Genomic DNA, 113431 nt, shown 5'->3' with positions numbered 1-113431 from the left:
CCGTGGAATTGTTTCAGTGCGATCGTTAGCCAGTCTGGTGGCTCACTGATAAATAATGAAGGTCTTATTAAGAAGATTTATTTGCCGAAATTAATTTTTCCGCTCAGTGTAGCTTTAGGCGTCTTGATAGATAGCATCTTGTCTTTCTTTGCGCTGTTTCTGATTATCATGGCAGTCGGGGCAGAGCTGTCCTGGGCTATTTTGTTCATACCCGTTGCCTATATATTGCTCTTCATGTTTGCGGCCGGACTGGGATTCATCATATCGATAGTTACCGTGTTTTTTCGGGACTTGCAGCACGTTATCGTGATTGTCATGCAGGCCTGGTTCTATCTGACCCCGGTGATGTACAAGTACGATGCGTTGGCTGGAAAACTGACTGAATTCATCAAATGGAATCCGCTAGTGCCATTTATTGAATTGTTCCGTGCTCCTCTATATTCGGCCAGCCTGCCATCGACGAGCACAATTTTAGTCTGCCTGGCATATACCATGACTTCGCTGGTCGCGGGATCTCTATTCTTTTTCTTCCAAGAGAAGAAAATCGTTTTTAGACTGTGAACAAAATGTCGAATATTATTGTTGATAATCTGTCGATCAAGTTTCGTGTCTATCACGACCGTTCGCCTTCACTGAAGGACTTTTTTGCCAGTCTATTTCGGAGAAATAAGAAGTCTGCCTATTCGGACTTTTGGGCTGTGAAGAACGTTTCTCTGAAAATGCATGCTGGCGAACGTATCGGTATCGTCGGGCATAACGGTGCTGGGAAGAGTACTTTGCTCAAGGCGCTGTGCCGGATTTATGAGCCATCCTCCGGATCTATCCGTGTGAATGGTCGGATTGCCCCCCTCTTGGAAATCGGTGCCGGTTTTCATCCAGAATTTACTGGCCGGGAGAATATTTACCTGAATGGTTCTATCTTGGGTTATAGCAATGCTCAGTTAAAAGAAATTGAGGATGGCGTTATTGCCTTTGCCGAACTTGAGGAGTTCATTGATACTCCTGTGAAATATTACTCCAGTGGAATGTATATGCGTCTGGCATTTTCTCTCGCTACTGCCATGCATCCGGACATCCTTGTACTCGATGAAGTCTTCGCCGGCGGTGATGCTGCCTTTGTAAACAAGGCAAAAGAGCGGATGCATAATTTGATAGATAAGGCTAATATCATGATCATGGTGTCACATGATCATGATCTGATTTTGTCATTATGCAATCGTGTGATTTGGATGGATCATGGCATACCGGTTGCCGATGGTGCACCTGGTGAAGTGGTCGAACGATATTTGACGGGGCGCATACATGGATAAACCAGGTCTAGCTTCTTCGTTTCAGCAAACAATCGAGATGGTAACCGCGTTGTATAGCGATGCAGAGCGGCATAATAAAATGCTGGAGATGATGCAGAAAACGGTGTGTCACCTTTCGCTGCAGCTAGAGGAGAGTGAACTTGCCCACCAATCATTGGTGGCACAGGCGGAGAGCCTGGCGCAGGCGATGGAAATGGAAAAGAGTATTCCAATGGCGGAATACGTGCGGCATACGTTGCAATTCTTGTCTCGACAGCGCTATATCGCGTCGCTTACCCTAACCAATGCGCACGCAGGCCTGGAAGCAGGTTCCGCATCGTCTGCGGAAGGTGCGGCCGCGCCAGATCCACTGCAGTCCTGGTTGCCTGAGGCGCCAGTGAATACCACTGCTGAGGGCGCGGTTGAGCATAGAGTGCTGGCTGAAGAGAATCGTCCCCAAGATAGCCTAGGGCGCCTGCGAGCCTCTTGGGCCGGGCAGATTTATATCCGCCACCTGAAACGTATTACTTTGGCGCGTCAACTCGCGTTGTGGATGTGGCGTAATGGTTATCCATTCTACATAAACCATATTGCTACCCATCTTGGGAAGGGGAAGTTGCGCAAGTGGCGGCCATTGGTACCGCTAAGCAGTTTCGGCAAGATAAACCACCTTACCCGCTACGAACTATTTGCACCGGCCGTGGTTGATACTCCGGTTCCGCGCGTCGTGCCTTCATGCGATCAGTCATATCTGCAGTCCCCCCACGAGCGGTACGAATTTCCCTCGCTATCTGTGACCGTGCTGAAAAATGCTACAGCATATGCTAATACCAATCTTGTATTGGTAGATGGAAAGGTGATTTGTCATGATTTATTTGACGTCGAACGCGATTACACCAGCGAAGAATTGCATGGGAGAATATTAATTGATCCTAAGTCGAAACGTTGCCGGTGGCTGGTATCTGATGCTGCGCCGGTATCTTTTGATGTCGTCGCCAGTTTCTTTGATGCTTGCGCGCCCAATTATGCACATTGGTTGACAGAAGTGTTGCCACGTGTCGCAGTTTATTGTGCCGATTCCCGTTTTAAGGATGTGCCTATTGCAGTCAATGATGGGTTGCATAAAAATATTATGGAGTCGTTACGCTTGGTTGTTGGTAATGACCGGCAGATTATCACTGTGGCAGCAGGGAAAGCCTTGTTGGTAAAAGAATTGCACCTTATGTCGGTAGCCGGTTACGTGCCATTCGACCGGCGAGATCCAAAGTTGCGAGGGCACTCGCATGGAAAATTTAGCCCGAGTGCGATCGAGTTGATTCGTAATCACTTATATGGTGTGACGAGCGATGATACGAAAGAGCAATGGCCAGAAAAAGTCTTCTTGCGACGCAACTCCGGAGTACGGAAAGTTGCCAATGCCACTGCGCTGGAAGAATTGATGGTGACGCGAGGCTATGTCATAGTAGAGCCAGAAAAATTAAGTTTCAAGCAGCAAGTTCACCTGTTCAGAAATGCAAAATCCATCGTTGGATCATCAGGGGCAGCGTTGGCGAATATTATTTTCGCAAAAAAAGATGCTAATATATCTATATTTATCAGCAAATACCCAGACACCAGTTATTGGTATTGGCAGAATATGGCTAGCGCTGCCGGCGCGCGTATAAATTATGTATTAGGTAATATAGCGAGTGATGGGAAAGAGGAAAGTATTCATTCTGATTTTCATATCGACTTAGATAAGTTAGCTTTGGAAAAGGATGAGAGCCTATGAAGCCATGCGTGCGGGGAAAGACGGTATATTTGCGTGAGGTAGCATCATCGGATTCCGAATTTATTCTTGCTCTGCGTACCGATGCGCAAAAGAGCAAATACCTTCATTCAACAGATTCTGACATTAAAAAGCAAGAAGAATTTATTGAAAAATATCAATCGTCTATGACTGATTTTTATTTTATCATATGCGATTGGGAGCATCGGCAGCTAGGGACGGTGAGAATTTATGATGTTCGTGGCGATAGTTTTTGCTGGGGCAGCTGGATTCTTTCTGCCGATGCGCCTGCGAATGCTGCGATTGAATCTGCACTGCTTCTTTACGATTTTGCTTTCTATTCCTTGCATTATGCGAAATCGCATTTTGACGTGAGAAAAGAGAACAAGCGCGTTGTCGACTTTCATCTCCGGTTTGGGGCGGTAGTTGTGAGTGAGGATGCGGAGAATTTTTATTTTGAGTATCCGATGGAAAAGTATTTAAGTATTAGAAATAAATATCGGCGCTATATCCCATAGGAGTAAAATGAATATTGATATATGTCAGCTTGTTGATTTGCCAAAAATCAATGATCGTCGAGGTAATTTGACTTTTGTCGAGTCTGGTCGTCACATTCCCTTCGATATTCGAAGGGTGTATTATTTGTACGATGTGCCGGGTGGGGCGGAGAGAGGTGGGCATGCACATAAAAAACTACATCAGTTAATTATTGCGATGTCTGGTTCATTTGACATTCATCTGGATGATGGTCATTCAAAAAAAGTGGTGCATATGAACCGCAGTTATTATGGTTTGTATGTATGTCCAATGATCTGGCGTGAAATTGATAATTTTTCTTCTGGCGCTGTCTGCATGGTTTTGGCATCAGACTATTATGAAGAAGAGGATTATTATCGAGAATATGCAGAATTTAAAAAAGATGTAAATAAGGAAGCCCCATGAGAAAAGTCCCGTTTCTTGATATCGGACGCATGCATCAGTCGATCCGTGATGACCTAGACGCCGCTTATCGCCGTGTTACCGATTCCGGCTGGTTTATCATGGGACCAGAACTGGAGGCATTTGAGGCGGAATTCGCCGCCTATTCGGGGGCCAAGCACTGTATCGGGGTAGGCAATGGCCTGGAAGCCTTGCATCTGTTGCTGCGGGCCTATGATATTGGCCCTGGCGATGAAGTCATTGTGCCTTCCAATACATTTATCGCAACATGGCTGGCGGTTAGCCAGTGCGGAGCGATACCGGTGCCTGTCGAGCCTTGCAGTGATACCTACAATCTTGATCCGGCATTGCTCGCTGCAGCGATTACCACGCGTACCCGCGCCATTATGCCGGTTCACTTGTACGGGCAACCTGCCGACATGGACCCTATTAATGAGTTGGCAAAAAAACATGGCTTGAAGGTTATTGAAGATGCTGCCCAGTCGCAAGGTGCCCGTTATAAGGGGCGTTGCGCCGGGGCATTGGCGGACGCTGCAGCGACCAGTTTCTATCCCGGGAAGAACTTGGGAGCGCTGGGCGATGGTGGCGCAGTTTTAACCAGTGACGATTCCGTTGCGGCGCGCGTGCGCCAGTTGCGGAATTATGGTTCCACAGTCAAGTACCAGCACGACGTGGCTGGCTTCAATACCCGGTTGGATGAATTGCAGGCTGCTTTCCTGCGCGTGAAGTTACCCCTGCTTGATGCGGGAAATGCCCGTCGTCGCGAAATCGCTGCGCTGTACACGGCCGGCCTGGCGCAGGCCGACGTGGTACTGCCGGTCGTTGGCGCGGATATCGAGTCTGTCTGGCATCTTTATGTGATCCGTAGCAAACAGCGCGACGCGCTCAAAGCGCATCTGGAGCGTGCCGGTGTCTCCACGGTGATTCACTATCCTACGCCACCGCACCTGCAGGCTTGTTATCCGGAATATAAGGATTTCTCTCTGCCTATCGCCGCCAGCCAAGCCGGTGAACTGTTGAGTTTGCCAATGTCTCCGCTTCTCGATCAAGGCGATATCGATCACGTGATTCAGTCCGTACTGAGTTTTCGCTGATGTTTGTTGACCCTCGCGCCTGTCGCGCGTGCTCCGTTTCATCGTTTGCGTGCTCAACTAACGTAGGCAAGCAATGAGGGTTCGGTACGATTCCGTGTATGCGTTGCGTACTGCTACCATACAATTGATCGAGCTCGGTAAATTGGATCAGGCATTGCGCCTGATTCATGATTTTGTCGAGCGTATCATCACGGAGCCCTTGTGTACCTCCGAGGTATTCGGCTCTGAAATCCTTGATGCTTTGTGCCAGCAAATCGGTCAACTTAACCTGGCTAGCTTGGCAGCATCGACGGCGCGTGCTCCGGTCTGCGAGGGGCTGTGTGTTTACATAGTAAGCAAGGTGCAGAAGTCGGGAGGGCATACGCGAGTCATCGAAGATTTCATTCGCGCCCGCCCTGATGCGCGTCATATGATCTGGTCGACTGAGTTGGATGGTCATTCGGATACGGACTATATCACGCAAAATATTTGCAAAAATAATAATGTTTCGTTTGAGCGTGGGCCGAAAGGCGATTATCTGGCGCGTCTGAACTGGTTGCAGCATGGTCTGTTATCTGTGCGCCCACATAAGGTCTATTTGTTCAACCACCATCAAGATAGTGTTGCCGTGGCAGCTATCCAGCCGGCGATGGGGCTTGACGCAGTCTTTTATCACCATGGCGATCACCATTTGTGCCTGGGGGTTTTCTTGCCTAATCTGCAGCATATTGATCCGCATCCGATGGGCTACCACCATTGCCGTTCAGTGCTGGGTATTGATAATGTATATGTGCCGCTCACGGTCGATGACAAGCATGGTATTGCGGAAGACCGCGTATTCCTGCATGCCGGGGGGCTGACCACTTGCACAGCAGCAAAATCTAACAAGGTCGAGATTCCATATTTTGTCAGTTATCTTGATATGGTGCCACGCATCATTCTAGCGGGAGGCGGACGGCACGTGCACATTGGCCGGTTGTCGTGGTGGGCTCTGGCGCGCATACGTCGCGGCTTGAAGCAATATGGTATCGCAGCGGATCGGTTTATCTACTTGCCGTGGGTGGCAAGCGTGTGGCGAACGCTGCAGGAGTATCAGGTGGACCTGTATATTGCGTCGTTTCCCTATGGCGGTGGCCTGACTCTGATCGAGGCCATGGGGGCTGGCATTCCTGTGGCATTGCATAGGCACATCAGTTCAAGAATATTGAGCTGTATTGAACTGGCATACCCGCAGGCTTTTAGCTGGCGTGATCCGGAGGCGTTGCTGAGCTATTGCCGTGGTCTGGATACGGCCACGTTGCAGCAGCAGGCGGCCATGGCGCGCCTGCACTATCAGGTGTTTCATCGGCATCAGGTCTTGCACGATGCCTTGCACGGCATCGCCATCGCACAACCTTTGGCTGCAAGTGCCTGGTCCCCATTCATCGCCGCAATGGATGAGCGAGGTTTCTGGATGGAGAGACAGCTGAGTTTGAAAAGGATGGTCGCGCGTCTGGCATATCGAATGGCCAGGAAACTACGCGCGATATTGCAGCCATAGTTACGCTAGGCCAGCCATGTTGATGCAGTAATAATTTATTAGAAAATAAAATGAATCATAAGAAAGTAAAGCTGGATGACAGAAATGGGATGTGGTTTTTTCTCTATTTTCTCGTGCTTTTATCATTAGGCTGGTTGGTCCGCGATGTGGCAAGTCAGCCGAGCCTGTGGGCGACGATGGCCGAGTTTGTGCATCCGCAGACTGGTACCTCAATGGGCGATCCCAAGAGCTTTGCTATGGGAGCCATGAATTTCTATCAATTTGGCATGATCACCGAACCAAATATGTGGTTGATCCGGTTATGGCCACCAGGCTTCATGTTTCTGGAGGGCATGATTCTGAAGTTATTTGGAGTCAATGCGCCGGTTATTTTCGTGTTGCTGATACTTGCCTCTCTGATGGGGGCCTTTATGCTTTTCATTTTGCGCAAGCATTTGATGCTGCTGGTTAGTCCTGCCATCGCTACGTTGCTGCCGCTACTGCCATTTGCTTTTCCGCTGCCACGCTTCTTTTTGCTGCAGCCGAACGGGTTGATACTTGGCGAAAGCTTTGCAATCATTTTTTTCCTAACGGCGCTGCTGCTGCTGCCACTGGCGTTGCGCCTGCGTTCGATCTGGGTGGCTATCGGTGCCGGTTTGCTGCTGGCTCTTTCGGCTTACTTCCGTTCGCAATTCGAGTTGATCGTGGTTGTGCTGAGCGCCGCCGGCGTGTGTCTGGCAATACTCTTGTGCTGTTTGTTGCTCAAAAAGGAGCAGGCTGCAGAGCATCGCTCACACATTAAATGGATGCTGGCACTCGTCGCGGTGGCCATGATCACCGCCAATCTGAGCATGCTGCCATGGCGCGTAAAAAACTATTTCGATCCCTACCTCGTGAATATGTCATGGGTGCAAACTTCCCAGCTGATTTACATCAATGCGAGCAAGACAAACAAGGAATTGCTAGACGTCGGCGGTGAATGGGTTATCAATGGCGGCGGGAATATCGCGTGCAATGTCGAGCCAAGTTATTGCGGTAATCCGGGCAAGGACGGTTTCTATCAGGCCCTCATCAAGCATCCACGCCAGTGGTTTGGCCGGAAAATTTCCTTACTGGGAGATTACTGGTTTTCCTCGCTTGCCGATTTGGGCGGCGTGATAAGAATCAGTTCTTTCATGGAGAATACAACTAACTTTTTCTATTTGCTGTGCGTACTGGCCACGCTTCCCTTGTTATGGATGGTGCGCCGGCACCGTAACTTCTTGCTCTATGGGTGGATATGCGGCGCGTTTTACTCCTGTTTTGCCGTTGTCTTGTCCCTAGTGCATCTGGAAACAAGGTATTTCTTTGTCATAAAGATTTTCGCGCTGTTTTCTACCATTGGACTCTCATGCCTAGCATGGGGAATGCGCCATCCTGGAGCCGAACTGGAAGACGGTGGCACGGCGCCGACCGGTAATGCCGCCGTGAAATCCGTACCTGCGCCGGATGCTGTTACAGCACACAGCGCCCCGTTGACGGTTGGTGCTGTGGAAGAAAGACCATTGCTCTCAGTGGTTGTCGCCGTGACGCATGACGAGTGTCCGCTCGAAAAATTCTATGCACGCCTCGTCGCTGCGTTGACGCCGCTAAGCAGCAATATTGAGATACTGCTGGTGGATGTCTCAGGCGGGCAACGTTGCTGGCCCATCATCGAACAGTTGGCAGAAGTGGATGCGCGTGTCGTGGGTTTGCAGTTGAGCCATAGTCTGCGGGCATCCTCCGTATACAAGGCTGGTTTCGATTATAGCCGTGGCAACTGGGTCGTACTGATGAGTGGAGACTTGAACGACCGGCCGGAAGACATTCCTCGTCTGTATGCCAAGGCGTGCGAGGGGTATGACATCGTCATAGGCAGGGTTAAGGTACAGCAGGATTCGCTGTTTCTGCGTTGCAAAGCATGGATTGCGCAACAGCTGTTCGGCCATCTGGCGGAAACCGTGCATGCAAACGGCTTTAGCATCATTGCGCGTCAGTCCCTGCACAGATCGGGGCGGCTGATGTGGCAACTGCCCGCTTTGGACAAACAATTGGAAAAAAGGGGAGTTGCGGCTGCCAGCATTGATCTCGGCAAGGCGGGGACGCTGAAACTGACAGCGGGCGATATGGCACAGTCTGCGGGAACGTCAGGTACTGCCATCCCTAAGCCCATGCTGCTCGCTGCTGCTGGTGGCATGTTGACGGCGATTATTGCATTCCTCTGCGGCATCGTGCTGTTATGGCAGATGTTGTTCGATGGTGTGTCGTTTTCGGGGGCGGCCACCCTGATCACTTCCCTGTATTTCCTCGGTGGCCTGGTTATTTCCCTGCTGGGCTTTATCGGAGCTAGCCTGTATGCGCTGAACGACGAGATGAAGCACGTGCCGAAATATAGTGTGTGGCGTAGCACGGAAAATGTGAAGAGCATTTCCATTCAATCTGCTGCGTAGAAATCTGCTTACTGCGCTGTACTGCGCTGCCCTGGTGGCGCAGTTAGAAGACTGAGCGATTACGATGTTGGCTATCTGGAATCGAATGCATATGCATGTAGAATGTCGCCAAATTTCTTGGCATGGTTAGTTATATTTTATTATTTGAAGAATAGTAGGAGTCATTATGAAAGCTGTGATTCTCGCCGGAGGCCTCGGTACCCGGATCAGTGAAGAAACCTCGGTGCGTCCTAAGCCTATGGTAGAAATCGGCGGCAAGCCGATTCTTTGGCACATCATGCAAACCTATTCCGCCCATGGCGTGAATGAATTCGTGATCTGCTGCGGCTACAAGGGTTACGTGATCAAGGAATATTTTGCGAATTACTTTCTGCATATGTCGGATGTGACGTTTGACATGGAACATAACAAGATGGAAGTGCATCAGCGTTATGCGGAACCGTGGAAGGTGACTCTGGTCGACACGGGCGAAGAAACCATGACTGGCGGCCGCCTGAAGCGCGTGGCGGACTATGTGAAGAACGAGGAAGCTTTCTGCCTGACGTACGGCGATGGCGTCAGCGATGTCAATATTAGTGAACTGATCGCTTTCCATAAAGCGCAAAAGGTCAAGGCGACGCTGACGGCCACCGTGCCGCCAGGGCGCTTCGGTGCGCTGGATATCTGCGGCAGCAAGGTCAACAGCTTCATGGAAAAGCCGAAGGGCGATGGCGCGATGATCAATGGCGGTTTCTTCGTGCTGTCACCGTCAGTACTCGACTATATCGAGGGAGACAAGACCCTTTGGGAACGCGAACCGCTTGAGCGCCTGGCCGACGAAGGCAATCTGGCCGCATACCAGCATCATGGTTTCTGGCAGCCGATGGATACCTTGCGCGACAAGATGTATCTGGAAGAATTGTGGCAGTCTGGCGAGGCGCCCTGGAAGGTGAAAAAATGAATGCGGATTTCTGGCGCGGTAAGCGCGTGCTGCTGACGGGCCATACCGGCTTCAAAGGCAGCTGGATGTCGCTCTGGCTGCAATCGATGGGGGCCAACGTGGTGGGCTATGCGCTGGCGCCGCCTACCCAGCCGAGCCTGTTCGAAGAGGCGCGTGTCGCCGAAGGCATGATCAGCGTGATCGGCGATATCCGCGACCTGACTGCCTTGCAGGCAGTATTTGCCGAGCATCGTCCGGAAATCGTGTTCCACATGGCGGCGCAGCCGCTGGTGCGCTATTCCTATGCCGAGCCGGTCGAAACCTATGCCACCAACGTCATGGGAACGGTCAATTTGCTGGAAGCCGTGCGCATGTCGCCAGGCATCAAGGCGGTGGTGAACATCACCACCGACAAGTGTTATGAAAACCGCGAATGGGTCTGGGCTTACCGCGAAAACGAGCCGATGGGCGGCTATGATCCCTACAGCAGCAGCAAGGGATGTGCCGAGCTGGTGACGTCCGCCTACCGCTCCTCGTATTTCAATGCGCTGCAATACGACAAGCATGGCGTTGCGCTGGCGACCGTGCGCGCCGGTAATGTCATCGGTGGCGGTGACTGGGCGCTGGACCGTTTGATTCCCGATATTCTGTCCGCTTTCGAGCAAGGCCGCACTGTCAATATTCGCAATCCGAATTCCGTGCGCCCATGGCAGCACGTGCTGGAACCGTTGCGCGGCTACCTGACGCTGGCCGAACGCCTGTACCAGGATGGTGCCGCATTCGCCGAGGGATGGAACTTCGGTCCGAACGAGGATGATGCCAAGCCGGTCGGCTGGATCGTCGAGAAGATGAGCGCTTTATGGGGCGAAGGCGCGGTGTGGCAAAATGACGGCGGCGAGCATCCGCATGAGGCGACGTATCTGAAGCTGGACATTTCGAAAGTCCGTGCGCGTCTTGGCTGGCAGCCAGCCCTGCGCCTGGAAGCGGCATTGCAAATGATCATTGAATGGTCGAAGCAGCGGCAGGCCGGTGCAGACGTGCGCAGCCTGACCATGGCGCAGATCCAGTCGTACCAGAACATCAATAATTAATAATTATCAATATATAAGCAAGGTTATTATCATGACAGCTCCACAACAAACCAAAGAACAACTCCGCGAACAAATCAGTGCCCTCGTCGCCCAATATGGTGCGCTGGCCAGTGCCCCGCGTCCATTCGAGCCAGGTGTCACCGTTGTTCCCCCCGCCGGCAAAGTTGTGGGTGCTGAAGAAATGCAGATGATGGTCGATGCTTCGCTGGATGCCTGGCTGACCACTGGCCGTTTCAACGATGAGTTCGAGAAGCGCCTGGCAAAGCTGATCGGTGTGGAATTCCTGATCACCGTCAACTCCGGTTCGTCGGCGAACCTGGTGGCGTTCAACACGCTGACCTCGCCAAAACTGGGCGCGCGCGCGATCCAGCCAGGCGACGAAGTCATCGGCGTGGCGGCGGGCTTCCCGACGACCGTCAACCCGATCCTGCAGTTTGGCGCCGTGCCCGTGTTCGTGGACGTCGAACTGGGTACCTACAATATTGATGCCTCCTTGATCGAGGCGGCCATTACGCCGAAGACCAAGGCCATCATGCTGGCGCATACGCTGGGTAATCCGTACAATCTGGAAGTCATTGTCGCGCTGTGCAAGAAGTACAAGCTGTGGCTGATCGAGGATTGCTGCGATGCCCTCGGTTCGACCTATAACGGCCAGATGGTCGGCACCTTCGGCGACATTGGCACCATGAGTTTCTATCCTGCCCATCACATCACCATGGGTGAGGGCGGCGCCGTGTTCATGAACGATCCCGACCTCAAGACGATCGCCGAATCGTTCCGCGACTGGGGGCGCGACTGCTACTGCGCGCCGGGCAAGGACAATACCTGCGGCCAGCGTTTCTGCTGCAAGCTGGGCACCCTGCCGGAAGGCTACGATCACAAGTACACCTATTCGCACCTGGGCTACAACCTCAAGATTACCGACATGCAGGCAGCCTGTGGCGTGGCGCAGCTCGACCGCGCGGCTGGCTTCGTTCAGGCACGCAAGGATAACTTTGCTTACCTGAAGGACCGCCTGCAATCCTGTGCGGAATTCATGATCTTGCCTGAGGCGACTGAGAACTCGGATCCATCGTGGTTTGGTTTCCCTTTGACCTTGAAGCCGGAAGCGAACGTCAGCCGTGTCGACTTGCTGACCTACCTGGACCAGCACAAGATCGGTACCCGCCTGCTGTTCGCCGGTAACCTGACGCGCCAGCCGTACATGATCGGCCGTAATTTCCGCGTGTCGGGCGAGCTGACCAATACCGACCGTGTCATGCACGATACGTTCTGGATCGGCGTGTTCCCTGGCCTGACGCGTGAAATGCTGGATTTCACGGTTGGTAAATTGGAAGAATTCTTCGGTGTAAATTTCTAATCGGATATGACAATGTCCCCTCCCAAATCTTTTGATGCCAGAGTCCTGCGCAAGACGGTGCTGGACATGGCCCATGCTGGTGCCACGGTGCATATCGGCTGTGCTTTTTCCATCGTTGATATTCTCGCAGTGTTGTACCGGGATTTCCTGCGTTATCCGGGGAATAATCCGCGCTCTCCAGGACGTGATTACCTTGTGCTTAGCAAGGGACACGGTGTAATGGCGCAATATGCCTGTATGCGCGAACTGGGTTGGTTGGAAGAGTCCGCTTTTACCGGCTATTTTGCCGATGGCAGTGAATTGAAAGGTCTGTCCGATTCGCGCATTGCCGGACTGGAAGTGACATCGGGCTCGCTGGGCCATGGTTTTTCCGTGGGTGTGGGCTTGGCGATGGGGGCCAAGTTACGCGCCACGGATCAAAAGGTTTATGCCTTGGTTGGTGACGGGGAATTGAACGAAGGACCGATTTGGGAAGGGGCCATGTTCGCCGCGCATCATGAGTTGAAAAACTTTATGTTGATCATCGATGAAAACGGTTTTCAAGCGATGGGCACGACGGAAGAAGTACTCAAGCTAGGCTCACTGGATGCAAAATTTAAAAGTTTCGGTTTTGAAACATTAACAATAGACGGCCACGACGAGAAGGCAATTGCAGAGGCTGTTGCCCAACTCTGGGCAAGTGCTTCGCCTGCGCCAAAGGCGCTTATTGCGAAAACAGTCAAAGGCAAGGGTGTACCGTTTATGGAACATAATAATATGTGGCACTACACGCGGCTCAATGCAGAAACTCACGCAGCCGCCGTTGCTGCCGTAACGGGAGTGGCAGAATGAGGGCCGCTTTTTCAGAGGCGCTTGTACGTATTGCGAAGGCCGACCCGAATGTCTTGTTGCTGACGGGCGATCATGGCTATGCCTTGTTTGATGATTTTCGCAAGGCGTGTCCGGCTCAGTACATTAATGCGGGCATTGCAGAGCAAAATATGGTTGGCATGGCAGCCGGCCTGGCCCGCGCCGGTTTCAGGCCCTTTGTGTATGGCTTGAGCGCCTTCATTCCGGTGCGCGTGGTCGAGCAGATCAAGCTGGATGTTGCGCACGATCAGCTACCGGTTATTTTTATCGGTGATGGAGCCGGTTTTGTGTACAGTCATCTGGGTACCAGCCATCAGTCGACCGAGGATGTCGCGTGTACGCGTGCTATTCCCGACCTAGCTGTGTACTCGCCAGCAGATCGCTTCGAAGTTTCTTTATGCATGGATAACGCTTACGAATCCAAGCTGCCTGTGTATTTGCGCATGGGGAAATCCGACCGTGGCGACGTGCATGCTCATGCCGTGCAAGCGAAAGTGGGCGCACTGCTGCCCGTACGCCCTGGTTGCTCGGACAATGTCGCGTTTATCGCTACCGGTGCCTTGTTGCGTACCGCAACCGATATCGCGGCTGCGTCTTATCCTGATGCGGCGGTTTGGAGTGCCCCATTCATCAAGCCGATTGATACCGAGCAGGTCACCGAAATCTGCCGTCGCTACAGCACGGTGATCGTGCTGGAAGAACATTCGGTCCTGGGTGGTTTGGGGTCGGTAATTGCGGAAATCTCCGCAGAGCTGGCACCTGTGCGCGTACTGCGTATTGGCGTCAATGATCGCTTTTCGCACCATTGCGGTACCTATGAGTATTTGTTGAAAGAGCATGGCTTGGATCGTGCATCGATTGAACAACGTATTCATGCCTATCTTGCTGCGGATTAAGTAATGAAAATTGCGATTCTAGGAGCAACGAGCCAGATTGCACAGGATTTGGTTCGCTCCTTTGCCGAACACAGCGATGATGAACTGGTGTTGTATGCACGGCGACCGGATGTCGTACTGCAGTGGCTTGCTGCGGTCGGCCTCCCGCGGCGCTATGCCGTTGCCGATTTTTCCGCATTCAATACCGATTTACATTTTGATGCGCTGCTTAATTTTGTTGGCGTAGGAAATCCTGCACAGGCGGCAGCCATGGGGGCGTCCATTCTTGACGTTACGCAAACCTATGACCAACTGGCACTCGCTTATGTACGCAAGCATTCCACGTGCAGGTATCTCTTTCTGAGCAGCGGGGCAGCATATGGTGATGTGTTCGCTCAGCCAGCAGACGACGACGTGATGGCACGCGTACCGATCAATCATCTGCAACCGCAGGATTGGTATGGCATGGCCAAGTTGTACGCAGAATGTTGCCATCGTGCCCAGCCATCGTTGCCTATTATTGATATCCGGGTATTCAATTACTTCAGCCGGACGCAGGATATGTCGGCGAGGTTCCTGATTAGCGACATGCTGCGCGCGATTCGTGATCGCAGTGTATTGCTGACCAAGTCAGATTATATGGTGCGCGACTACCTGCATCCAGCCGACTTTTATCGGTTGGTACAGGCTTTGCTCAGCGGACCGTTGACGAATGACGCCGTCGATTGCTATACGCTGGCACCGGTTGACAAGTCTCAATTGCTGACAGCGTTACATGAGGCCTTCGGCTTGCGTTACGAGGTGACGCAGGCGGCATTCAGTATCAATGCGACGGGTAGCAAGGCGCATTATTATTCGCGTAACAGACGAGCGGCACAGTTTGCTTATCAGCCACAGCTGACCTCATTGGAAGGCGTGCTCATGGAGATGCGCGCGGCGCTGGATATGTCCGGGGGCGTGGCGTGAGCTCTGGCGTCGTGAAATGGCGCGACCCCAAAGTAGTGCGCTTCCTGGTGACGGGGGTACTCAACACACTTTTTGGCTATGCAGTTTTCTCCGGGCTGTTATGGTTATCGGTGCAATATCTGGTTGCGCTGATGCTGGCGACCATTGCCGGCGTGATTTTTAATTATTTCAGCTTTGGACGTCTGGTCTTTCAAACAGAAGTTCAATGGCGCATATTTGCCAAGTTTGTCGCTGCGTACGCTATTATTTACGCCATCAATGCGGCGCTGCTCTCCGCGTTGACAAAGTATTGCTCGCTGAGTCCATATGTAGGGCAGATTATTTGTATTCCGGTTAGTGTTGGATTGAGCTGGCTGTTAATGAATCATTGGGTTTATAAAAAGGATTGATGGAATGTCGGAAAAGAAGATGATCAGTATTGTCACTCCTTGTTATAACGAGGAAGAGAATATTGATGAGCTATACCAGCGCATTGCGGCAGTTATGGCAACTTTGCCGTACGATTACGAGCATATTTGCATTGATAATGCATCGACCGATGGTACTGTTAAACGCATCAAGGAATTGGCTGCACAAGATAAGCGCGTCAAGTTGATTGTCAATGCGCGTAATTTCGGACATATCAAGTCTCCATATTATGCGATTCAACAGTCCAATGGAGATGCTTGTGTGTTGATTGCATCAGATCTGCAAGATCCGCCGGAAATGATTCTTGAGTTTGTGAAAAAGTGGGAAGAGGGTTTCAAGACGGTGTTGGCAGTGAAACCGGAGAGCGAAGAATCCTCCGTTATGTTCTTTTTACGTAAATCCTATTACCGCCTGATCACGAAAATTTCGGAAGTGGCACTGGTCCAGAATGCGACTGGAGCAGGTTTGTTCGATCGTGCTGTCATCGATATCCTGCGAACTATCGATGATCCCTATCCTTATTTTCGGGGCTTGTTGTGCGAGATTGGGTTTCCCATCGCTACGGTACCCTTCAAGCAACCGCGGCGTCAGCGCGGTGTGACAAAGAACAACTTCTATACCCTGTATGACATCGGCATGCTGGGGATTACCAACCATTCCAAGGTACCGCTGCGCCTGATGGCAATGAGCGGGTTCTTTCTCGCATTTCTGAGCTTGCTGGTGGCATTCATGTTCTTTGTCGCCAAGCTGCTGTTCTGGGATTCTTTCCAGCTGGGGACTGCGCCCATCCTGATCGGCATTTTCTTCTTTGGCGCCATCCAGGCTTTCTTCATTGGCGTGCTGGGGGAATATATTGGCTCCATCCATACGCAGGTGCGCAAGATGCCGCTGGTGGTGGAACTGGAGCGCGTGAACTTCTAGCGTCCTGTACCCGTCATCCTGGCAGCGCGGTGTGCGCCAGGGCGGCGCAGGTCATGCTTCACCCTCTCCTCTTGAAGGGCATCCGGCACGCCGCTCAGCGTGCCGGATGCCTTTTCCTAGCGTAGTTGATATCGGGGATTCTCCACCACCTTGATCTCCCCCTGCGCTTCCGCAAGCTGATTTTTTTTACTCCAGATCAAGTCCTCAATCCCGCACTGTGGCGCATATTCCTGCACCGCCAGCAGCAGCAGGGCGCGGAGTTCTTCGTAATTGAAGTCCGTACAGGCGCGTTGCATGTTGCTGAGGATAGTGCGCAGTTCGGACCACGGGATTTCCGCCTCTTGCGCGCGCATGATCAGCGGGTGTTCCGTGCCTTCCACGTTGTTGCCAATCAGTAATTCCTCATACAGTTTTTCACCCGAGCGCAAGCCGACATGCTCGATCTCGATGCCATCCGGCGCCGTTTTGCTGCGTACTTCCAGGCCGCTCAGATGGATCATGCGGATGGCCAGGTCCATGATCTTGACCGGGTCACCCATGTCGAGCACGAAGACGTCGCCGCCTTCTCCCATGGCGCCGGCCTGCAGCACTAGCTGCGCCGCTTCGGGGATGGTCATGAAATAGCGCGTGATTTCGGGGTGGGTCAGAGTGATCGGGCCGCCCGCTTCGATTTGCTTGCGGAACAGGGGCACGACGGAACCCGACGAGCCCAGTACGTTGCCAAAGCGCACCATGCAAAAACGCGTGTTGGTCTGTTCGCGCGCAAACGCCTGCAGGATCAGCTCGGCCAGGCGCTTGGTGGTGCCCATCACGTTGGTGGGGCGTACCGCCTTGTCCGTGGAGATCAGCACGAAGTTCCTGACGCCCGCCGCCATGGCCGCCTGAGCAATGCTGAGCGTGCCGAAGACATTGTTGCGCACTCCGTCAATGGGATTGAATTCCACCAACGGCACGTGTTTATAGGCCGCGGCGTGGTATAGGGTTTCGACCTGGAAGGTGGCCAGGATGCCTTTGCATTTTTCCGTGTCGAGCACACTGCCGAGGAATGGCAGCAGTTCGACATCCGAGTCTTGGAGCAGCTTGATGTCCTTGAGTTCCTGTTTGATCGAATACAGGGCAAACTCGGACATTTCCAGCAGAATCAGGCGTGCTGGTCGCAGCTTGATAATCTGGCGACACAATTCGGAACCAATGGAACCGCCGGCACCCGTCACCATCACGCTTTTTCCCGTAATGCAGCGGGCGATCAGGGCCGGGTCCGGCGTGACCTTGTCGCGTCCCAGCAAATCGTCGATTTCGATGTCGCGCACGTCCTGCATGCGCAACTCGCCGTTGAGCAAACTTTCCACCGGTGGCGCCACTTTGACCTTGACCTTGTGGTTTTCAACGATGTGCAGGATATGCTTCTGCTTGCCCTTGTTGAGCGATGGCATAGCGAGGAAAATCTCGGTGATCCTGTTTTTCTCGATGACTTGCTGTAGATCCGTGGCCGCATACACCTTGATGCCGGAAATGGTGGCACCATGTAACTCCTTCATGTCGTCGATAAACGCCACCGGCAAGTATTCCTGGCCCGCCCGCAGGGCATTCGCCAGCTGGCTGCCGGCCTTGCCGGCGCCATAAATGGCCACACGCACGACATCTGCTTCCTTGTTGGCATTGAGCAACATACCCCTGGCCAGGAAGCGGCTGGTCACTACATAGGTGATGGCGCTGACCCAGTAAATGCCGAAGACACCGCGCGAATAGCCTTGCATATGCGTGGCAAATGCCGTCATTGCCACTAGCAGCGCGACGGACAGAGTCACGCCGAGAATGACGACATAGACGATCTTCTGGTCGATGAAGCGGATGACGGCACGGTACAGTCCAAGGCGGATGAAGATCGGGATCGAGACCAGCGGCGTGGCGATAATCAGCCACAGGTATTGCGTGAGCAACTCCCGGTTGAGGAGATCGTAGCGCAAGGCGATCGCCAGGAAAAACGTTAGCGGCAAGAAGAACAGATCCAGCGTAGCGGCCAGCAGTTTCTTGTGCAGTCGGGAAAAGCCGAGGAATATTTTCATGTGTGGGGCGAATAATTGCTCAATGAATGACAGCTTGATGCGTTAGCGCGCCGCTCAGATGGCCCGGTATTGTCGCTGCATATTAATGGGTAATGCCATCGCGGCGCACGACCTTCAGAAAGGTAAGTACGATAATCTTGATATCGAAGGGTAGCGATTGCCGCTGCAGGTATTCCACGTCGAGTTTGACCTTTTCCGGAATCGGCAATTCATCACGGCCATTGACTTGCGCCCAACCCGTCAAGCCCGGCGGCAGTTTTTCGACGCCATATTGCGTGCGCAAGGCGATCAGATCGTCCTGGTTGAACAGCGCCGGACGGGGACCGACAAAGCTCATGTCGCCGCGGATGATGCTCCATAGCTGCGGCAGTTCGTCGAGGCTGCTCTTGCGCAAGAAGTTGCCGACTGGCGTCAAGTGCGAATGGGCGTCGGCGAGCAGGTGCGTGGCCACGGCCGGCGTACCTACCCGCATGCTGCGAAACTTGGGCATCTTGAAAATCGTGTTGTTCTTTCCTATGCGGTCGGACCAGTACAGGGCAGGTCCTGGCGAGGTAAGCCGGACCAATAGCGCAACGAGCACGACGGGGATGAACAGGATCAAGGAGGCCAGCAATCCCAGCATGAGATCAAACGCACGTTTCACGTACAGTTCCTTTCGCAGCTTTTTGTAAACCTTGATCCAGTGTCAAGGGAGGTGTCCAGTCCAGCAAACGGCGCGTCTTGTCGATATCGACCTGTAACGACCCGCACAGGCGCTGCGCGACAGCACGCTTGCCGAGCAGGCTTGCGCCGAATGTCAGGCAGGCGGCGGGCACTGGGATCAGGCGCGCGGGGCGGCCCATGGCACGGCCCATGCGCTGCAGTAATTCCGTGGTGGAGGGATCTTGCCCATCGGATACCAGAAAAGTCTGGCCGGCTGCTTGCGGGTGACGCACGCAGGTGACGATCAAGTCCACCAGGTTGTCGAGTGCCACCAGGCTGCGCCGGTTATGAATTGCGCCCAGGGGCAGGGGAATGCCGCGCGCCAGCCACTGCATCATGGCGGCGAAGTTGGCTTTGACACCCTTGCCGTAGACCAATGGCGGACGAACGATTACCACTTGCATGCCGCTCTGGCTTTCCAGATCGCGCAGACCTTGCTCGGCCTCCATTTTCGACACGCCATAGGCATCGACCGGCGCGGGGGCATCATCAGCCGTGAATGGCTTGTTCTTTGCCGTCATTTCGCCATTGACCTTGATGGAGCTGATAAATACAAAGCGCCTGACTCCTGCTGCGGCCGCTTGCTCGGCTAATGCCAGCGTCCCTTGCACGTTGACCCGGCGGAATTCTTCGAGAGGGTTTGCAGCGCTGTCATCCATGACGTGGACGCGCGCGGCACAATGCACGAGCGCGCTTACGCCTGTCAGGGCGGCGCGCCAGTCCGTGTTCTGGGCCAGCGCACCGACCACTATCTTGTCAATGCCGGGCGGAATGTGCGAACCGGCGCTGCGTACCGCGGCACGCACGGGTATGACGCCATCCTCAGCCAGCCTGGCCAGGACGGCGGAACCCACGAAGCCGGTACCACCGGTTACCAAAATCATCTTTTACCTTTGTTGAATAGCACCTGCATGGCGTATTGGCGGCATTGCCAAGCGCTCGGTGTGAAGTGTCAGGAGCGCATTTCTCCACCAATGATTTTTTGATAGTATTTTCTCATTTGAACCCGAACTGTGTCCGTTTCAACATCACGGGTAACGGTGCCTCCGGCAATGCACACCTGGGCGGGGCACCCCGCATCGCTTGGGGCCCAGGGCCATCACGCTTTGTTCCAGCGGGCAATCATTGACGACGATAAAGACCTTGCCATGCGCGAGTATCGCCGAGTTTAGCTTTTTTGATAGCAATGCGGGCAAGATACCTCATACACATATTCCGGCGCCAGCTGCTGGCGCGGCGTGACGACGGCGCGGCACACAAAACATTGCACGGTTTCCGTCGGTTCCAGTTTCGGGTTCAGGGCCGTGCGGTAGTCGAACACGAAGCAGTCGCCCGTGTAGTGCTCGCCACCCACTTCTTCAAAATATTTCAGGATGCCGCCGTCGAGCTGGTACACGCTGTCGTAGCCGATTTCCTTCATGTGGATGGCGGCCTTTTCGCAGCGGATGCCGCCCGTGCAGAAGGTGACGACGGTCTTGCCTTCCAGTTCGTCCTTGTGGGCGGCGGCGACGGCCGGAAATTCCGTGAACTTGTCGATGCGGTAATCGAGCGTGTTGTTGAACGTGCCCACGTCCACTTCAAACGCGTTGCGCGTTTCCATCATGACCACGGGTTTGCCCGCATCGTCGACGCCGGCATCTAACCAGCGCTTGAGCGTGTGCGCGTCGACGGACGGGGCGCGGCCCAGTTCCGGCTTGATCAGCGGCATGCGCATGGTGATGATTTCCTTTTTCAGCTTAACCAGCATGCGCTTGTGTGACTGCTCAGCTGATATGCTTTCCTTCCACTCCAAATCCGTGAGACGCGCGTCGCTGCGGACCCAAGTGAGGAAGGTGTCAATATTTTCCCGTGTCCCGGAAAGAAACATATTGATGCCCTCCGGGGTCAGCAAGATCGTACCTTTGAGGCTCAGCGCCAGCGTCTGTTGCTGGTATATGGAGCGCATGGCTTCGGTATCATCCAGAGTGATGAATTTATATGCGGCAATATTGATATAACTGTCAGTGAAATTTTTGCTTTGAGTCAAGCTTAAATCGGTGTTCGTTTGCATGATATTCATCCAGATAATCTACTAGGCACCATTATAAATAAACTCCCGACCAGCGTCACATCCAGATGCCGGGCTGCCATGACTTTCTGCAGACGTCGCCTGCTTAAAGGGCCTGCACGACGCACTCCCGGAAAGCTGCCCCCTCTCTTTTCTTGCTGGGCTGAAGCCGAAAGCTGACGCTAGTCAGCCGGCCAAATTTTGTTGGCGTCGTCCGAGACCATCAAGATGGGGGAGGTGGACGTTGCATCTTTCCGGTGGTGGAAAAGATATTCTTTTAATCTTTTTGCTGTCGATATCGTGTCATCATAGGTGAAAATTTCAGCATAGAGATTTTCCCGTAATGCGCGCTTCGAGTCTACGTTCATCATCAGGTTCTTTAGATGTAATTCCAATTCATTGGGATTCCCTGCGATGTAGCTGGCGTTAATGATGCTGATGCCAAGTTGGTTTAAATTGGCATGCGTATCGGTAAAAATGATCGGATTTCCGGTTGAACAGTATTCTGCCAGTGTCGAGGAAATATCGCCAATGTATACATCGGAACCCAATACATCATCCAGGAAGTCAGGTCCGGAAATGAAGTTGACATTTTCCAGTTTTTTTAGCTCCTCCAGCATTTCCAAGACGTGCTCGTTTCCTCCGGCGCGGTGCAGTGCTGAGAAAAGCATCGGGTGCGTGATGAAATTGAGGATGATATCATTCGTGCGTGCGATAGTAAGAAAAAAATCGATGAATTCATGAATGCCCGAGTCTTGCATTACTGTCCAGCGCGGTTTCCAGGCAATACTGAACTTATTGAACTTGTTCGGGTGCTTGTCGTAATGCAGATAACTATCGATTTTTAGATATCCGAGAGCCACGAATTTTTCTTTTTCAGGAAATATCAGGTCTGATTCAATAAATATACGCCAGGCATTGGTGAGAAATTCATTATTATTGAGGAATTGATAATCTCCTTCCCATTTTATCAATGTGGCGCCATATGAGAAATGTGCAACTCTTCCAATGGTGCAAAGACTGTCCGAACGAAAGTCCGGAGTAATATACATATCATATGGGTTGGATGTGAAAATGAAATCGGGTTCAAAAGCATGTAAGGTCGCGATGTCAGGGTTGACGATGTGCGGGATACAGTGCTTGTCCAGTAATGCCGATACTTGACTTCCAGACGCGCCCGGAGAAAAATCATACTCGATTCGGTCGCAGGCAATAATGAGGATGTTGAAGCGCTTGTCTTTTTCTACTTCAAGAAAAAACGTAATGAAATTGTTGACATATACATCATTTAATATAATGGCTATGTTTACTTTTTTTATTCTTGTCAGTTCAACAAGGCGATTTGTAACGTCGTCATCGCTTGTTTCCTTGAGGTTTACATAGATAAAATTTTTCATCGAATAGATAGCTATCTCATGGTTGCTGCTACGCCTGCTTTAGTTCTTGATGCCTTTCCTGTGCCCCCGTCCAGGCCGGAATGCGGAAATTTATGCTTTATTTTCAGAGCGAGAAGCTTTATTAGGGCTGATGGATTAAGGGGAGTATTGCTAATTTTTCTTTCATGTGAAGAAATTGGAATTTCTATTTATTAATGTTTTTTTGGATGTAAATTTCTTATGGAATTTTAATTTATGTAATCGTAGTGTGCAGTATAGTCGCTAATTTTAAGCTTGGGTAGAGTGATATCAATTAGATAACTTTCAAGGCAATTGCCTTCCTTATGAAAATTTTTTCTTTTGATGGTTTTTTTTAAAACATTGTTCTTATATTTTTGGTGCTTGTTCAGGGAAATCACTGCAGGCGGCGTTTTTGTGAAGGTAGCCGCATATCTTGGCAGGCGCCTGAGTCAGCAAAGTGCGGCCAGCCTGTTGCAAGTGCCTTGGCCGGCATGCGGTTGAAGGCCGCGACGCGGTAGAATAGACCCCATTGAATTTTGCACGAAACGGTACACAGGATGGAAATGGTAATGCAAGAGGCCGGCGCTCCGGCAGGTTCACAGCAAGCGATGCAGCCCGGTCCGGCTTTCGTCCACTTGCGCGTGCACTCGGAGTACTCGATCGTCGATGGCCTCGTGCGCATCGACGACGTGGTCAAGGCGGCGGCGAAGGACAAGCAGGTGGCGCTGGCCGTCACCGACCTGTCGAACCTGTTTGGCATGGTCAAGTTCTACAAGGAAGCGCGCGGCAAGGGCATCAAGCCCATCGTTGGCGTCGACGTGTGGATCACGAATGACGACAACCGCGAAAAACCGTCGCGCCTGCTGTTGCTGGCGAAGAACCGCATGGGCTATCTGCAGCTGTGCGAACTGCTGTCGACGGCCTGGCTGACGAACCAGTACAAGGGGCGCGCCGAGCTGCGCATCGAGTGGCTGCAAGCGCTGGCGACGAATACCTATGACCTGTACCCGGGCGAAAGCGCGGCCAATGGCCTGATCGTGCTGTCGGGCGCGCATTTCGGCGACGTCGGTATCGCCATCGAGAATGGCAACCTGGCCCTGGCCGAACGCAATGCGCAGCGCTGGGCCGAGATTTTCCCCGGCCATTTCTATATTGAAATCCAGCGCGGCGGCCAGGCCAACCAGGAAGCGCAGGTACGCCATGCGGTGGCGCTGGCGGCCAAGCTGGGCTTGCCCGTGGTGGCCACGCATCCCGTGCAATTTATTTCTCCTGAGGAATTCATTGCCCACGAAGCCCGCACCTGTATCGCCGAAGGCGAAATGCTGGCCAACGCCAAGCGGGTGAAACGCTTCAATGACAGCCAGCGCTTCCTGTCGCAGGCCGACATGGCGGAATTGTTCGCCGACCTCCCGGCCGCGCTGGCCAATTCCGTGGAAATCGCCAAGCGCTGCAATCTGACCTTGACCCTGGGCAAGCCGCAATTACCGAACTTCCCCACGCCGCCAGGCATGACGATCGACCAGTTCCTCGTCGCCGAATCGCAGGCGGGCCTGGAAAAGCGTTTGATCCAGCTGTATCCCGATCCCGAGCGCCGCGAAAAGGAGCGTCCGCGCTATGAATCGCGTTTGAAATTCGAGACGGACACGATTTGCAACATGAAATTCCCCGGCTACTTCCTGATCGTGGCGGAGTTTATCCAGTGGGCCAAGGAAAACGGCGTGCCCGTCGGCCCGGGCCGCGGTTCCGGTGCCGGTTCGCTGGTGGCGTATTCGCTGCTCATTACCGACCTCGATCCGTTGCAGTACAACCTGCTGTTCGAGCGCTTTTTGAATCCCGAACGCGTTTCGATGCCCGACTTCGATATCGACTTTTGCCAGGAAGGGCGCGACCGCGTCATCCAGCACGTCAAGGATTTGTACGGCAAGGAAGCAGTCTCGCAGATCGCCACCTTCGGTACCATGGCGGCCAAGGGCGCGATCCGCGACGTGGGCCGCGTGATGGATTTCGGCTACAACTTCTGCGACGGCATCTCGAAGCTGATTCCGTTCAAGCCCGGTAAACCCGTGTCGATCGCCGATGCCATCGAGGAAGAGCCGCTGCTCAAGGAGCGCCTGGAAAACGAGGAAGAGGTCAAGCAGCTGCTGGACCTGGCGCAGCAGGTCGAAGGCATCACGCGCAATATCGGCATGCACGCGGGGGGCGTGCTGATCGCCCCGGGCAAGCTGACGGACTTCTGTCCGCTGTACACGCAGGGCGGCGATTCGGGCGTCGTGTCGCAGTACGACAAGGATGACGTGGAGGCCGTCGGCCTCGTGAAGTTCGACTTTTTGGGCTTGACCACGCTGACCATTCTCGACCGCGCCGTGCGCTACATCAAGCAGCTCGATCCCGCGCAGGCGAACTTCGACCTGGCGACCTTGCCGCTGAACGACAAGCCGTCGTACGACTTGCTGACCAAGGCCAAGACCGTGGCCGTGTTCCAGCTCGAGTCGCGCGGCATGCAGGGCATGCTGAAAGACGCGCGTCCCGACCGTTTCGAAGACATTATCGCGCTGGTGGCCTTGTACCGTCCCGGTCCGATGGACCTGATTCCGGATTTTTGCAAGCGCAAGCACGGTGAACGTTTCGATTATCCCGATCCGCGCACGGAATCGATTCTGTCCGAAACCTACGGCATCATGGTATATCAGGAGCAGGTGATGCAGATGGCGCAGATCGTCGGCGGCTACTCGCTGGGCGGCGCCGACATGCTGCGGCGTGCCATGGGCAAGAAGAAGGCTGAAGAGATGGCCGAGCACCGCGAGATCTTCCGCGCCGGTGCGGCGAAAGATGGCTTGACGGCGGAAAAGGCCGACGAGATCTTCGACTTGATGGAAAAGTTCGCCGGCTACGGTTTCAACAAATCGCACGCCGCCGCCTACGCCCTGCTGTCGTACCACACGGCTTACCTGAAAGCGCATCACACGGCCGCCTTCATGGCCGCCAACTTGTCGCTGGCCATGGACGACACGGACAAGATTAAGATTCTGGTGGAAGACTCGCTGGAAATCTGCAAGCTGACCTTGTTGCCGCCCGATATCAACGAATCCGACTACCGCTTCACGCCGAGCGGCGCGCCGCCGTCCGTGAGCGGCAAGAAAGTCACGCAGATCCGTTACGGCCTGGGCGCCGTGAAGGGCTCGGGCCAGAATGCCATCGAAGCCATCATCGCCGCGCGCGAGGCGGGCGGGCCATTCACGAGCCTGTTCGATTTCTGCAAGCGCGTGGATAAAAAGCAGATCAACCGCCGCACCATCGAGTCGCTGATCCGCAGCGGCGCGTTTGACTGCCTGAAGGTCGACCGCGCCATCCTGCTCGCTTCCGTGGCGTTCGCCATGGAATGCGCCGACCAGGCCGCCAAGGCGGCCAACCAGGTGAGCCTGTTCGGCGGCGACGACAGCGACATGGTGGCGCCGCCCGAGTACGTCAAGGTGCCCGTGTGGACAGATAAACAGCGCCTGACGGAAGAAAAGATCGCGCTGGGCTTTTACCTGTCCGGCCACCTGTTCGATTCGTATGCGCCCGAGGCGCGCCGTTTCGCGCGCACGAAATTGTCGGAACTGTCGCCTTCGCGCGAGCCGCGCATGATGGCCGGCGTCATCACGGGCTTGCGCACGCAGATGACGCAGCGCGGCAAGATCCTCATCGTCACGCTCGATGACAAGAGCGGCACGGTGGAAGTGACGGTGTATGGCGAACTGTTCGATGCCAACCGGAAAATCTTCAAGGAAGATGAATTCCTGGCCGTCGTGGGCAAGGTATCGGAAGACCGTTTTTCGGGCGGCTTGCGGATCACGGCCGAGAGCGCTTTCGACATCATCGCCGCGCGCGTGCAATATGGCCGCCAGCTGGGCCTGACCTTGCCGGCCACCCTGGACGCCAAGCGCATCCGAGACGTGATCATGCCGCACCGAGCCGAGACGGGCTTGCCGATCGCCGCGCGGGTCAGCCCGCAAGGCGTCAGCTGCGTGCTGCAGTTTGGCGACGAGTGGAAAGTGGCGCCATCGGATGAATTGCAGATGGCGCTGGAGCAGATGCTGGGTGCGCAAGAGGTGGCGGTCGAATACTGACCGGCACCGTTCGTGGCATACGACAAAGCCAAACCGCAGACATGCTGGTTTGGCTTTTTTTACGTTTACATGTCTTTCAGGCCCGTGATCGCATAGCCCTTGGCGGCGATCTGCTGGTGCGGCTGTTCGATATGGTAGTCCGGCAATATCTGGGCATCGTCGGCCACTTCGCTGGCGCGTACTTCTAGCTGCCAGTCGGTATTGGTCACTTCTTCCGGAATGAGTTTTCCTTCCGGCACGGCGAGGTAGGAAAAAATGCCGTCGTGCTCGGCCCGGCGGTAGATGTCTACGCGCATGAATGCCTCCTAGTAAGCGTTGGGGGAACCGGCGCACCGTAATGCGTACCGATAGCGCTAGCGTAACAGGATTGCGCCGTGCACGGGTTGTAGCGTGTGCCGCAGGTGGGGGCGGCGCTCAGGCGACAACGGAAGCGTAGTCGTCGTCATCGAGCATGGCCGCTTGCCGCGCCTCGCTGGCGGCGGCCGCAGCACCTGCCGTGGCGGCTTGCATCGGGCTGCGATGGGCGTCGAGGCCGCTGCGCAGGCTGGCGATCATGGCCAGCGTCAATTCGTGGCGCTTGCGTGCTTCCGAGCGTTTTTTGGAAGGAATGTCTTGCAGCGCCGGCAAAGGCAGGTTTTCGCACGCTAACTCAAAATCGCCATCCTGGCGTACTTGCGCACCCAGTTCTTGCCATAGCGCATTGTAGTCGGCGAACAAACGGCCTTTCTTGGCGGAGTGGTGTACGGCGCGGTTGATATTGCCGACAAGAAGCATCTTGCGGCAGCCGTGCTCATATCCCAGCTGGCGCACCAGGCGCACCATCAGGGTCTTGGGACGCAAGCCGTGCAAGTCGCGCGTTGCCTCGCGCACGCGGTGTGCGCTTTCCTCGCCCTTCGGGCCTTGCAGGCAGCCGATGCGCATGCCCAGGGTGGCGCGCAACTGGCTGCCGAAGAAGGAAAAGGCGATCGAATAGAGGACGTCGTCGTCATCCACCAGTTGCAGCACCATCTCGCCTTCGCGGTCCATCGGATGCAGCGAACACAGTTGCAGGTGGTAGGACGCGCCCGACTTGCCCGCCACTGTGCCCAGGCGTACGGGCCCGTGCGCCGCTTGAGCCATCAGCTTGCCCCAACCTTGCTGCAAGATGAAATGGTAGTGTTCGGCCAGCAATTCCACGCGCTGGTGGCAATTCAAGGTCAGGCTCAGGTAAGGCCGGTAGACCTTGTGGATCATGTGCGGATAGGCATGTACCAGATCATGAAACACCGGATGCGAGTTCAGCAGTTGCAGCCATAGTCGGGTTTGGCGCTGTTGCACGCGGGCGCGCAGATGCAGCTTGAGCAGTTCACGCCAGCGGCGCATGCCGCTCGGCATCGCCATCAAGCCGTCAGACAGGGTAATAGTTGGCATCATCGTGCGCATGTCCATGATAAAGGAGGAGCGTCGAAGCCGTTCCGGCTCAGACGGGTACAGGGCTGCTGACGCCCTCGTGGTTTGCCAGCAGGATGGTGGTGCCGCGGCTGCCCCGCGCCAGCTTGCCGGCCAGTCCGCCTGAAAACCGGCGCGGCCAGCCGCCTTGCTTGTGTGCTGGCAAGACGACTTCGTGGCAACCCAATAGCTCAGCCGTATCGAGGATCGTAAACAGCGGCTCGCCGGCGAAAATGTGGGTGCTGAAATCGATATGAGAGCGGCTCAGGTAGAGTCCCGCCTCGTGCATCATGTGCTGCGTGGCCAGGTCAAGGGCATCGCATTCATTGGCGCTGTGCCGGGGCAGGCCATCGGCGCAGCGTCGCGGCGCCGGTGTCACGTGCAACAGGCTGACGCACACTTTGATGCCCCATTCCTGCAGGCGCCTGGCGTAGCGCGCACCATAGATGATGTCGCTGGCGCGCTTGACGGGCAAGAGCAGCAGCAAGGTATCCTGGCCCGGCTTGCCGCAGGCGCTCGCGGCGCTGTCCGGGGCGCGGGGGCGTTGCGGGGCAAGGCGCGATGCATGCATGTAAAAGATGGCCGTGGTGGAAAAACCGTGTCATCTTATCCATGCCCGTATCCGCTGTAAATTGGCGAAACAGCGTACGGGTTTCCCTTATGTTCGCGTGTTGTTAATAGCGGTAAGTGACATACACGGCGCCGATCGGCGATGTCTTGCGCTGCACGATGGGGCTCTTGGCCGCGTCGCCCAGACGGCTCTCGACGCCGATCAGCGTATTGATGCCCCAGCGTGCATCGAAGCGGTGTTCCCAGTTGACGGTGGCTTGCGCTTCGTAGAAACCGCCCTTGGGCGTGTATTGCTTGAACGAGGTATTGGCGGCCTGGGTGGCCGTCACGCCATACATGGTCTGCACGTACTTGCGCTCGCCCCAGCCCAGCTGGCCGCCGATGGTCACGCTGTCTTGCTGCACGCCCTTGGCATCGGCCCGGCCGTAGATCTGTCCTGTGGCGCCGAAATGCACGTTCGCGCCATTTTCGCGGTTCGACAGGGGAATGTCGCTCGTGACGCTCAGCGACAGGCCCGGCAAAGGCGAATAACCGGCACTGAGCAGGGCGCTGGCGTTGCCCTTGACTTCGCCCATGCCCTTCAGGTAATCGCTGCCGCCCCAGCCGTTGGCGCCCGTGCGCTTGTGGTCTTCGCGGTTGCCGCGGTAGCCCAGTGCGGCGCTGTAGCTGAAGGCGCCTGCCTGGCCGCCATAGCCGATGCCGCGCGACGTGCTGAAGAACAGGCCATTGGCCATGGCGTAATCGAGGATGATCAGCGGCGAGGCCGACAGCTTGTCGGCGCCGGAATAGCTGGAGACGGCGGCGACACCGCCGCCGATGGTGAAGACATTTTCCGCCGGCGGTTCGGCCGCCGCGGCGGCCAGCGGGTTGAGGATCATGCCGCTGGCAAGTGCCAGCGAGGTCAGCAGGGTTGTGGGTGCGTGCATGGAGTTTTCCGTCAGATGAGAACCGAGTCCGGAGTGGCTCGATTGACTGCCGGTAGTATCTGTCCTTGCCATGAAGGAAAAATGAGCCTTTTATTAAGATTGCATGAAGAGCGCTTCTTTACCCTTTCTTCAGCTTGCGGTGGTTTAATACCCACCATGAAGATATTGCTGATTGAAGATGATATGGATCTGGGCAACGGCGTGCGGATCGCCTTGCGCGACCAGGGCATGCAAGTGGTCTGGGTGCGCAGCCTGGAAGATGCGGCGCGCAGCATCGAGCACGACAGTTGCGAGCTGGTGCTGCTGGACCTGGGCTTGCCCGATGGCGATGGCCTCGATTTGCTGGCCCGGCTGCGCGCGGCCCGCTTGCCGGTGCTGATCCTCAGCGCCCGCGACACGCTGGAACAGCGCTTGCGGGGCCTCGATGGCGGCGCCGACGATTATCTGGTGAAGCCCTTCGTGCTGGCCGAGCTGCTGTCGCGCGTGCGCGCCCTGGCGCGCCGCAGCTATGGCTTCGACGGCGACACCATCGAGTTGCGCGGCCTGCTGCTGCAGGTGCCCACGCGCCGTGTCAGCGTGCATGGCCGGCCCGTGGAGCTTACGGCCAGTGAATATGCCTTGCTGAAGACCTTGCTGATGCGCGCCAACCGGGTCATCACGCGCCGCGTGCTGGAAGAACATATCCTGCCCGGCGGGCTCGCCAATGCCAGCAATACCCTTGACGTGCATATGGGCAACCTGCGCCGCAAGATAGGCGAAGGCTATATCCGTACCGTGCGCGGCGTCGGCTATGTCATCGACCAGCAGGGCGAATCATCCACCCCATCGGGTGCCGGCGCATGATGGGGCGTTTCTGGGCCATGCTGCGCCAGCCTACCCTGGTGCGCCGCCTGATGATGGCGCAAATGCTGATGCTGACCATGGTGTGGAGCCTGGCCGTGGCGTATGTGCTGATCGAGGGCGCGGATGAAGCGAGCACTGTCAGCCGCGGCGTCCTGCATGCCATTATCAGCGTGGCCGATAACCTGGCCGAGCAGCCGCAGCGCCAGGAACAAAGCTTGCGCGCCATCGACGAAGCCCTGCGCGAGGAGTTTGAAACGGGGCAGGTGCCGGAACTGGCGCCGCGCATCCTGGTCTGGCGCGAAGGCAAGCTGGTCTACAAGTCGCCCGATGCGCCCAGCGGGATCCGCAGCGCCGGCCCGGAACAGATGGAAGTCGTGTACATCAAGGGCCAGGCCTGGCGCAGCCGCAGCCTGGCAGAGGGCGGCACGCGCGTGACGGTGCTGGAAGCGGGAGGCGCCTGGCAATTGTTCATCACCATCAATTCACGCGGTTACTACCTGCTGCCTTTGCTGATCAGCTTGCCGTTCCTGCTGGTGCCGGCCTGGCTGTCGATCCGCCTTGCCATGCGCCCGTGGCGCAAGCTGGCGCAGGAGGTGGCGGCGCGCGGGCCGCAGGATTTGCGTCCGCTGACCTTCAAGCCGCCGCATGGCGAACTGGCAGCACTGGTTGACAATATCAATGCGCTGCTGCAGCGGGTCGATGCCAGCGCTGCGCGCGAACGCAGCTTCATCGCCGATGCCACGCATGAGCTGCGCACGCCGCTGGCGGCCATGCGTGTCAATGTCGAGGCCTTGCAGGGCCAGGTACATGATGCGCGCCAGCAAGAGCTGCTGGACGGTATCTTGAACAGCGGCAACCGGGCCGCGCGTCTGGTGGGCCAGCTGCTGCAGCTGACGCGCAGTGAAGTGCAGGCGGGCGCGGGCGAGTTGCCGCGGCGGCAGGCGCTCGATACCTTGCTGCAAGATCGTCTGGCGGCCCTGTCCGGCCTGGCCCAGGCGGGCGATATCGAGCTTGAATTGCAAGCCAGCATCTCGCTCAGCGTGCCCGGACAGCGCGAGAGCCTGGTGTCGCTGATCGATAACTTGGTGGAAAACGCCATCAAGTACAGCCCGCGCGGCAGCAGCGTGACGGTGTCGCTGCATGCGGAGCGGGGCCAGGCCGTGTTGCATGTGGCCGATCAGGGACCGGGCATCGCGCCGGCACTGTATGACCGCGTGTTCGACCGCTTTTTCCGCGCGCCGCAGCAGGCGCAGCCAGGCAGCGGCCTGGGCTTGTCGATCGTCGCTTCCGTCGTACGCCAGCATGGCGGCACGATTCAGTTGCACAGCGGTAACGGTGGCCTGGGTTTGCTGGTGGAGGTGCGCTTGCCCCTGGCCGTAGCCTGACCGCGCTGGCAGGCTTTGCGATATTGTCTGAAAATTATTTCATGTGCCTATAACGCAAGATGGCATGGCGTGGCGCACGCTTGCGATGCATAATGCGGAACAGTTTAAAAAACACCGTTATGCGCCCCTTCCTGTCCCGCTACCTGCCGTATCCCGCCTTTGTCGGCCTGTACCTGCTGTTTGACTGGGCCACGTATATTGACCCGATGTACGGGCTGAACATCACCCCGTGGAATCCCGACCCCGCGCTGGGTCTGGTATTTTGGCTGATCCACGGCCGCAAGGCGGCGCTGCCATGGTTCATCGCCCTGGTGGCCGGCGAGGTGCTGGTGCGCGGCATGCCGGCAGGCCTGCCCCTGACCCTGCTCTGTTCGGCGTGGCTGGTGCTCGGCTATGGCGGTATCGGCGTAGTCTTGCGCCGCAGTTTCAGCAGCAGCGACATCTTCGACAACCGGCGCCGCCTGAGCGCCTGGGTTCTCATCGTGCTGCTTGGCACCGCGCTCAATGCAATCGGCTATATTTCATTGCTGTCGCTCACGGGGCGCATACCGTCCGCCGAATGGGGCACGGCCGTCTGGCGTTTCGGCATCGGCGACACGGTCGGCATGCTGGTGTCGATGCCGCTGATCTGGGTGCTGTTCAGCGAGCGCGGGCGTGAGCGCCTGCATGCCGCCGTCTGGCGCTGGGAAACCCTGGCGTACCTGGCCCTGGCCTGCTTCGTGCTGTGGAGCGTCTTCGGTTCCATCGTGCGTTCCGAATACAAGCATTTCTATTTTTTGTTTCTCCCCGTCATCTGGGCCGCCTCGCGCCAGGGCTTGCATGGCGCCGTGCTGGCCGTGTTTGTATTGCAGTTATGCATCATTACCCTGGTGAAATGGACGCATGCCGTCGATATCCAGTTTTATGAATTGCAACTGCTCGACGCCGTACTGGCGCTGGTGGGCTTTTTTATCGGCATCGTCGTCGATGAAATGCGGCAGGTGGCCGACGAACTGAAGCACACGATGCGCCTGGCGGCGGCCGGCGAAATGGCGGCCGCCCTGGCGCACGAACTGAACCAGCCGCTGACGGCCTTGTCGACCTATGGCAAGGCGTGCGAATACCTGCTGGAACGGGGCGAGAACGGCGCCTTGCTGCAGGGCGCCATCGGGCACATGATCGTTGAATCGGGACGCGCCGCGGACGTGGTGCGCCGCCTGCGCGACTTTTTCCGTACCGGCGCGATGCAGCTCGAGGCGGTGCAGGCGAGCGCCTTGATCGAGGGCCTGGCGCGCCAGTTCGCGCCGCTGTTCCATGAGCATGGCATCGAGCTGGCACTGGCGCCGCCGTCGCCGCTGGCCGTCAATGCGGACCGCCTGCAAATCGAACTGGTATTGCGTAACTTGCTGGCCAATGCACAGGATGCGGTGATGGCCCAGCCGCGCGGCCAGCGCCGCATCACGGTGTCGGCCGAGCCGCTCGAGGGCGGCCGGCTGCGCCTGTCCGTGGAAGACAGCGGGCCCGGCATTTCCAACAGCCTGGCCGCGCGCCTGTTCGAACCGTTCGTCTCGACCAAGGCCAGCGGCCTGGGGCTGGGGCTGGTACTCAGCCGCAGCATCGTCGAAGCGCATGGCGGCCAGCTATGGGCTGAAGTGGGCAAGCATGGTATGTTTCGTTTTATCCTGCCCCTGGCGCACGCCGGTGCAGCTGCCAAGGGAGAGTATGGTGACAAGTAATTTGACGGTGTTTATCGTGGACGACGATCCCGCCGTGCGCGATGCGCTGGGTTTGCTGTTGGGCATACGCGGCTACCGCACGGCGCTGTTTTCCTGCGGCGAGGATTTCCTGCACAGCTGGCGGCCCGAGTGGGCCGGTTGTCTGCTGATCGATATCCGCATGTCGGGCATGGATGGCCTGAGCCTGCAGCGCCGCTTGCTGGAGCTCAAATGCATGCTGCCCATCATCATCATCACGGGGCACGGCGACGTGGCCCTGGCACGCCAGGCATTCAAGGCGCAGGCCAGCGATTTCCTGGAAAAACCATTTGACCACGACAAGCTGCTGGCCGCCATCGATGAAGCGTTTTCACGCGAGGCGCAGGCGCGCGGCCAGTTGCAGCGCCAGGTGGAAGGGCTCGCCTTGCTGCGCGCCTTGACGCCGCGCGAGCGCGAAGTGATGCAGTTGGTGGTGACGGGCCAGCACAACCGCGATATCGCCCCGGCGCTCGGTATTTCCGTACGCACGGTGGAAGTGCACAAGGCGCGCCTGATGGACAAGCTGGGCGTCGATAATGTGGCCGACCTGGTGCGCATCAGCATGCTGGGCACCGGCTAGCCGAGGAAGAGTTCTCTAGGCGATCGCCTTCAATACCTGATCGCTTGAAATTGCCTTGACCCAGTCGCTGCGCCGCGCCACCGTGATGACGGTGCTGTTGGCGCTGTCGAAGGGCGCCCATTCGGGATTCTTCTTGCGCATCAATGCCACCACGGGCACATGCACGGCGTTTGCCAGATGCATGATCGATGTTTCCACCGAAATAATCAGGTCGCATTGCGCCAGCATGGCCGGCAGTTGGAAAAAGTTGTCGACGGCACTGAAGGCCTGCGTACGCGGCAAGTTGTGCGCCTGCACGACGGCATCCACCTTGGCCAGTTCCTGCGGCATGGCATTGATCAGGAAGCAGGCATGCTGCCATTTCGGCATCGCTTGCATGCGCGTGATCAGCTCGGCAATGCGCTCCAGGGGCCAGCCGCGCTTGTGCGACTTGGCAAACGGGTTCAATAGCACGAGCGGACCCTGGCGCGGGGCAAAGCCCCAGGCGGCCAGCTGCTCCTGCGCCTGCTGCAATGCGTGCTCGGGAATGTGCACGAAGGGATAGCGTTCGGCCACGGGAATGTCGAGTCCCGTCAATTGATGGAACCAGTCCGCATACACGCTGCTGATATGGTGTTCGCCGGCATCCTGTCCCGCATACGAGGCCAGCACGGCATCGATCTTGCGGTAGGCCAGGTAATGCCAGGGGCGCAAGGGGCTGAACGGCTTGCGCGTGCCGATCACCAGCCCGTGCGGGCTGATCGCGCGGGCGAGGTCCGCATATTGCTGTGGCCGTACGTGGGCCAGCGACACGACGACAGGATAGTGCTCCGCCTTGGCTTCGCGCAGCGACTCTTCGTACAGCGCGGGGCTGTAAGTCTTGCGGTACACCTTGGAAAACAGGCCCGACTGTTCCACCCAGTCATACAGCGAATAGGTGCGCAAGCTTTCCCATTGTTTGGCGTCGGACGTGCGTCGGACTTCATCGACCCACAGGTGGATCTGGATATGCGGGTAGGCCGCGGCAAAGGCGCGGAAGCCGTTTTGCAGGTAGGTGAAGTCTCCCAGCGCCAGATGGGCGATGAACAGAATTTTGTCCGACTTTTGTAGCAGTTCGGCGGGAATCAAGGGCGTCATGTATCAGTACGATTTCAGGTATTCATTCGATGGTGTCATACCACTGGGTGGGATGGTGTCATGCCACTTGCTGGGAAAATTGCAGGCGGTGCAGATTGGCATAGGCGCCGTTGGCGTCCAATAATTGCTGGTGACTGCCGGTTTCCATTATTTTCCCATGTGACAATACCACGATACGGTCCGCCCGTTCAATTGTTGATAGGCGATGAGCAATAACTAAGGTGGTTTTTCCTTGCATCAGGTGTTCCAGTGCCGCTTGCACGGCCCGTTCCGCCTCCGTATCCAGTGCCGAGGTGGCTTCATCGAGAATCAGGATGGGCGCATCCTTGTAGATCGCGCGGGCAATGGCCACGCGCTGGCGCTGGCCGCCGGACAGGCGCGAGCCATTGTCGCCCAGGCGCGTTTCCAGGCCGTCGGGCAAGCCGTCGATGACGTCCGACAGGAAGGCTGCCGCGGCGGCCGCCTCAATGCGCTGCCGGTCCGGGGCCGCATCGCCATACGCGATATTGGCGGCCAGGGTATCGTCGAACAGCACCACCTGCTGGCTGACCATGGCGATCTGGCTGCGCAGGCTGGTCAAGGCGATGGCATCGATATTCTGTCCATCGAGCAAGATTTCACCGCTGCTGACCGAGTAAAAGCCGGGCAGCAGGCTGACCAGGGTCGATTTGCCGCCGCCGGACATGCCGACAAAGGCGACCGTTTGTCCTGGCGCGATGTTCAGGTCGATGTGTCGCAGGGCCGGTTCCGGATGTCCGGGGTAGGCAAAGCTCACGTCCTTGAACTCGATGCGGCCTTTGCTGCGGCCGGCCAGCGGCTTGCCGCCCGTGCGTTCCGGTGTCTTGTCGATCAGCAAAAAGACTTCTTCGGCGGCGGCCATGCCGCGTTGCAGCGGACCGTTGACTTCGGCCAGTTGCTTCAACGGCGTCAGCAGCATCAGCATGGCCGTGATGAAGGATACAAAGCCACCGACCGTGATCTGCCCCTGCTCCGACTGGAACAGGGCCATCACGATGACCAGGGCCACGGCGGCGGCCGTGATCACCTGCGTGATGGGCACGGTGGCGGAAAAGGTCGTGGTCATGCGCATGCTGTAGCGGCGCAATTGTTCGGCGCGCTCTTCGAAGCGCGCTTTCTCGTAGGCCTGGCCGCCGAAGATCTTGATCACTTGCTGCGCGCGCGTGGTTTCTTCGATGACCTGGGTCAGCTCGGCATTGACGGCCAGCGAGTCGCGGTTGAGTTTTTTCAGGCGCTTGCCCGTGGTGCGCACGACGATGGTCAGCACGGGCAGCAGCACCAGGGTCACCAGGGTCAGTGCCCAGTTCAGGTACAGCAGCCATGCCAGCAAGCCCAGCACGGTCAGCGAGGAGCGCACGATCGAGGTAAACACCTTGGTTACCATCTCGATGATCTGCTGCACCTCGAACATGATGGAGTTGATGACCTTGCCCACCGTGTGCGTGTTGTAGAAGTCGATGGGCAAGTTCAGCATGCTGGCAAACATCCGGCGCCGCAATTCGTTGAGGATGCGCGTGGAGACATAGCTCATCAGGTAGCTGCTGGCAAACGTCGACGCGCCGCGGATGGCAAAGATGCCGATGACGATCAGCGGCACCAGCCAGAAGGAAAAACGCACTTTGCCGCCAAAACCATTGTCGAGCAGCAGCTTGAGCGCATACGGCAGCAGCGGTTCCGTGCCCGCCGTGACGACCATCGCCAGCAGGGCCAGGGCCAGGTGTTTCTTATAGGGCGCGTGCAGCGCGGTAAGGCGCTTCAGGTCGGGCGTGAGCATCGGTATGATTCCTTGCAGGGGGCAGCAAAAACGGTCAGGCGAAAAACGAGCTCAAGCGGTGCGCTCTTGCTGGCGCAACAGGGCCCACAATATCACCATCGGGAAGACCAGCATGATGATGCCGATATTCAGGGTGAGCGAGCTCGTCGTAAGGCCAAAAATCAGGTAGCAGGTGCATAGCACCACGCCGGCCAGCGCGAACGGCCTGGCGCTGCCATGGCCGTGACGCAGTGCTCGCACAAACAGAGCCAACGGCACGAGGAAAAGCGCCAATAAGGCCAGTACGCCGACGATGCCGCGTTTGACGAGTGCATCGAGGTAATCATTGTGGGCGTTGGTGTAGTCTTTGATGCTGGCGTCCATTTTGCCCCCCTCCGCAAGCTTTTGCTTGGCGGCAAGGTAGCCGCTGCGCCCCATGCCAAGCCAGATATGCTCATCGGAAAGAGCCCATGCGGTACGCCACATTTCCATGCGTTGGCCGATGGACGTCGTCGCATTATCGTTGTCTTTGAATTCTTTGATGTCCTCTAACGCGGCCTTGACGCGTTGCGGTACGGGGGAGTCGGGCAGCATGTAGGCAGATATGGACACGGCGACAAGTGCACTCATCAGAGCGCCCAGGTAGTAGGTGCTGCGGCCCTTCGAGTAATAAAAGGAAAACACGCAGCCGCAGACGGGCAAGGCCAACCAGCCGCCACGGCTGCCACTGATGATGGAACCGAGGATGCCCGCCACGCCACCGGCCAGTAACAAGCTGATCCATACCAGGCGATAGCTGCTGGCCCGCGCCCAGCCCAGACCGCAGAGGCATAACATCCCCAGCAGTATGCTCACATTTCCATAATGGATGGCATTGCTGGTGGCGGCCTGAGGACGGGGCATGTCAAGCATGAGCAGTTGCCAGGATGCCAGAGCGGCACCGCCAATGGCGCCGACAGCCAAGCCGCCCCACCATGCGGCCGCACGCGGCGGATAGGCGATCAACAGCAGCATGACGGGCGCCGCCAGCAGCGCGCGCAGGGGCATGTCGAGTTCACGGGCCGGATCCGCGTGGTACAGCATGTTGGCCGTGAAAACACAGAAATACAGCAACAGCGTGCCCAGCAGTAGATAATCCTGGCGTTGCAGGTTCAGGCGGGGACGTTTCCATAGCAACCAGCTGCTGGCCAGCAGCAGAACCAGCGCGCCAAGGGAATATCCGCTGGTGACAGCCAACGCCAATGCCGAAAAGAGAAAAACACAAACAGAGGTCAAGCCGAGCATGAATATCCTTGGTAACGCACGTCGTCGCCATTATGGCAACTGTAGCAACATAAAGCAGGCGTCATTGTAATCGAAGGTTCATGCAAAAACGCCGACGTAAAAATTGCTTTTTTGAAATCAATTCACCAAGCCCAAGGGTATAAACGAAAAAACCATGGTTTTGAACCATGGTTTTTTTGTAAGCAATGGTAACTTGCTGTAATTTTGTCAAGGCAAGGCGGGCCTTGCCTTGCGCATCAGGCGGTAGCCGGCACGCGCGTGGCTACGCCGGTAGCGATGGCCGCTTGGGACACGGCAGGCGCGACCCAGCTGCGCAGACGCTCGTCGAACGGTGACGGGATCAGTTGCAACGGCGTCAGGGCGCTGCTCTCGTGGCCTGGCAACGGCTCCTTGGCCAGCGCGGCAATGGCGCGCACGCAGGCCAGCTTCATCTCTTCATTGATGGTGGTGGCGCCCACGTCGAGCGCGCCGCGGAAGATGTACGGGAAGCACAGCACATTGTTGATCTGGTTCGGATAATCCGAGCGGCCCGTGGCCACGATGGCGTCGTCGCGCACGGCGTGCACTTTTTCCGGGGCAATTTCCGGATGCGGATTGGCCAGGGCGAAGATCAAAGGCTTGGCAGCCATCGATTCGACCATCTGTGCGCTGACCACGCCGCCCTTCGAGACGCCGATGAAGATGTCGGCGCCGACCATGGCGTCGGCCAGGTCACGGTCGCTCGTATCGTTCGCGTAGCGCGCCTTGTTCTCTTCCATGCTGGCATCGCGGCCCGGGTAGATCACGCCCTGGCTGTCGCACACTTTCAGCAGCGACTTGTTCAGGCCCAGCGAGACGAGCAAGTCCAGGCAGGCGATCGAGGCCGCGCCGGCGCCCGAGACGGCCACTTTCACATTGCCGATATCCTTGCCCACCAGCTCCAGGCCGTTCAGGATGCCGGCCGCGACGATGATGGCCGTGCCGTGCTGGTCGTCGTGGAAGACGGGAATGTTCATGCGCTTGCGCAATTGCTGTTCGATGTAGAAGCAGTCGGGCGCCTTGATGTCTTCCAGGTTGATGCCGCCGAAGGTCGGCTCCATGCGCACCACGGTGTCGATGAACAGGTCGGGATCGTTCTCGGCCAGCTCGATGTCGAACACATCGACATCGGCGAACTGCTTGAACAGGCAAGCTTTGCCTTCCATCACCGGTTTGCTGGCCAGCGGGCCGATATCGCCCAGGCCCAGTACGGCCGTGCCATTGGTGATCACGGCCACCAGGTTGCTGCGCGACGTGTAGGTGCCGGCCGTGCGCGGATCTTCCACGATGGCTTCGCAGGCGAAGGCCACGCCCGGCGAGTACGCCAGGGTCAGTGCGCGCGCGTCGCCCAGTGGTTTGGTGGGCGTGACGGAAATCTTGCCTGCGCGGGGTTGTGCGTGATAGGCGAGGGCGGCTTCTTTCAGGTTGAAGGTTTCGCCGTTCTGTTCGGCATGCTTGCTGTGCGAAGTAGACATAGGAATTCTGGGAGGGGCAACCAGGCCCGAGTGGTAAGTCCGAGCCATGGTATGCAAGCGTTTGCACGCTGTCAAGGCTGGAATGTACTTAAGCGTACCAAAACCGCTTTGGGCAACGGCTTTATTTCAATGCAAGCGTTTGCTCGGTTTTTGACGAAATGGGGAATTTTTACGATAAAATCACAGTATTGCGATCCGGGAAGCCCATGACAAACAAGAACCCCACCTTAAGCGACGTTGCGCGGGCCAGCGGCGTGCACTTTTCCACCGTGTCGCGCGTGATGAACCCGGCAACGCGGCAAATGGTCAGCGCCGAGGTGGCCGCGCGCGTGCTGGCCGAAGCGGGCCGCCTCGGCTACCGGCCGAACCGCGCCGCCTCGACCCTCGTCACGCGCAAGTCGCGCATCATCGGCGTGGTCTTGCCCGACATCACCAACGCTGTTTTCCCGCCGATTTTGCTGGGCATCGAAGAGGGCTTGCGCAAGCATGGCTACCTGGCCATCGTCGCCAATGTGGGCGCCGACGAGGAAGAGCAGCTGTTCGTCATCAACCGCCTGCTGGGGCAGCAGGTCGATGGCCTGATTTTGGCTACCGCACGGCGCGACGATCCCGTCATCAAGATGTGCATCGACCAGAATGTGCCCGTCGTCACCGTCAACCGCAGCGACGAAACGGGCGTCGCTTCCTGCGTCGTCAGCGACGACGTGGTCGGCATGCGCCTGGCCGTGGAACACTTGCTGGCGCTCGGTCACCGCCATATCGCGCACATTGCCGGCCCGGAAAACCTGTCCACGGGCCATGTGCGCCGTCTCGGTTTCCTGGCCGCCATTCAGGCCAGCGAACTCGACCCCTCGCAAGCGTTCGTCTTTGAAAGCAGCGGCTATTCGCGCGAATGCGGCAAGGCGGCCCTGCTGGAACTGCTGCGCCAGTCGCCGCAAACGACGGCCGTGGTGACGGGCAGCGACCTGGTGGCCCTCGGCTGCTACGACGCCATCCGCGAACTGGGCTTGAGCTGTCCCGAAGATATTTCCGTGGTGGGCCACAACGACATGCCCTACATGGACATGATCCGTCCGCCTTTGAGTACCATCCGCATCCGCCACCACGGCATCGGCACGGAAGCGGCCCGGCTGATCCTGCAAACCATCGCCTCGCCCGACTCCCCGGTGATCGACGTGCGCCTGAAGCCCGAGCTGGTGGTGCGCGAGTCGACAGCGCCGCCGCGCGCCTGAGCCTGCCACTTGTTGCCCTTCTTTTGCCAGAGTATGTTTAAATCTTGATATTGATATTGATCAAGACAACGCCATGCAGACGACGGAAAAGCATGCACAGCAGGGAGGCCGCTGATGCCGAAGAATTTCGGCATGCCCGGCAACGCCTGGCGCTATGCACTGGGCAGCGACTATGGTTATTGCTCGCCGCTACTCGAAGGCATTGAATTTGAAAACGAGTGGGTGACGATACGCGAATCGGCGATCCGCGTCCGTGCCGGTTATGCCTGGGATGGCTGTTCGCCCTGTATCAGCGTGCTCGGCCTGTTTTATGTGGGCACGCCCGATGGCGCGCAGCACCTGGGCTTGCCCGCCACCTACCATGCCAGCCTCGTGCATGACGTGCTGTGCCAGTGGCGCGCCGAGATGCCCGTCACCCGCGCGCAGTCGATCGCCATTTTCCACCAGTTGCTCAGGGAGGTGCGCTTCCCCCTGGCGGGACTGTATGCCGGCGCCGTCTTCCTGTTCGGGCCGCGGCGTGGCTTCATGCGGCCCGGTGCGCGCGCCGTAGTGGCCGCCCCGCACCCGCCAGGCGCAACATTAAAGCGGCGCTAACGCCGCCGCCGACGCGCCATGATGTTAAACTGGCGCCCCTCATCGTTTCTCTTGCCCTCTACCGCCATGACCAAAACCAACACGCCTTCCCCGAAACGCCGCGAAGAGGGCGTCGCCAAACTGACCGTCAATCCCTTCCTCGACGCCGAGTTTTACGCGCGCATGCGCGACTACACGGAGCGCGACGCAGCCATCATCAAGGAATTGAAGGCGATCGCCGAAATCCGCGCCGGCAACAAGCAGCCCGATCCCCGCCTGGCGCCGTCGCTGGCCGCCTTGCGCAGCACCGTCAAGAAAGGCTTGAGCTTCGGCGACATGCTCGAGCGCATGGCGGCCGGCAAGGAAAAGGGCTTGTGGGAACCGTGGATGACAACCTTCGGCATCGAGATCCGCGCCGTCAACTACGGCGCCGGCCCGCGCAACGCCTGCCTGGTGCTGGACCTGGCCGCGAATGCTCCCGCGCACGCGATGTTCGCCAAGGCCGGCATCCAGAACTGGCGCAGCCTGGCTGCCGACGACTGCTCCGTCGTGCGCTCGGAAAAAGCGACGGAAACCACGCCGTTGAAAGTGTACGCCGTGTTTTACCTGGATCCGCTGCCGGCCTGATCCGTCAGACACTGCTGCTGGCGACATTTACCAGCAGCAGCACCGCCAGCACGATCAGCACGGCGCCCGATAGCCGCTCCAGGCTCGGCAGGGCGCGCGCGAAGCGCTGCCGCAGCGCGCCATTGCCGATGGCCAGCGCCACCGCCATGTCCCACGCCAGCACCGCACACACCATCCACACGCCATACAGCACGACCGAGCCGCTGCCCGTTTGCCGGCTGGCGACGACGGACGCCAGACTCACGTAGAACAGCGCATTCTTCGGATTCAGGATGGCAGACAGGAAACCCATGCCCAGGCCGTTGCGCCAGTGCGCCTTGCCGGGCGTGGCGGCCGGCGCTGCCGTCAGCGTCGTGGTGCCCGCATGGCGCAGGAATAGGCCGCCCAGGTACAGCAGATAAGCGCAGCCCGCCAATTGCACGGCGATAAACAGGGGACTGCCCGGATGCAGCACGGCGACGCCGCCAAACGCCGCCACGATGAACACGCCATTGGCCAGTGCGATGCCGATGCACGCTGACATGGCGCCGCGCCAGCCGTGCGCCAGCGCGCTGCGGGCGACGAGGAAAAAATCGGGCCCCGGCGACAGCAGCGCGAGGAAGTGGGCGGCGGCGATAAGGAGAAAATCCTGCATGAAACGCGACTCCGGCAATGGCGATGCGCGAGTATGCGGGGGGACGCTCCGGTCTGTATTGAAGAAAATTGCAGGCGCTTCAGCCGCGATAGCGTCCCGGCGTGATGCCGGCATGCGCCTTGAAGACGCGCTGCAGGTGGCTCTGGTCGGCAAACCCCAGCGCGCAGGCGATGTCGGCCAGGGCGTTGCCCGCCTGCAAGTCGCTGCGCGCGCGGTTGACGCCCAGATTCAGCTGGTACGCATGCGGCGTCATGCCGGTGGCGGCACGGAAGGCGCGGATCAGCTGGTAGCGGCTCATGCCGGCCAGTTCGGCCAGTTGCGCCAGGCTGGACAGCGGTTGAGACTGCAGCTGCTGCACTACCGGGCGCAGTTGCATCGGGATGCGGGCAGCGTGCGAGGGGAGGGGGATTGCCCCGCCGGCATCGGCACAGGCGTGTAGCAAGGCCAGCAGGGCCTCTTGCTTGGCGGCCGCGGCTGCGGGCGAGAACAGCAGCGCATTCATGGCACAGAACTGCGCATACAGGACAGGTTCGTGCAGTACGCTGGCGCTGCTTGCATCCAGCCGCGGCACGTGGATTTGCAGCCACTGCGCATCGAGATGCAGCATCTGGTAGCTCCAGACGGCGTCAGGCAGGGGATTGCAGGCGTGCACGCAGCCAGCCGGCACCAGCACCAGGCTGCCATTGCCAAGAGCCACCTTGCCCTCTTTGCTGCCCGTAAAGATGCTGCCGCCCGAATCGACGGCGCCGATGGAAAACGTGGGATGGCTGTGCGGCTTGTAGCACGCGCGGCTGTGGCAGGCGCGCCGGCTCTCCACGTGGGGCATGGCCGGGTCGCGCCAGAAAGCGGTGGTGCCGGGCATGGCTACATCAGAATGACGTCGTACTGCTCCTGGTGGTAGGCGTTCTCCACCTGCAGCGAGATTTTCTTGCCGATGAAGTCGCCCAGCATGGCCAGGTGCTGCGATTCCTCTTCCAAAAACAGATCGACCACTTCCTGCGAGGCGAGAATGCGGAATTCGCGCGGGTTGAACTGCTTTGCCTCGCGCAGCAGTTCGCGCAGGATTTCATAGCAGATCGTGCGCGAAGTCTTCACTTGTCCCTTGCCGGCGCAGGCGGGGCACGGTTCGCACAGGATGTGGGCCAGCGATTCGCGCGTGCGCTTGCGCGTCATTTCCACCAGGCCCAGCGGCGAGAAGTTGCTCACCGACACCTTGGTACGGTCGCGCGACAAGGTGCGTTTCAGTTCGGCCAGCACGGCGTTGCGGTGCTCGGCGTTGTCCATGTCGATGAAGTCGAGGATGATGATGCCGCCCAGGTTGCGCAGGCGCAGCTGGCGCGCGATGGCGTGCGCCGCTTCCAGGTTGGTCTTGAAAATCGTGTCGGCGAAATTGCGCCCGCCGACAAAACCGCCCGTGTTGACGTCGATGGTGGTCATCGCTTCCGTCTGGTCGACGATCAGGTAGCCGCCGGACTTCAAATCCACGCGGCGGCCCAGCGCGCGCAAAATCTCTTCTTCCACGCCGTACAGGTCGAACAGGGGGCGCTCGCCCGTGTAGTGCTGCAGGCGCGTCAGTTCGCTGGGCGTGTAGATTTCCGCGAATTCGCGCAGTTTTACATAGTTTTCGCGCGAATCGACCTGGATGGTGGCCGTTTCATCACCGACGAAGTCGCGCAGCACGCGTTGCGCCAGGCTCAAGTCCTGGTGCAGCAGGCTGGTGGCGGGACGCGTGCGCGCGCCGTGCGTGATGGTGCTCCAGGTTTTTCTCAGGTAGTCGACGTCGGCCTTCAGGTCTGCGTCGGATGCGTCTTCGGCCATGGTGCGCACGATGTAGCCGCCTTTTTCATCGGGCGGCAGCAGGCTTTGCAGGCGCACGCGCAGCTGTTCGCGCTCCGCTTCCTTTTCGATTTTCTGCGAGATGCCGATGTGCTTGTCTTGCGGCAGATAGACCAGCATGCGCCCGGCGATGGAAATCTGCGTCGACAGGCGCGCGCCCTTGGTGCCGATCGGGTCCTTGATCACCTGCACCGTCAGCACCTGGCCGTCAAACAGGATTTTTTCGATCGGCGCCGGCGTCGCGTTCTGGCCGTCGTGGCCGCGCGCTTCCCAGATGTCGGCCACGTGCAGGAAGGCGGCGCGCTCCAGGCCGATGTCGATGAAGGCCGACTGCATGCCCGGCAACACCCGCACCACTTTGCCGGAATATACATTGCCGGCCAGGCCGCGCGTGAGCGTGCGCTCGATGTGCAATTCCTGCACGGCGCCCTGGAGGATGAGGGCGACACGCGTTTCTTGCGGCGTGATATTGATCAGGATGTCTTCGTTCATGGGGGCGCGGGAGTGGAGGCAACGAATGACATCATACCCGGGATCAGGGCAGGGGCAAACCTGCCAGCCGTAGCAACTGTGCGGTTTCGTACAGGGGCAGGCCCATGATGCCGGAATGGCTGCCTTCGATATGCTCGACGAACAGCGCGGCGCTGCCCTGGATGCCGTAGCCGCCGGCCTTGTCGTACGGTTCCGGCGTGGCGCAATAGGCGGCGATCGAGGCGGGCGAGAGCACGCCGAAGCGCACTTGCGACACCTGCGTGCGCTGTTCGGCGAAATCCTTGTAGTGCACGGCGATCGAGGTCAGCACCTCGTGCGTGCGGCCCGACAGCTGCTGCAGCATCGCCACAGCTTCCGCCCGGTCGGCCGGCTTGCCGAGGATGACGCCGTCGATGGTGACGGTGGTGTCGGCCGCCAGCACAGGGCGCGGGGTCAGGTGGCGGCGGCGCACCAGGTCCCAGGCGAAGGCGGCTTTTTCATTCGATACGCGGGCGACATAGTCGAGCGCCGATTCGCCGGGGAGGACTTCCTCGGTGACGTCGGCGCCGCGCGGGCCGTCGCTGCGCAGCAGCAGCAATTCGAAATCGATGCCGATCTGGCGCAGCAGTTCGCGTCGGCGCGGGCTTTTGGAGGCGAGGTAGATCTTGTGATCAGCCGTTTTCATGGGGGAGTTCAGACACGGTGGTAGGGGTGGTTTTGCGTGATCGACCAGGCACGATAGAGCTGCTCGGCGAGGATCACGCGCACCACGCCGTGCGGCAGGGTCATGCTGGAAATGCGCAGCATGCCTTCGGCACGCGCCTTGAGTTGCGGATCGAGGCCGTCGGCCCCGCCGATCAGGAAAGCCGTGTCGCGGCCATCCTGCTGCCACGCCATCAATTGCTGCGACAGGCCGACGCTGGTCAGATCCTTGCCGCGTTCGTCGAGGGCGATGATGCGCACGCCCTTGGGCAGGACGGCTTCGATGCGCTCGCGTTCGAGCGCCATCGCCGTGGCGGCGGTCTTGCTGCCGGAGCGCTCCACCGGCTTGATTTCTTTCAGCACGATGCGCAATTCCGGCGGCATGCGCTTCGCGTATTCCGCGAAGCCCGTCTCTATCCAGGCCGGCATTTTATGGCCGACCGCAGCGATGATGAGCTGCATCGAGGCTTACGCTTCGACTTTTTTGATACGCTTGATCACGGTTTTTGCCGGTGCAGCATCGGCTGCCGGCTTGGCCGCGCGTGGGGCGCGCACTTTTTTCTCCGGCAGCGCTTTCAGCGCTTTCACGGCAGCTGCTTCGGTCTTGGTAGGCGCGACTTTCACGGTCTTGCCGACGGCTTTGGAAGCGGTGGTTTTTTTCGCCGGGGCTTTCTTGGCGGCGGTGGCAGCGGTGGCTTTCTTCGCTGGCGCTTTCTTTTCGATCACGGGCGAAGCTTCCACATTGGCCTTGCTTGCCGCCAGATGGCCGCTGACCTTTTTCGGCTCGTCGCCGGCCGCTTTTTTCGGCGCGCGCTTGGCGGCGCCCAGCTTGACCGGGGTGTCGCCCCAGATTTCTTCCAGGCGGTAGTAGGCGCGGATAGGCGCTTGCATGATGTGGACGATCATGTCGCCCAGATCGACCAGCACCCATTCACCGGTTTCCTCGCCTTCCATGCCGATGATTTGACCGCCGGCGTCCTTGACCTTGTCGCGCACCGAGGCGGCCAGCGCCTTGGTTTGACGGTTCGAGGTACCGGAGACGATCGCGATGCGGTCGAACAGGCTGGTCAGATGACTCGTTTCGAAGACGGCGATGTCTTGGCCTTTGACGTCTTCCAGGGCGTCAACGACGAGGGTTTGCAGTTTTTTGATGTCCATTTAGCTTTTGTATAAATTATGTTGTTCAATATAGTCTAGCACTAGCGGGGAAAGAAGCGAGTTTGCCCGATTCCCCCGTTGTAATGCCGCACGTATTTCGGTGGCGGAGATATCCACCGCGAAGTCCTGTGCCAGATAAGTCAGACCGTGCGGCGTGTTGCGGATGCTTTTCAGAGACCCCAGGCGGCGCGAAAACTCGTTGGCGACCACTTGCGGTACTGCTGTGTCATTCAGCGCGAAGCCGGGGCGGGCCGCGACGCAGATATGCGCGTATTCAAATAATTGCTGCCATTCGCGCCATGTCGCGAGCCGCTGCAGCTGGTCGGCGCCCATCAGGAAAACGATGGAAGCGCGCGGTCCCAGCTCGGCGCGTACCTGGCGCAAGGTATCGATGGTGTAGCTGGCCTGGCCATGTTCGCTGCGCGCGATTTCCTGGCGGTCGATCACCACAGGCAGGGGCAGGCCGGCAAAGGCCAGGCTGGCCATCTCGGCGCGCTGCTGGCCGGTGGCGCCAAGCTTGCTCTTTTGCCAGGGCGCGCCGGCCGGAATCACGCGCAGTTCGTCGGCGTGCAGCAGGCTGGAAAAATGCGTGCCCAGCGCGACGTGGCCCATGTGCACCGGATCGTAGCTGCCACCGAGTAGCGCCACGCATGCCGTACCACTTTCCTTCACGCCTGCAGCCAGTCGCGATGCACGAGGAAGTCAGTATACAACGCCGCTTCGGGACTGCCCGCCTCCGGGTGCCAGTCATAGCGCCACTTGACCACGGGCGGCATCGACATCAGGATCGCCTCGGTGCGTCCACCCGATTGCAGGCCGAACAGGGTGCCGCGGTCGAACACCAGGTTGAACTCGACATAGCGTCCGCGCCGGTAACACTGGAAATCGCGTTCGCGTTCGCCGTACGGCGTGTCCTTGCGGCGCGCCAGGATCGGCACATAGGCGTCGATGAAGGCGTCGCCTGCGCTGCGCAGCATGGCAAAGCTGTCGTCAAAGCCCAGGGCGTTGAAGTCGTCGAAGAAGATCCCGCCGGCGCCGCGCGCTTCGCGCCGGTGCTTCAGGTAGAAATAATCGTCGCACCACTGCTTGAACTTCGGATGCAGTTCGCCGCCGAACGGCGCCAGCGCGTCATGGCACACCTGGTGGAAGTGCTTCACGTCGCCCGCGTCGCCGTAGTACGGCGTCAGGTCCATGCCGCCGCCGAACCACCATACGGGTTCGCCATCGGTATTCACGGTGCTGAAAAAGCGCACATTCATGTGCACCGTGGGCGCGTAGGGATTGCGCGGATGCAGCACCAGCGACACGCCCATCGCTTCCCATGCCTTGCCACCGAGTTCAGGGCGCGCGGCCGCGGCCGATGGCGGCAATGCGGCGCCGGTGACGTGCGAAAAATTCACGCCGCCCCGCTCGAACACATTGCCTTCCTCGATCAGCCGCGAAATGCCGCCGCCGCCCTCGGGGCGCTGCCAGGCATCGGTCAGGAAGGGCTTGCCGTCCTGCGCTTCGAGCGCCTGCACGATACGGCTTTGCAAATCGAGCAAATAAGCCTTGACGGCCGAAGGAGAGGGAGTTGACGACATCGCGTGGGCCGACGAGGCCGAAATAAAAAAGTAAGGACGGATTGTACCCTGTTACGCGTTTTTGTGATAGGGCGGCGCTTGCGCTGTGGTTTTGGGCTGGCCGCGCGCACCGTCCGCGGCCAGCGCCTTCTACAGCACGCGCAATTGCTGCAGCACGGGCAGCGTGTCCCGCATGAATTCCTCGATGGCCGCGTTGAGCAGCTGCTGGTGCGCCGCCTCGTCGGCGCATGCAGCGCCATCCTTGAGCAGGCGGCGCCCGCAGCGCGCCATGGCGGTGGCCGCCTGCGCCTGCAGGGTGGCCAGGTCCGGCTGCTCCCGCTCCTGGGTCAGCAGCGAAAACAGCAGCCGGTCGATGAATTCCGTATCGATACCGCTGCCTGTCAATGGCGAGCACAGGATGCGGTAATCGTCGCCGTAGCGCAGCTGCGCGCCGACGGTCCGGTTCAGGCGGCGCGCGGCTGCGTCGCCGCTGTCGGCGTGCGCCTGACTCGGGAAATACATCACGACCTGGCCGCCGGTGACGAGCATGGCCGCCACCTCCGCCAGGCTTTGCACGCTCTGTCCGGGCAAGGAGGGCAGTGCGGCCAATTCGGCCAGGCTATGCGGGCCGTTCGCCAGCGCGTCGCACACGGCGCCGTAGACCTGCTCGTTGCCTGTCACGACGCCCGCCTTGGTCTGGAAGGTAAAGGTCATTTTTGCGCGCGGTACCAGCATGGCCAGGTGCACGTCGGCGTAACATTCGGCCTGGCGCACGGCCCCCATGCGGCGCGCGCCCCGTACCAGCACGTCCTTGCGGAAGCTGGTATTGAGAAAATAATCCTTCATCGTTTCGCGCCTGGCCGCATCGGGCAGCAAGTCGATGGTGGCTTGCTGGTCGGCGTTCAGGTACAGCTCGGGAAAGGCCAAAGGCAGGTCGGCGGAGCCGGCAAAATCGAGCTTGGCGCGCGCCACATCGCGCATCACGTCGGCGTGGTACAGCGGTTCCCAGTCCTGGTTCAGATACTCATGCACGCTGTAATGGGGATTGCTGTTGATGAGCGCATTGAGGCGCGGCGCGAGTGCGGGATTGTCCGCGATGTAGCCAGCCTGCAGATTCTGCAACTGTTGCACATAGGCGATGCCAGCCTGCATTTGCATGTCGCTGCGGCCGGGGAAGCTGGCGGCAAACTCCAGCAGCAGGCGTTGCAGCGGCAGGGCGGAACTCCATCCCGGCATGGCGTTATAGCTGAGCGAAACGATGCCGCCCGGTTTCAGGTAGCGCGCGATGAAGTCGACGATATGCTGGCGGTTCTCCCGGTTGACCCAGGTGTAGATGCCATGCAGGGTAATGAAGTCGAACTGCGGCAGATCGGCCACGCGGCCCTGCGCCAATTCTTCAAAGCTGTTTTCCAGCAGGGCCAGATTGCCCAACTGTGCCTTTGCCGCCAGGGCGCGTGCGCCGGCGACATGGGCCGGATTGAAATCGTTGCCGTAGAACTGGCCGTTAGGGTTGGCGGCGGCCAGCACGTTGAGCGTCTGGCCGCGCCCGAAGCCCAGTTCAAAGTAGGTGTAGGGTTGATCCAGGGGGACCGGTTCGATGCCGTTGAGGATGCAGCTGAAATTGAGGTGATGCGGACTCAGGTCGCTGTAAAAACCGTTGGTGTACTCGATATCCGACACGTATCCTTCATTCCAGGCCATGGTTTCCCCGCATTGGTGGCAAAACGGCAGTATGCCATCATCATCGCCGGCGCGGGAAGTGCGCTGTGGTTCAGCGTGCCGGCGGCGCGGCGCCGTCCTGCTCCACGGTGACGGACAGGTCCGGTCCGGCGCCGGGCAGGCGCGCACTTTCCACGGCCTGCGCGGCGCGCTGCTGCAGATCATGCCGTTCGGCGCCCTGCTCAGCGGTGGCGGCGGGAGTGGGCACTTGCTTGCTGATCATGGCGCTGGCCGCAAAGGCCAGTACCAGCAGTATCAGCGCGGCCTTCACCCAGGTTCCCGGGCGCGCATGGGCGGGCAGCTCGCGGCGGGTCTGGCGCGCGGCGGCGTCGACGATGATGACGGCCAGTTCCGAGCCGCGCTGGCGGGCGCGCAGGCACAGCGCTTCAAATTGGGGCGCGGACAAGGTGCCTTGCCGGAGCATGTCGCACAGGGCGGCAACCGGCGAGGCGAGCAGGCGGTCCGCAGGCAAGCTGGCGTGCGCGGCGTCGCGCTGCCACTGGTCGATCAGGTCCTCGTCGTACAGGGTGTCGATGGCCTGGCGGTTGACTTGCCGCAGCGCGTCGGCGGCCAGTTGCTGGCGCTCGAGCAGGGCCGCGCCGTCATGCTGGCGCGGCAGGTCGCGTACCCGCTGCAGGAAGCCGTGCTGCGGCAGCAGGTCCGTGAGCAGCAGCCATGCCAGTGTGTCGACCAGCCCCGCGTCAGCGGCCAGCTCCGGCACGTCGATATCCTCTTCTTCGTTATGGCTGCGTTGCAGTTCTATAATGTCCAGTTCGGCGATGGCGTCGTCGAGTTCATCGTCCGTGATCAGGCCGAGCTGGCGTACTTGGGCGAGGGCGGGGTGGAGTTGGCTGGGGCTGGACATGGGCTGCATCTTAGCGCAATGCCGGTTTTCCCGGCGCGCCAATATGAACGGGGCCGGGGCGGATGACTTCCGCGCCGGCCCCGCCGTTTGCCGCAAAGCGGCGTGCTGGGTGCTTAGTGCTTCAGGCCGCGCCAGCCGATGTCGCGGCGGTACTGCGCGCCGTCGAAATGGATTTTTTCCACGGTTTCATATGCCTGCTTCTGCGCCATCTTGATGCTGTCGCCCAGGCCCACCACGCACAGCACGCGCCCGCCGTTGGTGACCAGGCGTTCGCCGTCGATGCGGGTGCCCGCATGGAAGGTGACGGCGTCCGGCGTTTCGGCCGGGATGTCGCCGATCGGCGTGCCCTTGACGGGATCGTCAGGGTAGCCGGCGGCGGCCATCACGACGCCAACGGCCGTGCGGCGGTCCCATTCCAGTTCCACGGCGTCCAGCGTGCCGTTGACGGCGTGTTCCATGACGGTGACCAGGTCGGTCTTCAGGCGCGCCATGATGGGTTGCGTTTCCGGGTCGCCCATGCGGCAGTTGAATTCCAGCGTCTTCGGCGTGCCCTTGTCGTCGATCATCAGGCCCGCGTACAGGAAGCCCGTGAACGTGATGCCGTCCTTGGCCATGCCCTGGATGGTCGGCACAATGATTTCGCGCATGACGCGCGCATGCATGGCCGGCGTGACGATGGGCGCCGGCGAATACGCGCCCATGCCGCCCGTGTTCGGGCCCTGGTCGTGATCCTTCAGGCGCTTGTGATCCTGGCTGGTGGCCAGCGGCAGGATGTTCTTGCCGTCGCACATGACGATGAAGCTCGCTTCTTCGCCGGCGAGGAATTCCTCGATGACGATGCGCGCGCCGGCGTCGCCGAACTGGTTATCGGACAGCATCATGTCGACCGCCTGGTGCGCTTCTTCCAGGGTCATGGCAACGACGACGCCCTTGCCGGCGGCCAGGCCGTCGGCCTTGATGACGATCGGCGCGCCCATGGCGTCGACGTAGGCATGCGCGGGAGCGACGTCGGAAAACGTCTGGTAGGCGGCCGTCGGGATGCCGTGGCGCTGCATGAAGGCCTTGGCGAAGTCCTTCGACGACTCCAGCTGTGCCGCTTCCTTGGTCGGGCCGAAGATTTTCAGGCCGCGCGAGCGGAACAGGTTGACGATGCCGGCCGCCAGCGGCACTTCCGGGCCGACGACGGTCAGGCCGATGTGTTCCTGCTGAACGAAGTCGGCCAGCAATTGCGGGTCGCTGATGTCCAGATTGACCAGGCGCGCATCGCGCGCGGTGCCGCCGTTGCCCGGTGCGACATACACCATCTGTATGCGTTCGGACTGGGCCAGTTTCCAGGCCAGGGTGTGTTCGCGGCCGCCAGAGCCGACTACCAGAATTTTCATAGGGACCGTTCGTTCAGTGTGGGTTGCAGGGCGGCGGTGCCGCCCTTGAGGTGTACAGCATATTTTTGCTTAGTTTTCGATCAAGGCATTCGTAAAGACTTCCTGGACATCGTCCAGCAGTTCCAGCGCATCGATCAGTTTTTGCATCTTGACGGCGTCGTCGCCCGCGTACACGGTTTCCGTCGCCGGCTTCATGATGACTTCGGCCACTTCGGCCTTGAAGCCGGCCGCTTCCAGCGCTTCCTTGACGGCGGCGAAATCGTGCACGGGCGTGACCACTTCGAAGCCGCCTTCTTCATCGGCGATGACGTCGTCGGCACCCGCTTCCAGGGCCGCTTCCATCAGCTTGTCTTCGTCGGTGCCCGGCGCGAACAGCAACTGGCCACAGTGCTGGAACATGAAGGCAACGGAGCCTTCATTGCCCATGTTGCCGCCGTTCTTGTTGAAGGCGTTGCGTACCTCGGCCACCGTGCGGACCTTGTTGTCGGTCATGCATTCGACGATGACGGCCGCGCCGCCCACGCCGTAGCCTTCGTAGCGCACTTCTTCATAGTTGGCGCCATCGACGCCGCCGCTGCCGCGGTTGATCGCGCGCTGGACGTTGTCTTTCGGCATATTGGCGTCAGCCGCCTTGTCGACGGCCAGGCGCAGGCGCGGATTGGTGATGGCGTCGGCGCCGCCCATGCGGGCCGCGACCGTGATTTCCTTGATCAGGCGCGTCCAGATTTTGCCGCGCTTGGCATCGGTGGCAGCCTTTTTATGCTTGATATTGGCCCATTTGCTATGTCCTGCCATGTCGAATCTTCCTTAGACGGGTGTTCAATTGTGGCCGACATTTTAGCATATCGGCCCCCTGCGAAGCGGCATGGCTCCGTCATCAGGATGACACAATCTGTTGCTAAAGTGACGCGCTTTCACCATATCGAGGGCGCGACATCATGGCAAGTCAAATGGATAGGCGGCAATTTCTGAAATTGGGCGGCTTTATTACGGTTTCCGTGGCCACCGTCGGCCTTGCCGCCTGCGGCAGCACCGATCACAGCGATCCTGGCGTGCCGCTGGCCTCGGGCAGCGACTGGAAATTCCCGCAAAGCGTGGCCTCGGGCGACCCGCGTCCGGATAGCGCCATGCTGTGGACGCGCGTCGTGCCAGCCAGTTTCGATGCCGTCGCGCCCGCCGTGGCCGGCAAGTCGGACGTGGCCGTGCGCCTGATCGTCAGCGCCAGCGACAATACGGCCGCCCTGGGCGGCAATACGGCCCTGGCCGGCACGCCCATCGTCGACGCCAAGCTGCCCCTGAAAGCCGATTTCGACAATACGCTGCGCCACAAGGTGACGGGCCTGCAGCCGGGCCAGGTGTATTTTTACCAGTTCATCGCCGGCGACGTGCGCTCCAATGTGGGCCGTTTCAAGACGGCGCCCGCCGCGACCAGCGACGTGTCGCAGCTGCAGTTCGCCTACCTGACGTGCCAGGACTGGAGCATCAACCATTGGGGCGCGCTGTCGCACATCGCCGCCAACGAATCGCTCGATTTCATCGTCCACCTGGGCGATTACATCTATGAAACGGTGGGCGAAGCCTTCCAGAGCGGCGCCGTGGAAAGCCGCCACGACCAGCTGAAATTGCCCGACGGCACGTATAAAAGCGGCACCTCCGGCGCGAAATACGCGACCACGGTGGCCGATTACCGCTACCTGTACAAGAAATACCGCACCGATACGCGCCTGCAGGCCGTGCACGAGCGCTTTGCCTTCATCGCCATCTGGGACGACCATGAATTCACGGACGACGCCTGGCAGGATGCCTCCACCTACGAAGGCATCGTGGCGCTTGATGGCAGCGATCTGCACCAGCCGGCCCGCCGCCGCAGCGCCAACCAGGCATGGTTCGAATACATGCCGGCCGACGTCACGTTCGATGCCGCCGCGACAACGTTTCAGAACATCCAGATCTACCGCGATTTCCAGTTCGGCAAACTGATGCAGCTGGTGATGACGGACGAGCGCCTGTACCGCGCCGACCATGCGATCGCCGAATCGACGATCAACCCCGCCACGGGCAAGCCGCTGGGCAGCATCGGCAGCCGCTACCTGGTGCCACAAGCGCTGTTCGACAGCGTGGAAGGGCAGAAAATGGCGGCCGCCGCCAAGGCTGGCGCCGACCCGCTGAGCGCCGTCGGCATGCTGGGCAGCACCCAGCGCGACTGGTGGAAAAGCAAGATGAAGGCGGCCACCTCGACCTGGAAGCTGTGGGGCAATGAAGTGTCCCTGCTGCGCATGGGCTTGAATGGCACGGATGCGATTGCCACTTTGCTGGCCCTGAGTGCGATGTCGAACGTGGGCCAAGCCATCGCCAGCACCTTGCCGCTGGTGGGCGGCAGCGTGCCGCTGGCCTCAAGCATCGTCGCCGCCTCGACGGCAGGTGCATCGCAGTCCGTGGCGCAGGCGGCGGCCATGGCGATCGCCGGCGCGGTCGCCAACGCCGGCGCGCAGGGCGCCGCTGCAGTCGGCGCCGGCTTGAGCGCGGCCCAGGCCGGCATCACGGTAGCCGCCTACAACAGCGGCTCGCCGGCCGCCGCCGCGCAAGTGATCGCCTTCGGCTGGATCAAGCCCGACGTGCAGGCCAAGGGCGCCGCCTCGAGCTTCGTCGCCGCGTCGGGCCAGCAAGCGGCGCTGGCGCCGTTCTTCACGCGCTTTCTGCTCAATTGCGACCAGTGGGATGGCTACAACAGCGAGCGCAAGAATTTGATGGCGCACCTGAAAAACAACGCCATCGGCAATGTGGTCGCCATTACCGGCGATATCCACTCGTTTTTTGCCGGCACGGTCAGCGACGATTTCGACGCGGCCGGCGGCGGCACGCCCGTCATGGTGGATCTGGTCTCGGCCGGCGTCAGCTCGGATTCCTTCTTCAGCTATCTGAAGTCGGCGGCCGGCGCCATGGGCGACATCGGCACTCTCGTCAGTTATCCGTTGGCCATTCCCGTCACGGGCCTGGGCACGGTCAACCTCGACGTCAACCTGCTCGACTACACCATGGGCAAGACGGCGCCCACCGTCGACAGCCTGCTGGAGCAATTGCGCGTGCAGCTGCGCGGCGCGCTGGCCGCCAAGGGCGTGCCGGAAGCCCAGCTCGATGCGACGGTCGCTGCCGTGCAGGCTGGCTTGAAAGCGAGCACTGACTTCAGCGTGACCCTGCTGGGTCTGGCGCAGCAATTGTCCGGCCTTGGCAACAATCCGTGGATCAAGCATTTGAACACGGATGCGCAGGGCTACACGGTGGTCACCTTGACGCCAGGCAAGCTGGTGGCGCAGTTCAAGCAGGTGAATAAACTGATCGGCACGGCGGCGCCGTCGAACGTGATTGCGCGCGTGACGACGGCCACAGTGACGGCGGGCGCGGCGGCGGTGGTGGTGGCATAAAGGGTAGGTCGGATTAGCGCGGCGATGCTGCGCGTAATCCGACAACATGGTTGGCGGAGATGGGGGGCGGGTTACGTTGCGGTGGTGTCGGGTTACATTGCGGTGGTGTCGGGTTACGCCCTTTGGGCTAAGCCGACCTACGCCCGACCTACGCCCCACCCACGCCGCCTTTGGCTTTTGCCATTACAATCTGGGCATGAGCTCCAGTTCCCCGCAAGCAACCCCTCCATCTATTCCCCGTTCCGTCTATCTCGGTGGCCTGGCCATCGCCGTGGGCGGGGCGGTGCTGTTTTCCACCAAGGCCATCGTCGCCAAGCTGCTGTACCGCTACCAGATCGACGCCGTCACCCTGATCGCCTTCAGGATGATCTTTTCGCTGCCCGTGTTCGCCGTCATCGCCTGGTGGAAGATGCGCACGGAGCCGCCGTTATCAAACAGCGACCGCTGGCGCCTCGTCGGGCTGGGCCTGGTCGGCTATTACCTGTCCAGCTATCTGGACTTCCTGGGCCTGCAATACATTTCCGTGGGGCTCGAGCGCCTGATCCTGTTTCTCACGCCCACCTTCGTGCTGCTGATTACCACCGTGTACTTCAAGCAGCGCATCAGCCGCCTGCAGTGGCTGGCCTTGCTCACTTCGTATTGCGGCATCGTGCTGGTGTTCGTGCACGACTTGCAGGGCGGCGCCAGCAATGTGGCGCTCGGTTCCACCCTCGTGCTGGGCTCGGCCTGTTCGTATGCCGTGTATCTGCTGGGCTCGGGCGAGCTGGTGAAACGTATCGGCTCCATGCGCCTGGTCAGCTACGCGATGTGCGTGGCCAGCTTTGCCTGCATCGCCCAGTTTTTCATTTTGCGCCCCGTCGAATTGCTGATCCAGCCCATGCCCGTGTATGGCTTGTCTTTGCTCAATGGCATCTTTTGCACGGTGATGCCCGTCTTTATGACGATGATCGCCGTCGAACGCATCGGCGCGCCCGTCGCTTCGCAGGCGGGCATGATCGGCCCCGTGTCGACCTTGTTCCTCGGTGCCATGATCCTCGACGAACCGATCACCAACTGGCAACTGGCTGGCACCAGCCTGGTATTGGCCGGTATTTACTTGCTGTCGAAAAAGAAATAATTCCTTCACTCACTGAAATGGTCCGCACCATGAAAACACGCATCGCCCTGATTGCCCACGACAAGAAAAAAGATGACATGATTACCCTGGCGGGCGAATACCTGGATTTCCTCAAGGGCTGCGAACTGTCGGCCACGGGCACGACGGGCGGCCGCCTGATCAACGAGCTGGGCCTGGCCGTCGAGCGCAAGCATTCCGGCCCGTTCGGCGGCGACTTGCAGATCGGCTCGCTGCTGGTGGAAGGCTTGATCGATTGCGTGATTTTCCTGCGCGACCCGATGACGCCGCAGCCGCACGAGCCGGACATCAACGCCCTGGTGCGCGCCTGTGACGTGCACAACGTGGCGTGCGCAACGAATTTGTCGTCGGCGCATTTGGTGCTGTCGCAGCTGCAGGCGCGGGCCGTTGCTGCCGCCTGACGTTTTTCCCGATTCTTCTTCAAGGAGCATATTGTGAGCGCAACGATTACCACCAAAGCCATCCGCGTACAGCGCGTGGGCGGCCCGGAAGTGATGGAATACGTGGACGTGGAACTGCCGCCGCCCGGGCCCGGCGAGGCGCGTGTGAAACACGAGGCCATCGGCCTCAATTTCATCGACGTGTATTTCCGCACGGGCTTGTATCCGCAGCCGCTGCCCAATGGCCTCGGCGTGGAAGGCGCGGGCATCGTCGAGGCGGTGGGCGAGGGCGTCACGGAAGTGAAGGTCGGCGACCGGGTGGCCTATGCGGCGCGCATCAATGGCGCCTATGCGCAGCAGCGCAACCTGCCGGCGGCCCTGCTGCTGGTGCTGCCCGAGCGCATCGGTTTCGATACGGCCGCCGCCATGATGTTGCAAGGCTTGACGGTGCAATACCTGTTCCACCGCACGGTGGCGCTGAAGGCGGGCGATACCATCCTGTTTCACGCGGCCGCGGGCGGCGTGGGCCTGATCGCCTGCCAATGGGCCAAGGTGCTGGGCGTGAACCTGATCGGCACGGCCGGTTCCGATGAAAAGGCGGCGCTGGCCAAGGCGCACGGCGCGGCCCACGTCATCAACTACAACACGGAAAACTTCGTCGAGCGCGTGCGCGAGATCACGGGCGGCAAGGGCGTCTCCGTGGTCTACGATTCCATCGGCAAGGATACGTTTACGGGTTCGCTCGACTGCCTGGCGCCGCTGGGCATGATGGTCAGCTTCGGCAACGCCTCCGGTCCCGTGCCGGCATTTACGCTCAGCGAACTGGCCTCGCGCGGTTCGCTCTTCATCACGCGCCCGGCCCTGTTCAGCTATGCCTCGAACCGCGCCAACCTGGAAGAGATGGCCACTTCGCTGTTCGGCGTCGTCAGCAGCGGCGAAGTGCAGATCGAGATCAACCAGCGCTACAGCCTGGCCAATATCGCCCAGGCGCACACGGACCTGGAAGGGCGCAAGACGACCGGTTCGACCATCATCGTGCCATGAGCGGCGGCAGTGACGGCACGCCGAAATTCGGCCGCCTGCTGATCGTGCTGTTATTGGCCGTGGCGCTGATCGGCGCGCTCACCTTTGCCGCCGAGGCGTATTACTCATAGGCATAAAACAGGCATGAAAAAACCGGCTGGCGCATCGCTGCACCAGCCGGTTTTTTTGTCTTGCCACGAAATTATTCTATTTTCACTTCGACCTTGCGTGGCACGCCACTCTGGCCGGGAAAGTCGGCAAAGGCGCTCGCTACCATGGCTGGCATCACTTGCGAGGTGGCGCGCTTGTTGCTGGTCGATTGCACGGTCACGTCGTAGAGTTTCTTGCCGTTGCGGTCATTGATCGTGATGCGCAATTCGCGCTCGTATTTGTGGCGCACGCTTTCCTCGACATCCATCGGGCCATACCAGTAGGGGTTGTAGCCGAAGCGGCCATAGCCTGGCCATGCGCCGTAGCGGTAGCCGTAGCGGCCAGGCCAGTAGCCAGGACCATACCAGAATGGGTCGGTGGCTTGCAGCACGCGCTCAGGATAGTCGACGGTGGAAAAATGCATTGCCACGCGCAAATTGGCTGCCGCAGGGCCGGAAGCTTCGCCGAAACCGTGCTTGGCCAGTTCCGCGCGCACCAGGTTCTGGTAGCTGCGGTATTCCAGCGTGTCATTTTCGGCATCTGGCGTTTCAAACGCATACGATTTGTCCTGCAATTGCGCAGGCCACTCATGGAAGACGGTCACATCGCTGCGTATGGTGGTGGCGCATCCGGTCAGCAACACGGTCAATGCGGCCATCATGATGGTGAGATATCGTTTCATTGCATGACCTCCTGATTAGTAGACGCAATTCATCGCTTAGTATTATAAGAATAGTTCTATTTGTTTCTATTCATTATTACAGAATGTTACCTGGTATGTCGGCGTGTAAGGGAATCCAACATTCCTGAGCTGAATCGCGACCATCGGGGGCTGGTGTTGGTAAAATAGGCTTTTGCCTCCGCTCCCACCCAAATCCCTATGCGCACAGACAGCCCTCAGACGATTTACCGCAAAGATTACACGCCGCCCAGCTTCCTGGTCGACAGCGTCGAACTTGGTTTCGATCTTGATCCCGCCCGCACAGTGGTGGCGAGCCGGATCCGCATGCGCCACAACCCTGCCAGCACCAGCCGCAGCATCGAATTGCATGGTGAACACATCGAGCTGGTGATGGTGCGCCTGAACGGCAAGCAGCTGAAACCGTCGCAGTACAAGCTGACGGCCGGCATGCTGACCATCCCCAAGGCGCCGGACGAGGTGCTGCTCGATATCGAGACCGTGCTGGCGCCGCAGGACAATACTTCGCTGTCCGGCCTGTACGTGTCGAACCATAATTTCTTCACGCAGTGCGAAGCGGAAGGCTTCCGCCGCATCACCTTCTTCCCGGACCGTCCGGACGTGATGGCCAAGTACACGGTCATGCTGCGCGCCGACAAGGAACACTATCCGGTGCTGTTGTCGAACGGCAACCTGATCGAAGAGGGCGACCTCGGTGATGGCCGCCATTACGCCAAGTGGGAAGACCCGTTCAAGAAGCCGTCCTACCTGTTCGCCCTGGTCGCCGCGCGCCTGGTATGCCAGGAAGAGCGCTACACGCTCCAGTCCGGCCGCGAAGTGCTGCTGCAGGTGTGGGTGGAAGAGGGCAACCTCGATAAGACCGATTACGCCATGCAGTCGCTGAAAAACTCGATCCGCTGGGACGAGGAACGCTTCGGCCTAGAGCTGGACCTTGATCGCTTCATGATCGTCGCCGTGGGCGACTTCAACATGGGCGCCATGGAAAACAAGGGCCTGAACATCTTCAATACCAAGTACGTGCTGGCCAATCCGCGCGTGGCGACCGACGTCGATTACGCGGGCATCGAAGCGGTGGTGGGCCACGAATACTTCCATAACTGGACCGGCAACAGGGTGACGTGCCGCGACTGGTTCCAGCTGTCGCTGAAGGAAGGCTTGACCGTGTTCCGCGACCAGGAATTCTCGGCCGATATGATCGGCACGGACACGGGCCGCGCCGTCACGCGCATCGACCAGGTGCGCACCCTGCGCCAGGCGCAGTTCCCCGAGGACGCGGGCCCGATGGCCCATCCCGTGCGTCCCGACTCTTTCGTCGAGATCAATAACTTTTATACGGTCACCATCTACGAGAAGGGCGCCGAAGTGGTGCGCATGTACCAGACCCTGGTCGGCCGCGACGGTTTCCGCAAGGGCATGGACCTGTATTTCGAGCGCCACGATGGCCAGGCTGTGCAGTGCGACGACTTCCGCGCCGCGATGGCGGACGCGAATGGCCGCGACTTCAGCCAGTTCGAACGCTGGTACAGCCAGGCCGGCACGCCCGTCGTCACCGCTTCCACGCGCTACGACGCCGCCAGCCAGACGTTCGAGCTGACCCTGGCGCAAAGCTGCCCCGCCACGCCGGGCCAGCCGAAAAAACTGCCTTTCCACATTCCCGTCACCGTCGGCTTGCTGGCTGCCGATGGCGGCGACCTGCCGCTGCACGTGGATGGCGTGGCGTCGAACGGCGCTGCCAGCGTCGTGCTGGAGTTGACACAGGCGTCGCAGACCTTCCGTTTCACGCATGTGACGGAAGAACCCGTGCCATCGCTGCTGCGCGATTTTTCCGCGCCCGTGGTGCTCGAATACGGCTATACCGACGCGGAGCTGCTGCACCTGTTCCGCCACGACAGCGATCCCGTGAACCGCTGGGAAGCGGGCCAGCGCCTGGCCATGGAGCGCCTGCTGAAACTGACCGCCGCCGTCGCCGCCGGCGAGACCCTGGCGCTGGACGACACCTTCATCGCCGCGCAGCGCGCCTTGCTGGCCGACGACACCCTCGATCCTGCCTTCCGCGAGCTGGCCCTGATCCTGCCGTCGGAAACCATCATCGCCGAGCGCATGGCGCAAGTCGACCCGCAGGCGATCCATGCGGCGCGCCAGTTCATGCGCCGCACCATCGCGGCAGCCCTGAAACCTGAATTGCTGGCGCAATACCACGCCAACCAGACGCCGGGCGACTACAGCCCCGACGCCCTGTCGGCCGGCAAGCGCGCGCTGAAAAACCTGGCCCTGTCGTATCTGCTGATCGCGCCCGAAGCGGCGGAGCTGGATCTGGCGCGGCTGCAGTTCGACAATGCCGGCAACATGACGGACCGCGCCGCGGCGCTGGCGGCGCTGATTCATTCCGGCTCGCAGCCGCATGCGCAGGCGGCCTTGACCAGCTTCTATACCGACTTCGAGAACGAGGCGCTGGTGGTCGACAAGTGGTTCGCCATGCAGGCGGCCGCGCCGACGACCGACGTGCAAGCCGTGCGCCAGCTGATGACGCATCCGGCCTTCACCTTGAAGAATCCGAACCGCGCGCGCAGCCTGATCTTCAATTTCACCAACGGCAATCCATCGCAATTCCATGCGTCCGACGGCAGCGGCTACGTCTTCTGGGCCGAGCAGGTCATCGCGCTCGACGCCCTGAACCCGCAAGTGGCCGCGCGCCTGGCGCGCTCCATGGACCGCTGGCGCCGTTACGTGCCGGCGCTGCAAAACCACATGCGCACGGCGCTGGAGCAAGTCGCCGGCCAGGCCAGTTTGTCGAATGACGTGATGGAAGTGGTCAGCAAGGCATTGGCCAATTGATGGCTGTCGGATGACGCCCTGCGGGCTGATCCGACCTACACGGCGTCATGATTTCGTAGGTCGGCTTAGCGCCAACGGCGCGTAAGCCGACAATCACCGCACGAGACGTATTTAAAACTAACGAAGGGGTTTCATGAAACGCATCAGTCTTACGCAATACCTGGTTGAAGAGCAGCGCTCGAACAACAGCATTCCGGCCGAACTGCGCCTGCTGATCGAAGTCGTCGCGCGCGCCTGCAAGACCATCAGCCACGCCGTCGGCAAGGGCGCCCTCGGTGAAGTGCTGGGCACGGCCGACACGGAAAACGTGCAGGGCGAGGTGCAGAAAAAACTCGACATCATCTCCAACGAGATTTTGCTCGAAGCGAACGAATGGGGCGGCCACCTGGCGGCCATGGCGTCGGAAGAAATGGAATCGATCCACCCGATCCCGAACCGCTATCCGAAGGGCGAATACATGCTGCTGTTCGACCCATTGGACGGCTCGTCGAACATCGACGTCAACGTCTCGATCGGCACCATTTTCTCGGTACTGAAGGCGCCGGACGGCATGGGTCAGCCGACCGAGCAGGATTTCATGCAGGCGGGCAGCAAGCAAGTGGCGGCCGGTTACGCCGTGTACGGCCCGCAAACCATGCTGGTGCTGACCTTCGGCAATGGCGTGAATTGCTTCACCCTGGACCGCGAGATGGGTTCGTGGGTGCTCACGCAAAGCAATATGCAGATTCCGCCGACGACGAAGGAATTCGCCATCAATATGTCGAACGCGCGCCACTGGCATCCGCCCGTGAAGCGCTATGTCGACGAACTGCTGGCCGGCGACACGGGCCCGCGCGGCACCAATTTCAACATGCGCTGGATCGCCTCGATGGTGGCCGACGTGCACCGCATCCTGAACCGCGGCGGCATCTTCATGTACCCGGCCGACCTGCGCGACACCTCGATGCCGGGCAAGCTGCGCCTGATGTACGAAGCGAACCCGATGGCCTTCATCGTCGAGCAAGCCGGCGGCGCAGCCACCGACGGCCAGCAGCGCATCATGGACATCGCCCCGCACAAGCTGCACCAGCGCGTGCCCGTCTTCCTCGGCTCGAAGGACGAAGTGGCCCGTGTCACCGCGTATCACGCCGAGTAAAAAAGCCGCACTTTTCCACGATTTTCAGCGGCCCGCAGCCGGGCCGCTAAAAAAATGCAAAAAAGTTCGCGTTGACACTAGCAAATTTTGTGCATTGTTTGTAGAATGTGGGTCTTCGCCGTTGTAGCTCAGTTGGTAGAGCAGCACATTCGTAATGTGAAGGTCGCCAGTTCGATTCCGGCCAACGGCACCAGGTTTCATCAGAAAGCCCGCTGACTTGCAAAAGTCAGCGGGTTTTTTGTTTTTGTCACTGTTATCTTTCCTGCTTCAGATCCACTGATCGTTCTCCACAGTGCGCTCGCCCGCGTCGCCGTCGCCCGTGTTGACCACGCCGCGCGGCTCGATCAGCAGCAGCCTGGTTTCGGCGAGGGCGCACGGTTTATGTTCGACACCCTTGGGCACCACGGCCATCTGGCCGGCAGTGAGCACGATGGCGTGTCCTTCCGCGTAGCCAGGGCCGCGCAGGGCGATGCGCAATTCGCCGTCCAGCACGATGAAGGTTTCATCCGTATCGGCGTGCCGGTGCCATTGGAATTGGCCCAGTACCTTGACGACCTTGAATTGGTAGTCATTCATTTCGGCGATGACGCGCGGCTGCCAGTGCCCCTCCAACAGGGAGACCTTGCCTGCCAGGTCGATGGACCGGCCCTGGCCGCGCATGGTGGTGGTGATAGTCATGCTGTGCTCCGTTCAAGTGGCGATACAGCCAGAATACGCAGGCGCCTGCCGGCCGTATTGAACGATCGTGGGTGTTTTCAGTCCTGGCCGATGCCGCTGGCGTAGCGCAGCCAGCGGCCAGGCGTCAGTCCATGGGTCTTCAGGAAATGTCGCGTCATGTGGCTCTGGTCGGCAAAGCCCGCGGCCATGGCGGCCGAGGCGAGCGTGCTGCCTGCCAGCAGCAGGCGCCGCACCATTTCCAGGCGCCGCATGGTCAGATAGCGGTACGGGCTGGTGCCGTAGAAGACGCGAAAGTCGTGCGACAGGCTCCAGCGGTCGCGTCCCGTTGCCGCTTCAAGTTCCGCCAGCGTGACGGCGTGGGTGCAGTGCGCCTGCAAGTAGTCGCGCGCGCGCCGCGCCGCCAGGAAGTCGCCTTTTGGACGTTGCGCCGGCGTGCCGGCCGCCGCCGCCAGCGCATGCGCCAGCTCGGCCAGCGCCTCGCTCTGCTCCAGCGCTTCGAGCGGACGGCCGTCGTGCGGCAGCAAGGCGGACGTGGCCGCCGCCAGGCGGGAATCGGTCGACACGCCGCCTTCAATGAAGGGCAGCACGCGTCCGCCCAGCACATCCTGGAACAGCGCCGGTTCGATATACAGCATGCGGTAGCGGAAGCCGGCGTCGGTGCCCGCCTGGCCATCGTGCGCCTCGTCCGGGTGCAGGATCATGGTATTGCCGGGCAGGCTGTCGCGCTGGCCGCGGCGGTAGCTGGAACGCTGCACGCCCGCCAGCGTGCGGCCGATGGCGTAAGTGTCGTGGCGGTGCATGGCATAGGCCTTGCCCTTGAACCATGCCTCGATGCGTTCGACCCCATGTACCGGTTCGGCGCACTTGACCCAGTCGCTGCGCGCTGGCGTTGGTGCTCGCTTCATGGTGTTTGTCCGTGGATGCATTCCTCGTTGCTGAACGCAGACTGTACCCGCCGCGCGCAGCGCTGTCCACGAAAACCGCCGAATCAGAAATGATGCCTGATCCCCGGCGCCACGTCCTTCAGCAGGGGCAGTCGCCGCACCCGCGCCTCAAAACGCAAAGCAGCTGCACCCCAGCGCGCCCCAGAAACCGGAGTGGCTGGAGACGGGTACGGAACTCTTGCGCGCCACGTCGTGGGCGTGGGCGTGCACGCCGCAGGCGCCCTGGCACTGGTGCTGTTGCATGGCGCTGGTCTTTTGCGGCGGCGCGGCGCGGTAGTGGCCGGCCACGTTTTTCACGGGCGACCAGTCGGGCAGCACGGGGATGGCTGGCGGCGCCAGATTGGCAAATTCCGCCTGGCCGTAGACGATCTTGCCGCCGACGACGGTGAGCACCGATTCGATCGACTTGATCGCCTCTTCATCGATGCTGAAAAAATCCGCGCTCAGCACGGCCAGGTCGGCCAGCATGCCTTCCTGGATGCGGCCCTTCTTGCCTTGCTCGCTGGAGAACCAGGCGCTGCCCGCCGTCCACAGTTCCAGCGCCGTGTCGCGCGACAAACGGCTGCCCGCGTCGTACAGGCGCAAGCCGCCCACGGTGCGGCCCGATACCAGCCAGTACAGCGCCGTCCACGGGTTGTAGCTGGCGACCCGGGTGGCGTCCGTGCCGCCGCCCACGGGCACGCCCGAGGCCAGCATGCGGGCGATCGGCGGCGTGGCCTTGGCCGCTTCCGCGCCGTAGCGGTCGACGAAGTATTCGCCCTGGAAGGCCATGCGGTGCTGGATGGCGATGCCGCCGCCCAGCGCCCTGACCCGGTCGATGTTTTTCGGCGTGATGGTTTCGCAGTGGTCGAACATCCAGTGCAGGCCGTCGAACGGGATATCGCGGTTGACCTTTTCAAAGACCGTCAGCATGCGGTCGATCGATTCGTCGTAGGTGGCGTGCAGGCGGAAGGGCCAGCGTTTGGAGACCAGGTGGCGCACCACCTTTTCCAGTTCGTCGTCCATGCCGGGCGCCAGGTCCGGGCGCGGCTCGAGGAAATCCTCGAAGTCGGCGGCGGAAAACACCAGCATTTCGCCGGCGCCGTTATGGCGGTAGTAATCGTCGCCCTGGCCCGGCGTGACCATCTCCGTCCATTTTTCAAAATCCTCCAGTTCGCGGCCCTTGTTTTGCGTGAACAGGTTGTAGGCGATGCGGATGGTCAGCTGCTCCTTTTGCGCCAGTTCCTCGACCACCGCGTAGTCTTCCGGATAATTCTGGAAGCCGCCGCCCGCATCGATGGCGCTGGTCAGCCCCAAGCGATTGAGTTCGCGCATGAACTGGCGCGTGGAATTGACTTGTAGTTCGCGCGGCAAGGTCGGGGCCTTGGCCAGGGTCGCATACAGTATCATCGCGTTCGGCCGCGCGATCAGCATGCCCGTCGGGTTGCCCGATGCATCGCGCACGATTTCGCCGCCCGGCGGGTTCGGCGTATTTTTGTCGTAGCCGACCACGCGCAGGGCCGCGCGGTTCAGCAAGGCGCGGTCGTACAGGTGCAGGATGAAGACGGGGGTGTCGGGCGCGGCCGCGTTGATTTCATCCAAGGTCGGCATGCGCTTTTCCGCGAACTGGAATTCGTTCCAGCCGCCGACCACGCGCACCCACTGCGGGTTCGGCGTGCGCAAGGCCTGATCCTTGAGCATGCGCAGGGCGTCGGCCAGCGAGGGCACGCCTTCCCAGCGCAGTTCCAGGTTGTAGTTCAAGCCGCCGCGGATCAGGTGCAGGTGCGAGTCGTTCAGGCCGGGAATGACGGTGCGGCCACCGAGGTCGATCACGCGGCTGTCCGGCTTGCGGTGGCGCATGACGTCGTCGGCATCGCCGACGGCGAGGAATTTGCCGTCGGCGATGGCCACGGCGCTCGCCTGCGGGCACGACTTGTCGACGGTGTGGAAGCAGCCGTTGATCAGTATCAGCGGCGCGGCGGAGGAAAGGGTCGGTTCGGTCATGATGCGGCTCCATGGTGGCAATGCGGGGGAGGCCGGGGCGCGGCCAGGATCTGCGGTCAGTGTAGCCCAGGGCCCGGGAGCGGACACGGGCCAAAAGATCAGGTATGGCAGGTATGGCGGCGTGCCGACTGGTCTAAGGGCGGGTGCGGCGGCGCGCGACATGGATTACCATGCCGGCAGTAGCGGCTGGGCATGCGTCCGGATGCATTTTTTATCGCGGTTTACCGCATCGCAGGGAGTCCTCATGGATCAAGCACCACACAGCCGTTTATACGGCACCAGCCTGGGCTTTTTGGCCGGGTATGTCGATACGCTGGGCTTTATCGCCCTGTTCGGCCTGTTTACCGCCCATGTCACGGGCAACTTCGTGCTGATCGGCGCCGCGCTGGCCGAACCGACGCGCATCCCCATCCTGCTGAAAATCCTCGCCTTTCCCGCCTTTATCGCCGGCATCGTCGTCACGCGCCTGATGGTGCTGGCCATCGAGCGCCGCGGCGGTCCGGCGCTGACCCTGGCCTTCCTGCTGCAATGGATCTTGCTGGCCGGTTTCATGGTGTTCGGCGTGCTGGCCGAGCCGCTCGGCAAGGAAGTGGGCACGCTGGCGATGCTGGCCGGCTTGCTGGGCACGGCCGCCATGGGTGTGCACAGCGCCACCAGCCGTCTGCTGCTGGCGCATCTGGCGCCCACCTCCATGATGACGGGGAACGTGACGCAGATCGTGCTCGACACCGTCGACGTGCTGCGCGGCGCGGCCGATGGCGGCACGCGTGCGCGCTGCGGGAAGTTTTTCTGGCCGCTGCTGGCCTTTGCGCTGGGCGCCATCGCTGCCGGCTTTGGCTACCTGGTCTTCGGTTTCGCGGCGCTGGCCGTGCCGCTGGCGCTGCTGGGCGGCCTGATCGTGGTGGAGCAGCGTAGCGGTCGGACCGCCGTGCCCGTGTCCTGACAGCCGCCATGCGCGCCTTCCTGCTGTGGCTGATGTTCATGCTGGCCAGTCCTTGCGGGCTGGCCATCGATGCCGCACGCGGCATCCATCAGCTGCAGCACACGCGCTGGACGGCCAGTGACGGCGCGCCCGACGATATCATTGTCATGGCACAGGGCAATGACGGTTTCCTGTGGCTGGGCACGCATGCGGGCGTGCGCCGTTTCGACGGCTTGCGCTTCGAGCCCGTGCGCGTGCGCCAGGGCAGCTTTCCCGACACGGTGGCGCTGGCGCTCAAGCGCGCCGCCGACGGCGGCATGTGGATAGGCTGGCAAGTGGGCGGCATCAGCCACGTCAAGGATGGCGTGGTGCGCAATTATGCCGAGCCGCAGGGCGTGCAGGCGGGCGCCATCTGGGGCTTTGCCATCGGCGGCGACGGTGCCGTGTGGGCGGCCGGCGTGTCCGGCATCTCGCGCTTCGATGGCCGGCGCTGGCAGGCGATGGGACCGGCGCAGGGCTACACGGCGCAAAAGGCGTCCGCCGTGTTTGCCGACCGCGATGGCCGCATCGCCGTGTTCAGTGAAAAAGGCCTGTTCATATGGCAGGCGACGCAGTCGCGCTTCGCGCCGCCCATCGGCCGGCTCGACCTGCGCGCGCCGCCGCAGCAGGGACCGGACGGCCGCATTTATTTGCTGGAGATGCGCGGCATCCGCATCATCGAATCGCTGGAACGCTACGAGCAGCTCGATCATCGGTGGATTTACCGCGATACCAGCGGCACCAGCGGCAGCATGCTGGTCGACCGCGCGGGTACCTTGTGGTTCGACAGCCAGTACGGCTTGCACCGCACGCGCAGCGACGGCGCGCTGGCGCCGGGGCAGCTGGGCATCAGCAGCGACACGGAATCGTTCCTGCCGCGCGATGGCTTGAGCAATGTCCTCGTCGGCTCCATGTGCGACGACAATGAAGGCAATGTCTGGGTTTCCACGTACGGCGGCCTGGACCGTTTCCGCCAGGCCGCGCCCGTGGTCCTGCGCACGCGTGCCGCGCCCGGCGTGGCCGAAGTGTTCCGTACCCAGGAAATGCTGGCCGGGCCGGCAGGCGCGATGTGGCTGTCGCGCGACGACGTCCTGGGGCCGCTGCTGCTGGCGCGGGCCGACGGCACGGTGCTGCGCGCGCCGCGCCTGGGGCCCGTCAGCGCCATCCTGGCAGCGCCGGGCGGCCTGTGGGTGGCGACCCGCGCCGGCCTGCAGCAGCTGGCTGGCGAGGATGGCCGCGTGCTGCGCACGATCGCCTATCCATCGGGCGCGGCCGCGCTCAAGCGCATGCGCGCCGGCGTGCTCGCGCCCGATGGCAGCATCTGGGGCGTGTTCAGCGGCGCCGGGGTTTTCCAGTACCGCGACGGGGCCTGGCGGCGCGAACCGCTGCTGCCAGATGGCGGCGCGAAAGTGCCGCTGGCGCTGCTGGCCGACGCGGCCGGGCGCCTGTGGCTGTCGTATGCCGATGGCAGCGTCGCCATGCTGGAAAAGGGGCGGCTGCACGCCTTCGGTCCCGCGCAGGGCCTGGATCTGGGCAAGATTCCCATGCTGATCGAATACCACGGGCAGGTGTGGGCGGGCGGGCAGCGTGGCGTGGCGCTGTGGCGCGGCGGCCGCTTCGTCGCCCTGCGCAGCGAGCCGGCCAGCGCCACCGAGGGCGTGGTGGGCCTGCTGCGCGCGCGCGACGGCAGCCTGTGGCTCAATCATGGCAGCGGCGCCGCGCACATCTCCGCCGCGCAAGTGGAACTGGCGCTGCGCGACGCCGCCCATGCCATGCGCGCCACCTCGTACGACGCCGTCGATGGCTTGAACGGCAGCATCGGCATGCTGCACAACCGCTCGGTGGCCGAAGCGGACGATGGCAAGATCTGGTTTTCGCGCCAGAGCGCGACGTTCTGGATCGATCCGCGCCAGGCGCTTGCGGCCTTGCCGGCGCCGCGCGTGGAAATCGGCGCGCTGCTGGCAGACGGCCGGCGCGTCGATCCGCCCGCAAGTGCCGGCCTGCAGCTGGCGGCCGGCACGCGCGACGTGCAATTCCATTACAACGCCGCCAGTCTGGGCACGCCGGAGCGTTTGCAGTTCCGCTACCGGCTCGACGGCTACGATACGCAGTGGCAGCAGGCGGGCGGGCGTCGCCTGGCGCAGTACACGGGCCTGGGGCCGGGCAGCTACCGCTTCGAAGTAATCGCGGCGAATGGCGACGGCGTGGACAGCACGGTGGCGCAACTGCCGTTCCGCGTGCTGCCCGCCTTTTACCAGACCTGGTGGTTCCGCAGCCTGTGCGCGGCGCTGCTGCTGGCCGCAGCGTACGGCGCCTACCGCTGGCGGCTGCGCCAGCACGCCGCGCGCCTGCAGGTGCGGATGGAGGCGCAACAGGCCGAGCGCGAACGCATCGCGCGCGAGCTGCACGATACCCTGCTGCAGGGCACGCAGGCGATGATCCTGCACTTTCACAATGCCAGCATGGCCATCGCCGAGGATGATCCCGCGCGCGCCGCCATGCTGCGCGCGCTCGACGATGCCGACCGCATGCTGGGCGAGGGGCGCGACCATGTGCACGACCTGCGCGCCGGCGACGATGGCGGCGCGCGCTGGAGCGCCATCCTGCGGCGCGAAGGCGAACGGCTGGCGGCGCAGCACGGCATCGTGTTCCGCTATGCGGAGGAGGGCGAGGCGCGCATGCTGCATGCGCGCGCCGCGCACGAAATCTACCGCATCGCCAGCGAAGCGCTGCGCAATGCCTTCCAGCACGCGCGTGCGCAGGTGGTCGAGGTGGCGGTGCGCTATGCGCGCGGCGGCATCGAACTGGTCGTGCGCGACGATGGCCAGGGCTTGCCGCCGGTGGTCGCGGCGAACGGACAGATTCCCGGACACTGGGGCATGCCCGGCATGCGCGAGCGCGCCGCCAGGCTCGGTGCGCGCCTGTCCGTGGGCGGGCGCGACGGCGGCGGCACGCAGTGGCGCCTGCGGGTACCCGCGCGGCGCGCCTGGCCGGCGGCGCACGGGCCCTTGCGCCGCTGGTGGCAGCGCTGGCGCCGTTCAGGCGTCGAGGATGCCACGCCGTAGCGCGATGGTGACGGCATGGGTGCGGTCCCTGGCGCCCAGCTTGGCCAGGATGGTGCTCATGTGCGCTTTGACGGTTTCTTCCTTGATCTGCAGCAGGGCGCCCGTTTCGCGGTTGGAATTGCCTTGCGCGACCTGCTTGAGCACGTCCAGTTCGCGGTTCGACAGCACGTCGCTGCAGGCATACAGGGCCAGCTCCGCCTCGATCTCGGGCGTGATGTGGCGCCGTCCCGCGTGCACGTTCTGTATCGCCGCCAGCAATTCGTGGCGCAGCGCGCTTTTCAGCACATAGCCGCACGCGCCCGCGCGGATGGCGCGCAACACTTGCGTGTCGCCCTTGTAGGTGGTCAGCACGATGATGCGCGCCTGCGGATGGCGCGCGCGGATGGCGCCGATGGCGTCAAGACCGCTCATGCGCGGCATCTGCAAATCCATCAGCGTGACATCGGGCTGCAGCGCCTCAAATTGCTGCACCGCCTGCTGGCCATCGGTGGCCTGGCCCACCAGCGCCACGCCGGGAAAGGCGCGCAGCAGGGCCGCGATGCCGTCGAGCAGCAACTGGTGGTCGTCGGCGATGAGGACGCGTATCGGTGCCGCATCGCTGCGCATGACGTTGCCTGGCAAAGAGGAGTGATCGATCAAGAGTCGTCGAAAGATGGTAAGCAAAAGGTATTTTACCGCAGCGCCCGCCAGCCTGCAGAGGGGGATTGCTCGGGGGGAGCCTATATTTAGATAGTGGTGCGGGCACGCCGCCAGGCATACGATGCACGGCAGTACCCACTCAACCCTTTCTTCATGGATGACATCATGACCAATCCGAAACTGGAAGTCCTTACCCCCGACAATTGCCAGATCATCTTCATCGACCAGCAGCCGCAAATGGCGTTCGGCGTGCAATCGATGGACCGCCAGGCGCTGAAAAACAATACCGTGGGCCTGGCCAAGGCCGCCAAGGTGTTCAACATCCCCACCATCATCACCACGGTGGAAACGGAAAGCTTCTCCGGCCACACCTATCCGGAACTGCTGGACGTCTTCCCCGGCAAGGATATCCTCGAGCGCAGCTCGATGAATTCGTGGGATGACCAGAAGGTGCGCGATGCGCTGGCCGCCAACGGCAAGAAAAAAGTCGTCGTCTCGGGCCTGTGGACGGAAGTGTGCAACAACAGCTTCGCCCTGTGCGCGATGCTCGAAGGCGATTACGAGATCTACATGGTGGCCGATGCATCGGGCGGCACCTCGAAGGAAGCGCACGACTACGCCATGCAGCGCATGATCCAGGCCGGCGTGGTGCCCGTGACGTGGCAGCAGGTGCTGCTGGAATGGCAGCGCGACTGGGCCCACAAGGCGACCTATGATGCCGTCATGGCCATCGTGCGCGAACATTCGGGCGCCTACGGCATGGGCGTCGATTATGCCTACACCATGGTGCACAAGGCGCCGCAGCGCATCCATGGCGAACACGCTACCCTGGCGCCGGTGCCGGCCAAGTAAACACCGCGCGGCCATGCCATGCGCCGCGCGCCTGACCGCGCGCGGCGTTTTTTTTATTGAAAGGAATGCGCCATGAAGTTATATGTGATTTCGCTGGCCGTGGGCTTGCTGGTTGGCATCATCTATGCCGTCCTGCAGGTACGCTCGCCGGCGCCGCCAGCCATTGCCCTGATCGGCCTGCTGGGCATGCTGATCGGCGAACAGATCGTCCCCAGCGTCAAGCGCCTGATGGCGGGCGAAGCCGTGACCGTGTCGTGGCTGCGCAGCGAATGCGTGCCGAAGATCAGCGGCGTGGAAGCGAAGCCAGCGCTGGCCAAGGCCGCGGCAAAGTTGGATGATGATGCAGCGTAAATGCCGGGGTCAGACCCGGCGGGTCTGACCCCGGTTCCCGGCAGCTAGAACGCGCCCAGCAAGCCGCGCCGGGCGGCCACCGTGGCCGCCTCGGTGCGGCTTGATACGTTGAGCTTGGTCAAAATATTATTTACGTGAAATTTGACGGTGCCCACCTCGATGCCGGCGCTGCGCGCGATCATCTTGTTGCTCTTGCCCGCAGACAGGTGCAGCAGGATGTCGTGCTCGCGTTTCGACAGGCGGTTCGCCTCGATGCGGCCGGCCTGCTGCGCCGCCAGTTCCGGCGGCAGATAGTGCCTGCCGGCGGCCACCTGGCCGATGCATTGCGTCAGTTGCAGGAAGCCGGAATCCTTCAGCAGGTAGCCGCGCGCGCCGGCGCGCAGGGCCCGGTGCACGCTGTCCTCGCCCTGGTAGGTGGTGAGGATGACGATCTTCGCTTGCGCATCGTCCGCGCAGATGCGCTCGATCGCTTCGACGCCATGCATTTCCGGCATGTTCAAATCCATCAGCACCACGTCGGGACGCAGCTCCCGGTACAGCGCCACGGCGGCGCTGCCCGTGCCGGCCTGGCCCAGCAGGCGTAAACCAGGCAGCGATGCGATCAGCGAGGCCAGGCCGGCCAGGATCAGCGGGTGGTCGTCGGCGATCAGCAGCGAAATAGGGGCAGCGTCGTCGCGGGGCGTGTGCATGCTTGTGCTCATGGTGCTGGCAGGGTGAAGTGGAAGACTGTGCCATGGGGTGCGCCGGGCGCATGCCACAGGCGGCCGCCATGCGCGTCGAGGATGCGGCGGCAGATGGCCAGGCCCATGCCCATGCCGTCCGGTTTGCTGGAATACAGGGCGTGGTACAGGTACTCGGCCGCCTGCGGCGCGATGCCGGCGCCATTGTCGGCGATGCTGAAATGCTGCACGCCCTCATCGAGGCGCGAGGACAGCAGCACCGTGCGCGGCCGGCCGCTGGTGCCTTGCAAGGCTTCGATGGCGTTCATCAGCAGGTTCAGGAGGACTTGCCGGAATTGCACCGCGTCGGCATGCAGCAGCGGGCGGCCCGGCGCCAGCCGCGTTTGCAGGTCGATGGCGTGGCGTTGCAGTGGCGCGCGCAGCAGCGGCAGCAGCTCCTGCACGGCGTCGTCGGCGACAAAATGCGCGTGGCTGCCCGGCGCATGGCAGGCCAGGCCATGCACACTGCGCAGCACGGCGCTGGCATGGCTGCCGGCGCTGGCGACCAGGGCCAGCGCCGCGCGCGCCTCGTCGAGGCGGGGCGGATCGTGGTCGAGCCAGCGCAAGGCGGCATCGGCATTGAGCGCGATGGCCGCCAGCGGCTGGCGCACCTCGTGCGCGACGGATGCGGCAAATTCGCCCATGCCGCCCATGCCGCCCATGCGCTGGGCCGGTGCCAGGCCGGGGTCTTGCTGCTGAGGTAAATAATGCATGCTGGCCATCGCCGTGCTCCTGTCGCTGTCGCGGCGTATGCCGCATTGCAACAAGTATGCATGGCATCGTCGCCGGGGCACTTATACGAATGGGGGAGGCGGACGGTTTTTTTGCAAGGCAGGGGCGGGAAACACCGCCGGGCGGGCCGACGGTGCGCGGAGCGGATGAGGGTCAGGACTTGATAAAGGCCAGCAAGTCTTCGTTCAGGCGGTCCTTGTGGGTGGCCGGCAAGCCGTGCGGCGCGCCTTCATAGATGACCAGCTTGGCGTTCTTGATGAGCTTGGCCGCGGCCTTGCCGGAAGCGTCGATCGGCACGATCTGGTCGTCGCCGCCGTGCACGACCAGGGTCGGCACGGAGATTTTCTTCAGGTCGGCAGTGAAATCCGTCTCGGAAAACTGCTTGATGCAATCGTAGGCGTTCTTGATGCCGCACTGCATGCCCTGCAGCCAGAAGGTGTCGCGCATGCCTTGCGACACCTTGTTGCCGGGACGGTTGGCGCCGAAGAAGGGCACGGTCAGATCCTTGAAGAATTGCGAACGGTCGGCCAGCACGCCGGCGCGGATGCCGTCGAAGACGGACATCGGCAAGCCGCCGGGATTGGTGTCCGACTTGACCATCTGCGGCGGCACGGCGCCCACCAGCACGGCCTTGGCCACGCGCTTTTCGCCATGGCGGCCGATATAGCGCGCCACTTCGCCGCCGCCCGTCGAATGGCCGACCAGGGTCGCGCCCTTGATGTCGAGCGCGTCGAGCAGGGTGGCCAGGTCGTCGGCGTAGGTATCCATGTCATTGCCCTGCCATGGCTGGCTGGACAGGCCGTGGCCGCGGCGGTCGTGCGCGATCACGCGGTAGCCGTGGCTGGCCAGGAACATCATCTGGTCTTCCCAGGCGTCGCCCTGCAATGGCCAGCCGTGGCTGAAGACGACGGGCGTGCCCGTGCCCCAGTCCTTGAAATGGATGACGGTGCCGTCCTTGACGGTGACCTTGTTGACGGTGAGCTTGCCCGGCGCGGCGGCGGCGGCGGCAGCGGCAGGCTTGGCGGCGGCGCTGGCGCCACCGGCGGCCAGCAGGCCCGCACCGGCGGCGACACCGGCGACGCTGACGAGCAGCTTGCGGCGGGAATTGACTTCTTCGGCTTCGATTTTCTTCGACATGATGCTTTCCTTCGGGGATGGGGGAGGGGCCAGTGATGGCCTGGACCAGTGATGGCAGCGGCCAGTCTAGGCCTTCGCGCGCGCCGGCGCCTCTGCCAAAAGACCAGTCGCGCCGGGTCTTCCGCCTGCCTATGATGGCTGGCGGCGGCGCGCCGCGCCGCCTGCCTTTCCCACTGGAGCGAAGATGAAGAAACACTGGATGGCGGCGCTGGCCGGCCCCTTTTTACCCGATGCCGGCTTGCTGTTTGCGCGCGTGGCGGGCGCGCTGCTGGTGCTGCACGTGCACGGCTTGCCCAAGCTGCTGCATTTTTCCGAGGAACTGGCGCACATCGACGACCCGCTGCACCTGGGCCGCGCCGTCACCTTGTACTGCGCGCTGTTCGCGGAAATCGTCTGCCCGTTGCTGGTCGCCGCCGGCCTGCTGACGCGCCTGGCCTGCCTGCCCCTGCTGTTCCTGCTGGGCGTGTCGATGCTGCTCGTGCATCCGGACTGGAGCATCGCCGATGGGCAGTTCGGCTGGCTGCTGATCATCGTCTTCGGCACCATTGCCATCAGTGGCGCGGGACGCTATTCGCTCGATGCGCGGTTGCGGGCGTAAGCGGTGATGTCAACGATGTGTCGGGTTACGCTCCGCTAACCCGACCTACGCCTAAATAACACCATTTCACCCCGATCCCCGTCCGCCCCACCAGGCCGGCGGGGATTGTTATTTCCATCAGGAATTTAAGTCTGTGCCTCAAGGTGTGGCAGCGCACGGTGGCGCGTGGCGGGCGGGGTTAAGGTAGTGCCAACAGCTTGCTGCTGATCCAGTGTTTGATATGGCTCAGCCCGGCAGCGTTTAGCCGCTTCTTTTTCTCAGAAGCGAGGAGAATCATGATTCGGTCACGGCATCGAGCATGGTTGATTTATTCACTATTAAAGGAAACCATCATGAACGCGATTGAAAAAACCAGCTCCGAGATGAACGGCACCGCCCAGGATACCCGCCAGGATTTGCACCGCACCATCGACAAGGTGGCTAGCCAGGCACAGCCTCTGGCCGACAAGGTCGCCACGCGCGCGCATGACAGCGTGGACCAGGTGGGCGACCGCATCGAGCAAGTCAGCGACACCGTCAGCAAGGCCTCGGAGCGCCTGATGGCGCGCGGCAAGCAACTGGGCGTCGCCTGCCAGCGCGCGGGCGAAACGGGCCGCGATTATGTGCGCGAGCGCCCGGCCATGTCCCTGCTGATTGCGGCCGCGGCCGGCTATGGCCTGTCGAAATTGCTGGGTTCGCGTAAATAAGTTTTACGCCTTCCTGGAAGCATTTGTCGTGGGCGCTGTTCCCTTCGCCGTCATGGCGGAGAGGGCCAGCGCCCGCGCACACAAGGTAGTAGCAAGCAGTAAAGGAGAGTGATGATGCGCTCCATTTTGTTGTGGTTGATTGGCATACCTATTCCCATCATTATTTTGATTGCCCTGTTCGTGCGCTGAATGAGGGAGTTGTAGCGTTACTTCCCGGGGCAAACTACTCACAGGAGATGTAATGGCTACCACCAAGAAAACGCCGTCCACGGACGGTGCGGGTTCCGTATTGAGCAGCATGTCCGGCCCATCCGACAGCAATGCGCCAAACAGCCTGGGCACGGACAATGACGTGACCCGCGCGCTGCTGCAAAAGACGGCCGCCAGCCAGCAGCTGTCCGCCGCCATGGCCGACAATCCCAAGGAAGATGGCCAGTATGGCGAGGCGGCGCGCACGCCGATCGAAGGCGTGCATGTGGCGGCCGGCGAACCGCTGGCCACGGCCAGCACCACGGGCGAAACGCTAGCGTCGCCGAAGACGGGCGATGGCCAGCCCGCGCTGGGCGAGAATGCGCTGAATAGCTCGCTCGATGGCGCCCGCAGCGACGACAGCGGCTGCGTGCTGACGACCAACCAGGGCGTGCCCGTGGGCGACAACCAGAACTCGCTGAAGGCGGGCTTGCGCGGCCCCACCCTGATGGAAGATTTCATCCTGCGTGAAAAGCTCACGCATTTCGACCATGAGCGCATCCCCGAGCGCGTCGTGCATGCGCGTGGTTCGGCCGCCCACGGCTATTTCGAATGCTACAAGGAACAAAGCAAGCTGACGCGCGCCGCGCCGTTCGCCAAGGCGGGCAAGCGCACGCCCGTCTTCGTGCGCTTTTCCACGGTGGCCGGCGAGCGCGGCTCGACCGACACGGCGCGCGACGTGCGCGGCTTTGCCGTGAAGTTTTATACGGACGAAGGCAACTGGGACCTGGTCGGCAACAACATCCCCGTCTTCTTCATCCAGGATGCGATGAAATTTCCCGACGTGGTCCATGCGGTCAAGCCCGAGCCGCACAACGGCATGCCGCAGGCGGCCAGCGCGCACGACACCTTCTGGGATTTCGCCTCGCTGTCGCCGGAAATCACGCACATGCTGATGTGGGTCATGTCCGACCGCGCCATCCCGCGCAGCTACCGCATGATGCAGGGCTTCGGCGTGCACACCTTCCGTCTCGTGAACGCCAAGGGCCAGTCCGTGTTCTGTAAATTCCACTGGTCGCCCATGGCCGGCACGCACTCGCTCGTGTGGGACGAAGCCGTCAAGATCAGCGGCGCCGATTCCGATTTCCACCGGCGCGACCTGTGGGAAGCCATCGAATGCGGCGAGTATCCCGAATACGAGCTGTCGTTCCAGGTCTTCACGGAAGCGCAGGCCGAAGCGTTTCCCTTCGACGTGCTCGACCCCACCAAGCTGATTCCCGAAGAGGTGGTGCCGCTGATACCCGTCGGGAAAATGGTCTTGAACCGCAATCCCGACAATTTTTTCGCCGAGACGGAGCAGGTGGCCTTTTGCACGGCGCACATCGTGCCCGGCATCGATTTTTCCAACGACCCGCTGCTGCAGGGCCGCATCCACTCGTATATCGACACGCAGATCACGCGCCTGGGCGGTGCCAACTTCCATGAAATCCCCATCAACTCGCCGCTGGCGCCCGTGCACAACAACCAGCGCGACGGCATCCACCGCCAGGCCATCAACCGGGGCCGGGTCGCGTACGAGCCCAATTCGCTGGCGGGCGGCTGCCCGTTCCAGGCCGGCGCCAGGGGCTTCAACAGTTTTCCCGCCTCCGCCGAGGGCGACAAGGTGCGCGGCAAGCCCGAGAAATTCGCCGAGCACTTTGGCCAGGCGCGGCTGTTCTGGATCAGCCAGACGCCGGTCGAGCAAGACCATATCGTGCATGCGTTCCGCTTTGAACTGAGCAAGGTGCAGACGGTGGCGATTCGCAAGCGCATCGTCGCCATGCTGCGCAATGTCGACGAGACCCTGGCGCAGCGCCTGGCCGATGCGCTGGGCCTGGCGCTGCCGCCCGTCATGCCGCCCGTGTCCATGCTGCCGATTCCTGCGTATCCGCCGTCGCCGGCGCTGTCGCTCTTTTTCCGCCCCGGCAAGACAGGCATCCATACCCTGCGCGTGGCCATCCTCGTCGGGCCGGGCAGCGATGGGGCGCAGGTGCGCAACATCTATGCATCCTTGCTGGCCGAGGGCGCCGTGCCGCGCCTGGTGGGCAGCCATCTGGGGAAAGTCGACACGAGCGGCGGCGCGCCGCTCGACGTGGAAATCTCGCTCGAAACGGGACCGTCCGTGCTGTTCGACGCCGTCGTGATACCGGATGGCCAGGGCGCCGTGCAGCAGTTGGGCAGCGACGCCAACGCGCTCGACTTCCTGCGCCTGCAATACCGGCACTGCAAGCCGATGCTGGCCATCGGCGCGGGCAAGGGCTTGCTGGACAAGGCTGGCGTGCCGGTGACCCTGCCCGACGGCAAGCCGGACGCCGCCATCATCGTCGTGCCGGCGGGCGACGTGGCGAAAGGCGTGGCGGCCTTTAAAAAGGCGCTGGCCGCGCACCGGGCGTTTGCGCGCGAAACGGATCCGCCCCGCGTGTGATGCCCGCATGAGCGCCAACGGGGCCGGCCTGGCTTGCCCCGTTGGCGTAACCGTGCGCAACAGTGCGCAACAATGTAAACAAGAAAAACGTCCTGCGATGATATGCTGCTGACTAGAACTGTTCATTTGCAACTATTTCTATCACTGCAGCAAAGAACGGCTTCAGCAAACCGGATCGCGATTACCGCATGGACAAGTACACACCTCGCACCTGGGGGCCGGGCGAACGCCCGACCTTGCCCGGGTCGCCATCGATGCCCGAACATTCGACGCCCAAGCGTGTCGCGTATTTCATCGTCGGCCTGATCGTCGCGCTGACGGGGGGACTCGGTAACGGCCTGGTGACGGCCAATTTGCTGAACCTGCAAGGATCGCTGGCCGCCTATGCCTACCAGATGCAGTGGCTGCCGGCCGCCTACGTGATGACCATCGTGTCCATGAATCTGCTGCTGGTGAAGTTCCGCCAGCAATTCGGCCTGCGCCTGTTTACGGAAGCGTTCCTGGTGCTGTATGCGCTGGTGACGTTCGCCCACTTGTATGCCAATACCTTGCCGTCGGCGATCGCCGTGCGCGCCGCGCATGGCATGGTGGGCGGCGCGCTGGGCGTGCTGGGGCTGTACTACACCTTGCAGGCGTTTCCCGCGCGGCACCGGCTGAAAGGCGTGGTGCTGGGCCTGGGCTTTGCCCAGCTGGCGCTGCCGCTGGCGCGCATCTTCACGTCCGAACTGCTGCAGATCGGCGAATGGCACGGCCTGTACCTGTTCGAGCTGGGACTGGCCCTGCTGGCGCTGGGCTGCGTGCTGGCCCTGAAGCTGCCGCCCGGCGACCGCGTGCAGACGTTCGAGCCGCTCGATTTCCTCACCTTTATTCTGTTCGCGCCCGGCGTGGCCCTGCTGTGCGCCGTGCTGGCGCAGGGACGCACGGCGTGGTGGATGGAATCGGAGTGGGTGGGCGTGTGCCTGGCGGGCTCCATCGTGCTGATCGCCGCCTCGCTGGCCATCGAGCATAACCGCGCGCGCCCGCTGCTCAACACGCGCTGGCTCACCACGGGCAAGATCGCCAAGCTGTTTTTATCGGTGCTGCTGTTTCGCATCGTGCTGTCCGAATCGACGGGCGCCGTGGGCTTTTTGCAGGCGCTGGGGCTGAACACGGACCAGATGCAGAACCTGTTCATCGTGGTCCTGCTGGGCAGCGTGGCGGGCCTGGTGGTCAGCGCGCTGACGATCAATCCGGCGACCCTGAACCGCTCGCTGATGTTCGCGCTGCTGCTGATCGCAGCCGGCGCCCTGATCGACGCGCACGCCACCAGCCAGACGCGCCCCGTCAACATGTATGTCAGCCAGTTCCTGCTGGCCTTTGGCGGCACGTATTTCCTCGGTCCCACCATGGTGGCCGGCATGGGCGCCGTGATCGCCGAACCGCGCAACCTGGTGAGTTTTTCCGTGATGTTTACCATGACGCAGAACCTGGGCGGCTTGCTCGGGTCGGCCATCGTCGGCACCATCCAGACGGCGCGCGAAAAATACCATTCCAGCTACCTGGTCGAGCACCTCACCATGCTCGACCCGCAGGTGGCCGCGCGCGTACAGTCCGGTGCCGCAAGCTACGGCGGCGTGCTGACGGACCCGGCGCTGCGCAGCGCCCAGGGCGTGGCCCGCCTGGGCGCCGTCGCCACGCGCGAAGCCAATGTCCTCGCCTACAACGACGTCTTTTTGATGATCGCCGGCGTCGCCGTCGCCACCCTGATCTGGATGCTGGTCAGCCAGTTCTGGACCCGCATCACCACCGGCGCGCGCCGCCTGGTCGGCCCCGTGCGCGATGCGCAGACGGCCATGGCCATCGTCCCCATTACCAATTCGGAACCGAGCAATGACAGAAAATAACATCCCGCCGCCGCCAGTACCGACGCCTGCACTGCCATCCGCACCCGCCGCGCCTTCCATGGCACAGCCGGACCGGCGCCACCAGTGGCTGTCCGCGCTGGCCTTTGCGGCCGTGGCCCTGGTGGGCGTGCTGATCGTGCTGTATGCGTGGCGTTTGCCGCCGTTCACCAGTCCCATCGTGACGACGGAAAACGCCACCGTGCGGGGGCAGGTGACCATCATCGGCACGCAGCTGTCGGGCTATGTGGTGGAAGTGACGGTGCAGGACTTCATGGATGTGAAGGAAGGCCAGCTGCTGGTGCGCATCGACGACCGCATCTACCAGCAGCGCTACGAGCAGGCGCAGGCGCAGCTGGCCGCGCAGCAGGCGGCGCTGTCGAACTGGGCGCAGCAGAAGGCCAGCGCGCAGGCGGGCATTTCCGTCAGCGAGGCGGCGCTGGCCAACGCGGAAGCGCAGGCGCGCAAGGCCAGCGCGGACTTGAGCCGGGTGGAGCAGCTGGTGGCCGACGGTTCGCTGTCGCAGCGCGAACACGACCAGTCGCGCGCCACGCAGGCGCAGATGGCGGCCGCGCTGGCGCAGGCCAGGGCCAATCTCGACATCGCCCAGCAAAGCGTGCATTCGGTGGTGGTCAACAAGCAGGCGCTGGAGGCTGCCGTGGCCAACGCGCAGGCAGCCGTCAAGGCGGCGAAGATCGACCTCGATAACACGCGCATCGTCGCGCCCTCCGACGGCCAGCTGGGCCAGGTGACGGTGCGCCAGGGCGCGTACGTGAACTCGGGCGCGCAGCTGATGGCGCTGGTGCCGCGCCAGATGTGGGTGATCGCCAATTTCAAGGAAACGCAGATGAACGGCGTGCAGGAAGGGCAAAGCGCCACCTTCCACGTCGACGCGCTCGACGGCGCCGTGCTGACGGGCCAGGTGGAGCGCATCTCGCCGGCCACGGGGTCCGAGTTTTCCGTGCTGCCGGCCGATAACGCGACGGGCAACTACCTCAAAATTGCCCAGCGCATTCCCGTGCGCATCCGCATCGACCCGGGCCAGGCGAATGCGCGCCGCCTCGTGCCGGGCATGTCGGTGGTGGTCAGCGTCGACACGTCGGCCGTGCTGAACGACTCGGCGGACAATCCGGCGCCTCCGCCTGCGCCAAAGAAAGCCAAGCCATGACACGCTGCGCATTATTGATGGCCGCCGCGCTGGCGCTGGCCGGCTGCGCCGCCAAGGCGCCTTCACAGCCCCCGTCATCGCTGCAGCTGCCGTCCGGCTGGCGCGCGCAAGCGATCGGCGCACCTGCGGCGACGGGTGCCCAGGTCGAGCAACTGTGGTGGCAAGCCTTCGGCGATCCGGTCTTGAGCGACCTGGTGGGCGAGGCGCTGGCGCGCAATGGCGACTTGCGCGTGGCGCGCGCCCGGGTGCAGGAATACCGCGCACGCCTGGCGCAGGCCGACGCGAACCGCGCGCCCAATCTGGCCTTCGACGGTTCGCCCACGCGCACGCGCACCCTGGCGTCCAGCGGCAAGCCGTATGTGACGAATGTCTTCCAGGCCGAACTGCAGGCCAGCTATGAAATCGACGTGTGGGGCCGGCTGGCCAGTCTGAGCGACGCGGCCGGCGAGAGCTACCGCGCCGAGCAGGCCAGCCTCGATGCGGCGGCCCTGTCGATCGCCGCCAGCGTGGCGACCAGTTACCTGAATCTGCGGGGCCTCGACGCGCAGCTGGAGTTGACGCAATCGACCCTGCAGCTGCGCGAACAGTCGCGCGAGCTGGCGCGCAAGCAGTTCGAGGTGGGCTACAGCTCGCGCCTGGAATGGCTGCAGGCGCAATCGGAATACCATGCGGCGGCCGAGCAGGTGCCGCAGCTGCAGCGGCAGATTTTCGAACAGGAAAACGCGCTGGCTGTCCTTGTCGGCGGCAATCCCGGCCCCATCGCGCGCGGCTTGCCGCTGGCGGGGCTGGCCGCGCCTGGGGTGCCGGCCGGTCTGCCGTCCGAACTGCTGCGCCGGCGGCCCGACATCGCGCGCGCGGAACACAACCTGGCGGCCGCCAACGCCAGCCTGGCCGCCACGCGCGACCAGCTGCTGCCTTCGTTCAAGCTGACGGCGGCCGGCGGCGGGCAGGCGACCACCCTCACCGATTTCCTGCATGCGCCCACGGCCCTGTGGCGCCTGACGGCCTTGGCGGCCGGCCCCCTGTTCGATGGCGGGCGCGTGCAGGCGCAGACGGATGCGGCCGGCGCGCAGCGCGACCAGCTCGTGTACGCATATGAAAACGTGGTGCGCAACGCCTTCGCCGAAACGGAGAACAGCCTGGGCGCCCTCTACCGCCTCCAGCAGCAAGCCGTGGAAAACGACGCGCGCCGCGCCGCGGCGGCGGACACCCTGCGCATCGCGCATAACCGCTACCGCAATGGCTACGCCTCGTACCTGGAAGAACTCGACGCCCAGCGCACCCTGTACAGCGCCGACGTGGGGCTGCTGCAGCTGAAGACGCGCATCCTCGTCGCCTCGGTCGACCTGTACCGCGCCATGGGCGGCGGCTGGTCGGCCAAGACGCAATAGATGCGTGTGCACGGTGCGGCCAGTGTAATATTCTGAGCAGGGAAAGCGGCGGCGCCGTGCCAGCTGCTCCCGTCACGAACGAACGAGGTCGCAGCATGACGATTTTTGGCATAGGCATCCACATCCTGATCGCGGTATTTTTTGCGATCCACGTGGTGCGCAACGGGCAGCAGCTGTACTGGCTGCTTATTTTATTCATGTTCCCGCTGCTGGGCAGCGTGGTGTATTTCTTCGCCATCTACCTGCCCAATTCGCGCCTGCCGCAAGGCGCGCGCAAGGTCGCTTCGGTGGCCGTGCAGGTGCTCGATCCGAACCGCGAATTGCGCGAGGCGAAAGCGGCTTTCGAGTACACGCCGACGGCGCAAAACCAGATGCGCCTGGCCAGCGCGCAGCTGGAGGCGGGCGATGCGCAGGAAGCGGCAGCGACGTACGAAGCCTGCCTGCGGGGTGCGTTTTCATCGGACCTGGAAATTCGCCTGGGCGCGGCGCGCGCCTATCTGGAATGCGCGCGCGGCGCCGAAGCGCTGACGCACCTGGAATTCATCCGCCGCACGGATATCCATTTCCGTCCCGAGATGGTGTCCCTGCTGACGGCGCGCGCGCTGGCGCAAAGCGGGCGACAGCAAGAAGCGAAAGCGGAATTCGACGATGCGCTGACGCGCTACAACAGCTTCGAGTGCCGCGCCGAGTGCGCGATCTGGGCGCTGCAGCAGGGCGACAAGGTGCTGTCGGAACGCCTGCTGCTCGATATCGACAGCGCCATGGCCCGCTGGAGCAGCCATACGCGGGCGATGTATGCGCCGCTGCTGGCGCGCCTGGAGGCGGCGCGCCGCTAGCCGGTTTGCCGGTGCCTGGCGCGGATACGCTTACACGCCAGGCACTGGATTCTTCCCTTCAAGCAGTTTGTACCCCTTGCCGTCGAAGCCATAGCGCGCGTGGCCGTTCAGTGGCGTGGCGATGCGCGGCGGGTCTTCATCCTGCTTGACCTTGACGCCCGGCTTGATCTTTTCGGAGGCGCCCTTGAAGTCGATCAGCAAGTCATCGTAGGCGCCGCCATTGCGCGCTGGCGCGAAGCGCCAGTTCCCCTTGACCATCCAGCACTCGTCCGTTTCAGGACCGCAGGCGCCCATATTGTCCGAGTACAGGTCGATGGCGCCATCGAGCGAGGTGACCTTGCCGTCGCCGATTTCAAACAGGGCCAGTTGCGTGATGGTGTAGCCCTGGCCCGTATAGCCGTAGCGGATCGCCAGTCCCGGCTTGTTCGCGCCCAGCATGACCCAGTGGACTTCGCCGAGCTGCCCCGACGAGCCCAGGGCGGCGATGTTTTCCAGGCGTTTCACGACTTGCCACTGGCCGTCTTCCGGTGTGCCCTTGGGCGCCAGGAAAAAGACATTCAGCAGCCCCGGCGAGGCATGCGCCGATTCGGCCGTGCCTTCCGTATTGGCCGTTTCCGCATTCGCCACCAGGATGGCGCTGCCATCAGGCAGCAGCTTGTGGCTGACGGCGCTGACCACGTAACTGAGCTTGTCGACGTGGTTGTCCGGATCGGGCAGGTCGGCCAGCGCATCGTCGCTGTCGTCGCGGTAGGCCTTGCCGAAGACGGCGCGCATCATGGTCGCTTCGCGCTCGCGCGCCTGCGGCGTGTTCATCGCTTCCGTCCTGGGTGCGGTGGCGGACGGCGGCGGCACGTGTTCGACCGATGCCGTTGCATCGGCGGCGGCGGGGACGGCGGCTGCCACGTCGGCTGCCAGGCCGGCGTTGGCGGGGGTGGTCTTGTCCGAGCAGGCGCCGAGCAGTGCGGAGGCCATCAGCAGGACGAGCGGGGTGCGGTAATTCATAGGCAGGGCAGATTGCGGTCATGGAGAATGGGCGCAGTATGCCAGATAGATGAAAGCGAGGGAGCGCGGCCTGGCGACCCGTCCCTCGCTTCCTTGCCCGCAGGGGGCGTTTTTGCAATCAGCCTTGGCGCTTATTTTTCCAGCGCCACCCTGTCATCGCGCCGCAGCGGCGCCTTCTGGCGGCGCAGTTTCGCCATGCCGCGCTTGAGCAGGTGCTCCAGGTCGTCGATGTAGGTGAACACGGCCGGCACCACCAGCAGGCTCAATAAGGTCGAGGTGATCAGGCCGCCGATGACGGTAATGGCCATCGGCGAACGGAAGCTGGGGTCGGCGCCCCAGCCCAGCGCCAGCGGCATCATGCCGGCGCCCATGGCAATCGTTGTCATCAGGATGGGCCGGCTGCGCTTGTGGCAGGCGTCGACCAGCGCGTCGAAGCGGTTCATGCCGGCCTGGCGCGCCAGGATCGCATAGTCGACCAGCAGGATGGAGTTCTTTGTGACGATCCCCATCAGCATGATCAGGCCGATCATCGACGGCATCGACAGGGCGCTGCCCGTGATCAGCAGCGCCACGAAGGCGCCGCCGATCGACAGCGGCAGCGCCGCCAGGATGGTCACCGGCTGCATGAAGTCCTTGAACAGCAGCACCAGCACGCAGTAGATGCACAGCACGCCGATCAGCATGGCCAGGCCGAAGCTGGCGAACAGCGAGGCCATTTCCTGCGCGTCGCCCAGTTCGGCGATCTTCACGGACGGCGGCAGATTCTTCATCGACGGCAGCGCGCGCGCTTCTTCATTCAGTTCGCCGAGCGTGCGCGAACCGAGTTCCACGTCGAGGGTGACGTTGCGGCTGCGGTTCAACCGGTCGATCTGCGCCGGGCCGCTTTCCATCGTCACCGTGGCCACGTTCGCCAGGCGCACGGGGCCATTCTTGCCGGGCACTGTCAGGCGTTCGATGGCGGCCAGGTCGGCGCGCACGCTGTTGGGCAGCTTGACGCGGATCGGCACCTGCCGCTCGGGCAGGTTCATTTTCGTCAGGTCCGTGTCGTAGTCGCCGGCCGTGGCCACGCGCACGGTCTCGCCGATGGCTGCCGCCGTCACGCCCAGGTCGGCCGCCTTGGCGAAATCGGGGCGCACGATGATTTCCGGACGCACCAGCGAGGCGCTGGAATTGACGTTGCCGATGCCTTTCAGGCCGCGCAGTTCGCGCTCGACCTTTTGCGCCGCGGCCATCAGCGCCACCGGGTCTTCCGAGCGCAGCACCAGCTGCATCTTGACGCCCGTGTCGGGCGGCCCCACCGTGAAGCGGGCGCCGGGGATCGTATCGAGCTTGTGGCGCAGCTGCGTTTCCAGGTCCGCCATCGATTCCTTGCGCTCCGTGCGGTGCACGGTGGTCAGGGTCAGCACGGCGCGGCGCGCCTCGGCCGCCGCGCCGGGGGCGAAGGCGTCGCCGCTGGAGCCGCCGCCGATCGAACTGAAGACGCCCTGTATGCCTTGTGTGCGCATGGCCGCGTCGCGCGCCAGCGCTGCCACGGCCTGCGTTTCCGCCAGGGTGGAGCCGGGAGGCAGTTCCAGGTTGATCTGCGTCTGTGCGCGGTCGGCAGCCGGCACGAAACCGGTCGGCAGCAGCGGCACGAGCGCGATGGCGCCGACAAAGAACAGGGCCGCGGCGATGGCCGTGATGCCGCGGTGGTTCAGGCACCAGCGCATGACCGTCAGGTAGCGCGTCATCAGCCAGCCGTCCTGTTCTTCCTTGTGCGGCAGCGGTTTCAATATGTAGGCCGCCATCATCGGCGTGAGCAGCCGCGCCACCACCAGCGAGGCCAGCACGGCCAGCACGGCCGTCCAGCCGAACTGCTTGAAGAACAGGCCGGGGATGCCGCTCATGAAGGCCGTCGGCAGGAACACGGCCACCAGCGCGAAGGTGGTGGCGATCACCGCCATGCCGATTTCGTCGGCCGCTTCCATGGCCGCTTCCATGGGCGACTTGCCCATGCGCAGATGGCGCTCGATGTTTTCGATTTCCACGATGGCATCGTCGACCAGCACGCCGACGACCAGCGCCAGCGACAGCAGCGTGACGGTATTGAGCGTGTAGCCGAACCAGTAGATGCCGAGGAAGGCCGGCATCACGGACAGGGGCAGGGCGGCGGCGGCCACCAGGGTGGCGCGCCAGTCGCGCAGGAACCACCACACCACCAGCACGGCCAGCAGCGCGCCTTCGTACAGCAGTTCCATCGAACCGTCGAAGTTTTCCTCGACGGGGAAGGCATTGTCGATCGACTGCTGCAGCACCACATTCGGGTTTTCCTTTTGCAGGTCGGCGATGGCGTCGCGCGCGCCCTTGGCGACGGCCACTTCGCTGGCACCCTTGGTGCGGAATACCTCGAAGGCGACCACGGTCTTGCCATCCTGCTCGGCCAGCGCGCGCGGTTCGGCGATGGTGTCGCGCACGGTGGCCACCTGGTCCAGGCGCACATGGCGGCCGTCCGGCAGCGGCACTTCCACGCGCGACAGTTCATCGGCCGTTTTCACGGTGGCGATGGTGCGCACCGATTGCTCGGCGCCGCTGACGTCGCCCCGGCCGCCCGGTGCTTCGCGCTGCACCAGGCGCAGCTGGCGCGAGACGTCGAGGGCCGAGACCTTCAATGCCGCCATGCGCGCCTCGTCGAGTTCCACCTGGATCTCGCGGTAGACGCCGCCCACGCGGGTGACGGCGCCCACGCCGGGCACGGTCAGGAGGCGCTTGGCGACCGTGTTGTCGACGAACCACGACAGGTCGGGATAGTCGAGCGGGTTGTCCACGCCGGGTTTTGCCGTGGCGATAAAGGTCAGCACCACGCGCCCGGCCGTGGACGCCTTGGTGACGGTGGGATCGCGCAGCTCGGCCGGCATGTCCGCCTTGACCCGCGCGACGGCGTCGCGCACGTCGTTGACGGCTTCGGCGATCTGCTTTTCCAGGATGAATTCGACGGTCACCGTGACGACGCCATCGAGCACCTTGGTGTAGATGTTTTTCACGCCTTGCAGGGTGGCGACGGAGTCTTCGATCTTGCGCGCCACTTCCGTTTCCAGCTGGGCCGGCGCGGCGCCGGGCAGCACCGCGCTGACGGTGACGATGGGCAGTTCGATGTCAGGGAAATCCTGCACCGGATTGGCCTTGTAGGCCAGCAGGCCTGCCAAAGTCAGCAGCGCGAACAGCATGATGGCCGGGATCGGATTCTTGATCGAGAGGGAGGAAAAATTCATGGCTTGCCTTACTTTTTCGCTGCGGCAGGCTTGGCTGCTGTTGATGCCGCTACCGGGGTGGCGACATTGCGTACCAGGTCGCCGTCATTGAGGAAGCCGGCGCCGCTGACGACGATGGTCGTGTCGGCCGTGATGCCGCCTAAAATCTCGATGCGGTCGCTCAGGCGCCGTCCGGCCTGCACCTTGATCTGGCTGACCCGCTGGTCGGGATTGAGGCGGAAGACATAGCTGAAACCATCGCGCACGGCAATCGCCTGCTGCGGCACCGTCAGCGCGCCCGAGGTGCCCAGTTCAAATTCGCCGCTGGCGTACATGCCGGCCTTGAACGGCGCATGGTTGCCCGTGCTGGCCGGCAGGTCCACGTAGACGAGGGCGGAACGCGTCTGCGGGTCGACCGTGGGGGCGATCATGCGCACCTTGCCCGTCAATACGCTGCCATTGGCCGCCTTCACTTGCGCCAGCGTCCCTGGTTTCAAATTGAGCAGCTCGGTGGCCGTCACTTCGGCGCGCCATTCGAGGCGGCCCTGGCGGATCATGCGGAACAATTCCGTGCCGGCGCCCACCACCGAGCCCACGGTGGCCGAGCGCGAGGAAATGATGCCGCTGTCGGGCGCCACCACCTGCGTGTATTTCAGGCGCAGCTGCTGCGACGCCAGCTGCGCCCTGGCGGACGCGATGCGCGCGTTGGCCGTCTGTTCTGCCGTCAGGTACTGGCTGATCTGCTGCGCGCTGATGGCGCCCGTGCTTTGCAGCGAGCGGGCGCGCTGCGCGTTGGCTGCCGCCTCGGCCGCATTCGCTTCCGCTTCCAGCACGGCGGCCCTGGCCTGCGCCACGTCGGCGTTCACCGTGTCGTTCGAGAACACGGCCAGCACCTGGCCGGCGCGCACGACGTCGCCGACATTCACGCGCACGTCGGTGAGGCGCAAGCCGTTCGACTCGCTGCCGATGACGGCTTCCTGCCAGGCGGCGACGTTGCCGTTGGCGCTCAGCTTGATGGGCAGGCTGGCCGTCTGCGGCTTGGCCGTGGTGACGGTCAGCGCGGGTTTTTGCGCCGCCTTCTTGTCCTTCGCCTCGTCGGCTGCCGTGGAAGCAGATGGGTACAGGGCCACGCCCGCGCCCAGCATTACGCAAAGGGCGGCCAGGGCGAATGCCGTGGGTGTCAAAATCAGTTTTTTCATGTTGTCGTATCCGTCAAGGTGCGTTGTTGGCGATGGCGCTGCTGCCGTTCCAGCCGCCGCCGGCGGCGCGGTACAGCGCCACCCAGGCGGCGCTGCGTTCGCGCTCGAGGTTGACCACCGTGTTTTCGGCGGCCAGGCGCGTGCGGCGGGCGTCTTCCAGTTCGATCAGGCTGGCCAGGCCGTTCCTGTAGCGGTCTTCGGTGGCGACGAACGACACGCGGTAGCCTTCCAGCGCGGTTTTGGCATGCTCGCTGCGCGCGTCCGTGCTGGCCAGGTTGACCAGCGCCTCTTCCACTTCGCGCACGGCCTGGCGCACGCCGGCGCGGTATTTCACCACGGCTTCGTCGTAGCGCGCCGTGGCCGCGTCGACCTGGGCGCGGCGGGTGCCGCCGTCGAAGATGGGCAGGCTGACGGCCAGCGGGCCGATGCTCCAGGTGCTGGCCGTGATGCTGGTGCCGCCGGCGCGGATATTGCCCTTGCCGATCGAGCCTGCCAGGCTCAGACGGGGATAGCGCTGCGCCTGCGCGCCGCGTACTTCGAAGCTGGCGGCCGCCACTTCGCGTTCGGCGCTGTAGATGTCGGGACGCTGGGCCAGGGTTTGCGCCGGCAGTTCCGCAATCGCCACGGGCGAGGGCAGGATGGCAGGGCTGGCCGCCAGCTTCTGGCGCAGCGACGCTTCCGGCATGGCCGACAGGGCGACCAGCGCCTTGATGTTCACGTCGCAGGCGGCGCGCTGTTCGATGGCGCGGCTGGCGCCTTCGGCGGCGCTGGCGCGGGCCAGGGCGGCGTTGGCGGGCGGCTGGAAACCGGCGCCGGCGCTCAGCTCCGTCAGGCGCGCCGAGTCGCGGCGCGAGGCCGCATCCTGTTCGGCCACGGCCTGCAATTGCTGACAGGTGCGCAAGGCGTAGTACTGGTTCGCCACTTCGGCGGCCACCGAGACGCGGGCCTCATGCCAGAGCGCGCGGGCGCTGCCGTAGCGCTCCTGCGCCGCGTCGCGCGTGGCGCGGTTGGCCCCAAACACGTCGATTTCCCACGACGCCTGCAAGGCCGCCTGCGAGGTGGTGCCGCTGGGCTGCGCCGATTGCTGGCTAGTGCGCACCACGCTGCCCGTCGCGTCGAGCTTGGGCGCCAGCGCGGCGCCGCTGGCGATGCTGTCCGCGCGCGCCTGCACGATGCGCGTGCCGGCGGCGGCGATGGTGGGGCTGACCTGTTGCGCCTCGGTGATCAATTCCACCAGCAGGCTGTCGCCCTGGCCCTGCCACCAGCTGGCCAGGTCCGTCAGCTTGCCGTTGTGCGGCAGCGGCGCCTGCCACTGCGCGGGTGCGCTGGCGGCCACCGCGGCGGGCGGCCCTTGCAGGGCGCAACCGCCCAGCGCCAGCACGATGCCGGCGGCCAGGGCGCGTTGAACGGTGCATCGAATAATCGTCATGCTGGTCCTTCTGCTTGTCGTTGAGTGGTAGAGGGGGGAGTGGCCAGGCGCCGGCGTTCCACGTCGGCCATGGCCAGCGCGTAGTCGGTCAAGCGCGCCAGCCAGGTGTCGATCGCGTGCGGCGATTCCAGCAGTTGCGGGCGCAAGGTGTGCAGCACGTCGGCGCCCACCATGTGCTGCAGGGCCAGCGAGGCGATGGAAAACGCCAGTCGGTGCATGTCGTCGCTGTTGGCTGGCGCGCCCAGGTGGCGCGCCAGCACGCGCGTGAGCGCCTCGTGTTCGGCACGGATGTTCTGGTCGACCTCGCGCGCCCACAGGCCCGTCGGTTCGAGCATCTCGCGGCACCACAGGCGCATGCAATCGCGCGCGATTTCTCCCTGCTGCATGGGGGCGAGCAATTGCGCATAAAAGCCTTCCAGACTTTGGCGCAGGGTGAAATGCGGTTGCTCGTACAGGGCGATATTGTCTTGTGGATTCGATAGTTGATGGGAGAAGGCGGCGCGGTACAGGCCCGCCTTGTCGCCAAAATAATAGCGGATGGCCGCCGCGTTGGTGCCGGCCGCCTGCGCCAGTTCGCGCGTGGAGGTCTTGGCGTAGCCCTGCCCGGCAAACAGGCGGATGGCGCTATGCAGCAGGCGCTCGCGCGACTGCTCGCCATCGGAGCGGGGCTTGCGCCCGTCGTCGGCGCTTGGTGTTAGGGAAATGTTTTTTTCAATCATGTCGGAGATTTAATCATATATCTCAAACGATTGATATAACTAAATCGCTTGATTTAGTTAAGGAAAGATGAAGATGCGGTAAAACGCGGGCAAAAAAAAGCCCGCGAACTGGCGCGGGCTGAATCCAATGTTCAGGGAACGAATTGGAGGAGACAGTTCCACTATAGCGCTGAAAATGGTGCGGTGCAATACCGTAGAACTACTGTATTCATCTATTATTGATGGCAAAAAAACAGCATTTCATGCTGCGGCGCACAGAAACTCAGGCCTTGCTGCGCAGTGCCAGCGTGAAGGTGCTGCCGGAGCCGTAGTCGCTGTTGAAGAACAAGGCGCCGCCGATGGCGTTGGCCAGGTTCTGGCACAGGTACAGGCCCAGTCCCGCGCCTTCCACGTGGCGCGTGGAGGTGGAATCGAGTTGCGAGAAGGCCTGGAACAGCTTGGCCTGGTCTTCTTCCTTGATGCCGGCGCCGCTGTCGGCGATGCTCATTTCCGTCACCAGCACGCCGTCTTCCTCGCGCTGGGCCAGGCTGATGCGCACCGTGCCCTGTTCCGTGAACTTGATGGCGTTGTTGAGCAGGTTGATGAGGATTTGCGTCAGTGCGCGGCGGTCCGTCTCGATGATGGCGGGCGGCCGGCCCGCTTCGCCCAGCGCCATTTCCAGCGCCAGGCCTTTTTGCTGGGCCAGCGGGCGCAGGGTGTCGGCCACTTCGGCCATCAGGTCCTGGCAGTGCACGGGTTCGATCGACAGGGTCAGTTTGCCCGCCTCGATCTTGGCCACGTCGAGAATGTCGTTGATCAGCGAGAGCAGGTGACGCGCGCTGGCGCGGATGGTGTTGAGCTGCTTGTCCTGGTCCGACGTCAGGGGGCCGGGCAGTTTCATCAGCAGCGCGCCCGTGAATCCAATGATGGCGTTGAGCGGCGTGCGCAGTTCATGCGACATGTTGGCGATGAAGGCGGACTTCATGCGGCTCGCCTCGGCCAGTTCCAGGTTTTTCAGGGCGATTTCGCGGTTGATGGTTTCCAGTTCGGCCGCATGGTGCGCCAGGCGCATGTTCAGCTCGATCACCTGGCGTTCGCGCGCCTGCAGTTCGCCGTTGACCTGCACCGCCTGTTCATATGTGGAAATGAGCAAATCGAGGATTTGCTGGCGCTCCGCATTGATGAAGTGCTTCTGGTCGCCCAGGTACAGGGCGATGCCGATTTCCACATTCTGGTTCTTGCGCAGCTTCTGGTTCATCAGCATGTGGCTGATGCGGTTGAGCAGGTAGTCTTCCGCGTAAGGCTTGCGGATGAAATTGTCGGCGCCGCACTCGATGCCGCGGATGATGTCCTTCGGGTCATTGAGCGAGGTGACGAGGATCACGGGAATGTCGCGCAGGGTCGGGTCGGACTTGATGGCGCGGCACAGGTCGTAGCCATTCATTTCAGGCATGACGATATCGGACAGCACCAGATGCGGCTTGCGCTCGCGGATGGCGGCCAGGGCCAGCTGGCCATTGGCCGCCACGCGCGCGTTATAGTGCAGCGACTGGATCAGGCGGCGCAAGCGCTCCGCCTGGGTCGGGCTGTCCTCGACGATCAGGATCTCGATTTCGTCAGGCTTGATTTGGTTGTTGGAGTCCACAGACCTCTCCTAGGATTTCAGTGTGGTGATGCTGGGCGCGGTGAGCGCGCAATATCGACATCGTATGACTATATCGGATTTAGGTCTGTAAAAGTAACTTCCAAGTAACTATTTTGCCCACAGGGAATGCTGTGGCCGCCTGTCAGTTTTCGCCCTGGAACTGGCCGGCGCGATAGGTCAGCACGAGGGTGTCGCGGTGGCCGTGTTCGCCGATGGGCTGGATCGGCGTCGATTCGTGGATCACGGCAGCGTCGTCGAGCAGCAGCAGCGACCATGGCTCGGTCAGGGTAAAGCGCTTGCCGTTGGGGCCCTCCGCTTCGAAGATGCGCGTCTCGCCGCCCTTGACCTGTTCGCGCCCGATCAGCAGCACGGCGACGAAATCGACGCCGTCGCGGTGCGCGCCTTCCGGCGTGGGGCGGCCGATGCCGTCGGTCGTATCGATGCGGAACTGGTGCGCCTCGATGAACCACGGCTGGCGGCCCTTGACCTGCGAGCAGGCGTCGCCCAGTGCGCGAATCAGCTGCTGCCAGGCCGCTTGCGCGACGATGGCCGGGTCGACCGGTTCGAACAGGCGGTGCATGCCGCCGTGCAGGGCGTTGTATTCCACCGGCTGCCAGTGCGGACGGTGCGCCGTCTGCGTCAGGCGCTCGCCATCCTGCACGAAGCACGAATGGCGCCGGCGCCGATAGCGGCCGCCATCCTTCAGGTAATTGTCCAGCGCCAGGGTATCCCAGCTTGGTTCCAGCGCGCGCAGCGCGTCCAGCGGGCAGCCGGCCAGCGCGGCCACGTCCTGCGGGCGCAGGACGGCATAGCCGTCATCGCGCAAGGCTTCCTTGACGTGGGACGGGGCGGTAAAGATCGGTGCGGAAGTGCTCATGGCGGTGCCGGCCGCAATGCGGCCTGTCTCAGTTTATCCAGCCTGGCATTCTACGACTTCGCGGCGTTTCCTGTGCAGTGCAACAGGAATTATTCTTGTTTACTTAAAAATTCTTTACCAGGGTCAGACGCAGCGAGCGCGATTCCACCGGATGGAAGTGGATATCGTCCACGGGCTGCGCTTCGCCGGGCAGGCGCGAGGCATAGTAGTAATCGATGGCCGCGTCGCGCCGGTTGGCCAGGTTGTAGCCTTCCACTTCCATGCGCAGGGTCTTGTCGACCTGGTAGGCGATGCGCCCGTTCAAGCCCACGCTGGCGGCGGAGCGTACGCTGTTGTCTTCCACCAGGGGGCGCGGACCGAAGTAGCGCAGGCGCAAGGAGCCCGACCACGGTCCCGGCGGCGTCACCGTCATGGCCAGCTGGGCCACGCCTTCGATGGCGCCGGGGATGAAGTCGCCCGCCGGGTCGCTGCCGCGCGAGCGTGCGCGCGCATACGCGAGGTCCAGGTCCAGCGACAGCCAGCGGGCCGCCTTGTAGTAGCTGGAAAACTCGATGCCGTAGCGGCGGCTGGGGCGGCCCGCCTGCGTGGCGCCCGCGTCGCCGATGAACAGCAGCTCGGAATCGAAGTCCAGGCGGTACAGCGACAGCGAGGTTTGCAGGCCGGCGATGGCGGCGCTGCGAAAGCCCAGTTCCAGGCCGCGCGAGCGCACCAGGGGCGTGACCTTGCCAGCCGCCTCGCCCGTCTTCGGATCGACCGTGATGGTCGTGCCGCGCGCGTCGTTGCTGTGAAAACCGTTGCCGATGTTGACATACGCTTCCGTGTCGCGCCACGGCCCCGCGATCACGCTCAGGCTGGGGCTGAACAAATGGTCGCTGGCCGTGCCCGAATTGACGGCGCGGTCGCTGCGCACGTCGAAGCGGTAGGCATCCGCGCGCAGGCCGGCCACGGTGCGCAGCGATCGCGACCAGCGCGTGCTGTTTTCGCCATACACGCCGATGCTCGTTTCGACGAGATGGTCTTGCCGCGTGGTCGACAGGACCTGGCGCCGGCGCGTGTGGTACAGGCCATTGTGGATATTGTCGTTCTGCAGTTGCAGGCCGATGGTGGTGTCGCTGCTGCCCCGGTCCGTGTGGCGGTGCCAGGTGTGGCTGGCATCGAGGCCGGCCGTCACGCGCCGGTCGGGCTGGGCGAACTGGTCGCCGTTGAGCGGATCGTCCATCGCATACGTAAAATTCGAGAACAGGGCCAGGCGGTTGGCGATCACGTACGCGCTGACCCTGGACGACACGTCGTCCGTCGTCTGGCGCCAGGCGCCCGACAGGCTGTAGCGCTGCGCCTTGCCGCCGTCGCTGGCATCGACGGCGTCGAAGCGGCCCAAGCTGCCGTCGCGCACGGCGCGCAGCGGAATCTGGTCGGTGGCGTTCCAGCTGGCGTCATACGCCATGGCCGTGACGTTGAAGCCGTTGTTGGCATAGCCTTCGCTGTAGCGCAGCACGCCATTGCGCTTGCGGTAGCGGTCCGGCTGCGTGAACGGGCCATCGTTGTGCTGCGCTTCGAGCGCGTACAGCAGGCTGCCGTCGCCCGCATCGATGGAGTCGGCCAGCAGGGCGCGGCGAAAGCCGTTTTGCCCGATGCCGGCGCTGGCGATGCCTTGCGTCAGGCGGTTCGCGTAGACGACGGACGCCGCGCCCGCCGAGGAAAAATCGCCTTGCGCCGCCGAATACGGCCCCTTCTTGTAATCGAGGCGCATGGCCAGTTCGGGGATCAAAAAGTTCAGGTCTGTCCAGCCTTGTCCGTGGCCATGGCTGCGCTGGTTGACAGGCATCTCGTCGACGGTGGTGCGCAAGTCCGTGCCGTGATCGAGGTTGAAGCCGCGCAGGTAAAACTGGTTGGCCTTGCCCTCGCCGCTATGCTGGCTGACGATCAACCCCGGCACGGCTTCGAGCAATTCGCCGGGCCGGTAGCTGGTGCGCGCGTCGAGCTGCTGTTGCGTGACGCTGCCCGCGTTGGCCGAATCGGCCACGCCCAGCTGGTTCAGGCGCGAACCGTCGACCAGCACGCGCTGGAAGAGGTCGTCGGCGTGGGCGGCGGTGGTGGAAAACAGGGCCGCGAGGAGGAGGGGAAGGGAGCGTGGCGTCATGGGTATGCCGGGGATTAGCGGATCGGCCATTCCGTGTTCTGGCGGTCGAAGATCAGCGTCTGGATGCTGCCGCTGTCCTGCACGTTGAGGGTATTGCGCTGGCTGGGCAGGAAGTCGATCAGCAACTGGTTATGAATGCGCGTGGCGGGGGCCAGGCGCGTGCGTTCGATCTCCTGGAAGATCACCACGTTGTCGGCATCGACCTTCATGCCGACCCAGTTCAGGCGCAATCGCCTGCCATCCGGCGCCACGAGGTAAAACTGTTTTTCGACATAGCGGCGCAGCGCCGCTTCGCTGTCTTCCTGCCCCAGGTCGAACCGGCGCTGGTACAGATTCGTCAGCAGCGCCTCGACGTCGTGGCCCGTGTAGGTGTGGACCACTTCCGTGCTGCCGCTGGCCGCGTTATAGCTGATGTCGGCGATGCCCATGTGGAAGTTATGGGCGGCGGCGGCCATGCTGATGCAGGCCAGCGTGACGGCCGTCAGCGCACGCCAGCGCTTCATGCCGCGTCGCCCTTGGCCGGGCCATTGCTCTTGCCTTTCAACGGTGGATGAAAATCGCGCATCAGCTTCTCCTTGGGAGATTTTTTCGCTCTTGAACAGTTCCACACGCGAAGGCGTGACCTTGCGCGCAGGAGGCGGTGCGGTAGGTCTTCGGGGGAGCAGAAAGGTATGCGCATGGTCACCCTGACGTTGTTGTAAGGAAATAGTGGCAACTATTCTATACGCAGGTGGGGCCATCCTTGTTTTGATCTGCAATAAAGAAGGCTATGTCACCATCAGATGTGGGAATGCTCCCAGTGTTGCCTTCAATAATGTTTCCGGGGAGCGGATGCGCCCGGCGTCCAGTATCCAGCGCCAGCCCAGGTAATTCGGCAGATAGCGCGTCGCCACGCCGTGAAAGGAGCGTAGCCATGCCCGCAGGCGGCTGTGATATGCATTGACGTTCTGTACATGCGCGGCGCCCTGCACGCGGATGCCGGCACGCACATTGACGGCCTGGTGGCTGATCCCCGCTTCCTTGGCAAAGGCGCGATAGGCGGCATGGCCATCGGTGAGCAACAGGATATCCTTGTCGATCATGGGCAATAAATAATGGTGCACCTGCGCCTTCGTCAGCGCCCCTTTTCCGGTGACGAAATCGAGGGTTTGTCCCGTACGGTCGCGCGCCATCAGGATGCAGACCTGCTCATTGGAAATGCCACGCCGGCGGGCATGGCCGCCACGGCGGCGCGCCGGACGCGTCAGATGCCGCGCGCCCTTTTCCGATTCCAGCACATACAGCTCGTCCGCTTCGGCGATGCCATGCAGGCAATGGGGCCGGTCCGTCTTGGCCAGGCTTAAAAACCGGTGGCGCCAGCGAAAGGCGGTGTTGCGGTGCACGCCCAGCTGGCTTGCCGCCTTGCGCACGGAAGCCGATTCGAGCAGGCAGTCGGCGTAGTCGAGCCACAGTGATTTATGGCGCAAGCGCGCCAGCGGCGTGCCGGTGAGCGCATTGAAGGTGCGGCCGCACGGCACGCAACGGTAGCGCTGCAGTCCGTGCGCATGGCCATGCAGGTGAGCATGACTGCTATTGCAGGCAGGACAGTGCAACCGCTGCCGGGCCACGCTTTCGATCAGTGCCGCAGCAGCGCCCTGCGGTGCGCTTCCTCGCAGCAGAGCGATGCCCGCCAGGCGCTGGCGACGGTTCAGTACGGCGAACTGGGCGATGAAGGTTTTCCATTGAGCTATCTGCATGAAATGCTCCCGTTTGTCTGCGATGCACAGTCAGACAGCCGGGATACAGGAAGATTCCTGAACTTCCCCTACTTAACGGGGACAGAGCCATAAAGAAAGGCGGATGATGGACCGGCTTTTGCCGGGCGCCGTCAGGTGGATGCTTTATCTGATTTTGCTCGGGAAAGCAGCGCTTTTACTCACTTTTCATCAGGCTGTCGCGCAACTGGTTCAGTTGTTGTTTCATGTCCACAATCTGTTCCACGCTGCAGTGGCTGGCCGTCAGGATGGCTTCGGGCAGCAGGGCCGCGTCGTGGCGCAGCTGGTCGCCCTGCTGCGTGAGGGAAATGATGACCTGGCGCTCGTCGCTGGCGGCGCGCGTGCGCGTCAGCAGACCCGATTGCTCCATGCGCTTGAGCAAGGGCGTCAGGGTGGCCGAGTCGAGGAACAGGCGCTCGCCCACTTCCGACACCGTCAGGCCGTCGCGCTCCCACAACACCATCATCACCAGGTACTGCGAATAGGTCAGGCCGAGCTTGCGCAGGAGCTTGCGGTACAGCTTGTTCATGGCAAGCGAGGTCGAGTACAGCGCAAAGCACAGCTGGCCGTCCAGGCGCGGCACCTGGTGCAAGGGGTTGGGGGCGGTGGTGGTATCCATGGGCACAGTATATATAGTGCGCTACTTAGTTGCAAGCGACCCCAATGCCGCCAATGCCTGCGCGTCGAGCCTGAGCGCGCCGGCGGCGACATTCTCGCGCAGATGCGCCATGGACGAGGTGCCGGGAATGACCAGCATATTCGGCGCGCGCTGCAGCAGCCAGGCCAGCGCCACCTGCATCGGCGTGGCTTGCAGGGCGGCCGCCACCTGGTTCAAGGTATCGGACTGCAGCGGCGAAAAGCCGCCCAGGGGGAAGAAGGGCACATAGGCGATGCCTTGCGCGGCCAGGGTGTCGATCAGCGCATCGTCCGCGCGGTGTGCCAGGTTGTAGTGGTTCTGCACGCAGACGATGGGGCTGATGCGCTGGGCCTCGGCCACCTGGCCGGCATCGACATTGGACAGGCCGATATGGCGCACCAGGCCTTCCCGCTGCAGCTGCACCAGTGTGGACAGCGGCTCGGCAAGCGACGAGCCGTCCGGGCCTTCCATGCCCGGCGCGCGCAGGTTGACCACATCGAGCACGTCCAGGCCCAGGTTGCGCAGGTTGTCGTGCACGGCGTCGCGTAGTTGCTGCGGCGATGCGGCCGGCAGCCAGGACTGGTCGGCGCCGCGCACGAAGCCGATCTTGGTGACGATGGTCAAGCCGTCGCGGTATGGATGCAGCGCTTCGCGGATGATCTGGTTGGTGACGTGGGGGCCGTAAAAGTCCGACGTGTCGATATGGTTGATGCCCAGTTCGACGGCTTCGCGCAGCACGGCAAGGGCGGCGGCGCGGTCCTTCGGCGGGCCCCAGACGTGCGGGCCGGCCAGTTGCATGGCGCCGTAGCCGAGGCGGTTGAATGCGATGTCGCAATAGGCGGGCGTGAAGCGGTCGCTGGCGGGGTCATGCGTGTGCATGGGAGCTCCTGTGTGGTGGTAAGGGACGGGAGCAGCCATCGTAAGGGCGAATGCGCTGTATGATAATCGGGTCAGTCCGGCACAGGCTGTACTTATTTACGCACAATCTCACCCCGTGAAAGCGCTCCTCATGCATGCAGACAACCCTTCCATGGCCGACCTGTCCGCCTTTGCCCTGGTGGCCGAGCACCGGGGTTTTCGCCAGGCCGCGCGCGCCAGCGGGCAGTCGGCGTCGGCGCTGAGCGAAGCGCTGCGGCGGCTGGAGCAGCAACTGGGCATCCGCCTGCTGGAACGCACCACGCGCAGCGTGACGCCGACGGCAGCCGGCGCGCTGTTGCTGACGCGTTTGCGTCCGGCGCTCGAGGAAGTGAGCAGCGCGCTCGACGTGCTGAACGACTTGCGCGACAGTCCGCGCGGCACCTTGCGCCTGAACGTGCCGGTCAACGCGGCGCGCTTCTTTTTGCAGCCCATGGTCGACCAGTTCCTGCGCGCCTATCCGCAGATCAGGGTCGAGCTGGTGGTCGATAATAATTTTGTCGATGTCGTCGCCAGTGGCTGCGACGCCGGCATCCGCTATGGCGAGCGGCTGGAGCAGGACATGATCGCCATCCCGATCGGCCCGCGCACGCAGCGCTTCGCGGTGGCGGGCGCACCGTCCTACCTGGCGCAGCGGGGCGTGCCCGTGCATCCGCGCGAGCTGCTGCAGCACGCCTGCCTGCTGGGAAAATTCCTCAGTGGCGCGATTCCCCCATGGGAGTTCGAACGCGATGGGCAAAAAGTGAGCGTGGAGCCGGACGGCCCCGTGATCGTCACGCCGACGGCGGCCGACTTCGCGGTCAGCATGGCCATCGCCGGGCATGGTCTGGTGTATCTGTTTGAAGAGTGGTTGCAGCCGTATATCGATGCGGGCCAGCTGCGACCCGTGCTGGAAGACTGGGCGATGCCTTTTCCCGGCCCGTTTTTATACTATGCGGGCCGGCGCCACCTGCCGGCCCCGCTGCGCGCCTTCATCGATTTCGTGCAGGCCAATTTTGCGCAGCTTCCGCCGCTTGCTCAATCCGCAGGATAGCGCTGGCGTAAAAGCTGCAACATGGCGACGTTCTGTTCCCACGCATCCGTCACTGGCTGCTGCGTCCAGGGCAGCGTTTGCGTGTACGGCGCGGGGCCGAATTCCGGCGTGAACGTCATGCGCTCGGCACCGGCCGCGCGGCGCAGCGCGACGATGGCATCCCACCAGGCCAGGTGGGCGTCGAGCGCCGGCTTGGCTTCCGGCGCGCGGAAGTCGGCCACCTGCGGGCCCTGCGCATGGCCCACGCGCGCATGCACGTGGCGCACCAGCGGCAGTACTTGCGCCAGCGTGTGCGGCTGGTCTTCCAGCAGCGATTCGCAGGCGCAGCACCAGTGCGACAGGTCGGCCGTCAAGGGCAGTTCGGGATACTGCTGCAGATACGGCAGCAGCAGCATCGGGTGGCCGGAAAAGCGGCTGCGGTGGAGCTCGTGCACGATGGGCACGCCGTGCTTTGCCGAGATGGCGGCGGCCAGGTCGATCAATGCCGCGTTCTGCGCCTGGGTATAGTAATCCTTGCCCGTGTGCGTGTTGACCAGCACGGGGCGCGCCAGGCAGGCGTTTTCCAGCAGTTCCGCCAGGGCAGCGCGGTGCAGCGCGAAGTCGCCGTGGAACACGGTTTCCCACTGCGCGGCGATCAGCTCCAGGCCCGCATCGGCGATGCGCCCCGTCCACTCCTCGCGCAGGGCGGCGTCCAGCGGCAGCGACATCTCGATGCCGTCGAAGCCGGCCGCCAGTACCCTGTCGATGAAGACGTCGGGCGGCAGGTCGTTATTGCCCCAGTGGGCAGCAAAGACGTCGATGCGCATCAGACGAAGCCCCGCACGGGGAACGCCGCGTCGCGCTGTATCCAGTTGTGCGCCGCATATTCGGTCTGGCCGTCGGTGGCGTGCAAGGTGTAGGCGTGGCGCGAGACGGGCGAGCGGTTCGGCGCGCTGTAGTGGGGCAGCAAGCCGTGGAAGCAGACGAGGGCGCCCGCCTTCACTTCCAGTGGCACGGCCGTGCTGTCGTCGGGCCAGGGCATGGCGTCGAGTTTTTCCACGCGCACCTGGTCGCCGTTGCGGATGAAGCGTTCGCGCAGGGGACCGCGGTGGCCGCCCGGTTCGGCCCACAGGCAGCCGTTGTCCAGGGTCGCGTCTTCCAGCGCGAACCAGAACGTGGTCACGCTGACCGGCGTGGTCTCGAAATACGTGGCGTCCTGGTGCCAGCGCACTTCGCCGCCGATGCCGGGCTGTTTAAATATATACATCGATTGCCATACCTGCGCATCCGCCAGGCCCAGGTCGCGCGCCACTTCGGCCAGTTTCGGGTCGGCCGAAAAAGCGCGGAAGACGGGGTCCAGGTCGTGCATGGCGTGGCCGATCTTGTTGATCGACAGCGATTTCGCCTGCTTCAGCTGGCCGTCCGGGCCGAACGCCTCTTCCTCGAAGAAGCAGCGGATGGTGTTGTCGGAGGCGAGGAAATAATCGTTGGTGTTCTTCGCCTGGTCGCGCGTGGTGAAGATCGACTGGCTGACGCTGGGATCGAAGTCGTTGACAATCTGCTCGGCGCGCGCGCGCAGCGCGGCGATTTCATCCGCGCCCTTGAAATCGGGCAGGATGATGTAGCCGTCGCGTTGGTATTGTTCCTGTTGTTCGATCGTCAGCATGGCGGCGGCTCCGGAGATTGGTAGAAGGCGCCATTGTAGGATGGGGACAGTGCGCAAACAATCGCCCGGCGGTTGACAGATTGTCGCTAAAACGCAGACAATCTTTGACATGGATCAACTAAAAGCGATGGAAATCTTTGTCGAGGTGGCGCGCCAGCGCAGCTTTACGGTGGCCGGGCAGCGCCTGGGGCTGACGCGTGCCATGGTCAGCAAGACCATCATGCAGCTGGAAGAGCGCCTGAACGCGCGCTTGCTGCACCGCTCCACGCGCGAAGTGAGTTTGACGGACGCGGGCCGCGCCTACCTGGCGCCGTGCATGGCCACCGTCAGCCAGGCGCAGGAAGCGGCGCGCATGGTGGCGCACGTGGCGCAGGCGGGAGCGGGGGCGGAGCTGGCCGGGCCGCTGCGCATCCAGGCGCCATCGAGCTTCGGCAGCGCGTGGCTGGCCGATGCCGTCGCCCGTTTCAGTTTGCTGCACCCGCAGGTGCGGGCCGAACTGTTTGTCGACGATGCGCTGCTCGACCCGATACGCCACGGCTTTGACTTGACCATCCGCGTGGGCGGCATCCCGGACAGCAGCGCGCTGGCCATGCGGCCTTTGGCGCCGTGCCGCGCCGTGCTGTGCGCCAGCCCCGCCTATCTGGCGCAATGGGGCGTGCCGCAGACGCCGCAGGATTTATTGCAGCACCAGTGCCTGCATTTCAGCCATTTGACCGATGGCACGAACTGGCATTTCCAGCGCGGAGACGGGGAACAGCGGGAGGAAGTGAGCGTGCGCGTGCAGGCGGGTTTTACGGCGAATAACGGCCTGGTGCTGCACCAGGCGGCGCAGCGGGGACTCGGCATCGTCTACAGCACCACGTTTCTCGCCTGGCGCAACCTGCTCGATGGCAGCCTGCTGCCCGTGCTGTCCGGCTGGGACCTGCCCCTGAATCACTTGAGCGCCCTGTATCCGGCCAGCCGCCAGCCTTCGCCCAAGGTGCGCGCGCTGATCGATTTCCTGGTGGCCGAATACCAGCCCGTGCCGCCGTGGGACCGCGAGCTGGCAGCGGCCGGAGTTTTCAGCTGACGGTCAATTGAACGCGACCGGTTCCACCGTCCAGGCGCCATCGGCATACACGCGCTCGTCGTCCAGGTAGACGGCTTCGGTGACGGCGAAGATGTCGACGTGGTAGCGCGCATCCTTGCGCTTGAATTGCGGTTTTGTATACACGCCGTGCTTGGCGCCCAGCGACAGATGGATGCCGCACATGCGTTCATACGTGCCGATGTCGTTGACCAGCTGCTCGCGCGAAAAGGCGCGGTTCATGCCGAAGCCCAGTTCGCGCACCCACACTTCACCTTCATGTGCGCGGATGATCTCGAGCATGGCGGTAAATTCCGGCGTGGCGTGCTCCGTGCCCGTGACTCTGCCCTTGTCGATGATCAGGGTGATCGGCGTATCGGGGCGGTTGACCATGAAGTGCGTGTCGCCGAAGACGAAGATGCGCACGCGCCCGTTCACCGCTTCCAGGTCCTGCGCTTCCGTGAATACTTCGCCCAGGGGGAACTGGCCGCCGATATTGTTCATGCCGCTGTAGTCGCCGATATTGAGCTTGGCCGATTCGAACGGGGAAGCGAAGACCAGCTGCTCGCCGCCGCTGTCGACCATGCCGTGGCGGGCGCCGTCGATGCGCGCTTTCAGTGCATGGCCGACGCCGCGGTAATAGGACGGGTCGTAAGCCAGCGAGGCGATGTAGTGCAGCCCCTGTACGCCGGGCATGCGCGACAGATGCACGTGTTCGATCACTTTCAGGCCCCGCTTGAACAGTTCGATGCGGATGCGGAACGCTTCCAGGCGGAAGCTGGTCGACTGGATCAGCACGACGAGGCTGCCGGCCGGCAGTTCGGCAAACGCGGCAAGCACGGCGTCGGGCGTGACCTCGTCGAAATCGATGAAGGTGGCGTCCGGCAAGGCCTGGCGATACGCTTCCGTCAGCACCACGTTGAGCCAGCTGCGCTTGTCGCAGACGATCAGGGACGGTTCGTCCGGGCGGTGGCGGATGGCCATGGCCAGCAGGTCGGCCACGTTTTGCGCGGCCACTTCGGTGGCGGCGGCGCTGATGGCGTCGAGCCGGCTGGTGTCATTCTCGGGAAGCGTCATGGTGCGAAGGTGGGGGCGTGAAGTAATCGCAGCATTATAAGGCGATTGCCCCGGCCGTCACCATTCCCCATCCGGCGGAGGACAGGCGGCTGCCGCGCCCCTGATTATCTTGTGTAGTGCTTTCCGGCAATGTATTATTTGAAAAATGGTATGAACCGGTATGACAGGGCATGGCAGCGAGCCTGGCAGCGGCCCGGCGCAGCGGCAAAGGCGCGCATGCGCACGGTGGCATGCTTTCAGTGAAGCAGGGACAACAAGCCAACAGGCGAAGACTAAGAGTGTGATGTGATGAGCATAATCGGACAAGATATTCCCATGGAGCGGCCGGATGCGGATGGCCGTGCTGCCGTGTTCGTTCCCGTCACAGGCGTCAAGGAAGATGTCCTGTTGACCATACGCAAAGGTGCGGCCATCGTCGGCTTTGCCAACCACGACCGCACCATTACCGTGTATTTTGAAAGCAACCGCTTTGACGACCCCGCGCTGGCCAAGTGGGAGCACAAGGCGCGCAAGGCCTACGACCGCCTGGTCGACAATGCGCCCACCGTGTCGAAACTGACCACCAGCCCCGCCAATTTCGAGCAGATCGGCTACATCAATGGCAAGGGCATCACCATCCGCCGCATGGAAAGCCTGCAGCGCTGGCTCGCGTATTCGGATGCGATGGATACGTGTCCGGCGATGGATATCATTCCGCGCACGGTTATTGCCAAGGCCGACGCGGTCAAGGTGTAAGAGCGGCTGATAAAACGCCCAAGGCGTTGTTGCCTGCCTCTCGCCTACTGACGTACTGTCTTCGAGGCGGTGCCTAGCCCTGAGCATTTTCTCAGCCGCTCTTGGCGCGCTTACGAATGGTTGTACGAAAGGCCACAGTTTGTAGCCTTTCCCTCGGTCCTGGCGTACTGTCTTCGGGGCGGTGCCTAGCCCTGAGCATTTTCTCAGCCGCTCTTGGCGCGCTTACGAATGGCTGTACGAAAGGCCACAGTTTGTAGCCTTTCCCTCGGTCCTGGCGTACTGTCTTCGGGGCGGCGCTTGGCCCTGAGCATTTTCTCAGCCGCTCTTGGCGCGCTTACGAATGGCTGTACGAAAGGCCACAGTTTGTAGCCTTTCCCTCGGTCCTGACGTACTGTCTTCGAGGCGGCGCTTGGCCCTGCATGCTTGCGCGGCCACTGTCGCGTGGGCTTGGAGTCAACAATGTGTCGGATTACGCGGGGCGTTGCCCCGCTAATCCGACCTACGCGACCTACGCCTGACTTCGCTTCTTGCTTCTCGCTCCTTGCTACACCACGATGATATTCGCCTGCGCCTTGAGCGGGCAGGGCAGGGTATCGTCGAAGGTGATTTCGATGGCGCTGGCGACGAACATGCCGCCGATGTGCTGGGCGGCGATTTCGGGCGGCGTGCCCGGCTTGGTCAGGTTGACGTCCTGGGCGAAGACGAAGATTCTCCAGGTGCCGTAGACTTTTTGCTCATATTGCAGCAGGGTGCGGTAAGCGCGCTTCAAGTCCAGGCTGCCTGCATAGACGCCGTCGTTGGCACCCGGGTCGAAGCCCAGGCCGTCGTCGGTCAGCGATTCGACGAAATACAGGCCCTGCGGCGCCTGGAACAGCACGAACGCATACAGCTCCGTGCCGCGGAAGACATTGCCGTTGTCGCGCTTGAAACTGGCGCGCAGCCACAACGGTTCGTAGGCTTGCACGACGGCGGGCGTATCCGTTTCCACCGGCCCCGCCACGTGGATGTTGACTTGCGTTTCGGTCACCGCATGCTGGTAGGTGGCGCCCGTGGTGAAACGATCGTACTCCCAGCTGATGTCGGCCGTGTAGGGCAGGCCCGCATTCGGCGCTTCCGGCAACACCCATTTCGCCACCACGCGCTCGGCCAGGGTCAGTTCGCCGGCGGCCGGTGGTGTTGCTTCCTGACCACGCCAGAACGGGTCGGCGATATCGGAGCAGGCGACGGCGATGGCGCCCGAGGCGATGGCCGAGGCCACGCCCGCCACCGTGAATTCGGGCTGGCCGGAGCCGGCCCCTTCCAGCGAACAGCAATGCACGTCGGGTTCCGTTTCCTCGAAACTGCCGCCCACGCTGAAGCTGGCCTTGCCGGAGCCGAGCGCGGCGGCAATGATGGCCACCAGCGCGGCGATGATGGCGATGATGATGGCGAGAACCTTCCACCACGGGTCGGAAAACGGCAGCTCGCCATGCGTGCCCGCATAGGCGGGGTTCGGCGTCCAGACGAGGGTCATGCCGGTCGGTACGATGGGGCCCAGGCCGGGCGGGCAGCGGCACTCCTTCCCATCCGTGCCCGTGCTGCCCCAGCGCTTGCCCGGCAGATGGCCCTGCGGCTTGGACAGTTCCAGCGTGCCTTCCTCGACCGTACACGTGTAGGTGTTGGTCGTGCTGTCAAAGCGCGTCTGCGACACGAAGATTTGCTGGATCGAGCGGTGCGGCGTGTAGCCGTCCGCCTTGGCGACAAAGCTGACGAGCCTCTTGCCGGGCGCCGCATGCTGGAAATCGGCATCCCACATGACCAGCATGGCCGCGCCGGCGGGAATGCTGGCAAAGAAAAAGGTGCGCGCCACGGGCACGATGCCGGGGTCGCCCACGCTTTCCAGGTACACCGTGACATTCGTCAGGGCGCTGCCGGACATATTGGTGACGTGGGCGGCAATGCGCAAGCCATAGATGGCATTGTCGAAGATGCCATCGGGCAGCATGATATTGGTGACGGGCTCGATCGCGAACGGCCGCGTCAGCACCTGCAGGGGTGTGTCGCTCATGATGCTTGCTCCTCGGGGCTTTGCTGTTCTTGCGCTTGCTCTTTCTCCAGATCGGTGACGACATACGTGACGCCGCCCAGCAGCTTGCCATCCTGGGTTTCCAGCACGCGCAGCAGCGCATACTGGCGTGGCGGCAAGGCTTCGGCGCGCACGCTCAGATACACGGCCTGCGCCTGGCCGCGCGGCACTTCCAGCACCAGTGTTTGCTCGCCGGGCGCGTCGCCATTGCAATGGGGCGTGCGCGCCAGGCCTGCGACCAGGTGTGCGTCCCTGGCCGGCTGCCATCGCTCAAGCCCGAGGGTGGCCAGCAGGCGCTCCGGCAACTCGCCGCCATACTCGATCTGCAGTTCCACTTTTTTCGTTTCGCGGGGCAGGGCCGCCACCGCGATGGCCAGCAACTGCGCGCGCCTGGCCGCCAGCACCACGTTGACGTTGCGCTGGGCGATCTGGTCATGCTGCTTGGGCTGGAAGGGAAAACCGTTGGGCAGCGGGTCGGGCAGCGGGTTGACGTCGCCAGGCCCGTGGGCCACGGCCAGCAGGCATTCGTGGCCGCCATTGACGATGACGGGCACCCACGGTACCAGGCACAGCACTTCCTGCGTGGCGCCGGGTGGCAGGTCGGCAAACGCGGAGCCGATCTGCGTGGCGGCGCCGACGGCGATCTGGCCGGAAGGATCGGCCCAGTAAAAGTCCACGCGCACGCCGTTCGAGGCGCTGTTGCCCGTGTTGTGCACGCGGCCCCACAGGTAATTGCTGGTGCCGGCAATGGGCGCGCCGGGCGGGCCATTCGGATCATTGCCGGGCACGACCCAGATATCGGCGCTGTCCCACCAGGGCTGGCCGTCTTCGATGATCAGGTGGGCTGACATGGCGTTCTCCTTGTCCTTGGCCTGTGCTTGTAGCTTAGGCCGCGGTGGTGGAGGCTTTTTGATTGGTATCAAGGCAAGGGAACACGGGGCCGGTGCGCCGTTGCCTTGGCTGCGTAAGGTAATATTGCGGCAGAACGCAGTGGAATGACTCCAGGAAAAGGTTGGAATGTGCTTGAAACAGTGAATGACGTTTGCATCAACGCCGCCTGCGGCCGGACCTTGCCGCTGCGCGTGGCGCATTGTCCGTTTTGCGGCGCGCGCCAGGTGGCGCAAGCACCTGTTCTGGAGAAGGTAGTGGCGCCGCCGCCGGTGCCGCGCATGCCGCCGCCGGTGCCCGTCGCCCCGCCGATTTCCACGCCGCAACCCGCGCCGCAACCCCCGCCGCAACCCGCTCCTCAGCCAGCTTCCGCTCCCCAGCCGGCCCCGCCGTCGGCTGCCGCGCCGGCCAAGGCGCCGCCCGCCAAGCCTGCCGGCAGGGGCTCGGTGCCGCCGCCGCGCCCGCCCGTGCGCTTGCGCACGTGGATCGCGGCGGCCGTGGTGCTGACCGGTATCTGGTTTTATAACAAGCCGGCCGACAAGCCGGCCAGCGTGGCGGAACAGGTCGAGGCCGCCACCGCGCTGGCGGCGCAGTGCGACCTGGATGGGGCGCGCAGCGCGCTGGCCGTGCTGAAAAGCGCCAAGGCGCCCGCCGCGCAGATCAAGCGCTTGCAGGCGAATATCAGCAAGTCCGCCGCTACTTGCGACAGGCAACAGCAGCGGGCGCAGGCGTGGGCGGCGCTGCAAGGCAGCGTCAACCAGGCCCTCGACGCGGGCAAGCCGGAGCTGGCCGCCACGCGCCTGGCCGCCTATGTGAAGCGCTGGGGCGACGATCCCGACACCCTGGAACTCGACGCCAAAGTGAAAGTGGCGCAAGCCAGCGCCCAGCTCGACCTGGCCGACGCCTGCCTGGCCAAGGGGGACCGCGTCTGCCTGGAAAACAGCCTGATCGCCGCCGAGCGCTACAAGCGGCCGGAGCTGGCGGCGCGCACGCAGGCGCTGCGCGCGGCCTTGTCGCAATTGCTCGAACGTTCGCTGCTCGATGCGTCCCCGGGCCAGTAGCGCCAACAACTAAAACGCCCGCCGCGGCCACGCCGGGCGGGTACACCTACTCAGCCCTACTCTTGCGGCACCAGCGCCAGCGCGGCGCTGAAGTCGCCCATCGGCTTGCCGCCGTTGGCCACCAGCGCCTTGTCGCGCGTGCTCAAGCCGTCGAGCACGGGCAGGGCGAAGCGGTGCGTGATGGCGCGCAGGATCGAAGCCGAATCGTATTGCGTATGGTCAACTAGTCCCTTTTTCACGTACGGCGAGACGAGGATGGCCGGCACGCGCGTGCCCGGGCCCCAGCGGTCGCCCTTCGGCGGCGCGGCGTGATCATAAAAGCCGCCGTTTTCATCGTAGGTGACGATGACCAGCATGTTCTTCCACTGCGGACTCTTCTTCAGCTGGGCGATGACGCTGGCGATGTGCGCGTCGCCGTCGGCCACGCTGGCGTAGCCCGCGTGCTGGTTCAAATTGCCCTGCGGCTTGTAGAAGGTCACGGGCGGCAGCTTGCCGGCGCCCGCGTCGGCCAGGAACTGGCTGTCGAAATCGCGCAGGTGGGCGGCCCGGTAGGCGGGCGCCTTCACGGGGTCCATGTTGGCAAAATAGTTAAACGGCTGGTGGTGGAACTGGAAGTTCGGCGGATTCGGGAAGCTGCCGGCGCGCGCGCTGGCCGTGGCCAGGGCCGTCGTGTCCTTCCAGGCGCCCGCATACCAGGCCCAGTCGATATTTTTGCCTGAGAGCAAGTCGCCGATATTCGTCTGCGTCTGCGGCGGCAGCGTGTTGGCCTTGCCCGTGTCCGCATACAGCTTGCTGCTGTCGGCCGATGCCGGGGCGTTGCTGCTGGGCTGGAACGGCGGCTGCATGGTGTTGACGGCGTAGAACATGCCCGTGCCGTCTGCCGGCGTCAGCGCGCCGTCGTTGGCGTAGGCGGGCGCGCCGTTCAGGACGGTGCTCGGCGCCGTGGCGGACGGCGTCAGGCGCACGAAGTTGCCGTTGGCGTCGACGTCGATCTTCGCGATCGAGCCCTTGGCCACCGAGGTGTCGGCGTTCGGATACGTGGGCGCGCAGGCGCAGATCAGATACTGGTGCGTGAGGAAGGAGCCGCCAAACGCGCCGATGAACAGGTTGTCGGCCAGCGCATACTGTTTCGCGATGTCCCACAGCTGCATCTTGCTGCCGTCGTAATAGCCCATCGATAGGCCGCCCGCGTCGGAATAGGCCGCGAATTTGTCGTTGGCGCCGCCGTTGATCTGCATCTGGTTGTTATAGAAACGGTGCACGAGGTCGCGCGTGATCACCGATTGCGGCAGGTACAGGGGGCTGCCGGCATCGTCGATCTGGAACGGCTTGTTCGGCAGGTTGGCCGATTGCGCCTGCGTGATGACGGTGCTCTGGCCGGCTGCCGTCATGCCGCCCCAGGTGGGCGGCAGCACGGGCAGGGTGCTGCCGTCATAGTCTTTCTGCGGCACGTAGGCGGAAGTCGACGTGGGATTGACGCCCGGCACGCCGTTCGCGCCCGGGAACAGGCCGTACAGATTGTCGAAGCCGCGGTTTTCCGCGTAGATGACGACGATGGTCTGGATATTGTTCAGCGCCAGGGCGCCGTTCAGGGCGGCCAGCGCGTCGGCCGGTGCCGCCTGCGCGCTGGCGCTGGCGATCAAGGCCGTCACGCTGGCGTTTTCCGCCTTCAGTTTCGCCAGCTCGTCGCCGCTGGCCTTGTTGAAGTCGGACGCCAGGCCCGCTTCGGACACGCCGATGCGCGCGGCCAGCTTGCTGCTGGCGGCCGCAAAGTCGCCGCCATTGCCGTCCATGACTTGCGCCAGTTCCGTCGACAGGGCGCTGACGAAGGCGCTGTGGCCGGCGGGGGCGCGCAGCAGCAGTTTTTGCGTCACCTTGCTGCCGCTGTCGCCGATGGCTTCATGGCGGATGGCGTCCGTGCCGACGGTCACCAGCACGGCGCCCTGGCCGTCGAGCGTGTAGCTGCCGTCGGCGGCCGTGCGCACCGTTGGCGAGCCGCTGTCGCACGTCAGCTTGGCAGTGCCGCTTTCCAGGCATACCTGGGCGTTTTCATAGTAGCTGCCGATCACCTGGCCCGTGGTGCTGGGCGTGATCGCATAATTGCTGCCGCAGGCGGCCAGGCCCAGCGACAGCAAGATTGGCAGGGGACGTAAGACAGGGCGAGCGTACGGTTTCATTGTTCATGCCTTCTGGGTGGAAAACGTCGCATGCTAGGCAGGCAATATGTCAGCTGCGTGACATGTCAGCGTCTGTTACATGACGTAATGTACGGACTTGATACATTACGTTTTGCAGGGACTTGTCACGCAGCGGTCACATACCGTTGCTACGCTGCCAGCCCATGATGAAAACGAAGCCCTCACTGCTGCTCGCCTTTGTAGCCGCTTGCCTGCTGGCCGCCTGCCATCCGGCAGCGCAAAAGGAAGCCGCGGCCAAGCCCGCCTATCTGGCGGGCGCCTACGCGCCCACCCTGCCACGCCAGCCTTCCGTGGCCCAGATGACGGCCATGGGCCGCGCCATGTTTTTCGAGCCCAGCCTGTCCGTGTCGGGGAAGATGTCGTGCGCCAGCTGCCACAGTCCCGAGCACGCGTATGGGCCGCCGAACGGGCTGGCGGTGCAGCTAGGCGGCCCGGAGCTGAAGGATGCGGGCACGCGCGCGGCGCCCTCGCTGCGCTACCTGCAGACCGCACCCGCATTCACCGAACATTTTCATGACGACGATGGCGACGACAGCGTCGATGCGGGCCCCACGGGCGGGCGCAACTGGGATGGCCGCGCCCAGTCCGGCCATGAGCAGGCGCTGGCGCCGTTGCTCTCCCAACGCGAGATGGGCAACCGCGACGCGGCGGCCGTCGTCGCCAAATTGCGCGCTGGCCCCCTGGCGGCGCAATTTCGCCAGACGTATGGCGCCGATATCTTCGAGCAGCCGGGCCAGGCCTTGCGCTGGGCGCTGATGTCGCTGGAAGTGTTCCAGGAAAGCCCGCTAGATTTCTATCCGTACACGAGCAAGTACGACGCCGTCTTGCGCAAGCAGGCCGTTTTGAGTCCGCAGGAAGCGCGCGGCCTGGCCCTGTTCAACGATGAGCGCAAGGGCAATTGCGCGTCCTGCCATATCAGCCAGATCACTTCCGGCGGCGCCTTTCCCCAATTTACCGATTACGGCTTGATCAATATCGGCGTACCGCGCAATGGCAAGCTGCCCGTCAATGCGGACCCGGCGTTCTTCGACATGGGACTGTGCGGCCCGGACCGCACCGACTTGATGGAGCACAAGGAGTACTGTGGCAGCTTCAAGACGCCGTCCCTGCGCAATGTCGCCCTGCGCAAGGTGTTTTTCCACAACGGCAGTTTTGACAGTCTGGAGCAGGTGCTGCGCTTTTACGTGCAGCGCGATACGGCGCCGCAAAAATGGTATCCGGCAGAGCGAAACGGCAAGGTGCGCAAATACGACGATTTGCCGCCGGGGCTCGAGGCGAACGTCAACGTGGAAGCGCCGTTCGACCGCCAGCCGGGCCAGGCGCCGGCCCTGAACGAAGCGGAGATCGCCGACGTGATCGCCTTCCTGCATACCTTGACGGATGGCTATCGGCCGGCCCCCGCGGCACACTGAACGCATGCCAAAAAAATAT

The 113431-nt window shown here is 62.1% G+C and carries 96 protein-coding genes, 1 tRNA gene and 1 pseudogene (1 of these 98 cut by a window edge); 47 read left to right on the top strand and 51 right to left on the bottom strand.

Annotation, left to right across the window (positions count from 1 at the left end; translation table 11 throughout):
• The 16 genes from AC1Q6X_RS17525 to AC1Q6X_RS17450 all read left to right on the top strand — a co-directional run.
• On the top strand, positions 1–561 hold the 3' portion of the coding sequence (locus AC1Q6X_RS17525; protein WP_230502295.1) for an ABC transporter permease. The gene continues 228 nt to the left of window position 1, outside the view; 561 of the gene's 789 nt are visible here — the last part of the coding sequence; its start codon lies off the left edge, out of view; it ends in the stop codon at positions 559–561.
• A gap of 5 nt (positions 562–566) precedes the next feature.
• Entirely contained in the window at positions 567–1310 is a 744-nt protein-coding gene (locus AC1Q6X_RS17520; protein ID WP_230502297.1) for an ABC transporter ATP-binding protein, read from the top strand.
• The gene (locus AC1Q6X_RS17515) at positions 1303–3060 is read left to right on the top strand and encodes a glycosyltransferase family 61 protein (protein ID WP_230502299.1); all 1758 of its coding nucleotides are present in this window, start codon (positions 1303–1305) and stop codon (positions 3058–3060) included. Before AC1Q6X_RS17520 ends, AC1Q6X_RS17515 begins: the two co-directional genes overlap by 8 nt.
• Positions 3057–3575, top strand: coding sequence for a GNAT family N-acetyltransferase (locus AC1Q6X_RS17510; protein ID WP_230502301.1), 519 nt, complete (start codon positions 3057–3059; stop codon positions 3573–3575). Before AC1Q6X_RS17515 ends, AC1Q6X_RS17510 begins: the two co-directional genes overlap by 4 nt.
• 7 nt (positions 3576–3582) lie before the next feature.
• Positions 3583–3999, top strand: a complete 417-nt coding sequence (locus tag AC1Q6X_RS17505) for a sugar 3,4-ketoisomerase (RefSeq protein WP_230502303.1) — start codon at positions 3583–3585, stop codon at positions 3997–3999.
• Positions 3996–5090: a DegT/DnrJ/EryC1/StrS family aminotransferase gene (locus AC1Q6X_RS17500; RefSeq protein WP_230502305.1), complete on the top strand. Its 1095-nt coding sequence runs from the start codon at positions 3996–3998 to the stop codon at positions 5088–5090. Before AC1Q6X_RS17505 ends, AC1Q6X_RS17500 begins: the two co-directional genes overlap by 4 nt.
• Positions 5091–5214: 124 nt before the next feature.
• The gene (locus AC1Q6X_RS17495) at positions 5215–6609 is read left to right on the top strand and encodes a glycosyltransferase family 4 protein (protein ID WP_230502306.1); all 1395 of its coding nucleotides are present in this window, start codon (positions 5215–5217) and stop codon (positions 6607–6609) included.
• 50 nt (positions 6610–6659) lie between these two features.
• A complete protein-coding gene (locus AC1Q6X_RS17490) occupies positions 6660–9056 on the top strand; it encodes a glycosyltransferase (protein ID WP_230502308.1) in 2397 nt (798 codons plus the stop codon).
• Positions 9057–9222: 166 nt separating this feature from the next.
• A complete protein-coding gene (gene rfbF / locus AC1Q6X_RS17485) occupies positions 9223–9996 on the top strand; it encodes a glucose-1-phosphate cytidylyltransferase (RefSeq protein WP_230502310.1) in 774 nt (257 codons plus the stop codon).
• On the top strand, positions 9993–11066 hold the full coding sequence (gene rfbG / locus AC1Q6X_RS17480; RefSeq protein WP_230502312.1) for a CDP-glucose 4,6-dehydratase: 1074 nt from the start codon (positions 9993–9995) through the stop codon (positions 11064–11066). Before rfbF ends, rfbG begins: the two co-directional genes overlap by 4 nt.
• Before the next feature lie 31 nt (positions 11067–11097).
• Entirely contained in the window at positions 11098–12426 is a 1329-nt protein-coding gene (gene rfbH / locus AC1Q6X_RS17475) for a lipopolysaccharide biosynthesis protein RfbH (RefSeq protein WP_152250489.1), read from the top strand.
• Between the two features lie 12 nt (positions 12427–12438).
• Positions 12439–13257: a transketolase gene (locus tag AC1Q6X_RS17470; protein ID WP_230502313.1), complete on the top strand. Its 819-nt coding sequence runs from the start codon at positions 12439–12441 to the stop codon at positions 13255–13257.
• Positions 13254–14171: a transketolase family protein gene (locus AC1Q6X_RS17465; protein ID WP_230502316.1), complete on the top strand. Its 918-nt coding sequence runs from the start codon at positions 13254–13256 to the stop codon at positions 14169–14171. Before AC1Q6X_RS17470 ends, AC1Q6X_RS17465 begins: the two co-directional genes overlap by 4 nt.
• A gap of 3 nt (positions 14172–14174) precedes the next feature.
• Positions 14175–15116 (top strand): NAD-dependent epimerase/dehydratase family protein, encoded by a 942-nt coding sequence (locus tag AC1Q6X_RS17460; RefSeq protein WP_492497930.1) that lies wholly within the window; start codon positions 14175–14177, stop codon positions 15114–15116.
• Entirely contained in the window at positions 15113–15505 is a 393-nt protein-coding gene (locus AC1Q6X_RS17455) for a GtrA family protein (protein WP_230502320.1), read from the top strand. Before AC1Q6X_RS17460 ends, AC1Q6X_RS17455 begins: the two co-directional genes overlap by 4 nt.
• A gap of 19 nt (positions 15506–15524) precedes the next feature.
• Positions 15525–16445, top strand: coding sequence for a glycosyltransferase family 2 protein (locus tag AC1Q6X_RS17450; protein ID WP_492497929.1), 921 nt, complete (start codon positions 15525–15527; stop codon positions 16443–16445).
• Between the two features lie 116 nt (positions 16446–16561).
• Here AC1Q6X_RS17450 and AC1Q6X_RS17445 read toward each other — a convergent pair whose 3' ends face one another.
• The 5 genes from AC1Q6X_RS17445 to AC1Q6X_RS17425 form a co-directional block, all read right to left on the bottom strand.
• Positions 16562–18511 (bottom strand): polysaccharide biosynthesis protein, encoded by a 1950-nt coding sequence (locus tag AC1Q6X_RS17445; protein WP_230502324.1) that lies wholly within the window; start codon positions 18509–18511, stop codon positions 16562–16564.
• Between the two features lie 82 nt (positions 18512–18593).
• Positions 18594–19154: a sugar transferase gene (locus tag AC1Q6X_RS17440; RefSeq protein WP_492497928.1), complete on the bottom strand. Its 561-nt coding sequence runs from the start codon at positions 19152–19154 to the stop codon at positions 18594–18596.
• Positions 19138–20097 carry a UDP-glucose 4-epimerase family protein gene (locus AC1Q6X_RS17435; protein ID WP_230502328.1) on the bottom strand — a complete coding sequence of 320 codons (960 nt, stop codon included), beginning with the start codon at positions 20095–20097 and terminating at the stop codon, positions 19138–19140. The genes AC1Q6X_RS17440 and AC1Q6X_RS17435 overlap by 17 nt, the downstream gene beginning before the upstream one ends.
• A gap of 284 nt (positions 20098–20381) precedes the next feature.
• On the bottom strand, positions 20382–21263 hold the full coding sequence (locus tag AC1Q6X_RS17430) for a sulfurtransferase (protein WP_230502330.1): 882 nt from the start codon (positions 21261–21263) through the stop codon (positions 20382–20384).
• Positions 21264–21442: 179 nt separating this feature from the next.
• Positions 21443–22657: a hypothetical protein gene (locus AC1Q6X_RS17425; protein ID WP_230502332.1), complete on the bottom strand. Its 1215-nt coding sequence runs from the start codon at positions 22655–22657 to the stop codon at positions 21443–21445.
• Positions 22658–23226: 569 nt separating this feature from the next.
• On the opposite strand from AC1Q6X_RS17425, the gene dnaE reads away from it, so the two are divergent.
• Positions 23227–26766, top strand: coding sequence for a DNA polymerase III subunit alpha (gene dnaE / locus AC1Q6X_RS17420; RefSeq protein WP_230502684.1), 3540 nt, complete (start codon positions 23227–23229; stop codon positions 26764–26766).
• Between the two features lie 65 nt (positions 26767–26831).
• Here the strand turns inward: dnaE and AC1Q6X_RS17415 are convergent, their stop codons facing one another.
• From AC1Q6X_RS17415 to AC1Q6X_RS17400, 4 genes are all read right to left on the bottom strand, one after another.
• Positions 26832–27062: a DUF6139 family protein gene (locus AC1Q6X_RS17415; RefSeq protein WP_070224376.1), complete on the bottom strand. Its 231-nt coding sequence runs from the start codon at positions 27060–27062 to the stop codon at positions 26832–26834.
• Positions 27063–27180: 118 nt separating this feature from the next.
• The gene (locus AC1Q6X_RS17410; RefSeq protein WP_230502334.1) at positions 27181–28179 is read right to left on the bottom strand and encodes a VirK/YbjX family protein; all 999 of its coding nucleotides are present in this window, start codon (positions 28177–28179) and stop codon (positions 27181–27183) included.
• 46 nt (positions 28180–28225) lie between these two features.
• Positions 28226–28765 carry a universal stress protein gene (locus tag AC1Q6X_RS17405; protein WP_070224378.1) on the bottom strand — a complete coding sequence of 180 codons (540 nt, stop codon included), beginning with the start codon at positions 28763–28765 and terminating at the stop codon, positions 28226–28228.
• A gap of 103 nt (positions 28766–28868) precedes the next feature.
• Entirely contained in the window at positions 28869–29690 is an 822-nt protein-coding gene (locus AC1Q6X_RS17400) for a MipA/OmpV family protein (RefSeq protein ID WP_070224379.1), read from the bottom strand.
• A 156-nt stretch (positions 29691–29846) separates the two neighbouring features.
• Here AC1Q6X_RS17400 and AC1Q6X_RS17395 point away from each other — a divergent pair, with 156 nt between their 5' ends.
• The 4 genes from AC1Q6X_RS17395 (at position 29847) to AC1Q6X_RS17380 (ending at position 34231) form a co-directional block, all read left to right on the top strand.
• Positions 29847–30533, top strand: coding sequence for a response regulator (locus AC1Q6X_RS17395; protein WP_070224380.1), 687 nt, complete (start codon positions 29847–29849; stop codon positions 30531–30533).
• On the top strand, positions 30530–31918 hold the full coding sequence (locus tag AC1Q6X_RS17390) for a sensor histidine kinase (protein ID WP_492497927.1): 1389 nt from the start codon (positions 30530–30532) through the stop codon (positions 31916–31918). The genes AC1Q6X_RS17395 and AC1Q6X_RS17390 overlap by 4 nt, the downstream gene beginning before the upstream one ends.
• A 119-nt stretch (positions 31919–32037) precedes the next feature.
• Positions 32038–33633 (top strand): ATP-binding protein, encoded by a 1596-nt coding sequence (locus tag AC1Q6X_RS17385; protein WP_230502338.1) that lies wholly within the window; start codon positions 32038–32040, stop codon positions 33631–33633.
• Positions 33620–34231: a response regulator transcription factor gene (locus AC1Q6X_RS17380; protein ID WP_070310517.1), complete on the top strand. Its 612-nt coding sequence runs from the start codon at positions 33620–33622 to the stop codon at positions 34229–34231. Before AC1Q6X_RS17385 ends, AC1Q6X_RS17380 begins: the two co-directional genes overlap by 14 nt.
• 15 nt (positions 34232–34246) lie before the next feature.
• Here AC1Q6X_RS17380 and AC1Q6X_RS17375 read toward each other — a convergent pair whose 3' ends face one another.
• The 4 genes and pseudogenes from AC1Q6X_RS17375 to AC1Q6X_RS17360 all read right to left on the bottom strand — a co-directional run.
• A complete protein-coding gene (locus tag AC1Q6X_RS17375) occupies positions 34247–35347 on the bottom strand; it encodes a glycosyltransferase family 9 protein (protein ID WP_070224383.1) in 1101 nt (366 codons plus the stop codon).
• A 58-nt stretch (positions 35348–35405) separates the two neighbouring features.
• The gene (msbA, locus tag AC1Q6X_RS17370; RefSeq protein ID WP_070287849.1) at positions 35406–37139 is read right to left on the bottom strand and encodes a lipid A export permease/ATP-binding protein MsbA; all 1734 of its coding nucleotides are present in this window, start codon (positions 37137–37139) and stop codon (positions 35406–35408) included.
• A gap of 51 nt (positions 37140–37190) precedes the next feature.
• Complete coding sequence (locus AC1Q6X_RS17365; RefSeq protein WP_492497925.1) at positions 37191–38402, bottom strand: O-antigen ligase family protein; 1212 nt, start codon at positions 38400–38402, stop codon at positions 37191–37193.
• A 254-nt stretch (positions 38403–38656) separates the two neighbouring features.
• Positions 38657–39895: pseudogene (locus tag AC1Q6X_RS17360) on the bottom strand (malic enzyme-like NAD(P)-binding protein); the annotation flags it as partial.
• Positions 39896–40101: 206 nt separating this feature from the next.
• On the opposite strand from AC1Q6X_RS17360, the gene AC1Q6X_RS17355 reads away from it, so the two are divergent.
• From AC1Q6X_RS17355 to AC1Q6X_RS17345, 3 genes are all read left to right on the top strand, one after another.
• Complete coding sequence (locus AC1Q6X_RS17355) at positions 40102–41127, top strand: LacI family DNA-binding transcriptional regulator (protein WP_070224387.1); 1026 nt, start codon at positions 40102–40104, stop codon at positions 41125–41127.
• A gap of 114 nt (positions 41128–41241) precedes the next feature.
• Entirely contained in the window at positions 41242–41721 is a 480-nt protein-coding gene (locus tag AC1Q6X_RS17350; protein WP_492497924.1) for a hypothetical protein, read from the top strand.
• Positions 41722–41787: 66 nt separating this feature from the next.
• A complete protein-coding gene (locus tag AC1Q6X_RS17345; protein ID WP_230502344.1) occupies positions 41788–42327 on the top strand; it encodes a hypothetical protein in 540 nt (179 codons plus the stop codon).
• A gap of 4 nt (positions 42328–42331) precedes the next feature.
• On the opposite strand, the gene AC1Q6X_RS17340 is transcribed toward AC1Q6X_RS17345, so the two are convergent.
• The 12 genes from AC1Q6X_RS17340 to AC1Q6X_RS17285 all read right to left on the bottom strand — a co-directional run bounded on the left by AC1Q6X_RS17340 (position 42332) and on the right by AC1Q6X_RS17285 (position 53451).
• Positions 42332–42961, bottom strand: coding sequence for a LysE family translocator (locus tag AC1Q6X_RS17340; protein ID WP_492497923.1), 630 nt, complete (start codon positions 42959–42961; stop codon positions 42332–42334).
• Positions 42962–43040: 79 nt separating this feature from the next.
• Positions 43041–43823, bottom strand: coding sequence for an AraC family transcriptional regulator (locus tag AC1Q6X_RS17335; RefSeq protein WP_492497922.1), 783 nt, complete (start codon positions 43821–43823; stop codon positions 43041–43043).
• A gap of 2 nt (positions 43824–43825) precedes the next feature.
• Positions 43826–45289 carry a ribonuclease G gene (rng, locus tag AC1Q6X_RS17330; RefSeq protein ID WP_034747098.1) on the bottom strand — a complete coding sequence of 488 codons (1464 nt, stop codon included), beginning with the start codon at positions 45287–45289 and terminating at the stop codon, positions 43826–43828.
• A gap of 43 nt (positions 45290–45332) precedes the next feature.
• The gene (locus AC1Q6X_RS17325) at positions 45333–45953 is read right to left on the bottom strand and encodes a Maf family protein (RefSeq protein WP_070224393.1); all 621 of its coding nucleotides are present in this window, start codon (positions 45951–45953) and stop codon (positions 45333–45335) included.
• An 8-nt stretch (positions 45954–45961) separates the two neighbouring features.
• On the bottom strand, positions 45962–46432 hold the full coding sequence (rlmH, locus tag AC1Q6X_RS17320) for a 23S rRNA (pseudouridine(1915)-N(3))-methyltransferase RlmH (RefSeq protein ID WP_034747108.1): 471 nt from the start codon (positions 46430–46432) through the stop codon (positions 45962–45964).
• A gap of 6 nt (positions 46433–46438) precedes the next feature.
• Positions 46439–47128, bottom strand: a complete 690-nt coding sequence (gene rsfS / locus AC1Q6X_RS17315) for a ribosome silencing factor (protein WP_121670355.1) — start codon at positions 47126–47128, stop codon at positions 46439–46441.
• Positions 47129–47776: a nicotinate-nucleotide adenylyltransferase gene (nadD, locus tag AC1Q6X_RS17310; protein WP_492497920.1), complete on the bottom strand. Its 648-nt coding sequence runs from the start codon at positions 47774–47776 to the stop codon at positions 47129–47131.
• 20 nt (positions 47777–47796) lie between these two features.
• Positions 47797–48711: an oxygen-dependent coproporphyrinogen oxidase gene (gene hemF / locus AC1Q6X_RS17305; RefSeq protein ID WP_070224395.1), complete on the bottom strand. Its 915-nt coding sequence runs from the start codon at positions 48709–48711 to the stop codon at positions 47797–47799.
• Between the two features lie 129 nt (positions 48712–48840).
• Entirely contained in the window at positions 48841–50391 is a 1551-nt protein-coding gene (locus AC1Q6X_RS17300) for a class I SAM-dependent methyltransferase (RefSeq protein WP_492497919.1), read from the bottom strand.
• A 70-nt stretch (positions 50392–50461) separates the two neighbouring features.
• Complete coding sequence (locus tag AC1Q6X_RS17295) at positions 50462–51274, bottom strand: hypothetical protein (RefSeq protein ID WP_492497918.1); 813 nt, start codon at positions 51272–51274, stop codon at positions 50462–50464.
• A 113-nt stretch (positions 51275–51387) separates the two neighbouring features.
• Positions 51388–52656, bottom strand: a complete 1269-nt coding sequence (purD, locus tag AC1Q6X_RS17290; protein WP_492497917.1) for a phosphoribosylamine--glycine ligase — start codon at positions 52654–52656, stop codon at positions 51388–51390.
• Positions 52657–52725: 69 nt separating this feature from the next.
• The gene (locus AC1Q6X_RS17285) at positions 52726–53451 is read right to left on the bottom strand and encodes a YebC/PmpR family DNA-binding transcriptional regulator (protein ID WP_070224399.1); all 726 of its coding nucleotides are present in this window, start codon (positions 53449–53451) and stop codon (positions 52726–52728) included.
• Positions 53452–53606: 155 nt separating this feature from the next.
• Between AC1Q6X_RS17285 and AC1Q6X_RS17280 the strand changes: the two genes are divergently transcribed.
• The 4 genes from AC1Q6X_RS17280 (at position 53607) to AC1Q6X_RS17265 (ending at position 58637) form a co-directional block, all read left to right on the top strand.
• Complete coding sequence (locus AC1Q6X_RS17280) at positions 53607–56078, top strand: alkaline phosphatase D family protein (protein ID WP_492497916.1); 2472 nt, start codon at positions 53607–53609, stop codon at positions 56076–56078.
• A gap of 196 nt (positions 56079–56274) precedes the next feature.
• Positions 56275–57195 carry a DMT family transporter gene (locus AC1Q6X_RS17275; protein WP_070287867.1) on the top strand — a complete coding sequence of 307 codons (921 nt, stop codon included), beginning with the start codon at positions 56275–56277 and terminating at the stop codon, positions 57193–57195.
• A gap of 29 nt (positions 57196–57224) precedes the next feature.
• Positions 57225–57614, top strand: a complete 390-nt coding sequence (locus AC1Q6X_RS17270; RefSeq protein ID WP_230539855.1) for a methylglyoxal synthase — start codon at positions 57225–57227, stop codon at positions 57612–57614.
• 93 nt (positions 57615–57707) lie between these two features.
• Positions 57708–58637: a quinone oxidoreductase family protein gene (locus AC1Q6X_RS17265; RefSeq protein ID WP_492497981.1), complete on the top strand. Its 930-nt coding sequence runs from the start codon at positions 57708–57710 to the stop codon at positions 58635–58637.
• A 181-nt stretch (positions 58638–58818) separates the two neighbouring features.
• On the opposite strand, the gene AC1Q6X_RS17260 is transcribed toward AC1Q6X_RS17265, so the two are convergent.
• Entirely contained in the window at positions 58819–59448 is a 630-nt protein-coding gene (locus AC1Q6X_RS17260; RefSeq protein ID WP_230502363.1) for a DUF4136 domain-containing protein, read from the bottom strand.
• Between the two features lie 198 nt (positions 59449–59646).
• Here AC1Q6X_RS17260 and pepN point away from each other — a divergent pair, with 198 nt between their 5' ends.
• The 3 genes from pepN to AC1Q6X_RS17245 all read left to right on the top strand — a co-directional run bounded on the left by pepN (position 59647) and on the right by AC1Q6X_RS17245 (position 63629).
• Positions 59647–62301, top strand: coding sequence for an aminopeptidase N (gene pepN / locus AC1Q6X_RS17255; RefSeq protein WP_492497915.1), 2655 nt, complete (start codon positions 59647–59649; stop codon positions 62299–62301).
• Positions 62302–62434: 133 nt separating this feature from the next.
• On the top strand, positions 62435–63436 hold the full coding sequence (locus AC1Q6X_RS17250) for a class 1 fructose-bisphosphatase (RefSeq protein WP_034747152.1): 1002 nt from the start codon (positions 62435–62437) through the stop codon (positions 63434–63436).
• Between the two features lie 117 nt (positions 63437–63553).
• Positions 63554–63629: transfer RNA gene (locus tag AC1Q6X_RS17245), tRNA-Thr, on the top strand.
• Positions 63630–63703: 74 nt separating this feature from the next.
• Here AC1Q6X_RS17245 and AC1Q6X_RS17240 read toward each other — a convergent pair.
• The 3 genes from AC1Q6X_RS17240 to AC1Q6X_RS17230 form a co-directional block, all read right to left on the bottom strand.
• Positions 63704–64114, bottom strand: coding sequence for a cupin domain-containing protein (locus AC1Q6X_RS17240; protein ID WP_492497914.1), 411 nt, complete (start codon positions 64112–64114; stop codon positions 63704–63706).
• 77 nt (positions 64115–64191) lie between these two features.
• Entirely contained in the window at positions 64192–65019 is an 828-nt protein-coding gene (locus tag AC1Q6X_RS17235) for an AraC family transcriptional regulator (RefSeq protein ID WP_492497913.1), read from the bottom strand.
• Positions 65020–65166: 147 nt separating this feature from the next.
• Entirely contained in the window at positions 65167–67041 is a 1875-nt protein-coding gene (locus AC1Q6X_RS17230) for an amidohydrolase (protein ID WP_492497912.1), read from the bottom strand.
• 244 nt (positions 67042–67285) lie between these two features.
• On the opposite strand from AC1Q6X_RS17230, the gene AC1Q6X_RS17225 reads away from it, so the two are divergent.
• On the top strand, positions 67286–67984 hold the full coding sequence (locus AC1Q6X_RS17225; RefSeq protein WP_409027934.1) for a YoaK family protein: 699 nt from the start codon (positions 67286–67288) through the stop codon (positions 67982–67984).
• Positions 67985–67992: 8 nt separating this feature from the next.
• A complete protein-coding gene (locus tag AC1Q6X_RS17220) occupies positions 67993–71067 on the top strand; it encodes a sensor histidine kinase (protein WP_492497911.1) in 3075 nt (1024 codons plus the stop codon).
• Here the strand turns inward: AC1Q6X_RS17220 and AC1Q6X_RS17215 are convergent.
• Positions 71041–71673 carry a response regulator gene (locus AC1Q6X_RS17215; protein ID WP_492497910.1) on the bottom strand — a complete coding sequence of 211 codons (633 nt, stop codon included), beginning with the start codon at positions 71671–71673 and terminating at the stop codon, positions 71041–71043. The two genes, AC1Q6X_RS17220 and AC1Q6X_RS17215, sit on opposite strands and share 27 nt — an antisense overlap.
• A 198-nt stretch (positions 71674–71871) precedes the next feature.
• On the opposite strand from AC1Q6X_RS17215, the gene AC1Q6X_RS17210 reads away from it, so the two are divergent.
• Positions 71872–72558, top strand: coding sequence for a hydrolase (locus tag AC1Q6X_RS17210; RefSeq protein ID WP_035828118.1), 687 nt, complete (start codon positions 71872–71874; stop codon positions 72556–72558).
• 72 nt (positions 72559–72630) lie between these two features.
• On the top strand, positions 72631–72909 hold the full coding sequence (locus AC1Q6X_RS17205) for a XapX domain-containing protein (protein WP_121670343.1): 279 nt from the start codon (positions 72631–72633) through the stop codon (positions 72907–72909).
• A gap of 44 nt (positions 72910–72953) precedes the next feature.
• On the opposite strand, the gene AC1Q6X_RS17200 is transcribed toward AC1Q6X_RS17205, so the two are convergent.
• The 3 genes from AC1Q6X_RS17200 to AC1Q6X_RS17190 form a co-directional block, all read right to left on the bottom strand.
• Positions 72954–73598 carry a response regulator gene (locus AC1Q6X_RS17200; protein ID WP_492497909.1) on the bottom strand — a complete coding sequence of 215 codons (645 nt, stop codon included), beginning with the start codon at positions 73596–73598 and terminating at the stop codon, positions 72954–72956.
• Positions 73599–73606: 8 nt separating this feature from the next.
• The gene (locus tag AC1Q6X_RS17195) at positions 73607–74350 is read right to left on the bottom strand and encodes a sensor histidine kinase (protein WP_492497908.1); all 744 of its coding nucleotides are present in this window, start codon (positions 74348–74350) and stop codon (positions 73607–73609) included.
• 163 nt (positions 74351–74513) lie between these two features.
• Complete coding sequence (locus AC1Q6X_RS17190; protein WP_492497907.1) at positions 74514–75497, bottom strand: alpha/beta fold hydrolase; 984 nt, start codon at positions 75495–75497, stop codon at positions 74514–74516.
• Between the two features lie 184 nt (positions 75498–75681).
• Here AC1Q6X_RS17190 and AC1Q6X_RS17185 point away from each other — a divergent pair, with 184 nt between their 5' ends.
• The 7 genes from AC1Q6X_RS17185 to AC1Q6X_RS17155 all read left to right on the top strand — a co-directional run bounded on the left by AC1Q6X_RS17185 (position 75682) and on the right by AC1Q6X_RS17155 (position 84709).
• Complete coding sequence (locus AC1Q6X_RS17185; RefSeq protein ID WP_230502384.1) at positions 75682–76095, top strand: DoxX family protein; 414 nt, start codon at positions 75682–75684, stop codon at positions 76093–76095.
• Between the two features lie 332 nt (positions 76096–76427).
• Positions 76428–76781 (top strand): ElaB/YgaM/YqjD family protein, encoded by a 354-nt coding sequence (locus AC1Q6X_RS17180; protein WP_230502386.1) that lies wholly within the window; start codon positions 76428–76430, stop codon positions 76779–76781.
• 241 nt (positions 76782–77022) lie between these two features.
• Positions 77023–79434 (top strand): catalase, encoded by a 2412-nt coding sequence (locus AC1Q6X_RS17175; RefSeq protein WP_492497906.1) that lies wholly within the window; start codon positions 77023–77025, stop codon positions 79432–79434.
• Between the two features lie 188 nt (positions 79435–79622).
• Positions 79623–81317, top strand: coding sequence for an MFS transporter (locus tag AC1Q6X_RS17170; RefSeq protein ID WP_070287897.1), 1695 nt, complete (start codon positions 79623–79625; stop codon positions 81315–81317).
• Positions 81304–82482 carry an HlyD family secretion protein gene (locus AC1Q6X_RS17165; protein WP_492497905.1) on the top strand — a complete coding sequence of 393 codons (1179 nt, stop codon included), beginning with the start codon at positions 81304–81306 and terminating at the stop codon, positions 82480–82482. The genes AC1Q6X_RS17170 and AC1Q6X_RS17165 overlap by 14 nt, the downstream gene beginning before the upstream one ends.
• Positions 82479–83873 (top strand): efflux transporter outer membrane subunit, encoded by a 1395-nt coding sequence (locus AC1Q6X_RS17160; RefSeq protein WP_492497903.1) that lies wholly within the window; start codon positions 82479–82481, stop codon positions 83871–83873. Before AC1Q6X_RS17165 ends, AC1Q6X_RS17160 begins: the two co-directional genes overlap by 4 nt.
• A 95-nt stretch (positions 83874–83968) precedes the next feature.
• The gene (locus AC1Q6X_RS17155) at positions 83969–84709 is read left to right on the top strand and encodes a hypothetical protein (protein WP_070310338.1); all 741 of its coding nucleotides are present in this window, start codon (positions 83969–83971) and stop codon (positions 84707–84709) included.
• Between the two features lie 30 nt (positions 84710–84739).
• Here the strand turns inward: AC1Q6X_RS17155 and AC1Q6X_RS17150 are convergent, their stop codons facing one another.
• From AC1Q6X_RS17150 to AC1Q6X_RS17095, 12 genes are all read right to left on the bottom strand, one after another.
• Positions 84740–85711 carry a hypothetical protein gene (locus AC1Q6X_RS17150; RefSeq protein WP_492497902.1) on the bottom strand — a complete coding sequence of 324 codons (972 nt, stop codon included), beginning with the start codon at positions 85709–85711 and terminating at the stop codon, positions 84740–84742.
• A 131-nt stretch (positions 85712–85842) separates the two neighbouring features.
• Entirely contained in the window at positions 85843–88959 is a 3117-nt protein-coding gene (locus tag AC1Q6X_RS17145) for an efflux RND transporter permease subunit (RefSeq protein ID WP_492497901.1), read from the bottom strand.
• An 8-nt stretch (positions 88960–88967) separates the two neighbouring features.
• A complete protein-coding gene (locus AC1Q6X_RS17140; RefSeq protein WP_492497900.1) occupies positions 88968–90137 on the bottom strand; it encodes an efflux RND transporter periplasmic adaptor subunit in 1170 nt (389 codons plus the stop codon).
• 13 nt (positions 90138–90150) lie between these two features.
• On the bottom strand, positions 90151–91566 hold the full coding sequence (locus AC1Q6X_RS17135) for an efflux transporter outer membrane subunit (protein WP_227742027.1): 1416 nt from the start codon (positions 91564–91566) through the stop codon (positions 90151–90153).
• Positions 91563–92285 (bottom strand): CerR family C-terminal domain-containing protein, encoded by a 723-nt coding sequence (locus AC1Q6X_RS17130; RefSeq protein WP_492497899.1) that lies wholly within the window; start codon positions 92283–92285, stop codon positions 91563–91565. Before AC1Q6X_RS17130 ends, AC1Q6X_RS17135 begins: the two co-directional genes overlap by 4 nt.
• Before the next feature lie 262 nt (positions 92286–92547).
• Positions 92548–93909, bottom strand: a complete 1362-nt coding sequence (locus AC1Q6X_RS17125) for a hybrid sensor histidine kinase/response regulator (protein WP_070310347.1) — start codon at positions 93907–93909, stop codon at positions 92548–92550.
• Positions 93910–94051: 142 nt separating this feature from the next.
• Positions 94052–94786, bottom strand: a complete 735-nt coding sequence (locus AC1Q6X_RS17120; protein WP_070223489.1) for a 2OG-Fe dioxygenase family protein — start codon at positions 94784–94786, stop codon at positions 94052–94054.
• A gap of 103 nt (positions 94787–94889) precedes the next feature.
• Complete coding sequence (locus AC1Q6X_RS17115) at positions 94890–96926, bottom strand: TonB-dependent receptor (protein ID WP_492497898.1); 2037 nt, start codon at positions 96924–96926, stop codon at positions 94890–94892.
• A gap of 14 nt (positions 96927–96940) precedes the next feature.
• A complete protein-coding gene (locus tag AC1Q6X_RS17110; protein ID WP_492497897.1) occupies positions 96941–97429 on the bottom strand; it encodes a DUF6702 family protein in 489 nt (162 codons plus the stop codon).
• Between the two features lie 264 nt (positions 97430–97693).
• Positions 97694–98662 (bottom strand): IS1595 family transposase, encoded by a 969-nt coding sequence (locus tag AC1Q6X_RS17105; RefSeq protein ID WP_492497896.1) that lies wholly within the window; start codon positions 98660–98662, stop codon positions 97694–97696.
• 175 nt (positions 98663–98837) lie between these two features.
• Positions 98838–99299, bottom strand: coding sequence for a MarR family winged helix-turn-helix transcriptional regulator (locus AC1Q6X_RS17100; RefSeq protein ID WP_070310354.1), 462 nt, complete (start codon positions 99297–99299; stop codon positions 98838–98840).
• A gap of 21 nt (positions 99300–99320) precedes the next feature.
• Positions 99321–100196, bottom strand: a complete 876-nt coding sequence (locus AC1Q6X_RS17095) for an aldo/keto reductase family oxidoreductase (protein WP_492497895.1) — start codon at positions 100194–100196, stop codon at positions 99321–99323.
• Between the two features lie 130 nt (positions 100197–100326).
• Here AC1Q6X_RS17095 and AC1Q6X_RS17090 point away from each other — a divergent pair, with 130 nt between their 5' ends.
• Positions 100327–101265 (top strand): LysR family transcriptional regulator, encoded by a 939-nt coding sequence (locus AC1Q6X_RS17090; protein ID WP_070289172.1) that lies wholly within the window; start codon positions 100327–100329, stop codon positions 101263–101265.
• Here the strand turns inward: AC1Q6X_RS17090 and AC1Q6X_RS17085 are convergent.
• Both AC1Q6X_RS17085 and AC1Q6X_RS17080 read right to left on the bottom strand, forming a co-directional pair.
• A complete protein-coding gene (locus AC1Q6X_RS17085) occupies positions 101250–102071 on the bottom strand; it encodes a sugar phosphate isomerase/epimerase family protein (RefSeq protein ID WP_492497894.1) in 822 nt (273 codons plus the stop codon). The two genes, AC1Q6X_RS17090 and AC1Q6X_RS17085, sit on opposite strands and share 16 nt — an antisense overlap.
• Positions 102071–102910 carry a phytanoyl-CoA dioxygenase family protein gene (locus AC1Q6X_RS17080; RefSeq protein ID WP_492497893.1) on the bottom strand — a complete coding sequence of 280 codons (840 nt, stop codon included), beginning with the start codon at positions 102908–102910 and terminating at the stop codon, positions 102071–102073. The genes AC1Q6X_RS17085 and AC1Q6X_RS17080 overlap by 1 nt, the downstream gene beginning before the upstream one ends.
• Positions 102911–103019: 109 nt before the next feature.
• On the opposite strand from AC1Q6X_RS17080, the gene AC1Q6X_RS17075 reads away from it, so the two are divergent.
• The gene (locus AC1Q6X_RS17075; protein WP_492497892.1) at positions 103020–103979 is read left to right on the top strand and encodes a LysR family transcriptional regulator; all 960 of its coding nucleotides are present in this window, start codon (positions 103020–103022) and stop codon (positions 103977–103979) included.
• 3 nt (positions 103980–103982) lie between these two features.
• Here the strand turns inward: AC1Q6X_RS17075 and AC1Q6X_RS17070 are convergent, their stop codons facing one another.
• Entirely contained in the window at positions 103983–105053 is a 1071-nt protein-coding gene (locus AC1Q6X_RS17070; RefSeq protein ID WP_070310366.1) for a M29 family metallopeptidase, read from the bottom strand.
• Positions 105054–105368: 315 nt separating this feature from the next.
• On the opposite strand from AC1Q6X_RS17070, the gene AC1Q6X_RS17065 reads away from it, so the two are divergent.
• A complete protein-coding gene (locus AC1Q6X_RS17065) occupies positions 105369–105788 on the top strand; it encodes a hypothetical protein (RefSeq protein WP_083287041.1) in 420 nt (139 codons plus the stop codon).
• 544 nt (positions 105789–106332) lie between these two features.
• On the opposite strand, the gene AC1Q6X_RS17060 is transcribed toward AC1Q6X_RS17065, so the two are convergent.
• Positions 106333–107835, bottom strand: coding sequence for a hypothetical protein (locus AC1Q6X_RS17060; RefSeq protein ID WP_492497891.1), 1503 nt, complete (start codon positions 107833–107835; stop codon positions 106333–106335).
• Entirely contained in the window at positions 107832–108704 is an 873-nt protein-coding gene (locus tag AC1Q6X_RS17055; protein ID WP_230502414.1) for a hypothetical protein, read from the bottom strand. Before AC1Q6X_RS17055 ends, AC1Q6X_RS17060 begins: the two co-directional genes overlap by 4 nt.
• A 168-nt stretch (positions 108705–108872) precedes the next feature.
• On the opposite strand from AC1Q6X_RS17055, the gene AC1Q6X_RS17050 reads away from it, so the two are divergent.
• A complete protein-coding gene (locus AC1Q6X_RS17050) occupies positions 108873–109802 on the top strand; it encodes a hypothetical protein (RefSeq protein ID WP_492497890.1) in 930 nt (309 codons plus the stop codon).
• Positions 109803–109858: 56 nt separating this feature from the next.
• Here the strand turns inward: AC1Q6X_RS17050 and acpA are convergent, their stop codons facing one another.
• A complete protein-coding gene (acpA, locus tag AC1Q6X_RS17045; protein ID WP_492497889.1) occupies positions 109859–111979 on the bottom strand; it encodes an acid phosphatase in 2121 nt (706 codons plus the stop codon).
• Positions 111980–112143: 164 nt separating this feature from the next.
• On the opposite strand from acpA, the gene AC1Q6X_RS17040 reads away from it, so the two are divergent.
• Positions 112144–113412 carry a cytochrome-c peroxidase gene (locus AC1Q6X_RS17040; protein ID WP_492497888.1) on the top strand — a complete coding sequence of 423 codons (1269 nt, stop codon included), beginning with the start codon at positions 112144–112146 and terminating at the stop codon, positions 113410–113412.
• Positions 113413–113431: the final 19 nt, after the last annotated feature.

It is taken from the genome of Janthinobacterium sp. GW823-FHT06H09 (assembly GCF_058794735.1).
This window is presented reverse-complemented; position numbering and strand designations above follow the sequence as displayed.

Excerpts from the sequence above, each read along its gene's own strand:
- AC1Q6X_RS17520 (WP_230502297.1), top strand. The coding sequence starts at position 567 with ATGTCGAATATTATTGTTGATAATCTGTCGATCAAGTTTCGTGTCTAT.
- AC1Q6X_RS17515 (WP_230502299.1), top strand. The coding sequence starts at position 1,303 with ATGGATAAACCAGGTCTAGCTTCTTCGTTTCAGCAAACAATCGAGATG.
- AC1Q6X_RS17510 (WP_230502301.1), top strand. The coding sequence starts at position 3,057 with ATGAAGCCATGCGTGCGGGGAAAGACGGTATATTTGCGTGAGGTAGCA.
- AC1Q6X_RS17505 (WP_230502303.1), top strand. The coding sequence starts at position 3,583 with ATGAATATTGATATATGTCAGCTTGTTGATTTGCCAAAAATCAATGAT.
- AC1Q6X_RS17500 (WP_230502305.1), top strand. The coding sequence starts at position 3,996 with ATGAGAAAAGTCCCGTTTCTTGATATCGGACGCATGCATCAGTCGATC.
- AC1Q6X_RS17490 (WP_230502308.1), top strand. The coding sequence starts at position 6,660 with ATGAATCATAAGAAAGTAAAGCTGGATGACAGAAATGGGATGTGGTTT.
- rfbF (WP_230502310.1), top strand. The coding sequence starts at position 9,223 with ATGAAAGCTGTGATTCTCGCCGGAGGCCTCGGTACCCGGATCAGTGAA.
- rfbG (WP_230502312.1), top strand. The coding sequence starts at position 9,993 with ATGAATGCGGATTTCTGGCGCGGTAAGCGCGTGCTGCTGACGGGCCAT.
- rfbH (WP_152250489.1), top strand. The coding sequence starts at position 11,098 with ATGACAGCTCCACAACAAACCAAAGAACAACTCCGCGAACAAATCAGT.
- AC1Q6X_RS17470 (WP_230502313.1), top strand. The coding sequence starts at position 12,439 with ATGTCCCCTCCCAAATCTTTTGATGCCAGAGTCCTGCGCAAGACGGTG.
- AC1Q6X_RS17465 (WP_230502316.1), top strand. The coding sequence starts at position 13,254 with ATGAGGGCCGCTTTTTCAGAGGCGCTTGTACGTATTGCGAAGGCCGAC.
- AC1Q6X_RS17460 (WP_492497930.1), top strand. The coding sequence starts at position 14,175 with ATGAAAATTGCGATTCTAGGAGCAACGAGCCAGATTGCACAGGATTTG.
- AC1Q6X_RS17450 (WP_492497929.1), top strand. The coding sequence starts at position 15,525 with ATGATCAGTATTGTCACTCCTTGTTATAACGAGGAAGAGAATATTGAT.
- AC1Q6X_RS17445 (WP_230502324.1), bottom strand. The coding sequence starts at position 18,511 with ATGAAAATATTCCTCGGCTTTTCCCGACTGCACAAGAAACTGCTGGCC.
- AC1Q6X_RS17435 (WP_230502328.1), bottom strand. The coding sequence starts at position 20,097 with ATGATTTTGGTAACCGGTGGTACCGGCTTCGTGGGTTCCGCCGTCCTG.
- AC1Q6X_RS17430 (WP_230502330.1), bottom strand. The coding sequence starts at position 21,263 with ATGCAAACGAACACCGATTTAAGCTTGACTCAAAGCAAAAATTTCACT.
- AC1Q6X_RS17425 (WP_230502332.1), bottom strand. The coding sequence starts at position 22,657 with ATGAAAAATTTTATCTATGTAAACCTCAAGGAAACAAGCGATGACGAC.
- dnaE (WP_230502684.1), top strand. The coding sequence starts at position 23,227 with ATGCAAGAGGCCGGCGCTCCGGCAGGTTCACAGCAAGCGATGCAGCCC.
- AC1Q6X_RS17415 (WP_070224376.1), bottom strand. The coding sequence starts at position 27,062 with ATGCGCGTAGACATCTACCGCCGGGCCGAGCACGACGGCATTTTTTCC.
- AC1Q6X_RS17410 (WP_230502334.1), bottom strand. The coding sequence starts at position 28,179 with ATGATGCCAACTATTACCCTGTCTGACGGCTTGATGGCGATGCCGAGC.
- AC1Q6X_RS17405 (WP_070224378.1), bottom strand. The coding sequence starts at position 28,765 with ATGCATGCATCGCGCCTTGCCCCGCAACGCCCCCGCGCCCCGGACAGC.
- AC1Q6X_RS17400 (WP_070224379.1), bottom strand. The coding sequence starts at position 29,690 with ATGCACGCACCCACAACCCTGCTGACCTCGCTGGCACTTGCCAGCGGC.
- AC1Q6X_RS17395 (WP_070224380.1), top strand. The coding sequence starts at position 29,847 with ATGAAGATATTGCTGATTGAAGATGATATGGATCTGGGCAACGGCGTG.
- AC1Q6X_RS17390 (WP_492497927.1), top strand. The coding sequence starts at position 30,530 with ATGATGGGGCGTTTCTGGGCCATGCTGCGCCAGCCTACCCTGGTGCGC.
- AC1Q6X_RS17385 (WP_230502338.1), top strand. The coding sequence starts at position 32,038 with ATGCGCCCCTTCCTGTCCCGCTACCTGCCGTATCCCGCCTTTGTCGGC.
- AC1Q6X_RS17380 (WP_070310517.1), top strand. The coding sequence starts at position 33,620 with ATGGTGACAAGTAATTTGACGGTGTTTATCGTGGACGACGATCCCGCC.
- AC1Q6X_RS17375 (WP_070224383.1), bottom strand. The coding sequence starts at position 35,347 with ATGACGCCCTTGATTCCCGCCGAACTGCTACAAAAGTCGGACAAAATT.
- msbA (WP_070287849.1), bottom strand. The coding sequence starts at position 37,139 with ATGCTCACGCCCGACCTGAAGCGCCTTACCGCGCTGCACGCGCCCTAT.
- AC1Q6X_RS17365 (WP_492497925.1), bottom strand. The coding sequence starts at position 38,402 with ATGCTCGGCTTGACCTCTGTTTGTGTTTTTCTCTTTTCGGCATTGGCG.
- AC1Q6X_RS17355 (WP_070224387.1), top strand. The coding sequence starts at position 40,102 with ATGACAAACAAGAACCCCACCTTAAGCGACGTTGCGCGGGCCAGCGGC.
- AC1Q6X_RS17350 (WP_492497924.1), top strand. The coding sequence starts at position 41,242 with ATGCCGAAGAATTTCGGCATGCCCGGCAACGCCTGGCGCTATGCACTG.
- AC1Q6X_RS17345 (WP_230502344.1), top strand. The coding sequence starts at position 41,788 with ATGACCAAAACCAACACGCCTTCCCCGAAACGCCGCGAAGAGGGCGTC.
- AC1Q6X_RS17340 (WP_492497923.1), bottom strand. The coding sequence starts at position 42,961 with ATGCAGGATTTTCTCCTTATCGCCGCCGCCCACTTCCTCGCGCTGCTG.
- AC1Q6X_RS17335 (WP_492497922.1), bottom strand. The coding sequence starts at position 43,823 with ATGCCCGGCACCACCGCTTTCTGGCGCGACCCGGCCATGCCCCACGTG.
- rng (WP_034747098.1), bottom strand. The coding sequence starts at position 45,289 with ATGAACGAAGACATCCTGATCAATATCACGCCGCAAGAAACGCGTGTC.
- AC1Q6X_RS17325 (WP_070224393.1), bottom strand. The coding sequence starts at position 45,953 with ATGAAAACGGCTGATCACAAGATCTACCTCGCCTCCAAAAGCCCGCGC.
- rlmH (WP_034747108.1), bottom strand. The coding sequence starts at position 46,432 with ATGCAGCTCATCATCGCTGCGGTCGGCCATAAAATGCCGGCCTGGATA.
- rsfS (WP_121670355.1), bottom strand. The coding sequence starts at position 47,128 with ATGGACATCAAAAAACTGCAAACCCTCGTCGTTGACGCCCTGGAAGAC.
- hemF (WP_070224395.1), bottom strand. The coding sequence starts at position 48,711 with ATGTCGTCAACTCCCTCTCCTTCGGCCGTCAAGGCTTATTTGCTCGAT.
- AC1Q6X_RS17300 (WP_492497919.1), bottom strand. The coding sequence starts at position 50,391 with ATGGCCTGGAATGAAGGATACGTGTCGGATATCGAGTACACCAACGGT.
- AC1Q6X_RS17295 (WP_492497918.1), bottom strand. The coding sequence starts at position 51,274 with ATGTCCAGCCCCAGCCAACTCCACCCCGCCCTCGCCCAAGTACGCCAG.
- purD (WP_492497917.1), bottom strand. The coding sequence starts at position 52,656 with ATGAAAATTCTGGTAGTCGGCTCTGGCGGCCGCGAACACACCCTGGCC.
- AC1Q6X_RS17285 (WP_070224399.1), bottom strand. The coding sequence starts at position 53,451 with ATGGCAGGACATAGCAAATGGGCCAATATCAAGCATAAAAAGGCTGCC.
- AC1Q6X_RS17280 (WP_492497916.1), top strand. The coding sequence starts at position 53,607 with ATGGATAGGCGGCAATTTCTGAAATTGGGCGGCTTTATTACGGTTTCC.
- AC1Q6X_RS17275 (WP_070287867.1), top strand. The coding sequence starts at position 56,275 with ATGAGCTCCAGTTCCCCGCAAGCAACCCCTCCATCTATTCCCCGTTCC.
- AC1Q6X_RS17270 (WP_230539855.1), top strand. The coding sequence starts at position 57,225 with ATGAAAACACGCATCGCCCTGATTGCCCACGACAAGAAAAAAGATGAC.
- AC1Q6X_RS17265 (WP_492497981.1), top strand. The coding sequence starts at position 57,708 with ATGGAATACGTGGACGTGGAACTGCCGCCGCCCGGGCCCGGCGAGGCG.
- AC1Q6X_RS17260 (WP_230502363.1), bottom strand. The coding sequence starts at position 59,448 with ATGAAACGATATCTCACCATCATGATGGCCGCATTGACCGTGTTGCTG.
- pepN (WP_492497915.1), top strand. The coding sequence starts at position 59,647 with ATGCGCACAGACAGCCCTCAGACGATTTACCGCAAAGATTACACGCCG.
- AC1Q6X_RS17250 (WP_034747152.1), top strand. The coding sequence starts at position 62,435 with ATGAAACGCATCAGTCTTACGCAATACCTGGTTGAAGAGCAGCGCTCG.
- AC1Q6X_RS17240 (WP_492497914.1), bottom strand. The coding sequence starts at position 64,114 with ATGACTATCACCACCACCATGCGCGGCCAGGGCCGGTCCATCGACCTG.
- AC1Q6X_RS17235 (WP_492497913.1), bottom strand. The coding sequence starts at position 65,019 with ATGAAGCGAGCACCAACGCCAGCGCGCAGCGACTGGGTCAAGTGCGCC.
- AC1Q6X_RS17230 (WP_492497912.1), bottom strand. The coding sequence starts at position 67,041 with ATGACCGAACCGACCCTTTCCTCCGCCGCGCCGCTGATACTGATCAAC.
- AC1Q6X_RS17225 (WP_409027934.1), top strand. The coding sequence starts at position 67,286 with ATGGATCAAGCACCACACAGCCGTTTATACGGCACCAGCCTGGGCTTT.
- AC1Q6X_RS17220 (WP_492497911.1), top strand. The coding sequence starts at position 67,993 with ATGCGCGCCTTCCTGCTGTGGCTGATGTTCATGCTGGCCAGTCCTTGC.
- AC1Q6X_RS17215 (WP_492497910.1), bottom strand. The coding sequence starts at position 71,673 with ATGCGCAGCGATGCGGCACCGATACGCGTCCTCATCGCCGACGACCAC.
- AC1Q6X_RS17210 (WP_035828118.1), top strand. The coding sequence starts at position 71,872 with ATGACCAATCCGAAACTGGAAGTCCTTACCCCCGACAATTGCCAGATC.
- AC1Q6X_RS17205 (WP_121670343.1), top strand. The coding sequence starts at position 72,631 with ATGAAGTTATATGTGATTTCGCTGGCCGTGGGCTTGCTGGTTGGCATC.
- AC1Q6X_RS17200 (WP_492497909.1), bottom strand. The coding sequence starts at position 73,598 with ATGCACACGCCCCGCGACGACGCTGCCCCTATTTCGCTGCTGATCGCC.
- AC1Q6X_RS17195 (WP_492497908.1), bottom strand. The coding sequence starts at position 74,350 with ATGGCCAGCATGCATTATTTACCTCAGCAGCAAGACCCCGGCCTGGCA.
- AC1Q6X_RS17190 (WP_492497907.1), bottom strand. The coding sequence starts at position 75,497 with ATGTCGAAGAAAATCGAAGCCGAAGAAGTCAATTCCCGCCGCAAGCTG.
- AC1Q6X_RS17185 (WP_230502384.1), top strand. The coding sequence starts at position 75,682 with ATGAAGAAACACTGGATGGCGGCGCTGGCCGGCCCCTTTTTACCCGAT.
- AC1Q6X_RS17180 (WP_230502386.1), top strand. The coding sequence starts at position 76,428 with ATGAACGCGATTGAAAAAACCAGCTCCGAGATGAACGGCACCGCCCAG.
- AC1Q6X_RS17175 (WP_492497906.1), top strand. The coding sequence starts at position 77,023 with ATGGCTACCACCAAGAAAACGCCGTCCACGGACGGTGCGGGTTCCGTA.
- AC1Q6X_RS17170 (WP_070287897.1), top strand. The coding sequence starts at position 79,623 with ATGGACAAGTACACACCTCGCACCTGGGGGCCGGGCGAACGCCCGACC.
- AC1Q6X_RS17165 (WP_492497905.1), top strand. The coding sequence starts at position 81,304 with ATGACAGAAAATAACATCCCGCCGCCGCCAGTACCGACGCCTGCACTG.
- AC1Q6X_RS17160 (WP_492497903.1), top strand. The coding sequence starts at position 82,479 with ATGACACGCTGCGCATTATTGATGGCCGCCGCGCTGGCGCTGGCCGGC.
- AC1Q6X_RS17155 (WP_070310338.1), top strand. The coding sequence starts at position 83,969 with ATGACGATTTTTGGCATAGGCATCCACATCCTGATCGCGGTATTTTTT.
- AC1Q6X_RS17150 (WP_492497902.1), bottom strand. The coding sequence starts at position 85,711 with ATGAATTACCGCACCCCGCTCGTCCTGCTGATGGCCTCCGCACTGCTC.
- AC1Q6X_RS17145 (WP_492497901.1), bottom strand. The coding sequence starts at position 88,959 with ATGAATTTTTCCTCCCTCTCGATCAAGAATCCGATCCCGGCCATCATG.
- AC1Q6X_RS17140 (WP_492497900.1), bottom strand. The coding sequence starts at position 90,137 with ATGAAAAAACTGATTTTGACACCCACGGCATTCGCCCTGGCCGCCCTT.
- AC1Q6X_RS17135 (WP_227742027.1), bottom strand. The coding sequence starts at position 91,566 with ATGACGATTATTCGATGCACCGTTCAACGCGCCCTGGCCGCCGGCATC.
- AC1Q6X_RS17130 (WP_492497899.1), bottom strand. The coding sequence starts at position 92,285 with ATGATTGAAAAAAACATTTCCCTAACACCAAGCGCCGACGACGGGCGC.
- AC1Q6X_RS17120 (WP_070223489.1), bottom strand. The coding sequence starts at position 94,786 with ATGAGCACTTCCGCACCGATCTTTACCGCCCCGTCCCACGTCAAGGAA.
- AC1Q6X_RS17115 (WP_492497898.1), bottom strand. The coding sequence starts at position 96,926 with ATGACGCCACGCTCCCTTCCCCTCCTCCTCGCGGCCCTGTTTTCCACC.
- AC1Q6X_RS17110 (WP_492497897.1), bottom strand. The coding sequence starts at position 97,429 with ATGAAGCGCTGGCGTGCGCTGACGGCCGTCACGCTGGCCTGCATCAGC.
- AC1Q6X_RS17105 (WP_492497896.1), bottom strand. The coding sequence starts at position 98,662 with ATGCAGATAGCTCAATGGAAAACCTTCATCGCCCAGTTCGCCGTACTG.
- AC1Q6X_RS17100 (WP_070310354.1), bottom strand. The coding sequence starts at position 99,299 with ATGGATACCACCACCGCCCCCAACCCCTTGCACCAGGTGCCGCGCCTG.
- AC1Q6X_RS17095 (WP_492497895.1), bottom strand. The coding sequence starts at position 100,196 with ATGCACACGCATGACCCCGCCAGCGACCGCTTCACGCCCGCCTATTGC.
- AC1Q6X_RS17090 (WP_070289172.1), top strand. The coding sequence starts at position 100,327 with ATGCATGCAGACAACCCTTCCATGGCCGACCTGTCCGCCTTTGCCCTG.
- AC1Q6X_RS17085 (WP_492497894.1), bottom strand. The coding sequence starts at position 102,071 with ATGCGCATCGACGTCTTTGCTGCCCACTGGGGCAATAACGACCTGCCG.
- AC1Q6X_RS17080 (WP_492497893.1), bottom strand. The coding sequence starts at position 102,910 with ATGCTGACGATCGAACAACAGGAACAATACCAACGCGACGGCTACATC.
- AC1Q6X_RS17075 (WP_492497892.1), top strand. The coding sequence starts at position 103,020 with ATGGATCAACTAAAAGCGATGGAAATCTTTGTCGAGGTGGCGCGCCAG.
- AC1Q6X_RS17070 (WP_070310366.1), bottom strand. The coding sequence starts at position 105,053 with ATGACGCTTCCCGAGAATGACACCAGCCGGCTCGACGCCATCAGCGCC.
- AC1Q6X_RS17065 (WP_083287041.1), top strand. The coding sequence starts at position 105,369 with ATGGAGCGGCCGGATGCGGATGGCCGTGCTGCCGTGTTCGTTCCCGTC.
- AC1Q6X_RS17060 (WP_492497891.1), bottom strand. The coding sequence starts at position 107,835 with ATGAGCGACACACCCCTGCAGGTGCTGACGCGGCCGTTCGCGATCGAG.
- AC1Q6X_RS17055 (WP_230502414.1), bottom strand. The coding sequence starts at position 108,704 with ATGTCAGCCCACCTGATCATCGAAGACGGCCAGCCCTGGTGGGACAGC.
- acpA (WP_492497889.1), bottom strand. The coding sequence starts at position 111,979 with ATGAAACCGTACGCTCGCCCTGTCTTACGTCCCCTGCCAATCTTGCTG.
- AC1Q6X_RS17040 (WP_492497888.1), top strand. The coding sequence starts at position 112,144 with ATGATGAAAACGAAGCCCTCACTGCTGCTCGCCTTTGTAGCCGCTTGC.